This window comes from Celerinatantimonas yamalensis, assembly GCF_046054155.1.
Classification (GTDB): Bacteria; Pseudomonadota; Gammaproteobacteria; order Enterobacterales; family Celerinatantimonadaceae; genus Celerinatantimonas; species Celerinatantimonas yamalensis.
Map to the genome: position 1 here is coordinate 57,672 of NZ_JBEQCT010000002.1, position 115,343 is coordinate 173,014.

General features: G+C 43.7%; 85 protein-coding genes, 1 tRNA gene, 1 other RNA gene, 3 pseudogenes and 1 CRISPR repeat array. Of the genes and pseudogenes, 34 read left to right on the forward strand and 56 right to left on the reverse strand.

Features of this window, described 5'->3' with window-relative positions:
• Positions 1-457 precede the first annotated feature (457 nt).
• The 5 genes from can to grpE all read right to left on the reverse strand — a co-directional run bounded on the left by can (position 458) and on the right by grpE (position 4,439).
• On the reverse strand, positions 458-1,084 hold the full coding sequence (gene can, locus ABUE30_RS04890) for a carbonate dehydratase (protein WP_408622588.1): 627 nt from the start codon (positions 1,082-1,084) through the stop codon (positions 458-460).
• Positions 1,085-1,345: 261 nt separating this feature from the next.
• Positions 1,346-2,089 carry a phosphatase gene (locus ABUE30_RS04895; RefSeq protein WP_408622589.1) on the reverse strand — a complete coding sequence of 248 codons (744 nt, stop codon included), beginning with the start codon at positions 2,087-2,089 and terminating at the stop codon, positions 1,346-1,348.
• Between the two features lie 74 nt (positions 2,090-2,163).
• Positions 2,164-2,436, reverse strand: a complete 273-nt coding sequence (locus tag ABUE30_RS04900; RefSeq protein ID WP_408622590.1) for a DUF1289 domain-containing protein — start codon at positions 2,434-2,436, stop codon at positions 2,164-2,166.
• 97 nt (positions 2,437-2,533) lie between these two features.
• On the reverse strand, positions 2,534-3,631 hold the full coding sequence (locus tag ABUE30_RS04905) for an NADH:flavin oxidoreductase/NADH oxidase (RefSeq protein ID WP_408622591.1): 1,098 nt from the start codon (positions 3,629-3,631) through the stop codon (positions 2,534-2,536).
• A 175-nt stretch (positions 3,632-3,806) separates the two neighbouring features.
• The gene (gene grpE, locus ABUE30_RS04910) at positions 3,807-4,439 is read right to left on the reverse strand and encodes a nucleotide exchange factor GrpE (protein WP_408622592.1); all 633 of its coding nucleotides are present in this window, start codon (positions 4,437-4,439) and stop codon (positions 3,807-3,809) included.
• Positions 4,440-4,681: 242 nt separating this feature from the next.
• Between grpE and nadK the strand changes: the two genes are divergently transcribed.
• The 3 genes from nadK to bamE all read left to right on the forward strand — a co-directional run bounded on the left by nadK (position 4,682) and on the right by bamE (position 7,869).
• Complete coding sequence (nadK, locus tag ABUE30_RS04915; protein WP_408622593.1) at positions 4,682-5,563, forward strand: NAD(+) kinase; 882 nt, start codon at positions 4,682-4,684, stop codon at positions 5,561-5,563.
• Between the two features lie 151 nt (positions 5,564-5,714).
• A complete protein-coding gene (gene recN, locus ABUE30_RS04920) occupies positions 5,715-7,382 on the forward strand; it encodes a DNA repair protein RecN (RefSeq protein WP_408622594.1) in 1,668 nt (555 codons plus the stop codon).
• Positions 7,383-7,482: 100 nt separating this feature from the next.
• Positions 7,483-7,869 carry an outer membrane protein assembly factor BamE gene (bamE, locus tag ABUE30_RS04925; RefSeq protein ID WP_408622595.1) on the forward strand — a complete coding sequence of 129 codons (387 nt, stop codon included), beginning with the start codon at positions 7,483-7,485 and terminating at the stop codon, positions 7,867-7,869.
• Positions 7,870-7,894: 25 nt separating this feature from the next.
• Here bamE and ABUE30_RS04930 read toward each other — a convergent pair whose 3' ends face one another.
• Both ABUE30_RS04930 and ABUE30_RS04935 read right to left on the reverse strand, forming a co-directional pair.
• Positions 7,895-8,233: an RnfH family protein gene (locus ABUE30_RS04930; RefSeq protein WP_408622596.1), complete on the reverse strand. Its 339-nt coding sequence runs from the start codon at positions 8,231-8,233 to the stop codon at positions 7,895-7,897.
• A complete protein-coding gene (locus ABUE30_RS04935; protein WP_408622597.1) occupies positions 8,230-8,664 on the reverse strand; it encodes an SRPBCC family protein in 435 nt (144 codons plus the stop codon). Before ABUE30_RS04935 ends, ABUE30_RS04930 begins: the two co-directional genes overlap by 4 nt.
• A 103-nt stretch (positions 8,665-8,767) precedes the next feature.
• Here ABUE30_RS04935 and smpB point away from each other — a divergent pair, with 103 nt between their 5' ends.
• From smpB to ABUE30_RS04950, 4 genes and pseudogenes are all read left to right on the forward strand, one after another.
• Positions 8,768-9,250: an SsrA-binding protein SmpB gene (gene smpB / locus ABUE30_RS04940; protein ID WP_408623185.1), complete on the forward strand. Its 483-nt coding sequence runs from the start codon at positions 8,768-8,770 to the stop codon at positions 9,248-9,250.
• Positions 9,251-9,328: 78 nt separating this feature from the next.
• Positions 9,329-9,694: a transfer-messenger RNA gene (gene ssrA / locus ABUE30_RS04945) on the forward strand.
• 188 nt (positions 9,695-9,882) lie between these two features.
• Positions 9,883-10,044 (forward strand): annotated as a pseudogene (locus ABUE30_RS18535) (integrase arm-type DNA-binding domain-containing protein); the annotation flags it as partial.
• A 53-nt stretch (positions 10,045-10,097) separates the two neighbouring features.
• Positions 10,098-10,714, forward strand: a pseudogene (locus tag ABUE30_RS04950) (tyrosine-type recombinase/integrase); the annotation flags it as partial.
• A gap of 202 nt (positions 10,715-10,916) precedes the next feature.
• On the opposite strand, the gene ABUE30_RS04955 reads toward ABUE30_RS04950, so the two are convergent.
• The 12 genes and pseudogenes from ABUE30_RS04955 to ABUE30_RS05010 form a co-directional block, all read right to left on the reverse strand.
• Positions 10,917-13,994 (reverse strand): type III restriction-modification system endonuclease, encoded by a 3,078-nt coding sequence (locus ABUE30_RS04955; RefSeq protein WP_408622598.1) that lies wholly within the window; start codon positions 13,992-13,994, stop codon positions 10,917-10,919.
• Between the two features lie 9 nt (positions 13,995-14,003).
• Positions 14,004-16,010: a site-specific DNA-methyltransferase gene (locus tag ABUE30_RS04960; protein ID WP_408622599.1), complete on the reverse strand. Its 2,007-nt coding sequence runs from the start codon at positions 16,008-16,010 to the stop codon at positions 14,004-14,006.
• Between the two features lie 81 nt (positions 16,011-16,091).
• On the reverse strand, positions 16,092-16,778 hold the full coding sequence (locus tag ABUE30_RS04965) for a DUF4391 domain-containing protein (protein ID WP_408622600.1): 687 nt from the start codon (positions 16,776-16,778) through the stop codon (positions 16,092-16,094).
• A gap of 3 nt (positions 16,779-16,781) precedes the next feature.
• Complete coding sequence (locus ABUE30_RS04970) at positions 16,782-20,114, reverse strand: helicase-related protein (protein ID WP_408622601.1); 3,333 nt, start codon at positions 20,112-20,114, stop codon at positions 16,782-16,784.
• Positions 20,115-20,151: 37 nt separating this feature from the next.
• Positions 20,152-21,087 carry a WYL domain-containing protein gene (locus ABUE30_RS04975; RefSeq protein WP_408622602.1) on the reverse strand — a complete coding sequence of 312 codons (936 nt, stop codon included), beginning with the start codon at positions 21,085-21,087 and terminating at the stop codon, positions 20,152-20,154.
• Between the two features lie 212 nt (positions 21,088-21,299).
• Positions 21,300-21,488, reverse strand: a complete 189-nt coding sequence (locus ABUE30_RS04980) for an AlpA family transcriptional regulator (protein WP_408622603.1) — start codon at positions 21,486-21,488, stop codon at positions 21,300-21,302.
• A 246-nt stretch (positions 21,489-21,734) separates the two neighbouring features.
• Positions 21,735-23,564: direct repeats of the CRISPR family, unit length 28 nt; unit sequence TTTCTAAGCTGCCTGTGCGGCAGTGAAC.
• A gap of 268 nt (positions 23,565-23,832) precedes the next feature.
• A complete protein-coding gene (locus ABUE30_RS04985) occupies positions 23,833-24,075 on the reverse strand; it encodes a hypothetical protein (RefSeq protein ID WP_408622604.1) in 243 nt (80 codons plus the stop codon).
• A gap of 19 nt (positions 24,076-24,094) precedes the next feature.
• Positions 24,095-25,147 (reverse strand): cytochrome d ubiquinol oxidase subunit II, encoded by a 1,053-nt coding sequence (locus tag ABUE30_RS04990; RefSeq protein WP_408622605.1) that lies wholly within the window; start codon positions 25,145-25,147, stop codon positions 24,095-24,097.
• A 23-nt stretch (positions 25,148-25,170) separates the two neighbouring features.
• Positions 25,171-26,622, reverse strand: a complete 1,452-nt coding sequence (locus tag ABUE30_RS04995) for a cytochrome ubiquinol oxidase subunit I (RefSeq protein ID WP_408622606.1) — start codon at positions 26,620-26,622, stop codon at positions 25,171-25,173.
• 208 nt (positions 26,623-26,830) lie between these two features.
• On the reverse strand, positions 26,831-28,507 hold the full coding sequence (cydC, locus tag ABUE30_RS05000) for a thiol reductant ABC exporter subunit CydC (RefSeq protein WP_408622607.1): 1,677 nt from the start codon (positions 28,505-28,507) through the stop codon (positions 26,831-26,833).
• On the reverse strand, positions 28,504-30,276 hold the full coding sequence (gene cydD / locus ABUE30_RS05005) for a thiol reductant ABC exporter subunit CydD (protein ID WP_408622608.1): 1,773 nt from the start codon (positions 30,274-30,276) through the stop codon (positions 28,504-28,506). The genes cydC and cydD overlap by 4 nt, the downstream gene beginning before the upstream one ends.
• Before the next feature lie 315 nt (positions 30,277-30,591).
• Positions 30,592-30,823: pseudogene (locus ABUE30_RS05010) on the reverse strand (IS256 family transposase); the annotation flags it as partial.
• A gap of 384 nt (positions 30,824-31,207) precedes the next feature.
• Between ABUE30_RS05010 and ABUE30_RS05015 the strand changes: the two are divergent.
• The 5 genes from ABUE30_RS05015 (at position 31,208) to ABUE30_RS05035 (ending at position 40,539) form a co-directional block, all read left to right on the forward strand.
• Positions 31,208-31,744 carry a GNAT family N-acetyltransferase gene (locus ABUE30_RS05015; protein ID WP_408622609.1) on the forward strand — a complete coding sequence of 179 codons (537 nt, stop codon included), beginning with the start codon at positions 31,208-31,210 and terminating at the stop codon, positions 31,742-31,744.
• 516 nt (positions 31,745-32,260) lie between these two features.
• The gene (locus ABUE30_RS05020; RefSeq protein WP_408622610.1) at positions 32,261-35,449 is read left to right on the forward strand and encodes an HD domain-containing phosphohydrolase; all 3,189 of its coding nucleotides are present in this window, start codon (positions 32,261-32,263) and stop codon (positions 35,447-35,449) included.
• 726 nt (positions 35,450-36,175) lie between these two features.
• The gene (locus tag ABUE30_RS05025) at positions 36,176-38,158 is read left to right on the forward strand and encodes a methyl-accepting chemotaxis protein (RefSeq protein ID WP_408622611.1); all 1,983 of its coding nucleotides are present in this window, start codon (positions 36,176-36,178) and stop codon (positions 38,156-38,158) included.
• Positions 38,159-39,025: 867 nt separating this feature from the next.
• The gene (locus ABUE30_RS05030; protein WP_408622612.1) at positions 39,026-39,670 is read left to right on the forward strand and encodes a LexA family protein; all 645 of its coding nucleotides are present in this window, start codon (positions 39,026-39,028) and stop codon (positions 39,668-39,670) included.
• A gap of 503 nt (positions 39,671-40,173) precedes the next feature.
• Positions 40,174-40,539: a TetR family transcriptional regulator gene (locus ABUE30_RS05035; protein WP_408622613.1), complete on the forward strand. Its 366-nt coding sequence runs from the start codon at positions 40,174-40,176 to the stop codon at positions 40,537-40,539.
• 785 nt (positions 40,540-41,324) lie between these two features.
• On the opposite strand, the gene ABUE30_RS05040 is transcribed toward ABUE30_RS05035, so the two are convergent.
• Entirely contained in the window at positions 41,325-42,473 is a 1,149-nt protein-coding gene (locus tag ABUE30_RS05040) for a pectate lyase family protein (protein ID WP_408622614.1), read from the reverse strand.
• 735 nt (positions 42,474-43,208) lie between these two features.
• Here ABUE30_RS05040 and ABUE30_RS05045 point away from each other — a divergent pair.
• From ABUE30_RS05045 to ABUE30_RS05060, 4 genes are all read left to right on the forward strand, one after another.
• Positions 43,209-43,469 carry an OadG family protein gene (locus ABUE30_RS05045; RefSeq protein ID WP_408622615.1) on the forward strand — a complete coding sequence of 87 codons (261 nt, stop codon included), beginning with the start codon at positions 43,209-43,211 and terminating at the stop codon, positions 43,467-43,469.
• Positions 43,470-43,474: 5 nt separating this feature from the next.
• Positions 43,475-45,289, forward strand: coding sequence for a sodium-extruding oxaloacetate decarboxylase subunit alpha (gene oadA, locus ABUE30_RS05050; protein WP_408622616.1), 1,815 nt, complete (start codon positions 43,475-43,477; stop codon positions 45,287-45,289).
• Positions 45,290-45,301: 12 nt separating this feature from the next.
• Entirely contained in the window at positions 45,302-46,603 is a 1,302-nt protein-coding gene (locus tag ABUE30_RS05055; RefSeq protein ID WP_408622617.1) for a sodium ion-translocating decarboxylase subunit beta, read from the forward strand.
• A gap of 182 nt (positions 46,604-46,785) precedes the next feature.
• Positions 46,786-47,688 carry an alpha/beta hydrolase gene (locus ABUE30_RS05060; RefSeq protein ID WP_408622618.1) on the forward strand — a complete coding sequence of 301 codons (903 nt, stop codon included), beginning with the start codon at positions 46,786-46,788 and terminating at the stop codon, positions 47,686-47,688.
• A 42-nt stretch (positions 47,689-47,730) separates the two neighbouring features.
• Here ABUE30_RS05060 and ABUE30_RS05065 read toward each other — a convergent pair whose 3' ends face one another.
• The 20 genes from ABUE30_RS05065 to ABUE30_RS05160 form a co-directional block, all read right to left on the reverse strand.
• On the reverse strand, positions 47,731-48,984 hold the full coding sequence (locus tag ABUE30_RS05065; RefSeq protein ID WP_408622619.1) for a type VI secretion system ImpA family N-terminal domain-containing protein: 1,254 nt from the start codon (positions 48,982-48,984) through the stop codon (positions 47,731-47,733).
• Positions 48,985-49,037: 53 nt separating this feature from the next.
• Positions 49,038-52,595, reverse strand: a complete 3,558-nt coding sequence (gene tssM, locus ABUE30_RS05070) for a type VI secretion system membrane subunit TssM (protein ID WP_408622620.1) — start codon at positions 52,593-52,595, stop codon at positions 49,038-49,040.
• A 17-nt stretch (positions 52,596-52,612) separates the two neighbouring features.
• Entirely contained in the window at positions 52,613-54,025 is a 1,413-nt protein-coding gene (gene tssA / locus ABUE30_RS05075; protein ID WP_408622621.1) for a type VI secretion system protein TssA, read from the reverse strand.
• A 5-nt stretch (positions 54,026-54,030) separates the two neighbouring features.
• A complete protein-coding gene (gene vasI, locus ABUE30_RS05080; RefSeq protein ID WP_408622622.1) occupies positions 54,031-54,708 on the reverse strand; it encodes a type VI secretion system-associated protein VasI in 678 nt (225 codons plus the stop codon).
• Positions 54,705-56,270: a sigma-54 interaction domain-containing protein gene (locus ABUE30_RS05085; RefSeq protein WP_408622623.1), complete on the reverse strand. Its 1,566-nt coding sequence runs from the start codon at positions 56,268-56,270 to the stop codon at positions 54,705-54,707. Before ABUE30_RS05085 ends, vasI begins: the two co-directional genes overlap by 4 nt.
• Before the next feature lie 2 nt (positions 56,271-56,272).
• Positions 56,273-58,990: a type VI secretion system ATPase TssH gene (tssH, locus tag ABUE30_RS05090; RefSeq protein WP_408622624.1), complete on the reverse strand. Its 2,718-nt coding sequence runs from the start codon at positions 58,988-58,990 to the stop codon at positions 56,273-56,275.
• A 10-nt stretch (positions 58,991-59,000) separates the two neighbouring features.
• Entirely contained in the window at positions 59,001-59,789 is a 789-nt protein-coding gene (icmH, locus tag ABUE30_RS05095; protein WP_408623186.1) for a type IVB secretion system protein IcmH/DotU, read from the reverse strand.
• Between the two features lie 11 nt (positions 59,790-59,800).
• Complete coding sequence (tssK, locus tag ABUE30_RS05100; RefSeq protein WP_408622625.1) at positions 59,801-61,135, reverse strand: type VI secretion system baseplate subunit TssK; 1,335 nt, start codon at positions 61,133-61,135, stop codon at positions 59,801-59,803.
• Positions 61,136-61,139: 4 nt separating this feature from the next.
• Entirely contained in the window at positions 61,140-61,631 is a 492-nt protein-coding gene (gene tssJ / locus ABUE30_RS05105; protein WP_408622626.1) for a type VI secretion system lipoprotein TssJ, read from the reverse strand.
• A 3-nt stretch (positions 61,632-61,634) separates the two neighbouring features.
• Positions 61,635-63,110 (reverse strand): type VI secretion system-associated FHA domain protein TagH, encoded by a 1,476-nt coding sequence (gene tagH / locus ABUE30_RS05110; RefSeq protein ID WP_408622627.1) that lies wholly within the window; start codon positions 63,108-63,110, stop codon positions 61,635-61,637.
• A gap of 12 nt (positions 63,111-63,122) precedes the next feature.
• Entirely contained in the window at positions 63,123-64,127 is a 1,005-nt protein-coding gene (gene tssG / locus ABUE30_RS05115; RefSeq protein WP_408622628.1) for a type VI secretion system baseplate subunit TssG, read from the reverse strand.
• Complete coding sequence (tssF, locus tag ABUE30_RS05120) at positions 64,091-65,857, reverse strand: type VI secretion system baseplate subunit TssF (protein WP_408622629.1); 1,767 nt, start codon at positions 65,855-65,857, stop codon at positions 64,091-64,093. Before tssF ends, tssG begins: the two co-directional genes overlap by 37 nt.
• On the reverse strand, positions 65,857-66,294 hold the full coding sequence (gene tssE, locus ABUE30_RS05125) for a type VI secretion system baseplate subunit TssE (protein WP_408622630.1): 438 nt from the start codon (positions 66,292-66,294) through the stop codon (positions 65,857-65,859). Before tssE ends, tssF begins: the two co-directional genes overlap by 1 nt.
• A gap of 3 nt (positions 66,295-66,297) precedes the next feature.
• Positions 66,298-67,776: a type VI secretion system contractile sheath large subunit gene (gene tssC, locus ABUE30_RS05130; RefSeq protein ID WP_408622631.1), complete on the reverse strand. Its 1,479-nt coding sequence runs from the start codon at positions 67,774-67,776 to the stop codon at positions 66,298-66,300.
• A gap of 46 nt (positions 67,777-67,822) precedes the next feature.
• Positions 67,823-68,326 carry a type VI secretion system contractile sheath small subunit gene (gene tssB / locus ABUE30_RS05135; RefSeq protein WP_408622632.1) on the reverse strand — a complete coding sequence of 168 codons (504 nt, stop codon included), beginning with the start codon at positions 68,324-68,326 and terminating at the stop codon, positions 67,823-67,825.
• A 914-nt stretch (positions 68,327-69,240) separates the two neighbouring features.
• Positions 69,241-70,197, reverse strand: coding sequence for a LacI family DNA-binding transcriptional regulator (locus ABUE30_RS05140; protein WP_408622633.1), 957 nt, complete (start codon positions 70,195-70,197; stop codon positions 69,241-69,243).
• A 117-nt stretch (positions 70,198-70,314) separates the two neighbouring features.
• Positions 70,315-70,638 (reverse strand): PTS lactose/cellobiose transporter subunit IIA, encoded by a 324-nt coding sequence (locus ABUE30_RS05145; RefSeq protein ID WP_408622634.1) that lies wholly within the window; start codon positions 70,636-70,638, stop codon positions 70,315-70,317.
• Positions 70,631-72,031, reverse strand: a complete 1,401-nt coding sequence (locus ABUE30_RS05150; protein ID WP_408622635.1) for a glycoside hydrolase family 1 protein — start codon at positions 72,029-72,031, stop codon at positions 70,631-70,633. The genes ABUE30_RS05145 and ABUE30_RS05150 overlap by 8 nt, the downstream gene beginning before the upstream one ends.
• Positions 72,032-72,046: 15 nt before the next feature.
• On the reverse strand, positions 72,047-73,402 hold the full coding sequence (locus tag ABUE30_RS05155) for a PTS sugar transporter subunit IIC (protein WP_408622636.1): 1,356 nt from the start codon (positions 73,400-73,402) through the stop codon (positions 72,047-72,049).
• 16 nt (positions 73,403-73,418) lie between these two features.
• Positions 73,419-73,733: a PTS sugar transporter subunit IIB gene (locus ABUE30_RS05160; protein ID WP_408622637.1), complete on the reverse strand. Its 315-nt coding sequence runs from the start codon at positions 73,731-73,733 to the stop codon at positions 73,419-73,421.
• A gap of 240 nt (positions 73,734-73,973) precedes the next feature.
• Between ABUE30_RS05160 and ABUE30_RS05165 the strand changes: the two genes are divergently transcribed.
• The 3 genes from ABUE30_RS05165 (at position 73,974) to ABUE30_RS05175 (ending at position 77,249) form a co-directional block, all read left to right on the forward strand.
• Complete coding sequence (locus ABUE30_RS05165; RefSeq protein ID WP_408622638.1) at positions 73,974-75,278, forward strand: PTS sugar transporter subunit IIC; 1,305 nt, start codon at positions 73,974-73,976, stop codon at positions 75,276-75,278.
• Positions 75,279-75,489: 211 nt separating this feature from the next.
• On the forward strand, positions 75,490-76,881 hold the full coding sequence (locus ABUE30_RS05170; protein WP_408622639.1) for an NAD-dependent succinate-semialdehyde dehydrogenase: 1,392 nt from the start codon (positions 75,490-75,492) through the stop codon (positions 76,879-76,881).
• Between the two features lie 278 nt (positions 76,882-77,159).
• Positions 77,160-77,249, forward strand: a tRNA-Ser gene (locus ABUE30_RS05175).
• A gap of 121 nt (positions 77,250-77,370) precedes the next feature.
• Here ABUE30_RS05175 and xylA read toward each other — a convergent pair.
• The 3 genes from xylA to xylB form a co-directional block, all read right to left on the reverse strand.
• Positions 77,371-78,687, reverse strand: a complete 1,317-nt coding sequence (xylA, locus tag ABUE30_RS05180) for a xylose isomerase (protein ID WP_408622640.1) — start codon at positions 78,685-78,687, stop codon at positions 77,371-77,373.
• Between the two features lie 125 nt (positions 78,688-78,812).
• Entirely contained in the window at positions 78,813-80,207 is a 1,395-nt protein-coding gene (locus ABUE30_RS05185; protein WP_408622641.1) for a sugar porter family MFS transporter, read from the reverse strand.
• Positions 80,208-80,428: 221 nt separating this feature from the next.
• A complete protein-coding gene (gene xylB, locus ABUE30_RS05190; protein ID WP_408622642.1) occupies positions 80,429-81,880 on the reverse strand; it encodes a xylulokinase in 1,452 nt (483 codons plus the stop codon).
• Between the two features lie 188 nt (positions 81,881-82,068).
• On the opposite strand from xylB, the gene ABUE30_RS05195 reads away from it, so the two are divergent.
• Entirely contained in the window at positions 82,069-83,262 is a 1,194-nt protein-coding gene (locus ABUE30_RS05195) for a XylR family transcriptional regulator (RefSeq protein WP_408622643.1), read from the forward strand.
• A gap of 130 nt (positions 83,263-83,392) precedes the next feature.
• Here ABUE30_RS05195 and ABUE30_RS05200 read toward each other — a convergent pair whose 3' ends face one another.
• The 3 genes from ABUE30_RS05200 to ABUE30_RS05210 are packed head-to-tail and all read right to left on the reverse strand — an operon-like array spanning position 83,393 to position 86,938.
• Positions 83,393-83,989 (reverse strand): PqiC family protein, encoded by a 597-nt coding sequence (locus ABUE30_RS05200; RefSeq protein ID WP_408622644.1) that lies wholly within the window; start codon positions 83,987-83,989, stop codon positions 83,393-83,395.
• Complete coding sequence (gene pqiB / locus ABUE30_RS05205) at positions 83,989-85,644, reverse strand: intermembrane transport protein PqiB (protein ID WP_408622645.1); 1,656 nt, start codon at positions 85,642-85,644, stop codon at positions 83,989-83,991. Before pqiB ends, ABUE30_RS05200 begins: the two co-directional genes overlap by 1 nt.
• On the reverse strand, positions 85,637-86,938 hold the full coding sequence (locus ABUE30_RS05210; protein WP_408622646.1) for a PqiA/YebS family transporter subunit: 1,302 nt from the start codon (positions 86,936-86,938) through the stop codon (positions 85,637-85,639). Before ABUE30_RS05210 ends, pqiB begins: the two co-directional genes overlap by 8 nt.
• 215 nt (positions 86,939-87,153) lie before the next feature.
• Between ABUE30_RS05210 and ABUE30_RS05215 the strand changes: the two genes are divergently transcribed.
• Positions 87,154-87,930: a MipA/OmpV family protein gene (locus ABUE30_RS05215; RefSeq protein ID WP_408622647.1), complete on the forward strand. Its 777-nt coding sequence runs from the start codon at positions 87,154-87,156 to the stop codon at positions 87,928-87,930.
• A gap of 65 nt (positions 87,931-87,995) precedes the next feature.
• Here ABUE30_RS05215 and ABUE30_RS05220 read toward each other — a convergent pair whose 3' ends face one another.
• Positions 87,996-89,495, reverse strand: coding sequence for a mannitol dehydrogenase family protein (locus tag ABUE30_RS05220; protein ID WP_408622648.1), 1,500 nt, complete (start codon positions 89,493-89,495; stop codon positions 87,996-87,998).
• A 521-nt stretch (positions 89,496-90,016) separates the two neighbouring features.
• Between ABUE30_RS05220 and ABUE30_RS05225 the strand changes: the two genes are divergently transcribed.
• Entirely contained in the window at positions 90,017-90,790 is a 774-nt protein-coding gene (locus ABUE30_RS05225; RefSeq protein WP_408622649.1) for an FCD domain-containing protein, read from the forward strand.
• 25 nt (positions 90,791-90,815) lie between these two features.
• Positions 90,816-91,997: a mannonate dehydratase gene (gene uxuA, locus ABUE30_RS05230; RefSeq protein WP_408622650.1), complete on the forward strand. Its 1,182-nt coding sequence runs from the start codon at positions 90,816-90,818 to the stop codon at positions 91,995-91,997.
• 353 nt (positions 91,998-92,350) lie between these two features.
• Here the strand turns inward: uxuA and ABUE30_RS05235 are convergent, their stop codons facing one another.
• The 5 genes from ABUE30_RS05235 to ABUE30_RS05255 all read right to left on the reverse strand — a co-directional run bounded on the left by ABUE30_RS05235 (position 92,351) and on the right by ABUE30_RS05255 (position 101,458).
• Positions 92,351-93,886, reverse strand: a complete 1,536-nt coding sequence (locus ABUE30_RS05235; protein ID WP_408622651.1) for a carboxylesterase/lipase family protein — start codon at positions 93,884-93,886, stop codon at positions 92,351-92,353.
• Between the two features lie 126 nt (positions 93,887-94,012).
• Positions 94,013-95,692: a carboxylesterase family protein gene (locus ABUE30_RS05240; RefSeq protein WP_408622652.1), complete on the reverse strand. Its 1,680-nt coding sequence runs from the start codon at positions 95,690-95,692 to the stop codon at positions 94,013-94,015.
• Between the two features lie 420 nt (positions 95,693-96,112).
• Positions 96,113-98,230 carry a beta-galactosidase gene (locus ABUE30_RS05245; protein WP_408622653.1) on the reverse strand — a complete coding sequence of 706 codons (2,118 nt, stop codon included), beginning with the start codon at positions 98,228-98,230 and terminating at the stop codon, positions 96,113-96,115.
• Between the two features lie 348 nt (positions 98,231-98,578).
• The gene (locus ABUE30_RS05250) at positions 98,579-99,988 is read right to left on the reverse strand and encodes a glycoside hydrolase family 1 protein (RefSeq protein WP_408622654.1); all 1,410 of its coding nucleotides are present in this window, start codon (positions 99,986-99,988) and stop codon (positions 98,579-98,581) included.
• Between the two features lie 63 nt (positions 99,989-100,051).
• Positions 100,052-101,458 (reverse strand): PTS transporter subunit EIIC, encoded by a 1,407-nt coding sequence (locus ABUE30_RS05255; RefSeq protein ID WP_408622655.1) that lies wholly within the window; start codon positions 101,456-101,458, stop codon positions 100,052-100,054.
• Between the two features lie 682 nt (positions 101,459-102,140).
• On the opposite strand from ABUE30_RS05255, the gene ABUE30_RS05260 reads away from it, so the two are divergent.
• Positions 102,141-102,593 carry a 2Fe-2S iron-sulfur cluster-binding protein gene (locus ABUE30_RS05260; protein ID WP_408622656.1) on the forward strand — a complete coding sequence of 151 codons (453 nt, stop codon included), beginning with the start codon at positions 102,141-102,143 and terminating at the stop codon, positions 102,591-102,593.
• A gap of 116 nt (positions 102,594-102,709) precedes the next feature.
• Here ABUE30_RS05260 and ABUE30_RS05265 read toward each other — a convergent pair whose 3' ends face one another.
• Together ABUE30_RS05265 and ABUE30_RS05270 are read right to left on the reverse strand one after the other, a co-directional pair.
• Positions 102,710-103,240 (reverse strand): HXXEE domain-containing protein, encoded by a 531-nt coding sequence (locus ABUE30_RS05265; RefSeq protein WP_408622657.1) that lies wholly within the window; start codon positions 103,238-103,240, stop codon positions 102,710-102,712.
• Positions 103,237-103,413, reverse strand: coding sequence for a hypothetical protein (locus tag ABUE30_RS05270; RefSeq protein WP_408622658.1), 177 nt, complete (start codon positions 103,411-103,413; stop codon positions 103,237-103,239). Before ABUE30_RS05270 ends, ABUE30_RS05265 begins: the two co-directional genes overlap by 4 nt.
• A gap of 655 nt (positions 103,414-104,068) precedes the next feature.
• Between ABUE30_RS05270 and ABUE30_RS05275 the strand changes: the two genes are divergently transcribed.
• From ABUE30_RS05275 to ABUE30_RS05285, 3 genes are all read left to right on the forward strand, one after another.
• Positions 104,069-105,010: a substrate-binding domain-containing protein gene (locus ABUE30_RS05275; RefSeq protein WP_408622659.1), complete on the forward strand. Its 942-nt coding sequence runs from the start codon at positions 104,069-104,071 to the stop codon at positions 105,008-105,010.
• 24 nt (positions 105,011-105,034) lie between these two features.
• Positions 105,035-107,023 carry a methyl-accepting chemotaxis protein gene (locus ABUE30_RS05280; protein WP_408622660.1) on the forward strand — a complete coding sequence of 663 codons (1,989 nt, stop codon included), beginning with the start codon at positions 105,035-105,037 and terminating at the stop codon, positions 107,021-107,023.
• Between the two features lie 214 nt (positions 107,024-107,237).
• A complete protein-coding gene (locus tag ABUE30_RS05285) occupies positions 107,238-107,816 on the forward strand; it encodes a PhnA domain-containing protein (RefSeq protein WP_408622661.1) in 579 nt (192 codons plus the stop codon).
• Here the strand turns inward: ABUE30_RS05285 and ABUE30_RS05290 are convergent.
• Together ABUE30_RS05290 and ABUE30_RS05295 are read right to left on the reverse strand one after the other, a co-directional pair.
• Positions 107,764-108,375, reverse strand: coding sequence for an REP-associated tyrosine transposase (locus ABUE30_RS05290; protein ID WP_408622662.1), 612 nt, complete (start codon positions 108,373-108,375; stop codon positions 107,764-107,766). The two genes, ABUE30_RS05285 and ABUE30_RS05290, sit on opposite strands and share 53 nt — an antisense overlap.
• A 526-nt stretch (positions 108,376-108,901) precedes the next feature.
• Complete coding sequence (locus ABUE30_RS05295) at positions 108,902-109,486, reverse strand: TetR/AcrR family transcriptional regulator (protein WP_408622663.1); 585 nt, start codon at positions 109,484-109,486, stop codon at positions 108,902-108,904.
• Positions 109,487-109,649: 163 nt separating this feature from the next.
• Here ABUE30_RS05295 and ABUE30_RS05300 point away from each other — a divergent pair, with 163 nt between their 5' ends.
• The 7 genes from ABUE30_RS05300 to fur all read left to right on the forward strand — a co-directional run bounded on the left by ABUE30_RS05300 (position 109,650) and on the right by fur (position 114,988).
• Complete coding sequence (locus ABUE30_RS05300; protein WP_408622664.1) at positions 109,650-110,858, forward strand: MFS transporter; 1,209 nt, start codon at positions 109,650-109,652, stop codon at positions 110,856-110,858.
• A 580-nt stretch (positions 110,859-111,438) separates the two neighbouring features.
• Positions 111,439-111,801: an ArsC family reductase gene (locus ABUE30_RS05305; RefSeq protein WP_408622666.1), complete on the forward strand. Its 363-nt coding sequence runs from the start codon at positions 111,439-111,441 to the stop codon at positions 111,799-111,801.
• A 17-nt stretch (positions 111,802-111,818) separates the two neighbouring features.
• Positions 111,819-112,952 carry a succinyl-diaminopimelate desuccinylase gene (gene dapE, locus ABUE30_RS05310; protein WP_408622667.1) on the forward strand — a complete coding sequence of 378 codons (1,134 nt, stop codon included), beginning with the start codon at positions 111,819-111,821 and terminating at the stop codon, positions 112,950-112,952.
• Positions 112,949-113,626 carry a M15 family metallopeptidase gene (locus ABUE30_RS05315; protein WP_408622668.1) on the forward strand — a complete coding sequence of 226 codons (678 nt, stop codon included), beginning with the start codon at positions 112,949-112,951 and terminating at the stop codon, positions 113,624-113,626. The genes dapE and ABUE30_RS05315 overlap by 4 nt, the downstream gene beginning before the upstream one ends.
• Positions 113,623-114,336 carry a hypothetical protein gene (locus ABUE30_RS05320; protein WP_408622669.1) on the forward strand — a complete coding sequence of 238 codons (714 nt, stop codon included), beginning with the start codon at positions 113,623-113,625 and terminating at the stop codon, positions 114,334-114,336. The genes ABUE30_RS05315 and ABUE30_RS05320 overlap by 4 nt, the downstream gene beginning before the upstream one ends.
• Positions 114,337-114,386: 50 nt before the next feature.
• On the forward strand, positions 114,387-114,563 hold the full coding sequence (locus tag ABUE30_RS05325; protein WP_408622670.1) for a hypothetical protein: 177 nt from the start codon (positions 114,387-114,389) through the stop codon (positions 114,561-114,563).
• 11 nt (positions 114,564-114,574) lie between these two features.
• Entirely contained in the window at positions 114,575-114,988 is a 414-nt protein-coding gene (gene fur, locus ABUE30_RS05330) for a ferric iron uptake transcriptional regulator (RefSeq protein WP_408622671.1), read from the forward strand.
• The last annotated feature ends 355 nt before the right edge of the window (positions 114,989-115,343 follow it).

Below are 115,343 nucleotides of genomic sequence, written 5' to 3' on the forward strand. Positions count from 1 at the left end.
ACACTGCTCTATAAGGGCTTGGGGAAGCAGTAGGGCGTGACATATACAACTCTGAATTAGTGGGTTAATTATTTTTCTCTACCATTTAGGCACATTTCGTCAACGATGGTCCCAAACCCTCAAGATCCTGTTAACTCACCAGCATCGGATAATCGTTATCGCTTGCGTGCGCATCATGGGGCCAACTTAGAAAAATCGCAATACAATATTGAGCTAATAAAAAACGAGCATATATCAACTTGTTTATTCTATTTTTTGTTATATATAAGAATAAGTTAACCTATATATAGGAAAACCCATATCAGTCATAGTTATACCCTATTCAGCTATTACATCACAGCCCAAAATCAGCTCATAAAAAAAGCCAGAATAACTGGCTTTTATCTAAATAAATGCACTTTATGCGCATTTCATCCTATTTATATTTCTAGCAATTTTATAAGTAAAAATCGCTCTTTTAGCGCAATTTAATTTGGCTTTCAGAAGACTTTTCATTCACTGTGACATTTAAGTCGCGTAATAGACCATCTTTAAGTGAATAGACACAACCATGCACTGACAATTTTTGCCCTTTGTTCCAAGCATCTCGAACAATTGTGGTCTGACACACATTGGCAACCTGTTCAATCACATTAAGCTCACAGAGTTTGTCGTAACGTTCTTGCATATCAGTAATTGCATCCAGTTCACCTCGATGTAGTCGATAGACATCTCGAATATGCCGCAGCCAGTTCTCAATTAACCCTAATTCACTCCCATCAACAGCCGCTTTTACCCCGCCACACCCATAATGTCCAGTGACCAAAATATGTTTTACTTTGAGCACTTCTACAGCAAATTGGATAACAGACAAGCAGTTTAAATCAGTGTGCACGACCACATTGGCGATATTGCGATGGACAAACACCTCACCAGGCATCAACCCCATAATTTGGTTCGCCGGGACGCGGCTATCAGAACAACCTATCCACAAATATTCAGGATTATGTTGGCCAACCAACTGCTCAAAGAAATCTGGCTGCTCATTTTTAATTGCTGTCGCCCACTGCTCATTGTTATCAAAAATTCGTGCTAATTCGCTCATGTTCCATCTGCCATTTAAACGTCCCATCACTAAATCGCCACCCAGTAAACGATTCAACGCCCTTTGTACTTGTACCAAAATACGATGAAATGTAAAAAAATAACCTGCTAATATACAAAAAAGCATACGTCAAATTTAACAAGGACCAAACTTTTAATGAATGTAAAAATCACAATAAAGTGATTTTAGAACGCGTAAAAAAGCAAAAACAACATCAAAAATATTTCATACACCCACTTTTTAATCGATCATCCAGCCCGGTTAACGAAGCTCATGATATTTACTCATACTGGTTTTTCCTCTTGCTTCTAAAAAATCTAATAGCTTCGCTGCATGAGTACTCACTAAGCGTTCCATCGGGAAACCGACCTGTTTAATCACATCACAACATTCGGCAAATTGGCCCACAGAAAAAGAAACATGCGCGTCACTGCCAAGCGTTAACCAAGCGCCATGATCACGAGCCGCCTCGGCAATCGCCAAACAGTTTTTATGACTACCACGGCGTGAACCCAAAAATGAAGAGTTATTCAACTCAATGAGTACTTGATGCTGAGCCGCCGTTTTAACAAGCGCATCAATATCTATCGGATAATTCGGATTACCCGGATGACCAATCACATCCACTAACCCGCTTTTAATCGCCCCAATGAGTGCCCGCGTATGCGAGGCACTATCGCTGGGGGCTATCACCGCTTCATGCAAACTGGCAATCACCAAATCCAATTGTTCAACCAGTTGTTCAGGCACATCAATATTGCCATCCACATCACAAATGTTAGCCTCAACGCCGCGCAATACACCGACGTTGTCGATAATTCGCGGCACCACTTTTAAATTGCCAAAAAACCATATGTGGGGAGCTCCAGGCATACTGGGCGCGTGATCGGTCATGGCCATCAAGCGAATACCCGCACGACGCGCAGCGTTTACGTTCTCTTGTAAACTACTGTAAGCATGACCACTACTGATGGTATGAGTATGCGTGTCTGTTTGGATTTGCATAAATTATTTCCTAGTTAGGTGATTAAAGTACTATACGTATAAGCGAGGACAAGGAGATAGCAGCAGCGAAATAGCTATTCATCCTGATCGGGATGACCCAAAGACAGTTCGCCTTGTTGAGGGATTGAAGAATCCCATGGTTGGTGCTTTTGCTTCTCTTCGCGCAAAAAACGCAACTGACGATTATACGCAAGACGTATGACATTTCGTTGTTGGGAAGGGGTTAATTTTTGCCAATGAAAACGTTCATCACGGGTGCGAAAGCAGCCGCGACAGAGGCCTTTTTCATTGACCTGACAAATGCCAATGCATGGGCTTTGCAGGGGGAATAATTCGATCTGTTGCATGAGTTTTAAAGTAGCGCATTTTTTGGCCAATGAACATCATCTGTCGAAAAAAAAGCCGGAGTAACACCTCCAGCTTTGCTCAATGGCTTATAGCCCACTATTTACTGAATAGATCTTTATGGTTATGCGGGGCGCAGCGTTGATATTGCTCAGCGGCAATAGCTTTTTCACCTAATTCAACTGCCGCATGCCATGGCCAGCGCGGATCGTATAAAATGCCTCGCGCCAATGCGACGGCATCCGCTTGCCCTGTTTGCAGCACCTCTTCGGCTTGCTGCGGTTCAGTAATAAGCCCAACAGCAATGACTGGCATTTGCACCGCTTGTTTGATCGACTCGGCAAAATGCAATTGATAACCAGGGCCAACTTCAATCTGCTGATTTTCACTCAAGCCACCGCTTGAAACATGGATAAAACTACACCCTTGCTCATCTAACGCTTTTGCCAACGCAATACTCTGTTGCAAATCCCAGCCGCCTCTGACCCAATCTGTAGCTGAGATCCGAATACCAACAGGTTTACCTTGCGGAAAAACAGCGCGGACTTCAGTAAAAACTTCTAAGACCAAACGCATCCGATTTTCCAGCGAACCACCATATTGATCATCACGTAAATTCGACAAAGGAGACAAAAATTGATGCAATAAATAACCATGTGCGCCGTGCAATTCGATGGCATCGAGACCTATTTTTGCAGCACGCTGCGCTGCGCTCACAAAATGGCTCTTCAGCGCGACAATATCTTCTTCGGTCATTGCATGAGGCGGGTTTTCTGTTTGTTTGCAAGGTTCAGCCGATGGGGCAATGGTTTGCCAACCTAAATCTTGCTCTGGGGGGATCTGCTGCCCGCCGTTCCATGGCACATCGCAAGAGCCTTTACGTCCTGCATGGCCCAGTTGCACAGCAATTGGCATATTTGAGTAGCGCCGAATACTATCGACCACCCGCTGCATCGCCTGTTCTGTCAAATCATCCCATAACCCAACATCACCGTAACTAATTCGACCATGCGGTTCAACGGCCGTTGCTTCAATAATCAGTAACCCTGCACCTGACTGAGCAAGATTGCCTAGATGTTGTATGTGCCAGTCAGTCATCTTACCGTGCTCTGCTGAATACATACACATGGGAGCAATCACGATACGGTTCACAAGCTCTAATTCATCCAATTTTAATGGAGTAAATAATGTAGCCAAATGGATCTCCTCAATGATGTTGAATAACCATTCAACAATAGCAGATCCATTCTAGAACAGACAAGCGCTAATCACATCATTGAATCGTTAACTTGGTCGTGCCAAAAACACCATTATTTCGAGATAAAAAAAGCGGCCACTGGCCGCTTCAACAAAAATGTGAATACAACAGCAATTAACTTTTTGCTTTTGAAATCATCACCATCGCTGGGCGAATCAAGCGACTATTCAACTCATAGCCTTTTTGCATCACGGCCAATACAGTATTCGGCGCAACATCTTCGCTTTCTTGCATGCCCATCGCCTGATGCTTCGCCGGATCAAAGGCTTCACCGTCAGGGTTAACTTCGACAACCCCAAACTTAGCAACGGTATTAAGGAATGATCTAAGCGTTAAATCAACCCCTTCAAGCATCGGTTTGAGTTCTTCATTCTCGTGATCAGCAGCGCCAATAGCTCGCTCAAGGTTATCGATAACAGGCAGCAATTCACCCGCAAATTTCTCCAAAGCAAATTTATGGGCTTTGTCGATATCTTGCGCGCTGCGTCGACGAATATTTTCCACTTCAGCGTGAGCGCGGATAACGCCATCTTTTTGCTCTTGGATCTGTTCATTGGCCTTCGCTAACTGGGCCTCTAACTCTGCAATTTTTGCTTGATATTCAGCCTGCAGATCCTGTTTCTCTGCATCATCTGCAAGGATCACTTCAGGCTCAGGTGCAGCCTGCTCAGTGGCCGAGGTTTGCTCAACGCTGTCTATAGGGTCAACAGTTTGCTCAGTTTGGTGTTTTGGTTGCTCGCTACTCATGATGCGACACTCCGAAAAGTTAGCCTAAATAATTCTTGAGGGTTATTATGGGGATGATACCGAGGGTTTCAACCCATATTGGCATAATTCGCTGTTTAACTGGTGGATTACATCTCCCCTCAGGCTATAATTAACATTAATATAAGTAGATATATCATACAGCTGTATTCAGTGGGCGTCTTCTGCGTAGTCACAAAGCAACGCCCTTAAATATATCATGCACCCCTAGATATGAAGTTATTATGACAAAAATTTTTCAAACGATTGGCCTAATTGGCAAACCAAATCATGCTGGTGCCAACCAAACACTCAATCAATTGCATCAGTTTTTGCAAAATAAGGGATACCGCTTATTAGTTGAAGAGCGCGTAGCTAAGCAACTCCCCATCTGCAATAGCGAAGTTGCCAGCCGTAGTGAAATCGGCCAACAAGCTGACTTAGCGATAGTCGTCGGAGGAGACGGCAATATGCTGGGGGCCGCTCGGGAATTTAGCGGTCATGATGTGGCCGTCATTGGCGTCAATCGCGGTAACTTAGGTTTTTTAACCGACTTACATCCCGATGACTTTGAAGCTCCGCTTAACGCCGTACTTGATGGCGAATTTATTACCGAACATCGCTTTTTACTTGAAGCGGAGATCATTCGCGACGGACAAAGCCTTGGTACACACAAAGCAATGAATGAAGTGGTGTTACATCAAGGCAAAGTGGCTCATATGCTAGAGATGGACGTCTATGTTGATGACAATTTTATGCTAGGGTTACGCGCCGACGGCTTGATTATCGCCACGCCTACGGGCTCAACAGCCTACTCATTATCAGGCGGTGGGCCAATCTTAAGCCCCGATCTCGAAGCGATTGCTCTAGTCCCGATGTACCCACACACGCTCAGCACCCGCCCCACCGTCATCAATGGCAAATCACAAGTGCGAATTAAATTTGCCCCACATAATCGTTCTGATTGTTTAATTAGCTGTGACAGCTACCTGCCTATTAATGTTATTGCTGGCGATGAAGTGATTGTGCGTCAACATCCGCAGCGATTACGTCTAATTCATCCTACCGACTACCACTATTTTGACGTATTGCGTAAAAAGTTAGGCTGGGGAAGTCAGCTCTTTTAATCCATATCATAGGATCAAAGAGTAGGCATTATCGAAAGCGCGCCTACTCTTGACTCACCTTATAAATAATCATCTAATCGCGCGTATAACACTTGCTCCCACACAAAAACAACTGTATATATATACACATTACGTGTAGAAGGAGCAATGCATGTTAACTCAGCTGACTGTTCAAAATTTTGCGATTGTCCGTTTTTTAGAGCTGGATATCGCCTCTGGCATGACCACCATCACTGGCGAAACAGGTGCAGGGAAATCGATTGCAGTTGATGCACTCGGGCTGTGCCTTGGTGATCGCGCTGAAGCGGCAATGGTTCGCCCAAATGAGAAAAAGGCAGAAGTATCTGCCCGTTTTGATATACGCCATAATTTAAGCGCGCAACAGTGGCTGCAAGATAATCAACTCGACGATGAAGGCGAGTGTATTTTACGCCGGGTTGTTACCCATGAAGGGCGTTCAAAAGCCTATATTAACAGCACGCCAGTTCCGGTTAACCAGCTCAAGTTATTAGGAAGCCGATTGGTCAGTATCCATGGTCAACATGCTCATCATGAATTGCTTAAGCCCGCGCGCCAATTGGCGATTGTTGACGATTATGGTCACCACCAAAGTTTGATTGAACAAGTAGCAAGCACTTACCAGCACTGGCAAGAGTTACGTCATGAAAAAGAGCGCCGCCTGACTGAACAAGCCGCTCTGCAAGCGCGTCAGCAATTGCTAGAGTATCAAGTGGAAGAACTGGATCAGTTTAGCCTTCAGCCGGATGAATATCAGCAGTTAGATGCGCAACATAAACGGTTAGCTCATAGCGCCGAACTATTAGAAAGCTGCCAGCAACTATCATCCATGCTTTGCCAAGATGATGAAGTCAACGCCTTATCGATGTTGCAGCAAGGCTGTAAAAAAATAGCCGATCTACTCGACTATGAACCTAACTTACAAAGCGCCTATGATCTGTTGCAAGAAGCCGTGATTCAGGTCGAAGAAGTCGGCGATCAGCTCGGCCATGCCGCCGACCAGCTCGAGCTCGACCCCGAACAGTTCACTCAATTGGAAGAACGATTAAGCCAAGCATTAGATCTAGCACGCAAACATCAAGTGAATCCAGAACAGCTGCCAGAACATCATCAACAATTAGCACAAGAGCTACAACAGCTTGCAGAGGCAGATGAACAACTATTGGGCATGGATGAGCAAATTTCACAAAGCTGGCAAGACTATACCAGACAGGCCGCCAAACTAAGCCAAAGCCGGAACCGCCACGCCAAGCATCTGAGCCAATTACTGGAAAAATCAATCCGGCAACTAAGCATGCCCAAAGCGTGCTTTCAGATTCAGATCAATAGCGATGAGCATCACCCCAGCTTAAATGGATGGGATAAAGCTGAGCTGATGGTCAGCACCAACCCTGGCCAACCTTTGCAAGCCATGAGCAAAGTAGTTTCTGGCGGCGAACTCTCACGCATTGGACTTGCCATACAAGTGCTTGGCGCCGAACATATTAGCGTTCCTACCTTGATATTTGATGAAGTGGATGTGGGAATTAGTGGTCCAACTGCCGCAGTGGTCGGGCAAATGCTGCGCCAATTAGGTAAAACCAACCAAGTTTTATGTGTTACCCACCTACCGCAAGTTGCCGGTAATGGGCATCACCAATTGCGGGTCAGTAAAAAACAACAAAAACAGAGCACTGAAACCTTAATGGTCGCACTGAATGAACAAGAGCGAATTGAAGAGCTAGCGCGGTTATTAGCGGGCAATGAAATTACCGATACAGCCCTTGCGAATGCTCGAGAATTACTCTCGCATCAAGATTAACTCACGTAGTTATCGCTCAAAATCAATCACAAGCGAGAAACAAGGCTTCTTTTTTAGTCAGTCCTTGGTATGATGAGCAGCCTTAGTATGGACGTAAATAATGAAGATAATGCGCACGAGACTGATAATTTCGGCCCTATTGGCCACCTCTGTATTGTCCGGCTGCTCGCAACTTAACAAGCTGGTCTACAAAATTGACATCCCTCAAGGGAACTTCGTTGAGCAGAAAGATGTAAATCAACTGCATGTGGGGATGAGCCCTGCTCAGGTGAAATATCTGATGGGCACACCGATGCTAGTCGATGCTTTTACGCCTAATCAGTGGTACTACATCTACCGTTATCAAGTAGGGAACGGTAAATTGACCCAGAAAAAACTTATCGCTACATTTAAAAATAACAAACTACAAAGCATTCGTGGCGACTACCCAATTGGGCCTAGCTTTAATATCCCAGTCAATGCACCGGTTCAAGCGACAACCAGTTAGTACAAGCACAATGCATAAACCGACGCTATTCGCTGCGTCGCGGATTTGGCTTACCACCAGTCCCTTTATCGGCTTTACCCGCCGCTTTTGCTCGCTCAGCACGAAGCTTACGCAGCTCTTTGGGGTCGGCCAGCAATGGCCGATAAATTTCAATGCGATCGCCATCGTGTAAGGTGTCGCCGAGCTTTGCTGAACGACTAAAAATTCCCACCGTTAAGTGCTGCTCTTTCAACTCAGGATGATGTTGATAGATACCCGATAGCGCAATAGCTTGTTCAATGGTTGATTCAGCCTGAACGGCCAACGACAACAGTGTTTGCCGCTCAGGGAGTGCATACACAACCTCAATATTTAACTCACTCATGCCCCATACACCTGTTTTGCGCGAGTAGAAAAAGCCTGCACCATTGAACCAGCCAATTCTTTAAAAATGCGGCCAAAAGCCATGGAAACTAACCGGTTCGAAAATTCAAACTCTAACTCCAACATCACCTTGCAAGCGTGGCCATCCAGCTCAACAAAATGCCACACCCCTTTGAGGTTTTTAAATGGCCCCTTAACCAAGTTAATCTCAACTTTGTGATAAGGATGCATAATGTTGTGGGTGGTGAACTCCCCGCGAATACCTGCCTTAGCGACCTGCACCGTTGCCGTCATCTGATTATCTTGCAAACTTAATAACTCCCCGCCTACACACCCAGGCAAAAATTGCGGGTAAGACTCCACATCATTGACCAAATGATACATCTGTTCGGCACTAAAATTCACCAAAGCACTACGTTGGATCTGCGACATGAACACTCCTCTTTTAAAATCGCCGACAATTTTACCACCAACACGGATAAAGACGAAGAATATCAGTTTTCTTGTGCTTGAAGATGGGTATAATGGCACCCCTATGGCTAAGAAAAATTCAAATAAATCGGGTAGCGGTACCATCGCCCAAAACAAAAAAGCCCGTCACGAATATCATATTGAAGATAAATTCGAGGCAGGCCTAGAGTTACAGGGTTGGGAAGTAAAATCACTACGTTCCGGTAAAGTAAATATCAGCGAAAGCTATGTATTTATTCGCAACGGCGAAGCCTTCATATCGGGTGCGACCATTCAACCTTTGAATGCCGCCTCGACTCATGTGATTGCTGAACCAACGCGGGTACGTAAGCTATTGCTTAATAAACGTGAGCTCGACAAACTCATCGGTTCAACCGAACGTCAAGGCTACACCATTATCGCCTTAGCGATGTATTGGAAACGCTCGTGGGCTAAAATTGAAATCGGTTTAGCGAAGGGTAAAAAAGAGCACGATAAACGAACCGATATCAAAGAACGGGAGTGGCAACGCTCCAAAGCACGGGTGATGAAACATACCTTACGCTAATTGTTCAAATAAAAAGCGGTTAAACACAATGGCCTAGTATCATTGATACTGGCCGTGTTATACTGCTAAATCAACTCTGGGGCTGATTCAGGATTCGACAGGATCAATGAGCTCAGAGGAGCATGCCGAGGGGCGGTTGGCCTCGTTAAAAGCCGCAAAAAAATAGTCGCAAACGACGAAAACTACGCACTAGCAGCTTAATACCCTTCTAGTGCTCTTCTGCCCTAGCTTCCGCCTGTAAGACGGGGAGTTCAGAAGATCAAACAAAAACAGGATCGCGTGGATGCTCCCGCTTGAGAGCTGAACCGTTAAACTTAATTCAAGCTAGTGATAATGTGGCGCGTCGGCTGGCAGCATTATCGCGAATTTAAAGGTCGACTAAGCATGTAGTGCCTTTGTGTGAGAGGTTTCTGGACGGGGGTTCAAATCCCCCCAGCTCCACCACTTTGATAAAAAAGACGTCTTCGGACGTCTTTTTTATTGACTATAGCAACGTAAAATCAATAACTTAGCGTCCATACTCGTCCAATAACGTCTTTCAGCAGCCACAGTTTTATGTATTCCAGATTGTATTCCAAAACTTTTGAAGCAAAATTTGGAATACAACGAGTCGCCAGGATACTGTGACAGCCATGCCGAGAACCGTTATTCCTCTTACTCAAATTCAAATCAAAAACGCAAAACCTAAAGAGAAAGACTACAACCTTTCTGATGGACTCAGTCTTCAGTTACGAGTACGCAATAACGGTACGAAGCAATGGAATTTCCAATACAGTCATCCGTACACGAAGAAGCGCATCAATATTGGCTTAGGTACTATTGAGAAAGTCAGTTTAAAACTGGCTAGAGAAAAGAAAATATGGCCGCACTGGCTCCAGCAGAATTGCCAAAATGCAGGCCATCGCCAATGCCAGTATCAAGCGCACCACGCGCTGTTTAATTGAATGGCAGCTTCATACCATGACACGCCCTAGCGAAGCGTCTGGCGCGAAATGGGAAGAAATTGACTGGGATGCTAAGGTATGGACCATTCCACCAGAACGAATGAAAAAAAGAAGAGAACACCGAATTCCTCTAACAGAACAGATGTTAGCTTTACTCGAAGTCATGAAGCCAATCAGTGATCATCGTGAATACGTGTTCCCATCAGACCGAGATCCTAAAAAGCCTTGTAACAGTCAAACCGCTAACATGGCACTTAAACGTATGGGATTTGCCGGACGTTTAGTCAGTCACGGTTTACGCTCACTTGTCAGTACCACACTTAATGAACAAGGGTTTGAACGCGACCTGGTTGAAGCAGCATTAGCGCACGTTGATGATAACCAGGTACGCAGTGCCTATAATCGAACGGACTACTTAGAACGTCGCATGCCAATGATGTGCTGGTGGAGTGAGCACATAGAAGAAGCAGCCAAAGGCAGCCTCTCTGTTACGGGAACTAAACAGTTGAAAGTGATTTGACCTTCAAGCTAATCGAGCAAAGCTGTCGAATCTCAAGCTTACTCGTATATTTAATCAATACTACCTGAACCACCAAGATTGTTTAGGGCGAAGATGAAAGTCTGCATTAGCTGGTCAAAAGTAACCATAAAAGATTCCATCAAAAATAAAAAAATGGGCTACTCATCCTAGAAAGAGTAGCCCATATAGGTGACATTAATATCTAGCCGCTTACGACTTCCATCAATTTCGAGTAACTCGTTACAACATCATATTTGACGTTTTCACTCATGATTTCTGCATTAATTTTTTCAAAGAATCTCCTAGCACATTCAATCTTGCGATCTTCTATGCCACGCAATTCAAGCGAAGACATCGTTCCTTTAGTCTCAGCAATAAAGTAAATGTGTTTAACACTTCCTTCTTTGAAAGAAATAGCCCAATCAGGGTTGTAGTCGCCAACAGGCGTCGGTATCAGAAAACCACGGGGCAGTTTTGCATAAACCACGATTTCTTTGCTTGTATCAAGCTCCGTAACAAAGTCCCGCTCAATGCCTTGTGAATCAACGACAACATAATCATAAATATGCTTATTTACACCACTAACGGCTTTTGTCATATCTGTGATTTTTTGCTCAGCCGTGAATATATCAACATCATAAGATTCGTTCGTTGGATCATATGATAGCTTCTCGATAATCACTGATGCCTTTTGCTCTTTTATAAGGCGTGAAGCCTCAGTTAGAAAATGCTCAGGGTTCTGCTTAAATTGTGCAAATACAATAGGCTCTATACCCATCAGTATTTTAGCGACTGTTTTGCGAGTCAGCACACAATTTTCAGCCAACTTACCAACCAAGTCATAACGAACAGCAGAATGAATGCTCGATTGATGAGTTTCAGTCTCAGTGTTTTTCACCTTGAAACTTTGTCCAGCTTTTAGTTGTTCGTCGGTAATGCCATCCAATTGAACACCATCTTGAATGGTATACTGAAGAGGCGTGACCTTAAGTTCTTTGTTGAGTACCCGAATACAATTTTTAATCAACTCAGACGAATCAAAATCAACCTTATAAACCGCTTTTCGATTAATTTTGTGCCAAAGCTCCTGAAACTCTTTCTTCTCAAAATTAGCATTCAACGGATTGTTTTTAGGTTTACGATCATCACCAACACCAGGAAGTTGCGCTTCACTATAAACACCGTCAATCAGGGTCAATATTTGCTCTCGGTAAGGCTCTAACTCAGCAGGCATTGGCGCTAACTGTCCACTAGCCTTAGCCTGGTGGAATGATGGCGCGATTGAATCGTCAGCTTCATTGGTATAATCATTTTTAAGCAAATATTTATAAATTTGCTTAGCCATGACAGGTGTTACTTCTACAGGTCCATCAGCCGTTGTAATTGTCTTACCCGTAAAATAAGCTTCATCTGCTTTTCTAGGTCTCGCTGAGAGAGACTCGCTGATCTCTTTTTGCAGATTCGTAACAAAGTCTTTATAGCTTTCACTTGCAATCACCGACAAGACATTAATTTCATGCACAGTTGCCGGATGGTCTTGTCTGTCACCATGTTTATTGACGGCCAGACGTAAACCACGCCCAACTTCTTGACGACGAGAGATAGTGTTGTCGCTGTGTTTTAACATACACATGACAAATACGTTTGGATTATCCCAACCCTCGCGCAAGGCCGAGTGTGAAAAGATAAATCGAGTAGGCTCTTCAAACGAAAGTAACTTTTCCTTATCTTTTAGAATCAAGTCATAAGCATCTACATCATCTGATAGCCCGGCATCTTCACCACGAACTTTAAAGCCTGGGTTCTGAAGACGATTTGATTTCTTATCAATTGAGAAGTAACCATTATGCGTTCTAGAGCCTTCAATGGCCGATAGATAGGCTTTATAGGCATCAGTCTGCTCACTTGGTAAAAGGGACAACTCATCAAGATACTCCTGTACAAGCAAGGAGTACTCTTCTTCAAAGACGCGAGCATAATCACCTTTTTCATCGGCTTGAGAGTAGTCTCTATACTTTGCGACTTCGTCAATAAAAAATAGAGAGAGAACCTTTATACCTTGGCTAAAAAGTGTTTTTTCTTTTTCAAGGTGCGCTTTGATTGTCTCGCGTATCTGTATACGGCGAATGGTCTCTTCGGTCACGTCTCCCGTGGCATCGCCCGCGGTTAAAACATGGCCATTTTTGAATTCAACCGTATCGTTAATCGCGTTGACATCAGTAACCACAAAATCACGGTACTGATCCAGACCATTACTAAGATCAAAAAGATTATTGCCCTTAGTGACCTTCTTAGGTATACGCTTGATACCATTTTGTTGTTTAACCTCGATCTCAATGCGAGCCACTGGCATTTTTTTCGAGATCTCAATGGAGTCCAGATATAGATAGGCTGTCGTGCCAGCTAAGCCCTTTACTGAGATACCACGAACTGCAATTTTCTTAACCAACTTATTGTTATAAGCATCAAGCGCATCCAGGCGATGCACCTTATTATGTGTTGTTTTATGCGTGGCGGAGTATCGAAGTACCATCAGTGGTTTGAATTTGGCTAAGGCATCTAATGTCTTCTTGCCTTCCATCTTCTGCGGCTCATCCAAAATCAGGATTGGACGGTTTGCACTAATAACATCAATAGGACGCCTAGACTGAAAGTCATCCAACTCCTCATAAATACGTCGATTGTCTTTTCCAGACGCATTAAAGGCTTGAATATTGATGACCATCACATTGATACCACTGTCAGAAGAAAAACTCTCTAACTGATGCAATTGTTTTGAGTTATAGATAAAGAACCGTGCCTTTTTACCGTCGTAATTCTGGGCAAAATGCTCACCTGTGATTTGCAGCAACTTGTAAACACCTTCACGAATGGCGATGCTAGGCACAACTATAATATATTTGCTCCAGCCATAGCGCTTATTCATCTCAAAGATGGTTTTGATGTAGCAATATGTCTTACCAGTACCGGTTTCCATTTCAACATCGAGATTAATCTTAGAGCTAGCATTGCTGATTAACGCTTCTGAAACAGGAAGGTTCTGTCTACTTTGAACACCATGAATATTTTGCAATAACTGCGATTCAGTGACCGCGAGTTCAGCATTTTTAAAACCATCCTGGTCGCTCATATCCCAGCCAGCATTACCAAATTTATCTTTGGCAACACCAGGATCGATTCGGTAGGTTACGCCAGAGGTATTAGGCTGCCCCGCAAAGCAGTCAACAACCGACTCTACGGCAACAGTTTGATAAGGCTGGACTTTGAACTTTAACTTCATGATCCCTCCTTATATCGCTTTAACTTCAGTATGTGGCGACACTTGCTTGAAAATCTGCTCGGCATTAATTTTTACTGCATCAGACTCAAAGCCGTCATCACGGAACACTACGCGAAGTGGTTCTTTTGTGGCTAACTCTTTAATCAAAGCTTCATTTATGCGCAGATCAAAACATGCCACCAGTGCATCATCATCAACAAAGAATACTGATTTACCTTGAATCATTTCTTTTCTAATCGGCAAGGTTAAATCGACACCCCAATCCAGCAGTACTTGAAAGAGTAAATCTTCATCAGTGCGGTCTGATTTAATATTATCTACCAATAAGTCTAACGAACCCTGAGTAACTTGATCTGGAGAGTAGTAAACATCCGCCATGTTGGATGAATCTACTTTAAGCACCCTGAATCCTAGATCTAATTCTGGCTGATCTTTTAATTTTTCAATACAGATTCTAAGTCTCTGTTTTGATAGCTCTGCGACATTAGCCTGCAAACCATTTCGTTCACAAAATTCAATAGATTCCTTGTTATCTTTATTCTTAGTATTGAAGTTTTCCGGATATTGAACAAGTATAAATTTTCTTTTGCTATTATCGTCAATATTTGATTCCCAAACAGCTTGTGCTGTGCTGCCTGAGCCAGCAAAGAAGTCTAAAATGGTATCATCACCGCTAGTTACCATTTTAATGATTCTTTTCAATAGCTTTAATGGTTTTTTACCATTTTTAAATGATACACCTCCTTCACCATCTAAACCTGTAGTCTTTATATCATGCCAAAAGTCCCCAGGATGTAATGTAAGGTTGTCATCTGCAAAAAGCATTTGTAATCTAGGTTTCGACGAATCTTTTGAATATCTACCACGAACAAAATAAATCTTGCCCGTAGAAGAAGATACAAAGAAATTTTCTTGGTTACATGAATTTTTCTTTTCATTTGCAAGCTTCAAAACTGTTGAAGATGTCGCACATTGACAGATCCGCCAAGAATTTTCAAAAAGCCAGCTTTCCTTTTTTTCACTGGTCACATTTAACTCTTTGAGTTTTTCAGACACGGACTTGAGTTCGATCTTTTTTGCAATTTGATCTAAAGCTGGAATATCTGCTGCTGTTTCTCTTTCAGATTCTTCACTTATTTTTTTCCGGTCATCCTTAGTTAAACCTTCAAGATAAATGTTATATTCAGAATCCCATTTATCCTTTGGAATATTTTCCAAATTCAAACCTCGAATTTGATTTTTAGAACAAATAACAATGTACTCTTTTAGTTTAGCTATAGATCCTGTTTTGATGACGCTGCCCATTTTCAACCCACTGGACTCGCTCATTTTGACACAAATAACTTTTCGGTTTTCCCAGCCAAACAGCTCATCAACTATCGACAACAAGTTAGAAAGTTCATTATCGTCTATAGAAATAGCTATAATCCCATCATCTGACAGAAGATTTTTAGCTTTGATCAAACGAGGGTATATCATATTCAACCATTTCGTATGAAATTTACCATTTCCCTGTAGATTACTCGTTAATTTGTTACCCTCATCATCTATTTGCAAGTCATCTTTAAAAAATTCAGCTGAAGATAAAGAAAAATCATCGTTATATAATAAGTCTCCACCAGTGTTATAGGGCGGATCAATATAAATAAGTTTTATTTTCCCAAGATACATTTCTTCTATTAACTTTAGTGCTGTAAGGTTGTTCCCTTCGATAAAGAGGTTTTGTGTATTCTCGTAGCTTACACTCTCACTTGTATTTGGCCTCAAAGTCTTGGTAATAGGTGAATTGGCTTTTAACAGTGACTTCCTCTTACCGGGCCAGTTCAGCTGATAACGTTCTTGCGGGCCTTCTACGATTGAATTTGAGAGCTCTTGTTTAAGTTGGTCAAAGTCAATTGCTAGCTTTAGCTCTTTGTCAGCCCCTCTCGATTCCGTCACGCAGTTCGGAAATAACGCCTGAATTTTCTCTATGTTTTGCTGCGTCATATCGGGGCTGTGCATCTTTAATTTATCCATGTGTTCACCTTTTGCGTGATGCCTTACATAAAAAGCATGTGGCACTGTTTATCTGATTAAAATTGTTACTCTGTGTATTCTTTATGCGAGCAACTTTTCAAGCTCGCACTTTAAATTTTTTAGCTGCTGATTGAGTTCAACCTTTCGGTTAAACTGTTTATCAGCATGAACCTTCTTCCTATACTGCGAGATTTGCTTTTCCAATGCCTGAATTACCACCAAGCGTTCAATGGCCTCTTCAATACTCTCAGCGGTTCGTTTGGGTATGGGTAACAATCGAGTAAGAAGCTTTTGATACATCTCCTCCATATCGATTGCGGTAGGCAAACCCAAAACTTCTGAATTCACTGTTAATGCTTCACCGGAATTGAATATTTCTGAGCGTAAATAGTGGCTACAAACCCTTTTGGACTGATCATTTTCTGCCTTACGCTTATAGCAAGCGGCATAGTGGCCTTGTTCACCACTAGCCCCCCATACCTCAAATAAAATGGGAAAAGGGATGGCCAAATCAATCGCTTTTAGTACGCTATCGTCTATCGAGTCACCTTTAAGCTTCACACTGAAAACCTGTATTTCACTGACCTCACTGGTTTGAGGAATATTCAGCGTGTTGGGCGATAGCTTGTAAGCCCAAAGGATTTGGTCTATTTGCTCTACAAAAAGTGACTTCAACCCAGCGCTTGCCGCGCTGTGTTCATATATTTTGCTCTTCGGTACGACTCGACCGAATTTTGCATTGTCAGGAAATATCCAAGGTGAGTTCATAGACTAGACAACCTCATCCTGAGCACTGTTTTCTATCAGCTGCTTTTGCTGGATCACAATAAATGCTAGCAATTCAAAGTCATCAAGACCGGCAAATGTATTCACTAAAGCAGAGGTAGCGCCACCGCTGAACAAACTATCAATATCTTTTTCTTCTTTAACTTCAACCATACTTTTTATGGCATCAGTCAGAAGGTGAGAGTAACGCTGCATATCTCGACCATCTTGTGTTAGGCGATTAAATAATGCACAAATCTCACTGAGTGGCTCTGTTTGCCCTTTACAGCTACTCCGGATTAAATCTAATAGCCTCTTTACCTCAAAATGATTAGCGACGATGTCCCCCTCATTCGATACATAGACAAGGTAATAAGGGTGGAGTCTGTTTTGCAAATCTCTATCGATACTGTTATTAACGTTTTTCAGCGCAAACACCACGCCAGGCAATAACCCTAGTTCTGGCTTAGCTTCAACCACCGCATGCATGCCGCTTGGTGCATTTCTTGGTTCACCGTAGAATTTCATTAAATTAAGCAGGTCCATTCGAAATTCGTTTAGACCTAGATCGGTGATAGAAACCCCCGTTTTTAAATCTTCAAGCTCAATGACTTCTTCTTGTAGTTTCTTTAACTGCTCTTTACGATACGACACATCGTTAGCTTGACTACTTAAGACGTTATCATCACCGGTCGCTGTCACATCAACAATCGTCATTCGACTTTCAACACGTTCTTTTAAGTTGATGTACTCATCCAGCGATATGTCAGGCCAGTAGTTAACTAACTGAATACATTTATTCGGCGAGCCAATACGGTCAACACGCCCAAAGCGCTGAACAATCCGAACTGGATTCCAGTGAATATCAAAGTTAATTAAGTAATCGCAGTCCTGTAAGTTCTGTCCTTCAGAGATACAGTCTGTAGCAATCAACAAATCGATTTCAGCTGGTTCGTCAGGTAATACACTGGCTTTCGATTTAGAAACTGGAGAAAACAAGGTGAGCACTTCTTGTGTATCGTAACCTTTTCGTCCGGTTTTTAAGGTTGTCTTCGGTAAACTGGCACCACCAGTGATCATCGCAGTATGTATTCTATGCTCGCTTAACATTACAGGTGACAACTGCTCGTACAGATATTGAGCAGTATCAGCAAACGCCGTGAACACGATGATTTTCCTGTTTCCAGGATTTATTGGATTATTTATTTTTGCAGCAATATGTGATTTTAGATGCTGCAACTTAGCATCTTCTTCTGGCTTAATTTTGCTAACAGAATCTAGTAACCCTTTGATCAGCTCCAAATCGCCATCTAAATCTTGCTGCCAGGATGGAAGATCCATATCCATCAGCTTTATTTTGATCTTGTTGCCGATTTCCATATCGTGATAAGAAGGCATATCGTCTTCATCTGCTTCAATAGACTCAAGCGCTTCAACGAGACTGCTCACTTCGGTTTGCCCATCTCGCTTATAAAATTCGTCGATAATGCCAAGAACACGAACATGGTTATCATGAAGGGATTGCAAGGTGCTTCTAAACGAGTATACGGAGCTCTCAAGGCGCTTTAGAAGGTTCGTTGTCATCAATGCAACCAAGCTTTTTTCACGGTCGCTTTGTTTTAACTTACCTTTTCCGCCTTCAACTTGCGTGTCATACATCTCCTCGTATTTCTTCAATCTACTCGGTAGGATATAACTCACTGGCGCATAGACAGAAAGCTTGAGTAGCTTAAGCTGTTCAAAGATCTCATTTAGGCTAACTACATCCGAACGAGTAGTAAGCGGACAATGAAACGAGATTGGCTTTTTACGTTCAGGGAAATGGCCAATATCTGTCGTATCGTAGAATGTTGTGATGTGCTTTCGTGAGCGAGCGATAGTGACGCTATCAAGCAGTTCAAAAAAGTCAAAGTCTAAGGCATCAAGTATGGCTTTTGCTGTTCGCGTCTCTGGGTCTAGTTTTGACCAAGCGTTAAATGCAGCTTGTGCTTGATTGAATATCTGCTCTACGCTTTTTGTTGTTTTAAGGTGCTTTGTGAGATTGCTCGACTCACCTTCATAAGCTAGCGCAAGCTGGTTTCTCAGGTCAGTAAATCTATTATTTACCGGTGTCGCTGATAGCATCAGGACTTTGGTTTTTACGCCAGCGCGAATAACTTTATTCATCAGTTTCTGATATCGAGTTTCTCGATCTTTCACTGCATCGTTATTTCTAAAGTTATGAGACTCATCAATGACTACAAGGTCATAGTTACCCCAGTTGATTCTATTCAACGGAGTACCAAAGGATTCGCCAGAGGTTCGGCTCAAATCCGTGTGACACAAAACATCGTAGCTAAAACGATCTTTAGCAAAGATATTTGTCTTTAAGTTTCGATTAAAGTTGAGCCAGTTATCCGCCAATTTTTTCGGACACAGGAGAAGTACGGACTTGTTCCTGAGCTCGTAATATTTGATGACAGCTAACGCTGTAAATGTTTTACCAAGACCAACACTATCAGCCAGAATACAGCCGTTATAAGTCTCTAACTTATTGATGATCCCAGTCGCTGCATCTTTTTGATAATTAAATAATTTATTCCAAATCAAGGTATCCTGATAACCGGTTCGATCATTTGGTAATACATCCTCTGTAATATCATCAAGAAATTCATTAAAAATGTTATACAAAATAATGAAATAGACTTTTTCAGGCGAGTTATCCTGGTATACAGACTCTATATGCTCGCAAATTGTTTTAGTAACATCTTGAAGCTTCGCAGGGTCTTTCCAAATTTGGTCGAATAACTGTAAGTACTGCGCTGTGAAATTTGGCTCATCGATTTTTTGCACAAAATTCGAAATAGCATTACCTCGCTGATACCCTAGATCAACCGCCGTAAAACCGCTAACCGGAGCAAAAACTGCACTCATTGTCTCTGTTTGCTGTCTAGGTGCTTCCGTCACAACAAACGATTGCATTGGAGAATCAGTTTTGTTTGATTTGAATGTCGCTTTCTTTCTGATCCAGTTTGCACACTCTTTAGCGATTGCTTTTTGAGTGAGCTTGTTCTTTAGCTGTATTTCAAAGTCAGTTCCGTAAAGGCTGCGTTCACGCCCAGCTTTGGGGATAAAGAACTCTCGTTTTTCTTTTTTGAATTTATCGGTAACTTCATCTGCGACAAAAGTAGGTGATGTGAAGATGAACTCAAGTGAGTCTATCTTCGCTAACTCCTTTTTGAGAGCCTCATACGCATAAATAGAAAAGCAAGACGCTGCAATCTTTAACTTTGTATTCGGTGTCAACGTCTGTTGAAGCTCGTCACCTAATAGGTTGTTAAGGTTATCGATTATTTTCATCAAAATTTATTCCCTGCGCCAAGTTCGTTTTTGTGCATTAGTTACTAAATTCTTTTTCAATCCCTGGAGCTAGCATGATGTTTTTAACTCCATAAAGTGTTGCTCTGTTTTTTAAATGCAATTGAGCTCCACCATCTTTGAGTGTGCCGTTGGTAGAACAATCCACATTCCATTGTCTGAGTAAATAGCCTGCCGTTGCCGCTCTAATCTCAATCTTTAAAACGCCACCCGTCATGCCATAGTCCAGTTCAATCGCTTCGCTGTGCTTAATACGTGGGTGCGGCACTAACTCTAACTCAACAAATCTGTTCCATTGCCGGTCTTGGGCTTCAAGTTCAGCCTCAGACAGCGTCGAATCCTCAAGCACGACCGCTGCTTTAATTCTGGTCAGTACAAAGTCACGGAATTCACCATGCTTGCGGTCAAAACCACGAACATGCCAACGCAGACCATTGTCCACCAGCGTATGCGGCACAATTTCACGCGTAGTTTCACCACTCGATAACGACACATAGATGATGCTCAAGACTTTGCCTTTGTGTATGGCCTCGGTGACTTTCGCCACTATCGATAGACTCGGCTTGTTAAGGTGATAAGGCGCTTCACAAGCCAGAGGCGCTTTTACCTTTCCAGTGAAGCCATCGCCGTACCCTTGGCTAATTGTCGCAAGCGTTCTCACAACGTCATAGTCGAACAAGGACTCAAAAGCTTCACCACGCTTATGTAACTTGAGCTTTTGGTCATATTCAATATTGCCTGGAGCAAGCTCTCTGTACATTGTGAAGTCTTTCGTTGCCTGTGCGGCGGCTATGCTGAAGCGATCGACTAAATCCGCCCGTACCGCTTCTCCTTTAAACAATAAGGTGAAATCAATGTGGGCAATGCGATCCCTGGTTGCTTGTGGTAACTGCGCTATCTGCGAAAGCCTATCTGGCTTCGCCACTACCGTTTGTTTCAGAGCATCATTTGTCATGCGTCTTAGATACCTATGTCGCGCTTAAACCGTGTTTCAATAAATGCCCGTCCTAGGGTTAGCCAAAAGACCATCCTCATCCCCTAGTGCTGATTGCACACTTACTACGCACTAACGTAATCAAATTTATTAGGTTATATCCTACCAGATGATTCTCATTTTAAAAGCCAAATATCTAGGCAGTGCATTGTGCACTGCCTCTGACTAGTTGGTTACATGGCAACCACTCTGTTTTGCAAACGTTCTTCCATCCATTCATCCACTTCACTCTCCATCCAAGCCACCGCTCTATCACCCAAACTCACCGACTGCGGAAACTCTCCGTCATTCATTTTACGGTAAATAGCTGAACGGCTCAGTGCTGTCTTTTCCATTACTTCTTTTAGCTTTAAAAATCTCATGGGACGTTCTCCTATGTCTGTGGTCCTCATGGGATAAAGCGCTGACGTAAAAAAAGACGGTGATGTGTTAAGCCTTGGCGCGACAAGGCTTAATCAAAAAAATCTCAGGCATATGTCATTAACGTGTTGTAATGGTCTAATGAAACTGGACAGGTTTATAGCGTAAAATGAGCTAAACCGAAAAGGTATCAAAATGACCAGAAAATCAAAAGTCACACTCAGTGCACAGCAGAAACTTGAATATGCCAAATTAGCTGCCTGTGCGGCAGTGAACTCATCTTCACCAGACAAGGTGATTTTTCCGTTTTTCTAAGCGGCCTGTGCGGCAGTGAACGTTAATTTTAGTGATAATAACGTGATGTTGAATTTCTAAGCTGCCTGTGCGGCAGTGAACGTTCGATCTACTGCGATGCTCGGAAAATACATTTTCTAAGCTGCCTGTGCGGCAGTGAACGCTCGTTGCGGTCACATATTTTTGGCCCAGGCTTTCTAAGCTGCCTGTGCGGCAGTGAACTGAATCCAACTGGACGACCAAAGGTGTTGGTATTTCTAAGCTGCCTGTGCGGCAGTGAACATAATGTAAAATACTGGATGAATGGTGTTGTATTTCTAAGCTGCCTGTGCGGCAGTGAACTCTACAGTGCGAACACTTATGCACATAATCTCTTTCTAAGCTGCCTGTGCGGCAGTGAACACATGGAACCCAGAATTAGATGGAAGCACAACTTTCTAAGCTGCCTGTGCGGCAGTGAACCCTTTATATTAGATAGATCCGGATTTTTTAATTTTCTAAGCTGCCTGTGCGGCAGTGAACAATTCGCGTTCTTCGCTCTTTAGCGGCTCTGGTTTCTAAGCTGCCTGTGCGGCAGTGAACACGTCATTCCGTCTTTCTTTAGCAGCGTAGCCTTTCTAAGCTGCCTGTGCGGCAGTGAACGGTTAAAGGGGCGCTGGGAACGGTGAAATCATTTTCTAAGCTGCCTGTGCGGCAGTGAACCGTTGATGGTATTTGCACAGGGGCTTCATAATTTTCTAAGCTGCCTGTGCGGCAGTGAACGATAGGCGCCGACCAGGAAAAATCCCATCATATTTTCTAAGCTGCCTGTGCGGCAGTGAACATTCAAGTGAGTGAATTCATTGCGATTGGTGATTTCTAAGCTGCCTGTGCGGCAGTGAACTGCATCTAAGCGCTCACGTGATTCTTTTAAGTTTTCTAAGCTGCCTGTGCGGCAGTGAACAATATTGAAATGATGAAAAATTGGATACCAGACTTTCTAAGCTGCCTGTGCGGCAGTGAACCATATTTATGTCGTCTAGTGTAATAACTGAGTTTTCTAAGCTGCCTGTGCGGCAGTGAACTTGCTGTTTTGCCTGCATTTCGGATGCTACCATTTCTAAGCTGCCTGTGCGGCAGTGAACCTGTCCAAAAATCCTTATTATTTAATTCTAACTTTCTAAGCTGCCTGTGCGGCAGTGAACATTACCCATGGCTAATGATTGGCGCGCAGCTTTTTCTAAGCTGCCTGTGCGGCAGTGAACACTGATAATGGTCTTTACATTGAGCGATTGCATTTCTAAGCTGCCTGTGCGGCAGTGAACAAGGTTTTATGTCTGGCTCGTCAGGGGGAACTTTTCTAAGCTGCCTGTGCGGCAGTGAACAAACTCAAAGAAAAACGTAGTTCTTTTGGATATTTCTAAGCTGCCTGTGCGGCAGTGAACCGCCTCGGCCAGTCGCTGAAATTTCACTAGCTTTTCTAAGCTGCCTGTGCGGCAGTGAACTGTTTAACTCTTACAGCGAAATAAGCCCGAGCTTTCTAAGCTGCCTGTGCGGCAGTGAACATAAAAGCTTGTCAATGTTGATACTAGCTCGTTTTCTAAGCTGCCTGTGCGGCAGTGAACACGTTTGCTAACCAGCGATCGCAGAGCGGGACTTTCTAAGCTGCCTGTGCGGCAGTGAACCGTTTATATCGCTTAAAGTCAACTCGTTTATCTTTCTAAGCTGCCTGTGCGGCAGTGAACTAAAGAAACGGCTATCCGTTTGTCCGCTGGACTTTCTAAGCTGCCTGTGCGGCAGTGAACTAGAGCTTCTCAGCTAAAAAATAAGTTACAACAAGCTGTTAGCTAAAAAAGGCTTTTTTACCCTTTTTTTGAGTCCACTTGTAACTTATTGATTTTTATAGCCTGATTTTTAAAGAATATTTTTTGGTTAAACTAAGGCCATTCGACAAGCATGAATATCAATCATCGAAACCATCGTGCACGGTTGTCATGACGATCATATGTCTCGGAGTCAGACACTAATATCTAGTACCAATATGTGCATAGATTATCGGTTTATCATTTTGTATCAGGGACATTTGCGTTTTGTCTGCTCGATAATCAATGCACGCTCTTTTAAAACGAGTATAAACAAAATAGTAAACATGAATACACTCATGCCGCCAGCGGACCACCATAAGATTGCTGGTAGGCCGAAGATGCACTGCACAAGAATAATCCCAGCGGCAGGCCCAATTAAAAAAAGCGCCATTGCTCGTAGTCGCCATATGGCTTGCACACTAGGCGATGATAATTTTAAGGAGGCCTTCATCAAGGCCTCCTTAATTACGCTAGGCGTGGCTATCATAACCTGCCAACTTACTCAGTCGAGCACGGAAAACCCATGCCTGATAGAAGTTGTAGAAAAGCATGACAGGTACAAAACCAAGCATGGTATAAGTAAAAGCACCTGATGAGTTTGAAGGATTAGCCGCATCAAATATCGTCATGGTATCAGGGACAAACCAAGGGAAGATCGTCACCATCATGATGGCAAAATTAATAAACACTATCACTGCAAGCCACAGCATGGCACTCACATCTCGCCTTTGATGTGATGCATGACGCATTGCCCATGTGGCGTACAGAACTACAGCACCAGCAAGTACAAAAGCCCACCAATAGGGTCCAATCCACTTACTTCTGGCCCATGGAAACTGAATAAATGTCCAGATAACGGTACTGAGAATGGCCAGCAATGCCAAATAAAACATAAAATTGGTCCATTTCAATGCCTTATGGTAAATATCACTTTCCCGATCAAAACGAGCTCGAAGATAGACGCCCCCTGCCAACGATGCGGCAATTGTTGCGGTCACCCCAGTCCAAAAACTAAATGGGGTAAGAAATGCTAAATAGCTACCTGAAAAGGTCGGCACCTCTGCTTGCGACATGGGAAAACCTTGAAGAAATGCCCCTAAAGAGACACCGGCAAAAAACGCCACCATCAGGCTACCGATGCCAAATCCCCAATCCCAATAAACTCGACTGCGTTTTGAGTAGTGATGAAATTCTAAAGACACGGCCCGCATAATGATCCCCCACAATACAAACATCAGAGGAATCATTAAATAGTGGAACAGTGAACCATAGGCCATGGGAAAAGTTCCAAAAAGTGCCCCACCGACCACCACAAGCCAAGTTTCATTTGCATCCCAAGTGCCTGCCATGGAAGCCATGATGGAACCTTTTTCTTCACTATCTGAGTGAAATAAAGAATAAATGCCGGCCCCTAGATCAGAACCATCAAGAATGATGTAAATCACGACAAATAAGCCAATTAAAATCCACCAAACAAGCGTGATCCACTGGTAGCTGTGTGTAATGTTCATAATATGTTGCATATTCACATTCTCTTTTATGTCGATTAGACGGTAGGCCGTACAAACAAAGGTTTTCCTTCAGCGACTTCTTCGTTGGGCATATCGCCCAAATGCATGGCCTCTGGCGTGACACCATGGATAACATCTGTTTTCATATCAGGGCCTTTACGGATCACTTTGGAAAAAAAGTACCAAGCCCCAAACCAGACAAGCAGATCAAAGAACATAAAACCAATAAACCAAATAATCTCTGCCGTAATACTCATCTGACTCACCCCTTCCGAGGTTCGCATCAAGCCATGGATAATCCAAGGTTGGCGTGCAACTTCACGCGTCCACCACCCTGTCCAAATAGCAAGATAAGGCAACGTAGAACTCAAGATGACCGCGCGCAGAAACCAATGATGCTGCTGTAGTCTTGTCGCTGTGAACTGTCCCCGCATGCGTAAATAGAGTGCCCAAAAAGCCACTAACATCAGTGCCATTCCAGCCATCACCATGATACGAAAAGAGTAGAATGGGATCAAAACGGGAGGACGATCTGATTTCTTAAATTGATCCAGACCAGTCACGGTGCTCACCCATTGATGATCTTCAAGTAGACTGAGAACATGAGGAATCGCAATTTGAAAGTCGTTTGTTCCCTTCGCTTCATTCGGCCAAGCAATCAGGTTCCAGCTAGTATTGGGGCTACCATCAGCATTATAAGTATGCCAATGCCCTTCCATTGAGGCTAATGCTGCGGGATCATGTTTAGCGACGGATTGCCCTAGCGCATCCCCCATATAAACCTGCAAAGGCGCGACAATAACCAATGCCATAAGCGAGGTGGTCAACGTGCGAAGAAACAGTTTAGGGTAGCGATTTTTATAAATCATCCAAGCTGAAACACTTGCCACAAAGAACAGTCCAATTTCAAAACATGCGATGAGCATATGAGGAAATGCGGTCAAAAAATTGGGATTAAAAATGGCATCTGTCCAGCTATCAACTAAAAACAATCCTTTTTCAATGTGAACACCTGTTGGCGTTTGCATCCAGGAATTAGCATCCAAAATCCACATAGCAGACAACATTGAAGAAAACGTCACATTAAAAGTGGCGAAAAGATGCATTTTCTTGCTGATTTTACCCCACCCAAAAATCATCAGACCAATAAAACCCGCTTCATACATAAAAGCGGTAATCGTTTCGTAACCGAGAATATTGCCAAAAAATGGCCCTGCGGCTTGAGAAAAAGGACCAAAGAGAATGCCAAAAGACATTTCCATTGTGATCCCGGTGGCTACGCCAGCTCCAAAGTTAATGATGAATAGCTTTTCAAAAAAACGTGTCAATCGATACCATTCGTCATTATTTGTCTTGAGCCAACGCCATTCACTAAAAAATAAAAAAGCGGCCAGACCAATGGTCAATGGGGGATAGATAATATGCATCGTCGTGATCCACCCAAAATCTAGTCTAGCAAGGCCGGTCATGAGTGAGGGGTCTGTCATTCTGTTTCTCCAGACGGTTGAAATTTAAGGACTGTCATGAGGCAGTTTGTGTAAGGATGCATTGGTATTTTTAGGACCAGAGCAGTTTTTTCTCTACAATTTGTTAATATTATGACGTTCTTATGATGCTTATTCAATCCATGTTTAGCTTTTACTAATGTAAAGCCGCGGGTTCGCTTATCTCATTCATCTGCAAACTTATCGAAATTTAAGGGACAATACACCCTTCATCCATCATCAAGCTGTGATCGACGAGTGTCAGCAACTGTGGACGGTGAGTGATGATGATTGCAGTTCGTCCCTGCAATAGCCTCGCTAATGCTTGAATGACTTGTTGTTCTGTACCAGCATCCAGCCCTTCTGTGGGCTCATCCAAAATGACAATAGGCGCATCCTTAAGGAGTGCCCTAGCAATGCCAATGCGTCGAATTTGCCCGCCTGACAAACGAGTCGCCGCTTCCCCTACCTCGGTATCAAACCCCTCTGGCAACGCCAGAATATCATCGAGAATAGCCGCTGCACGGCAGGCCTCGAGTAACTCCTCAGATGTTGCATTAGGTTTGGCGAGATATAAATTAGCCGCCAGCGTGGTATTAAATAGGTGAACCTGCTGGGAAACGACTGCACAGAGTTTGCGGACCGTGTCGCCACTTAAATCCTCTAGGCCCGTTCCGCCGATGGCAATTTGTCCGCTATCGGCCGTCCAAAATTTGAGTAATAGCTGCGTCAAACTGGTTTTTCCAGAACCACTGGCTCCCCGAATAGCCAGTTTTTGTCCTTGTTTCAAGTGAAAGCTGATGTCGCGAAGAGCGGGTTGCTTATTTTTCGGATAGGCGAAACATACCGAATCAAATCGTATGTCAAACTGTTGTGGCGCAGCACAAGGATGAATCGGATCAGTAACAGCGGGATCGGCATCAACCAAATCCAGAATGCGACGCGCGGCCCCCCATGTTTCACCTAATGCACGAAAAGCGATGGGCAACGTAGCGACTGCCTCAAAGCTGGCCATGCCAAAAAAAGCCAACATGACGAGTTCTGGCCCATCGAGTTGGCCACTTTGTAGCAAATAAATGGCAATCACAATCATCACCAGCCAAGTTAATTGACTAAAAAGCCCCGTTAACGCGGCACTGCTTGCATCGATGCGGTTTTGTTGCCTTTGAGGGACAACCAGTGCTTTGTTTTCATCTTGAATGATCGCCATTCGTTGTTGTGGGTCACCATAGAGCGTTATTTCAGCCAAACCTCGTACAGTTTCACTGGTTCGTTGGCGCAAAACCGCTCTAGCTTCGACAATTTGCTGACCACTGTTCATCCCCAAATACAGAGCCGCCCAAGGCAAAACGAGGCCAACCATCAGCAACCCGACTAGGTTCGTCAAGGCGATCGCCGGGCTCCAAAACAAAAGAAACATGATCATCAAAAAACTAGCAAGCAATGCTGCTAAAGTGGGGGTAAATAGCCGCAAATAGGCATTTTCTAGACTATCAATGTCTGCACTAATTCGGCTTAACAAATCCCCCCCTTGATAATTCTGAAGCCGCGCCGGTGCTAAAGGCTCTAATCGTTCAAAAAACCATTGGCGTAACCCAGCAAGTAGTCGAAAAGTCGCTTCATGGGTAATCAATCGTTCAAGATATCTGCCAACAGTTCGCAAAATTGCTAAACCACGAATCGCTGCGGCTGGGGTGAAATAATTGATAGCCGCGGCGCTCAGGCCACTGATGGCCATAGCTGTTATAAACCAGCCAGACACTGCAAGCAATGCTACATTAGCGAGAATAACCGTAGTGGCGAGTAAAACCCCTGCCATCATCCAACCCAAATAGGGTCGACTGATCGTAAATAGCCAACGGAGTTCTCTATTTTTTTTGCACTTCATAGCCCAGCCCCGCAATACTCATGATAGCGTTGTGCGTAAGCTCCGTTTAAAGACATTAAGGCGTCAGGGGAGCCCTGCTCGATGATCTTTCCACCCTCAAGCACCACAATTTGATCACTCTGCTCAATCGTGGTCAATCGATGTGCAATGGTTAGCAGAGTTCGGCCAACCGAAAGTCTGGCAATTGCATCGGTAATCAACCGTTCACTATGAGGATCTAAACTGGCGGAGGGTTCATCAAGAAGTACGACGGGGGCATTCTTGTAAAAAGCACGTGCCAAGGCAATCCGTTGAATTTCGCCACCAGAAAGCCCTTGCCCTCGGTCACCGACAACCGTCTGAACCCCGTGTGGCAAACGATCAATAAAATCCAATGCGTGTGCATCTTTTATCGCTTGGTGTAGTGCCTCATCATGACCCTGCACGCGAGGCGATAAGGCAATATTTTCTTCAATGGTGCCATGAAACAAAGTCGGGTTCTGGGGTAGCCATGACACATGCTGATACCAACTATTAGGAGATATCTGTGTCAAAGGTTTTGTGTTAATCATAATATCCCCCTGCGTAGGGCTCAAAAAACCCAGCAGCAATTGTCCCAATGTTGACTTTCCCGCACCGCTAACACCAATAATGGCCGTGCGACTGCCGGCTGGTAGATTAAGGCTCACGCCGCAAATGACGGGATCTCGCTGGGGATACGCAAAAACAAGATCAGAAAAGGTAATGTTCGGTGCCTGTTTTAGGCACAGTTCAACCTCACCATGATGCGCAGAAGGAACTGGAGTGTTAAGTAATTCGATAATGGGCTCGACAGCACCAAGTGCATCCATTCGGGCGTGAAACTGAGTTCCCATACTGCGCAGAGGCAGGTAAAATTCTGGGGCAAGTAACAGTACAAAAATGCCATTAAGGTAATGGATATCAGCATACATTAACCGAAAACCAACATACACAGCCACCATAGCAATACTAATGGCCGCGAAAAACTCCAATACCATCGAAGAAAGAAAAGCGACACGCAATACTTTCATAGTTTGCAAGCGATAATCTTCTGCGATTTGGCCGATAAAACGGGCTTCTCTTTGGGCCGCATTAAATAATTTAAGTGTGGTCAGTCCCTCAATCATGTCAAAAAAGTGTGCTCCCATCCGCGTCAGGCTACGCCATTGGCTCCGATTAAGCTTTTCTGTTTGACTACCGATTATGATCATAAACACCGGCAACAACGGAGCAGTAATGGCCAAAATCAGCCCTGATACCCAGTCAAATGGAAAAACAAAAACCAAAATAGCCACAGGAATAATGATGGCTAATTGCCTTTGCGGCAGATATAAGCTGAAATACTTTTCAAGTGCTTCCACGCCATCCACCAGCTCGGTTGCTCGCGCACCAGAGCGTTGCTCTCGGCTCCAGGCGGGACCTAATTTATTAATATGATTAAATAGGCGGGCTCTTAACTCAGTGCGCAATCGAGCTGCAGCTTCAAAGGTAAATCGTTGGCTCGCGTAATTGAGGATAGCTCGCACAATAAATACCCCCACCATACTGGCCAAATACCCCCAGACAGTCACAATAGACTTGTGTTCGATGGCCGTCGCATTTAGTACCTGTGCCAGCATCCAGCATTGAGCAATTAAAAAGAAGCCATTAAAACTACCGAGAATAATGGCAATATTAAGCGGTTTTTTAACCGTTTTAGCTTGGTTTTTGAGCCAACGATCTAATTCAAGAGTTTGCTCTTTATCTTGTAAGGGGACGGGGTTAGCCATGCATTCATGCTCTTAATATGTTCAAATTTCTAAGACACTGTATTGTGTAGACAACTCTAAAATACTCCAATTGCATTCAAGAATCACAAACATATAGATAAAAAACATCTAATGGCGACTGGAGTAAGCTCAGTCAATTTAAGTGTCTAGTCTGATATGAGTGGTGCATTGGCGGCCGCGCGAATGAGTAGATCCGCCGTGGCCGCAAGCTCGAAGCGTCGATTAAATATGTTGTTGAACTCAGTTAAGTCATAGGATAGATGTTTCAAACAAATAGCATGGTCAGTCCCATGTATTGCTGTTGTCAGATTAATTTCACAGATGGACATGGTTTTCTATGCATCCCTTAGAAAGGATTGATCGATGTGATAGCGTCAAATTCTAATTTGGATGGGATGTGTCAGTGCTCAGAGGCCTTCAATATACCCGTTCAAAGTGGCTTGAATAAATTATTCTCCTTAGCAAAACCACCCTTAATTTTGGTTAACTTTCTGAATGAGCGTGCAACTGCTTCAACAGCATTCGTGGTGTAAATTGCGGTGCTGATCAGTGAATAGGAATCCACACCACGCAACTGCATGATAAATAACAAGCACTCACTGGTATATAACAAATCATTGCAGATTTTATCAACGATTCGTACAATGCAAAATTAGCGATGATATGCAATGCTTGGCCCAAATGACTGAGCACTGTAGAGAACAATCTGACCAGTTCGAGTCTCATCACAAAACGGTTTTTAGCCATGTTAGCAACCATTTTGAAGCCCCAGATGAAAGGGGCAACATGACACGTATAACAGGTGGAAATTAAAGTCATGATGGTGTTTTCTCACTCAAACCCCAAATTAGCCCTCAGATATAGCGAGCACACTTCTTGCTGTTATTGGCCAACTGGCTACTGAGTTGGACAACCTGTATGGAGTATCGGAATGTTAACCTCAGAGCGTTTGTTTTTACGGCCTATCGTTCAGTCAGATTGTGCCAGTCTGTTCAGTATTTATGGCGATCCCAAGACAAACGCGTTTAATCCCTCAGGGCCTTATCCTGACTTAGTTTATACGCAATCTGTTCTCGACCGGTGGACAAAGCACTGGGATGAATATGGCTTTGGTCATTGGGCAATCATTTCCCCACAAGAATCAAAGGAAGTGATCGGGTTTGGCGGGATAACCGTACGCGATTTTTTAGGGACCGAGATAAACAACTTAGGGTATCGATTGGGTGTCAATGGCTGGGGGAAAGGATTCGCAACTGAATTTTGCCGAACAGTGATTGAATTTGGTTTTAACCAACTAGGGCTCACCACTATCTCTGCAACCGTACGAGAAAACCACATAGCCTCTCAGCGCGTGCTAGAAAAAGCAGGACTACACTTCGAAAATTCAGTGAAAGATATACCCGACGCGCCGAAAAGTTTAGTGTTCAACCTCAGCAAGCAAGAATGGCAGGCAACGTCGTCCAGATAAAACTAGTGAATGATGTGACCTAGAAAGCGGCGACATCATCACCCTATCAATGGATAGGACAACATAGTGATCTAAAATCAGCGATGGAAGTATCACGCTAAGACGACAGTGGGCAGAATAAGCAAAAGAACTGTGGTTCCCAAATTTGTTTCGATATAGCTCTCACGCCTTGGGCAAACACGGCGCTATGCAATAACCCTGAACCGACTAAATGGGCTCAAGGTCTGCGTATCTCAACCACTATTTTTCATATCCGCTATGAATTGCTAAGCGTAATCGGTGATCTGAGCAGAGCGATCTGATGCCAAGAACAGCATAAGCAAGACTTATCGAAAAAGAAATGCGCTTTACTCAGCAGGAAAATAGCACGGCTATCATTTTTATAAGACTGGCTACCCACAAATTTTTTCAGATAATCAACTTGTTGGTTTCACTCGCATTAATTCGATTCCCCAAATAATACCTGCTATAGTTTAATAATAATCTCTTGCTGGCCAATGCATACGAGCTCCCATAATGCGTAGATTAAAGCATATAGCGTTTAGTATGAGGGTGACTGTCGTATCGTTGTTCACCATTTTGTCAATTGTTATTGTTGCCGTCGCATTAGGATTGCAATACTACTTTAGCCAATCACTTGCTCACGATGCTGCAAAGACGCAATTTAATCATGTTGCTCAAAGAATTAGTGATGAAATACGAACACTTGATAGACGCAGTACTGCGGTTGTGTCGCTGTTATCGCAATACTTAGAGAACGAAAAAACGGCCAATATTGATTCAAAGAAAAATTTAGTGCTTATGATGGCTCAAGCGATGAAGCAAGCACCGTTCCTATATGCCATGTATGTGGGCTATCCCAATGGAGATTTCTACGAACTTGTTAATTTAAATAATAGTGCAATTGCGAAAAGGCAACTTGCGGCAGCAGCACAAGACCGATGGGTTATTATCTATATCCATAATACGCCACAAGGGCGCAGAAAAGAAACGCTGTATTATAACTCATCCTTTATTCTGACTCATAAAAAAATCGAAAAAAGCAATTTTTATTCAAATGTCAGGCCTTGGTACCACGATGCATTAATAACAAATGACATAATTAAAACATCACCCTATTTATTCGCAAACACACAATCACCTGGAGTCACTTATGCAAAAAAAATAGCGGGAAGCAAGGAAGTAATAGCAGCAGATGTTTCACTAGAAATATTAAATCATTATCTAAAAATATCACGGCCTAGTGACCAATCTGAAACAATTATTTTTGATAAAAATGGGAATATTACTGCTGATTCGCTAGAGTTAAAGAACCGGCAAGAACACCTAAAGGCAACACAATTAAATCTTACTAAGGAGGAAAAAAGCTATATCAAAAGCCTTGGTACTTTAGTCGTTTCCAATGAATTAAATTGGCCTCCGTTTGATTTTTCAATCAGTGGTGTGCCACAAGGGTACTCTATCGATGTCATGAAACTACTGGCGCAAAAATTAGGACTAAAAATTAGTTTTTCAAATGGATATAACTGGCATTCACTGACTAGTTTATTTAAACAAAACCAGATAGATATCTTACATTCTATTTTTAAAAACCCAACTAGAGAAAGCTGGGGTTTATATACACAGCCCTATATCAAACTATCGACTGCCATCGCTAGTTTAGCGAAAGAAAGCGATTTTCATTCTATGAGTCAACTGAATGGAAAAATAGTCGCCATTCCGAAAGATTGGGCATTGATGGAATTAATGAAAAAGAATTATCCTCTGATCCATATTAAAGAGGTAAAAGATAGTCTAGAGGCGCTAGTTGCTGTTCAAGAAAAACATGCTGATGCCACGATTGATACAAATTATGTGTTACGCTATTTAACAAATATTCATAAATTTAATAAAATTAATATTTATGATTTACCTAAAAAAAGTTCTCTAAATGAAAATCAGGACTTATCTATCCTCATTCATAATCATGATCCCCAATTAAGAGACTTATTGAATAAAGCCATTCAATCAATTACACCAAGGGAGCATCACTATTTCAAGTTAAGATGGCTAGATAAAAATTCTATATCCAACATTAATAACAGATTATGGGCAGGTGTTGTCCCTGATCAGTCGTTCACTCAACTTGCTAAATTAGTAACCGACAAGTCACCAAACAAGGTAATCGATAGTGTTAAAATTGATGGTATAAATTATATAATTTACGTACATAAAATGAAATATAATCTTGGCAATGGAAACTACATTGGGGTAATGACACCGACATCAGATATTGAAGAACCCTACATGGTTAAAGTTTACATTTCATTGACTTTAACATTAGTTATATTAGTTTTAATGACCCCTATATTAATTTACCTTTCTAGAATGATTGTTCTACCCGTTAAGCGATTATCCATTCAAAACATGCATATTAAAAATCGTGAATTTTCATCTTTAAATAAAATAAAAAGTCATATCACTGAAATAAATGAGTTATCAAGCTCAATGTATTCTATGAGTATTTCTATTGTTAAACATGAACAGAAACAGAAAAAACTACTCGATTCATTTATCCAATTAATTGCTCAAACCATTGATGACAAATCACCTTTTACAGGTAAACATTGTGCCCGAGTTCCTGAACTCGCTATGATGCTAGCACAAGCGGCTAATACTAGTCCTTTACCGATTTTCAAAAATTTTGATTTTGATGATCAGAAAAAGCAATATGAATTTAACATTGCAGCATGGTTACACGATTGTGGAAAAATAACTACACCTGAACATATTATTGATAAAGGCAGTAAACTAGAGACTATTTATAATAGAATCCATGAAATCCGTACACGTTTTGAAGTTCTTTGGCGTGATATTGAAATTGATTATTGGAAAAGTCGATCATTGGGCGAGGATAAAGCGTTACTAGATATTGATTTGCGAGAAAAACAAAAGCAGATTCTGGATGACTTTGCGTTTATTGCACAATGTAATATTGGTACTGAGAGCATGGATAAAATGAAACTGCAACGAATCCAACAAATTGCAGCGCTCACATGGACTCGCCACTTTGATGATCGACTGGGTCTATCGCCACAGGAATCCAAGGTGGCAGCCCAATCCCCATCACATCCCTTGCCTGTTACAGAACATCTATTGGCCGATAAACCCGAACATCTATTTCCTTGGACCCACAATCCAAGATACCAAATGCGTGATGAAATAAATATGATAATTCCCAAGTTATCTGCCAACACGGGTGAACTATATAACTTGTCGATACCTAAAGGCACTCTCACTGCAGAGGAACGCTTTAGGATCAATGAACATATTATTTCAACTATCAGTATGCTCGAATCATTGCCTCTACCCGCGGAGCTCGCCAGAGTCCCTGAAATTGCTGGAGGGCACCATGAAACACTGATAGGCACTGGTTATCCAAAAGGATTAACAGCAAAAGATTTATCTATGGAAGCACGAATATTGGCAATCGCCGATGTATTTGAAGCGCTCACAGCGTCTGATCGCCCCTATAAAAAAGCAAAAACACTCAGTGAAGCCTTAGCTATTCTTGCAGTTATGGTGCAAGAGAAAAAACTTGATCCTGATGTATTTAACTTATTAATCACAAGCAATGTATATAAAAAATACGCTGAAAAATTCTTAGATCAATCCCAATGTGATGAATGCGACGTCAGCAAATATTTGCTAGAACATCCACACTAAGTTGTCCGCAAATGATAAGCATTAGCGTAAAGGCCGCTAGTACTTGTTCATAGATTGTCATTCAAAAATATAAGTAATAACTCACTTATAAAGAATTCTCTAGCCTACAGGAGGCCATATATTCCTAACAATGGCGACTAGTTGTCAATTACGGAATCAATATGGCTGCTCAATCAAAATAAATGAATGCGAATTATCGGAAATGACGACACTGCGCACTGAACATGACGAGTCACGTCAATTCAGTTATTATTCAATGTCATTTCAATCGGTTAGTCGTTGATGGTGAAATTGCGGACATATTTAAAAACAGTTAAACAATTCTCTTTCAATCAAGACCGTCATAATACAGCTGCACAGAAACCACGTTCCATATTTTCTGGCAACAATGACTGACCGTAAAATATATTTAACAAATCCCATATACACTCATGTTAAAATAAATCTTATTCTATAATAATTAATTAGTTGAATTGACTAATTAATTTAACTAATATTGACAAGTTACAAAAAAAATAATAAAATATATTATTTATTAGTATAACCCTTAATTTAAAAAGCGATTTCATTATTAAATCAACCAGTTGTCGTCATAGGCCATTAGTGTGGCATTGATAGGTGAAATGCTTAAACCATTGACTTAGTTACGAAAAAAAATTCATATAATATATTGGTTTTTTCTTCGTTAATATATCAATCATACTTGGGTTAATAACTTCTGTAGTATTGCGCATTGAATTACTTTATAAAGCAATCAGTTATCGCGATAATATTACAAAAATATTTTTTAAAATTACTGAGATCCGAACTATGAACAAATTTTCGCTCCGTAAAAAAATTCTTATTCTTACGATACTATGCTTTTCAGTATCTTTTGTAGCATTGGTAATTCAAAATATAACTGCCTTACAAAAAAATATTGAGTCCAGTTTAGAAGGTGAAGTGAATTTACTGTCTGAGGTAATTACTGACAGTGTCGGAAACTGGATGCTAGATCGGAAGAACGCCGTTAGAGAGTTAGCAAAAACAATTTCAGATCATCCCGAAGTAAAACCTTACATATTTTTAGAGCAAGTAAAAAAAGGCTTAGGATTTTCGATCACTTATTTTGGTACTGACAAAGGAGTCATGAATCGCAATGATCCAGATCCTAGCTTAAATCCACCTGGTTACGATCCTCGGGTGCGAAGTTGGTACAAAGGTGCTCAGCAGGCAAATGGTAGTTTTCTCACATCTCCCTTTGTTTCTGCAACAACAAAGCAAACTGTTGTTACTTTATCAGACCCCGTAATCGTCAATAATCGTTTTGTTGGTGCAGTCGGTGCGAACCTCACTTTAGAGCAACTGACCAAGTATATAAACAAACTACATGTACCAGGTAATGGCTACGCCATTGTCGTCGATAAGAGTGATCAAGTGATCGCGGATCCGAATGCGAATAGACAAGATAAAAAGGCCTCTGATATCAATGCAAATTTTACCGGCCCCTCATTAGCAAATTTAGTCGCTAAGCATTCACTTCAGAATATGTCACTAGACAATCGAGATCGTCTTGTCTTTGCACAAGATATTCCACATTCCAATTGGTCGCTCATTTTAGTCATGGATAAAGATACACTCTATGCGCCTCTACACAGCCAAATGATTCGGCAGATAACGATCAGTTTCATCATCTTGGTGGTGGTATTGCTTATTATGTCTTTCTTATTAAAAATAATGTTTAAAAACCTTAGCGAAATCACTAAAAGTCTAGATGAAATTGCCAGTGGCAATGGCGATTTAACGATTCGTTTAGATGTCAATAGTGGTGACGAAATCGGTCAACTAGCAACCAGTTTTAATCGCTTTGTTGAACAATTACACGGCATTATTAGTCGGCTACGCAGCACCTCTATAGACTTGTTATCGGAAGCGGAAGGAGTTTCTACAGTTTCGACGCAACAGAATGACAGATTACGACGTCATCAAAGTGAGATTCATATGGTCGCAACCGCTGTGACTGAAATGGCTTCAGCGACGCAAGAAATATCATCGAATGCTGAGCAAACGGCTCTTTCTGCGCAGCAATGTGTATCCATTAGTGAAAAAGGTCGACAAGAAGTTGAGAAAAGCCAAAATTCAACTGAAGGATTAGCTGGAGAAGTGGGCCGCGCGAGCAGTATTATCGGCGACCTCAATCAACACGTACAAAGTATTAGCTCTATTTTATCAACCATCAGTGGTATATCAGAGCAAACCAATCTACTCGCATTAAATGCTGCGATTGAAGCCGCACGAGCGGGCGAGCAAGGGAGAGGTTTTGCCGTTGTAGCCGATGAAGTACGTGTCTTATCGCAAAGAACACATAGCTCCACTCAAGAGATCCAAGGCATGATTGAATCACTGCAAACTGCGGCGCAAAATGCGGTACAAGCCACAGACAAAGGCAAAGATTTAGCCAACAAAAGTGTGGCTGATGCAGAAGAGGCAAATCAGAGCTTAGGTCAAATCCTCGAGTCAGTTCATAAAATCAACGAGATGGCTGCACAAATTGCAACAGCTGCAGAAGAACAATCTGCGGTCACATCTGAAATCAGTAACAATACCGAAACGATCAGAGGCGTTGGTGATGAAATGTCTAAAGCAAGTCAGCTTGCTGCCGAACAAGCTCGAAAATTACATGAACTAGGTAAACAAATAAATCAGGAAGTTGATAATTTCCGACTGTAATATTTATTTCGTTTCGCAATAAAACAGGGCGGCATTGCCCATATTGCCGCCTTTTATGCTTATAGATAACAACCTAGGTTAAATATCGAGAACAGCCAAATAGCTATTTTTCTAAACCCCCATCGATTAGCCGTAATGTGCTAGCAGTTGTTCCCCACTAGCGTTGAACCTCAAGGCATTCGTAAGGACCAAACTCGCTGTCAGCCAATAACTGCTAAAGTTCTAAGCATGTGTGAAATAAGATCGACGATACCGATATCTCACCCATACGAGTCAATCCACAAATGCCGTTTTGCAGCAGATCATTAAATGCTAATCCAAACATTTGATGACGTTTAACCCTATCACTTATCCGATCAGCAAAAAATCTCTCTAACGATTTTGGATACCGCCAAAAAATTGAGCATGCCTATAAAAACGAAGAACAAGCCCTGAAGTACCAAATACTGATGTTTGAAAACTAATGAACTGCATACGTGTTGTCAAGAACCCGCAGCAGGGTCAAACAACTCACTAACTTTTAATTCAAAAACCACTAATACACTCTGCAACGAACAAATTTTACGGTTGTAGATAATCCAAACCAATCATCTCTCTAGAAAAGGACTTTTAACACCCCGATGGGCTTAATTAACGGGGAACATGAAGGAATGACTCCCAGTACAGACAGAAACAGAGCCAATGACTCCATACAGAGTCGCTCAATCATGAGTATACAAGTCACGGTTAAAGTAACCGTTTAGCCTGCTTAAAACAGATTTAAAAACGAGCGTAATGAACCTTCACTATCTTTTCTAGCAATTTAGTTTTTCTTAAGGTATCAATCATTTAGGGAAACTTAATCAGAGTCAATTTAAGATGGCTTAAATGAATACCTTATATGAACGGCTAAAGGGTTGTAGAACCCATGCAGGATTGACTCAGCAACAGCTTGCCAAAGCCGTTGGGGTCAGTCATGTCACTATTTCGCAGTGGGAACGGGGCGATACAACACCTAAGGGCAGCAATCTCTATCAGCTTGCCAAAGTGCTAAACTGTTCAGCTGAGTGGTTACTCTATGGCCTAGGGGAGATGCCAAGTAACACAGTCAACTTACTTGCCAATGTAACTGATGGGCCGATCATAAAGGGATCATATCCATTGATTAGTTGGCAGCAAGCTGGCAATTGGACACAAGTTCATGAATCTTATAGTGATCAAGCAACGCAATATTCTTGCCCAGTGAACTGCAGTGAACAGACCTTTGTCTTGAAAGTACAGGGGGTCAGTATGGAACCTATTTTCCATGATGGTGATTTGGTTTTTGTCGACCCTAATCTGAAGTATAAACATGGCTCCTATGTCATTGTACGATTAGACGGTCACCATGAAGCAACGTTCAGGCAGTTAATCGTTGAGGGTGGGCATCACTATCTAAAGCCAATCAACCCCAATTGGCCTGAGCCAATCATCTCGCTCACTGGCCATAGTCATGTTGTTGGTGTTGTCATTTTTTCTGGGCGAATATTCTAGGCCTTTATTGTTCATCACTTACCACAATCATCCAATAACTTAGCTGCGATCCAGTATTCTATGAATACTTCAATACGTTTTCAGCGTACTTGCCACCCGAATTACTTTTCTTATGCACATTAATCTTTCTAATATTTAAGTTTTATTTATTTTTCATTGACATGTTAATTAATTTATCTTAAATTTTTAATATAACTTAATATTTTAAAGAACGTCAATTGTCGGATTGCACCAACACCTTATCTGGTGAAACGACAAGAAGAGCTTATCAAGGGCTCTAGCAAGTTTAGGGTGCAAGACAAACTATCACAGGATTATCTAGGTCAAACAGATAACAAGCCAATAGTAGCAGCCATTATCTCTTCACCGATGCCAAAACCCTTCAACACCGATGAGGTTGGTTGCCGATAAAACCACAGCTGTCCACATTAGTTTGAACAATAGGCAGATATCTAGAACCATTAAAAATTTCTATTTAACGGGGCTTTATATAGGAGAATACCATGTTAATCCCTCAAACAACGGCAACAAAGCGACAACGGCTCAGTCCTCAGCTTCGCCGCGATAGACTTCTCAATACAGCGTTAAAAATCGCTCGCAATTATGGTCTGGCGACAGTGCATCATCAGGCGATTGCCCAAGCCTCCCACACTAGCGTTGCAACCGTCTTTCATTACTTTCCAACCCGCCAAGCACTCGATGAGGCGCTTACCCAGCATATTATAACGCATGAAAAACCATCTTTACTGCGCCTTGAAGCCGAACTAGCATTTGTGCGAATGACTTATCAAAATCATACATCGATCTCGGAGTTAGAGCGTCAACTTCCCGAAGAGCGACTCACACTTAGTCGCTATATTCACTTTTAATACTGCTTCATGGCACATTGATTTGCCATTGAAAAATAATAAAACACGGATTGTGCGTATTTCAATGGCATTTAGGTACAGACATAAGCTGCCAACGGATATGCGATTTATCGCCACACAAGTGCCTTATATCCATCAACATTAGCAAATAGAAAACAGTCAGTACTCTATATGAGAGATTGTTTTTTTGAAAAACTCGAAATCACATGAGAAAGAGCAGTTGAGAATGCCGCATTATTCAATCAATTTGTGATGAGTAAGCTGAAACAGTGTGATTGTAACCCTCAGCCAAAAGGTAAAACTGAAAAATCGGCTTGGAGTGCCGGCGAAAAAACGCGAGCATTCTTTGGATGATCAGATATGCTCGCACCCTGCTCCAAAAATGGGCGGTGTCAGTTACGTAGCAAAGATTACGTTAAGAATGTGCAAGTAGGCACCACGTTGCTGAAGTAATTAGTCATTCCACCAATAGGGTAAATGGTCAGAGCTCTATTTAATAAGTTGATGGCCAAATACACTGCCCACGATGAACTAATAGCTCGGATAGATAAACTTTATGTATCAAGTAAGCCCCCTACTTCCTATGCATTGAATAGAAAGAACAATGATATCACTTCGTTGAATCAAATCGTGGGTTGTACTGCTCGACCATTAGCCCGCTGCCTTATCAGATACGAAATCACACCATAAATAGAGCGACCCTGATAGGCAAGCGTGCATCAAACCAATGAATACAAGCCTCGAAAACGTTAACGAGGCTTGTACTCATTACATTTTCGTATCCTTTATTTTGGGCCAGCTTGGGCTTGAACAATATTGGGAACATTTGCAGCAGATGTGACAGTATAGCTATAGCTTACTGGTGATGACTGAAAACTGTTGCCAGTGGCAGAAGAACCCGTAGTTTGATTATAAACATTGTTTCGTTCATAAAACTGATATTCATAATCACTGGAACTATGTGAAATTTTATTACTGTAATTAGTTTTATAGAAGTAATTTGACTCAGAGACAACGGTACTACCGCTATTCACTTGTAGCGCTTCATATTGCTGCATTGGGTAGCTGTTACCATCTTTGGCAGTTTTAGTGCCTGTCGGACCATTTGAATTGTCGAAGTAGTTGCTATAAAGATGGACCCAGCCTCGGAACAATGGACGCCCACGCATATTAGGGCCAAACCAGTTATGGTGCAATGTCACATGCAATGTGCCTGTTGCTACATAGGAATCACTTGAGTTAGCTCCAATAACCATAGCAAGGCGTTCACCCGCTAAGTCAGTATACTCACCCACCCAATTCCAAACAGGATCGGGGCTCATATTGACCCAATTAGAGGTAAAGTAAAAATGATTATATGAAATGGTGACATAATTCGATGACAAGGTCACACTCATCAAATCGTCACTGGTATCATAAATAGTACAGTGAGTAATCACAGCATTAGATATTCGGCGCAGAGAGATCCCTTCATAGTTAATACCGACTGTATTCGAGCTCCCTTTTATCTGAGTAGGCAACGCTTGCAAGTCTCCTATGTTGCCATAGAACGTGATATTAGAAATTTTAATATTTTCAATATTCGTCCCTTTGGTCAACTGCTCGCCGTCGAATTTAAGCTGAATATTCTCTAGTATAGCGCTCCCACCAGAAGCACCTGTAATAGTTGTATTATTCCATTTAGTACTAGCAAATGTTAGGGTTGTTAATGTTGAGCCTCCATAAATATGGCCTTTAATAATGATATGGTGAGACCCGGCACTCACTGCTGCTTTTAATTGTGCAAGTGTTGTCACAGTCGTTGATGTATAACTATCGCCGCCAGTGGTTGTTCCAAATCCTCCGGTACTGGCCGCTTGTGCGCTAGCACACAAGAGTAATGTCCCCAGAGTCATGAGCACCACTAATCCATGTTTAATTGAATTTAAAAACATAAATATTTCCTTGTCATATTTTACCTATTTAATTAGGCAAGTCCTTTGAATGATATAAATCCAAATTTTGTGTGGTTTTTATCGAGATGATTGAGATCAAGCACACTAAAATACATCAAATTTTCCAGCGTAACCATAAACTCCATCTCAAAAAATAAGACAGTTAGCTAGCATATAATATATATTGACTTATATTCATTTAACAATTGATGGATCACATAATGTGAATAAATTTACATTATGAGTACATTTTTAAATTTTCATTTTGTTACTAAATAGTTAAATATTGGATAATATTCCTACATATCGCTACCAATTACAAATGATGATTCAATAATTTTAAAAAAATAGTTTATACCAGCTGATATAGATCATCTTTTCAATCATTTTGACCCAGTATTTCGTTAGGAGATCACATAGTTTTCAATAAAATATTTCAACATCATTCAGATCCATTATGCTGTGAATAAATAGTTTGATTATTTAACCTAAGTCGAAGGTAAAGCAAATGCTAGCATTTATTGTTGATATCCTGGCGGTGCATTGACCTCACAGCTTTCATCTTGAGTAACGCGTAAATTTGTTGCGTATTGCTCTATACTTAGCGCTATTTAATGATCCAACTAGCAAATTTATTCATAAAAAATCATCAGCTTGAGCTAACACTGTGACTACACTAAGCAAGTCAATCAATCAGATTGGAAGACATCACAGCTTTTCGGGGGTTAACTAAACATGAATGAAACGTTATTTTCGGAAGGTCTCACATTATTATCACTAGGAATGGGGTTCGTATTTCTGTTTTTACTCTTTCTCGTGCTTATGACAACGCTGATGTCCAAAATAATCATTCGTTTTACGCCAATACCGATTGTTGTATCTGATAAGGCATCAGCACCACCAGCAACCCCTGACGATGATGAACTAATTGCGGTTTTAACCGCCGCGATTCATCAACATCAAAAAACTCGGGTTCAACACAATTTAAGAGGTTGATAGTTATGAGTTCGGATAAAAAATCCATCGGGATCACCGACGTCATTCTAAGAGATGCTCACCAATCATTATTTGCGACCAGAATGCGGCTTGATGATATGTTGCCAATTGCCGCGCAATTAGATGACATTGGCTACTGGTCGTTGGAATGTTGGGGGGGAGCAACGTTTGACAGTTGTATTCGTTTTTTAGGCGAAGATCCTTGGCAACGTCTACGTGAACTAAAAAAGGCGCTCCCTAAAACACCGCTCCAGATGTTGCTTCGTGGGCAAAATTTACTTGGGTATCGCCATTATGCCGATGATGTCGTCGACGCCTTTGTTGAACGCGCCGTAGCCAACGGGATGGATATCTTTCGCGTGTTTGATGCACTCAATGATGTCCGCAATATGCGCCAAGCCATTCAATCAGTGAAAAAACTCGGTGCACATGCGCAAGGAACTCTTTCCTACACCACGAGTCCTGCACACACATTACAAACATGGATTGATACCGCCCAACAACTCGCTGAAATTGGCGTTGATTCTATCGCCATTAAAGATATGGCAGGCATATTAACCCCGAGTAAAGCTAGTGAACTAGTGAGCACACTCAAAGCACAAATTGATGTACCTTTGCATCTGCATTGTCACTCAACCGCTGGATTAGCAGAAATGACCATGCTCAAAGCCATTGAAGCAGGGGTTGATCGCATTGATACAGCAATCTCATCAATGAGCGGCACTTATGGGCACCCAGCCACAGAAGCACTCGTCAGCGCCTTAAAAGATACCCCATACGATACTGGGCTCGACATTATTAAATTGGAGCATATTGCAGCTTATTTTCGCGATGTGCGTAAAAAATACAGTGCCTTTGAAGGTCAGCTGAAAGGAACTGATTCGCGCATTTTAGTCGCACAAGTGCCTGGTGGCATGTTAACCAATATGGAAAGCCAGCTCAAACAGCAAAATGCGTTGGATAAGCTCGATGAAGTTCTCGAAGAGATCCCCCATGTGCGCCAAGATCTTGGCTATCCGCCACTGGTGACCCCCACCTCCCAGATTGTCGGCACACAGGCCGTTTTTAATGTGATTATGGGGCAGCGTTATAAAAATATCACCAAAGAAACAGCAGCAGTATTGCGCGGTGAATATGGCAAAACACCGCTCCCCGTTAACCCCGATCTATTGCTGCGAGTCACCCAAGAAAAACCAGCGATTACTGAGCGGCCTGCTGACTTTATCACCCCAGAAATGGATCGTCTGACCAAAGAAGTGACCTCACAAGCCTGCGAAAAAGGGGTTAAGCTTGCCGATAACCTCCGCGAAGATGTTCTCATTGTGGCTCTATTTAGTCAGGTTGGATGGAAATACTTAGCCAATCGCGATAATCCTCAGGCATTTGAACCTAAACCAGAGGTAGCGCCAGCAGTCATAGCCAAAGCGGCGTCTGATACACCTGCGCCTGTACCACACAATGGCGTTTATACCGTGACCGTCAATGATCATCGTTATGTCGTTCAAGTCGATGAAGGCGGCGATCTCTCAGCTATTACGCAAACCTCACCGATAGTGGCGGCTCAAGCTATGGTGACTAACGCTCCGGCTAGCCAAGAGGTCCCTACGGGCGAAACAATGGTTGCACCACTATCCGGCAATATTTGGAAAATCGAAGCCAAAATTGGTCAGCTGGTTAAAACTGGTGATGTGTTACTCATTTTAGAAGCCATGAAAATGGAAACTGAGATTCGAGCCGCCTGTTCTGGCACCGTGCAACGCATTGATATTCACGAAGGTGATTCAGTGCAAGCCGGCGATCCACTGCTACTGATCGCTTAATGGAGAATGCTGATGGATAACGTGATGGGGTTGGTCAATAATTTTGGGATATTCCATCTAAGCTTTGGCCAAGCGATGATGATTATTGTCGGATTAGTTCTACTATACCTGGCGATTGTGAAGCGCTTTGAACCGCTGTTATTGGTGCCGATTGGTTTTGGTGGCATATTAGCTAACTTACCGGATGCGGGTCTAGCTCTGTCTGCCATCGATAATGCGTTGCATAGCGCTCAGCCAGATGTGTTACAACAATTTGCCGCAATTTTGCATCTTGACCACGCCTCGCTCGATGCCATTAAGATCGCCTTGCAAACAGCCACGCCCAAACAGTTCGCTGAGCTGCAATGGGCGGCTAGCCAATTCCATTACTCTGATGGCATGCTTTATCAATTTTATGAGCTCGTTATCGCCTCTGGTTCTGGGCCTTTGATTATATTCATGGGGGTCGGCGCATTAACTGACTTTGGGCCACTGCTGGCTAATCCGAAAACGTTGCTGTTAGGCGCCGCCGCTCAGTTTGGTATTTTTACCACTGTGTTGGGTGCACTAGGCCTCAACAGCTTAGGGATTATCCACTTTAACTTGGCGCAAGCCGCCTCCATTGGGATCATCGGAGGTGCAGACGGACCAACGGCTATTTATGTCTCTAGCCTACTCTCACCGGAGCTACTCGGTGCCATTGCTGTGGCAGCTTACTCGTACATGGCACTCGTTCCACTGATTCAACCCCCGATTATGCGTCTGCTGACGACAAAAGCTGAGCGGAAAATTAAAATGCAACAACTTCGGACCGTGAGCAAGACCGAGAAAGTCTGCTTTCCGCTGATGCTGATCATTTTAATTGCCATGCTACTTCCCTCGGCAACCCCATTACTAGGAATGTTTTGTTTTGGTAATTTAATGCGTGAGTGCGGTGTGGTCGAGCGTTTATCGCAAACTACACAAAATGCGCTGATCAATATTGTGACCATCTTTTTAGGGTTAGCGGTAGGCTCTAAATTGATTGCTGAGAAGTTTTTGCAGCCACAAACGATTGGCATTTTAATCTTGGGGGTTATCGCCTTTTGTGTTGGCACCGCAGCTGGCGTCTTAATGGCCAAAGCACTGAACTATTTTTCTAAACAAAAAATGAACCCGCTAATAGGCTCTGCGGGTGTTTCGGCTGTACCAATGGCTGCGCGCGTCTCGAATAAAGTAGGCTTAGAAGCCGACCCACAGAACTTCTTGTTGATGCACGCGATGGGGCCCAATGTTGCAGGCGTCATTGGCTCAGCAGTTGCCGCTGGGGTGATGATTAAATATGTACTCGGTTAATTAATCATCTCACTCATTATTAAAGAGGCCTTGGGTCAATGATATATAATGCCCCAAGGCCTTAATCACTTTATACTCTCAAGACTTTTCTATATATAGTAGGAATCATCTTGTTCTATCGTTGGTTTACCTTGATAGGCTGCGTTATATTAACAATGACTTGTGCATATGCAGGAGATTCAATGACTCAAACGCCGCTAGACATTCCGCTTTGGCCACCAGGCCATGTCCCCGGATCGCAAAATGTAAAGCTCACCGAACAAACCATTGAACGCAGTCACTCGCCGGCCCAACACGATCGAGCTTGGATAAATATTTCTGTGCCTTCATTAACCACTTTTATAGCTGACAAGCCAAACGGCTGCGCGATAATTATCGCCCCAGGCGGAGGGTATCAACGGGTGGTTTTTGATAAAGAGGGTTTTGACTTAGCGCCTATTTTTAATGCCAAAGGGATCAGCGTGTTTGTATTGAAATATCGCCTACCTGCCGATGGTTTTGCTCATCGCACACTTGTGCCACTGCAAGATGCCGAGCGAGCTATTCGTTTAGTGCGATCACGCGCGAGTCAGTGGCAACTTAACCCGCATTGCATCGGCATTATGGGGTTCTCTGCTGGCGGACATGTCGCGGCAAATCTAGCCACACGCTACTCTATTAAGGCATACCCGCCCATTGATCGCATTGATGAGCAACCCACTCGCCCCGATTTTGCCGCGCTGCTCTATCCTGTGATTACTATGAATAAACACTTCACCCATCAAGGCACCCGTGAACGGTTATTGGGCGATACCCCCACCGAGGCGCAAATTCACGACAATGCGCTTGAAACTCAGGTGAGCGATGACACGCCTCCGACCTTCATTGCATTAGCGAATGATGACCACGCCGTCAACCCGATGAACAGTGTCCTTTTTTACCAACAACTATTGCGCCACCATGTGCCCGCAGAGATGCATATTTTTGCTCGCAGCGGTCATGGTTTTGGCGTTCGCAACGCTAAAGGCAATGCCAAACAGTGGCCAGAGCTTTTTTTAAACTGGTTGCGTGAGCTACAACGATCAGCGACGACCACATCCGACTAACGCAGCCGCCTGAATGAGCGCTTAGTATCGAGCACGCTCGCTTTACGGGGCTGCTTTAGGTGTGTACATTGCAGCGCTGGCTAATTGCTGCATCCGTGCTTGTACGGCCCATAAGCGCTGATTCAGCGTTTGTAACTGTTCACGTGCTTTTTGCGTTTGGTGCTGCGCTAATAACTGCTCAATATAAGAGAGCTGCCCATAAATAGGCGATAAACCTTGTGAATAGCGTTTTAATTGGGTGGCTAAACGTGTTGCTTGCTGCATATCTTGCTGAACAAGTGCTTGCTGTAGATTAGAAAAATCCGTTCTCGCTTGTGAAAACTTAGACAATTGTTGCTGATATAGGGTTTGCGTTGTCAAGCGTGCTTGGCTGAGCTGCTGGGTATAATCAACTACATCTGAATCATTAGGATACAACCGCTTGATGGTATTGACTAAGGCATAAGCTTTTTCATATGACCAATAAACGGGTCGATTAATTAAGCTTTCAATTCGCTGGCGATATAACGCTGTCAACCCAGTTCGCTGCTGCTCAAGTTGCTGATGAGTAAAGTGCCGATCAAGCGCCGCACCTTGCGCTAAACTCAGCGATTGCGGCAATTTCACAGGGTAAGTTAAGCGCTGCCACAATGGCGATGGTTCATAAGTTCGGGTGCGCAATCCCAGGGGCGCTAACACCACAATCGCCAAACCTGCCCCGAGTAAAGCCCAGCGCAGTCGCCCTTGGGATACAGGTAAAGACGCGTCTACCGGCACTTTTGGGGTTCGGCGAAATTGGCTCTCTACCTCATCAATATGCTCAAATATGACCAACCCTAGCGCATCCAAGCTCGTCGCTTGCCCATCTTGCAATTGCTGCATCATCTCATCAAGTGCTTGGCATGTTCGTTCACAACGATATAAATCGCGTAATTGTTCGATCTCAGGTTTAAGCCGCTTTAACTCAGGCAGCAGCCGACTGGTTTGCCAAGCCAATAGCTCAATGCGGCGCGGCGTAGGAAATATAGAATGTGTGCCAAATTTATCTAACACCGCCCATTGCAGCTCAAGTGCGTCAGCAAGCCCAGCTATTCCTCTTTCTTTGAGACTGGCTACTGCAAAATAGCAAGCAACTAATAAATCAGAACCCTCGCTATGACACAAGGTTTGGCAGTCCACATAAACTTTATGCCAATCGGTTCCGCCGCTGAGCGGGTTCAACCGCCGATTCACCTCATGACGAATGTTTTGGTAAATATGATGGTCTCGAAGCTGCTTTTCATCATCAACAACCTTAAAACTAGGGGTATCAATCATTGCTTAATAACTCTTCATCTTGATGATGGGCATGCTTTGGCACGCCACATCGTTTAATACAAATTTTTCGACAGATGAAACGATTTAAACAATGCATCTGTAAATGGATTTCCATCAACTTCGGAACTTAACTGATAGATCACATGCCCCCCATCAATGTTGAATTGGTACTTCACTTGCGTTGAGCTCTCACCCACAATTTGACCATGATCGAGCAATCGGAAGAATGCCCATGGCCCGGTAATGATAATGCTGCGCGGGGACGCATTACTCATTGTTGGCACCAACGTCAATTTGGAGATAGCGGTCGAGCGCAAGCTATTTGGCCACATTAAATCGACTTGTTGCGGCGCCCCATGGTCATACTCCACATACTGTCCATCGATATTAATAATACTGCGCATCTTATTGGCACTCAGATCAACAGGCTGCAGCGAAAATTCAACATCGAGCGCACCTTTGCGGTTAAAAAACGCATGTTGGATCTGTTCGGCATGAGCCATCTCTTTTGCGATCGCTTTACGTAGCATCACTTGGTGAGTGTTGGAGCCGTCAGTTTGCCCTTCATCGAGAAATAGTTTCAGTTGAGTATTATAAAACTGATCGATCACGCCGTTAGGTGCAAAGAAATCGGTAAAATCCTTGAGCGACACATCATGAGATGAGCTCGCGTTAAAGGGATAACGTGATGCAATTTTTTGCTCATAGGGTTGATAGACATCCTTATACCAGCGTGTTTGCAGGTATCCGATGGCTTGTTGTTTCACTGCTTGCCAACTCTCATCAGCTAACTTTTTAACCAGTTTATTCATCGGTGATGGCAAATTAGATGCAATTCTCTCTACGGTATATATAGGATCAGAGTTTTGTAAGCCTAAACGCGCTTTAGTCGCCTCTAATGCAGCTTGTCCGACATTAGCAGCGCTTTGGATCGATTTGAGGTATTCATTCAGTTTGCCCACGGCATCCATTACTTCTGCCATGTACACCGGTTTCCCATCTGTTGTCGCTATCAAGCTATTAAGCTGATTAAACGGCTCAGCAATTTGCGCGCCAATAGCGTACTTATTCGACTTCATCAGCTCCATACGAGCCGCATCATTTTTCGGTAGGTTAGGAAATAACTGCGTATTAGCACGCACCGTTTCCAAAAGCCGATTATACGGCTGCATACTGCCATTAACGTGGTTTAAAACATTAATAGCATCGTTGAGATTGGTGAAGTACTTCACATCAACGTGGCTCAAAGCATCTCGCCAGTAACGGGTGTAATCATTAATATATAGGTCACGAATATGTTGGCGCAGTACCTCTTTATCCGCCTCACTATATTGAGCATGTTGACGCTCGCCTAAGACCCAGCTGTCAATCAAAGCTAAATTTGACACGGATGCCAATTGCGCTAAGAAATAATCTTTAAAGCCATGAGCGGTGTAAAGCTGCGGGATAGCATAAACGCTACTTTGCTGTTCATCGGTGTTAAAGACCAGATTATACATCGGTCCAATTTGTTTTCTCAGATCCAATGGCGCCCCTAATACCAATGCAGCATTTTGCTGCAAATTGCGATAAACCCTCTGAGCGACTGGCACTTGACTAAGTTGCTGCTGCACAGCGCTAATGGTCGAGTCATAAGGTTTTAACATCGCAATGACTTGGCGATTGCCTTGGTTTCGCAATTTATTGAGATTAATATGCGCCATGGTGTAGTCCAAATGCGCCATTAACATCTGCTGAATTTGCAGTTGGCCAGGGTATTCTCGTTGCCAGACTTTGCTGAAATAATCTTCAACATAGCGATTATGCCGACCGCTTTGGTCCGTCATCATTCGATACACGCGTAACAAACTCAAGCGACGTTCATCGTTTTGAGCCTGCATCATATCAGCGACAACCTGATGCAATAGCACGGGCAAATATTGACTGCGCAGCGCATCTAAATAACTTTTTTCAATTTTAGGGCCAATGGATTTACCTTGATACAATCCCATATCAGCAATAATTGGGGTGCGCTTACGATAAGGGCCAAATTCGAGGGCCGCATCACGAAGCATATTCAGTGGCGGTAATATCTCCTGTTCACTTTGGCCTTGCCAAGATATCCCTGCGTAACGTTTGTTATACAACTCAACGCGTGACAACACTTGCTGCGCTTGATGGCTATTTTTGGCGTAATAACGTTGCCAACCGCCGACCAATAGCACCGATGCGATCACACAAGTGATCGTTGATAGTGTCAGTAGGTGACGCTTTTGCTGGACAGCCCTAAAGTTATCAGATGCCAATCCTGCCTCAGGATAAACAATTCGCTTGAAGAGCTGGCTGGTAAAATACGTTGTTGAATTATCCGCATGTTGCGCGCTATTAATCACATTATTTAGACCGTAGCGCCGTGCAGAGGCATCCACATAAGCATCAACGGGCACGCCTTGCTGATAAACCGAAGTCAGATAGACGCCTCGCACCAATGCTGATGTCGAAAACTGGTCGCTGGCTAACGCTTCTTCGAAGAACTGCTTTAAGACCGACAACAGGCCCGCCATTTGCCGAGCAAAGCTGTAAATGGCAGTACGATCTTCTTCATCAGAGACCCCTTGCAGTGCTTTGGGCAAACCGTGGTTAATGCGATCAATAAATGCACTGTATTCGGTTTCAAACTCACTCAGCCATTGGTCAAGCTGACTGACTGAGTCGAGTGTAAACGTAAAACCAAACACTTCATCACGTTGCTCTTTACTGTATTCACGGAAAAAAGGCTCAAACCCGTACAGTAAATCGAGCTTGGTCAAGGTGATATAAACTGGCATGCGGGTTGATAGAACTTCCATCAGCTCGCGAAGCCTGGCACGCAGTAGCGATGCATAAGCTCGCCGCTCAGAGACTGAGGCCGTCGCCAGATGGGCAATATCCAGCGTTAAAATCACCCCGTTTAATGGCCGCCGACTACGTGTTTTTTCTAACCACTGCACAAAGTTAAGCCATAAACGCCGCTCTAACTCACCATCATTATCCACTTCATTATGGCGCTGAGTCAGTAATTCACCATCCGGATCAATCAATACCGAATCATCACCAATCCACCAGTCAAATGAGTAGGGATTCTCGCTTTTTTTTCCCGATGCGCGCATCACATTGGAAAATACAAATTTCTGCCCAGAGCGATTGATCAAGCTGGTTTTGCCCGCATTTTCTAGCCCCAGTACTAAATACCAAGGCAACGCGTACAGATAGTTACGTTTATTCAGGCTCTGCTGCATCCCTTGCATCACCCGATTGAGTTCAAACTCTTGGCGCTCTTCATAGCGGCGAATCGGATCACTTTGAAGCTGGAGTTGATGGCTCTGTTCACTTTGAAATTGGTGTAATTTTCGCCACTGCGCGATGCCCCACCACATAAAGAAAACTAGCGTACACAAAGCACTCGCCAGTCCACGCGATAACAACGGACTTAATGGGTGTTTCTGCCCAATCGTCAACCATGGTCCCGCCCACCAAATTGCAATTTGCGCCAAAATAAAAAGCACGACAATTAAAATCGGTAACGCGGATCGAAATGCTGTGAATAACGGCGAGCACAGTTTTTTCAAGATGTTAAAAAGCAATTGAAACATGAAATTTTAATCCCTGCTTATTCTGACCGATAAGGTTCAAGGTGTTTGATAAGAGATGGTTCCCATTGGCCCACACTCATTTGACTCACTTGATTGAGTAGTGACCGATAATGTTGCTCGGCCATTGCTTGCAGTTGATTGGCCTGCATCAGATCGGCACTCAATAATCGCCAATAGACCTGATCACGAGGTTCGCTAGCCTGCGCTAAGCCATCATTGAGCATTGCCAACGCCACAGATAAGCCACCTTCTTGGGCGAGCAGCATCGCTTCTTGACGTTTTTCATCCCAGTTGCCAACCCCTTGTTGTAAATCAGTGCCACTTGCGAGTGAGCCCTTTAACCATTGCTGAGTTTGTTCACTGGCAAAGGGCACTAACCCTTTGAATTTCAGATCCAAAAGCCCAGGTAAACGTTGTACAAACGCACCTAACTCCTCTTGAATCGCTAAAGCCCAGCTGGCTTCACCCAATTTTTCCGCTATTTGCGCGCTGATATAATGACCATCAAACCAAAAAGGAGACAACGCAAGGCTCTTCTCGACTTGACGCCACAAAGGCAAATTAGCCGCGCGTTGCAGTTGCTCTTCATACTCAGTGACACGATCAACTGACATCGGCATCAATTGCGTTTCCCCTTGATGGGTCGCTTGAGGCAGTGACGTAATCGAGAGCCACACCGCATAACGGCGCAGACGTATACTCAGAGCACTCCCTTCATTCATCTCTGCTAAAAAATCGGCAACCTTTAGCAATGTCTGTTTGATTGAACGTTCACTGCTGGTATCAATATCGACAGCGTGAGCAGCGGTTATTGTCCTCGTCGGTTCAAGGTCGGCATCAGCTTCGCGTGTAGAAATACCAGCAGTTGTTTGCGATGCGGTGATATTCGCTATTTTTCGCTTAAACAGCGCACTGACCTCTTCAATGCCATCAATCGGTAATTGTTCGCGAGCGACCACATCGAGCAGATGAGCGAACGTCTGTTCGAGTAGCTGCTTTTGTTCATAATCAAACTGTGAAGCTTCCAGTTTCTCCGCGCTTTGATAACTACGCTGGATTATCTGGGCGAAAAACTTACGCCGCGGTAATACGCCCCGTTTCCCGGGCGCTGGGTAGCAACTTTGCCAAAATAGAGCAATAAAATCAGCTAAGATCTGTAAACTAACGATAAAGTTCTCAGCATTATTCTGGTGCTGCAGGCATTGCAGCAAAATAGTTAAAATTTTTAAATCTTTGGTTTTTTCACTCAACAGCTTCAGCGCACTGTTTTCAACTTCTTGCCATTGCACTTGAGCATGCGATAGCGACCCCACTTTGATCATTTGTGATTCGATAAAATCCAGCAAAGGATCATCTCGCAGCCGTTCACCGACGATCTGATCGGCGCTGATGGACTGGCTAATTTTTTTTCGATAATCGTGTGTATTCATCAGCCTTACCAACGACAGGTTTTACGCAATGATTTTATGGAAGTGGCGAGCCCCGTGGTGCTAAATATAAGGCCATCAACTAATGCAGAATCAGAGCGAAGTGCAATCTGGCTGCCCTTTATCATCTTGCGCATCAGATGAATCGCAGGTAGCCCTCGCGCGGATTCAAGCACCATTCCTGAGTCATCAGTTAACCACGATTGGGTGTTTTGACCATGCCCATCCACAGTGATACGAACTCGCCCTGCATCAATCGGTTGCGGCAATATCAATTGCACGCGACTAATACTATTGTCACAGCTAAGCATCAAAATAGGTTTCATTGCTGTATCGCTATCTCGCCCCGGCCACTCAAGCGCTGAGGCGGTTAGCCAAATGCCAGCTTTAAGATTAGCCGAATCTAACATACTCAAATGAAACTCAAGATGTTGCGAGTTCTTCTCACTTTCAACGGCGCGCTTCCAAGCAAGCGAATGCGACACTTGAGAGGTGCCTTGGGTGATGTTAATCGGGGTGGCAAACAGGCGATCAAAACAATGTAGTCGCTGTAATCTGTCGCTTATTTTTCTACATTGCTGCCCTTTTTCAAGCACAGATGAGTCACTGGCATAGGCGCTACTAACCCCACCTAGCAGAAGCAATAGTGGCCAGACTAAATACATAAATCGGCTTGATAAGCTCAATCTTCAATCTCCAATTTTTGACATTTATGTGCGAGTGTTCGTTTAGGAACGCCTAAACTTTGAGCAGCTTTGGCTCTATCACCTTGGAACTGCTTTAAACGGGTGCAAATAATCTGTTTTTCATATTGACGAAGTGCCACCTTTAAGTCGCAAATTTTCGCCAATGCGCCGTCTTGTGCGTCATCGTCATCAACATGACCCTGCGGCCTATCAGGCAAAGACCAATCATCACTGATAAGTGACTCTAAATGCTCACCAAAACAACCAAGCGTCAGTTCACCCTCGCCATCCACTTGTGAACAACCAAATTCAATCAGGTGTTTTAATTCACGCACATTACCAGGAAAGGCATAGCGCTTAAGCTCATCGAAAACTTGGTAATGTATGCTGCGAATATCGCGCTGATGCACCTGATTAAACTGCGCCACAAAATGGTGAACCAATCTCTCTAGATCCCCTTCACGCTCACGCAAAGGCGGCAAGCTAAGCGGATATTGGCAAATCCGAAAATAAAGATCTTGACGAAATAAACCAGCTTTGGCCTTTTCTAACAGTTGAACATGGGTCGCGGCTAATAATCGAAAATCAGAAGAGCGCACCTCATTACCACCGACCGGGCGATATTGATGAGTCTCTAATACACGCAGCAATTTGGCTTGCAGTGGCAATGGCATATCACCAATTTCATCGAGAAATAGCGTCCCGCCATCGGCCTCGGCAATAATCCCTTGTTTGGATTTGATCGCCCCAGAAAAGGCGCCTTTTTCATACCCAAACAGTTCGCTTTCTAATAACTGCTCTGGAATTGCGGCGCAATTCACCGCCACAAAAGCTTTAGAACTGCGCTCAGATAACTGATGCAGGGCTGTGGCCACTAACTCTTTACCTGTACCAGTTTCGCCCTGAATCAACACCGTTAATGATGCCTGCGCTGCACGTACCGTTTGTTTGCGCAGCTGACGCATCGATTCACTTTGCCCAATCAAGATATGTTGCAATTGCTCAATCAATTGTTGATGCTTTTGCTCACTGCGCATACTCAAAAGCGACTGGCGTAGAAGCGAACGCTGCGTATTGTGCTGACTGAGCTCTCCTAATAGTTGCCATTGCTGAACAAAGATCTGGTTAAATTCATGCCAAGATTGGTTGTGTTGGATACTCTGCAATGTCGCCAGATCGCCCAACATGACGACAATTGCCATGACACGTTGCTGCTGCTCGGGCAAAGGCAATATCAATACGCTCGACGTTTGGGGTTGTTCACAAAGAAGCTTGGCAAATTGCGGATTTCCCGACCAATAGGGAAATTCGCGCGCCTGCAACAACACCATCTGATGCGACTGGATCACATGGGAAAATGGATGTTCAAAATCATCCACCTCCCAATTAAGTAACTCCGGATGCGTTAAAGCAACCAAGTGACGCCCATCTTGCTCAGGAACAACAATGTGTACCGTAGTGAGCGCCAAATGTTTGGTTAAAAATCGCACATAACATTCGATCAGTTGCTGACTGGTGCGCAGTGCCAGCATATCGGCAGAAACCTTTAACCAACTAGACATGGCTATCGCACCTCACCAAAAAACTGACCATCGCGCACGCCCAGTTCAATGGAAGTTACAGGTATTTGCTCGGCCAATTTGCTCAATAATGCAAGCGAAACCGGGGGAAGTAACTGTCCTTCGATAATCGCTTCAAGCATACGCGCCCCATTTTCTGAGCGCGTCGCTTGCTGACGGATGGCCATGACTAACTCATCATCAATCACGACCTTAGCTTGATAACGCGCTTTAAATAGCGTTTCCAATCGCGATAATTTATCCACGATAATACTTTCAAGTACACGATCACTAAGGGGTACATAGGGCACAATCTGCATACGCGCTAATAATGCCGGTTTAAAGAATTGCGCTAACTCATCATAGAGTTTATCTTCAATAAGATTGGGCGTGTCGGCATAATCGACGATGGTTTGATAGCCCAAATTAGAGGTTAAGAAGAAGACAATATTCTGACAATCAATAATTCGCCCTTCACCATCGGCTAATTCACCCTTATCAAAGGCTTGATAGAACAGGTTAAGCACTTCTGGATGCGCTTTTTCGACCTCATCTAATAGCACAATTGAATATGGCATTTTACGAATCGCTTCGGTCAGCACCCCGCCTTCGCCAAAGCCCACATAACCAGGAGGCGAACCGATCAACCGCGATACGGTGTGTTTTTCTTGGTACTCGGACATGTTAATAGTGGTTAAAAACTGTTTGCCACCGTACAGTTGTTCGGCAAGTTGTATCACTGTTTCAGTTTTACCGACCCCACTTGGACCCACTAATAAAAACGCACCTTTGGGCCGACCGGGACGCCTCAAATCGGCGCGCGCAGTAAGTAGATGACGATGGATGCATTTGATAGCGCTATCTTGCCCTTTAATATGCTCAGCTAAGATGTCATCTAAATGTGTTATTTTACTCAATTCATCCGTGTTCATTTGATCAACAGGAACACCTGTCCAATCCGCAATCACTTGGGCAACTTGCGCTTCATCCACTTGCGCTGAGATCAATCGTTGTTGGTGTGGAATCGCTTCAAGGCGGGCATAGCTATCAGTCAACTTCGCTCTGATCGCTGCTTCATCAAAGTGATTGGCTGCCGTTTCAATCCCCTGGACTAAGTCATCATTATTTTCGGCTAACAACTCATCGGCTTGGTTCAAAGAGCTATTCGCGTCAATGACTTCATCATGCAGTTCTGGGTTTGCTTCAATTTCGTTAGATTGCGGATGCAGTAACTGCCGGCGCAAAGTAATAATCTCTTCAACGATCGATTGTTGAGCGTGCCATGCCTGTTCAAGTTCTTGATAATGTACCTGATCATTTGCCTCTTCGACTTCAAGTTCAGCAAGATATTCATCATCAACGGCTTCGCCGAGTAATCGCTGGCGCTGCAGCATGGCAAGTTCTAAGTCACGTTGATGACAACGGCTTTGAATATCGGTTAATGCCCGAGGCGGCGCGCTTAAATGAATGGCAATTCGTGCACACGCGGTATCTAGCACATCAATCGCTTTATCGGGTAATTGTCGACCAGAGACATAACGGTCTGACAAAAAAGCCGCCGCCTGTATGGCTGAATCACTGATCAGTACCTGATGGGCTGATTCATAGACACCATGTAATCCGCGCAGAATATCAACCGTTTGCGCAGCAGATGGTGCCTCTAATTTGACTAACTGAAAACGCCGCGTTAGCGCTGGATCTTTTTCAAAATACTTTTTGTATTCTTTCCAAGTGGTCGCTGCGATCATCGATAACTCGCCGCGCGCCAAAGCAGGTTTAAGCAAGTTAGCTGCATCTCCGCCGCCTTCTTGATTGCCAGCACCAATCAAGGTATGCGCCTCGTCGATAAATACAATGATTGGTTGCGGTGCACTTTTGACCTCATCAATGATGCTTTTTAAGCGTCTTTCAAACTCCCCTTTAACCGATGCGCCCGCTTGCAGCATACCCAGATCAAGCGAGAGTAATTCAGTATCAGCAAGTCGAGTGGGCACCTGCCCATTCACAATGCGCTGCGCCAGCCCTTCAACCACAGCACTTTTACCAACGCCGGCATCCCCCACTACAATGGGGTTATTTTTGCGGCGCCGGCAAAGGATATCGATCATTAAACTGATCGAATCATCGCGGCATAACACGGGATCAAGCTCTTTGTCACGCGCAAGTTGGGTAAAATTGGTGCAGTAGCGCGCTAGCGATGATTGCTCGGCATCACTGACCGATACATGCTTATCAGCTCTGTCAGTGGGAGATTCAGCTGAATCACGGGTTAATGTATCAAAGTGTCGGCGCAATGTTTCGCGATTAATCTCTACCAACGCATTGGCCAACGCATGACTTAAATAACGCTCGGGGCGCATCAGTGCAGCAATAAAAATCGCACCAGAGCGAAGCTCTAAGCCATTCAGCTCGGTAGAGGTCAACAGCCACGCGTCTTGCAATAGCTCTACCAACAACGGTGAAAAAGCAGGGTAATTTTGCTGACCCATTTCTCGCGGATGCGACTGCGCCGTTAAAGTTTTGAGCTGATAATGGTCCAGTCCATTCGCTTTTAACATTTCACGCACATCAGACAACGGATTATCTAATAAGGTAAAAAAAAGGTGCTCAAAGGTCACTTCCGAGTTTTGCCGCGCCATGCAATGAGCCGCCGCTTGCTCCAAAGCCAATTTACTTTGACTGTTGAGTTTCTTTATCAATGTGGCAAGTTCTATTTGAATCAACGTGTTCTCCTCAGTGCAAAATTTGATTCAAGTGGGCCAATACGTCGACTGACTGATGATGTAAGGCAAATGAATATCCGATAAAAATAGCGATCCAAAGCAACCCAAACCCAGCAAAAATCGACCAAATAGGAACTTGTTTCGATAACTTATCGCGCGTGGTAACGACATGCTCTGATGCTTGCGTTAAGTGGCTAGGAGGTTGATCTTGCAGGTGAGCCAACATCTGATACAGATGTTGGCTCACTTTTTGATACTCTTGATGACCATTTTCCATCACTCGATAGCGCCCTTGAAAACCAAGTGATAGGCATAAATAGATAAATTCTAAAATGGCTTTATAACGAGTCGGCTCACTTTGCAGGCGCGATAAAATCGTAAAAACTTTTTCGCCACCCCACGTTTCATTATGAAACCGAGTCAACAGTGAATGCTCAGCCCAAATACTATCGGCCCCCCAAGAGGTAATCATCACTGATTCATCCACAAAGGTGCACAATATATAGCGATAAGCCAAGATCAGCGCATGTTCATACCCAGCTTCGGTTAACTCGACCTCAATCGCTTTGACCTCATCAACCGCTTGGCTATAAATAGCTTCCACATGGTCACAGTGCGATAAACGGCGAATCCGCATCGCCATCCCCAATAACGGAGTTGCCGCATCAATCATCGAATTGATATTATGACCACGCAGCTGAAACCAATAATCCTGATCATTATCGATATTGCTAACTTCATCAAATAACAGCCCATCAAAGCTTTGAAGTTGGCGAGATCCGGCGCCGACATTCATCATGTCTGTCATGATTAACTCCTTATTGCCCAAAATTGCAGCTCAAGTTCAGAAAAATCACCGGCAACGTGAAAAGCAAAGCCGCTGGCGTTGTTTAACATCTGCCAAGCTTGGCTAGTTTTATCTAATTGGTAATAGGTATAGCCGGCATGATAGGGTAACTGGCGCGGCGCCACCGGGAGTGGTGTAAGGGGAACCCCCGGTAATTGCAGAGCGATGAGATCGCGAATTTTCTCAACTGATGCCACTTTCGTTTGCTGGATAAATAACCGGCGCAGTTCATCGAGCGGCATCCGCGCTTTAACGGCAACAATAAATTCAGCATCATCAACCAACTGTCGATCCTGCAACGGTGCCACCATTAGGCCATATTTACGTTTTTGTAATTGCAATGACACGGCTTTAGGCTCAAGTACAATACTCAACGATTGTCGTAATTGACGCATCACCATCGTAAAGCAATCCGTTGGCAGATCATGGTTGTAATTGGGAAATTCAGGTGCCATGCGGCTTTCATCGGTGAATGTAGCGAGCTCACCACTCATCATACTCAAGGCTTCATAGGCGCGTTCTGGGTGCAACCGCCCCAGATTGCCCATATGATGCAATTGCGGTTGCATTCGGTTCAGTGATTGCAGCAACATAAAGTCAGACACATCAGCCACACCGCCTTGATTGGGCGCGCCGAGTCGCTGAGCAATATTTTTCGCGCGCTCCCGCATTAAACTGGCGACTTCGCCGATAAAGCGTTGGGTACGGTTTACGGCACTGATCGCTAAGTGGCAAGGGATAAAATTATCATCTAACAACAAGCTACCATCGGGCCGTTTTTCTAAAATTTTGGCAATAGCAATCGAGCTATAAGCACTGCGATCCTCTTTCTCCAACATAAGTTTGAGCTGAACAGGGCTGACATCCAACATCGCTGAAGCACCATTTTTAGAATGTACATCGTGAACTTGTGCTTGGTTGACGCGATAGCGCCCTGAGGCACGATGCTCTGGCCAACTGACTTCGGTGATAGCATCACTTCTAAGAGGTAAAGCCAAATAAACAATCTGATTGGCAAATGAATCATCGGTAATTTCCAGCGGATCAGGTAGCGTGTCCTCTAAAGGCACATTAAACACAGTGCCATCAGGCATAATGCCAGTCGCACTCTCCAGTGCGATACTGCCAAAGCTCAAGTACTCAGGGTTAAGCACCAGCCCACTGACACCATATAAATAGCGGCTAACTGCTCGCACGCGTTCATCGACGTAGTACTCAAAATAACGCTGCTGCTGTTGGAAATGTTGAGGCTTAATAAATAAACCTTCACTCCAAACGACTCGGTTTCGCGAGGCCATATCTTTATTCAACCTTTTTTAGGACAACTTCATTGGAGCGAAATAGCATCAACACATGATACTGATGTCCAACGGGGTCAATTTTGATGACTTTTTTCCACTGACTTTTATTAGGCTCAGCATAATTGGCAACTACGCCGATATAACGAGCATCCTTGTCGACTTTAATCGGCTCAACGAACTTGAATTGGCTTGGGGTGAGAATGTAGTCAAAATCATCCACATAGTTGCTGCCCAGCACACTTTTATAGTTTTTGTTTAACTCGTCATAGTCAGCCGCTTTGAGCAAGGAATCATCTTCTAATTCAAATACTTTGAATTTAATCGGAACCCCCTTGCCATTATTGGTCAATGAATTGGCATCGTGAAGTGACACCAGACTGAAGGTCACAGTTGATGGTTGATTGGCATAATCCACTGGGTTATCGCTGGAGCCAAACACACTACAGGCACTCAAAAGTAGGGATGTGCCAATAAGTAGTAGATATCGATGCATCAGTTAAAACTCCTGTTGTTTTTGACGTAATGAACGGTCATAAGCTTGATCAAATACTTCCCAAAACAGTTTTTCAAAACCATGCTGGCGGCTCGACATCAACTCGCGATAGTAGTTTTGATACATTTTCCAAGCCCACGCCTCAGTTGAGTTTTCCTCACTTTGAGTTGATCGTCGATAATGTTTAAAACGTCGTAGTAAGACCTCAGGGGAAAAGGCTTGGACGATCTGATTTAACGCTGCCGTAGTCGCTTCTTGCACAGCTTGATTATGATCTTTGACCGTTTTTAAGCTCTCTTCGATAGCTGCAGGGGCGGATAAATGCACCATACTGCGGTCATTTTCAAAGAGTGTTTCAACCGTTTTCTCATAGGACAAACCAAGTCGTAGGGGGTTATCTTCAATCGGCTGTAAATTCTTGTTCATTTGCCCATAGCGGCTGTCGCGGACCTGTTGGTGGAGGGACAACAACCCTTTGATGGCGGCTTTCAGTGATGCGCCAATTTCTTCAGAAAGTTGATGCATTTCAGTAAAATCATCACCTTTTTGAGTGCTTACCCCTAACCCTTTAAGCATAGGGCCGGTGACCATATGATTGGGTTGGCCATTGAGCGCAGGATCAGTGTCGTGCATCGATGATGATTCACTATGGGCCGCAAACCCTTTTTCTATCTCTTTTTCTAATTCGTCTAGCTCATTGCTATTCATCGCGATATTCTCCTCGCTAGTCGTATCTTTTAATAAATCTATGGGATTGTGTATCTGACGAGCTGTTGCTTTTGGTCTGGGCTGAGCACCACATTCCTGATTGATCCGCACCGACTTCAATTCGATAGCGGCATCTTGGTTACGTACATTGTCGGCTTGATAAGTAATGCTCTGACCAATCCATTGCTGGTCTTGGGCACTTAAGTACTCACTACGAGATGGTTCCTTATCGTGGGTTGCATCTTCTATATTGATATAATCTTGCGTTGAGTTATCACTCGCTTGCAGTTCGGCTAAAGCACTTAAGGGATCATCGATCATCGGCGTGTCAATATCGATAATATCAGCATCACTGCCATCAACCGACCAGCTAAGCATCTGTTCACTTTCAAACAACGTTTCCAAACTGCGATGCCCACTGGTGGTATCAATCTGTTGCGAGTCAAACGATACTCGAATGACAAACGGCCCCACTTGGATTCGATCATTATCATTCAGTCGGGCCTGATGATTCACTCCAATAGCCATCGATGAACTATTCATAAACGTCGCACCACTTAGATCGGTCAGACAAAACAGATTGTCGATAAAACTAATTTGGCAGTGCTTGGTCTGTACCAGCCCTTGTCTATCACGCAACACCCAATCGTTTATTTTTCCTGATCCAACCGCACCTCCGCGCCGAGAAAAGGTAAACATGGCTGCTCCCCCGGAAAGGAGTTTTTCAGCATTAATTATGGTCAACGTCACCGTCGAGATATCACTCGTCATAGCTGCTACTTATCATCGAATATGAATACAAACCTGTCGATTGGCATTGGAATCCCCCATAAAGGAATACCATCCCAATGACGACTGATTGTTCCGGCTTAACTGAAACGATGGTGCTTGAGCAAACGCCAGCTCTAACTCCAAATCAAACGCCATCTGTTCACGAAGAATAAATTCCATTAATTTACAAAATATCGGGTAATCGGACCCGCTAGGAAGAAAATCTTGAAACCGCTCAAAACTTAGATCTTTAAAACAAATTACAAATTTCCCCATACAATCACTGATCGAATCACCAATCACGGTGTCATCACCTAAACGACTATTGGCCCGCCCTAAGCTACATTTTTGTTCCGGTGCAATAGGCACTTGACGAACTTGCCACTGACGAATTTCAACCTGTTTAAGATCGAAATAATGGGCAATGATCCCAGAAATAACCTGCGGTGAACGACTACGACCGGCCAACATGCCAGCGTATGAGAGCATCTTGCACCAATTAATTTGGGTTTCGCTGCGCAGTTCATCGTCAGCAAGACCAACGAGTGCAAACAGTTGCTCTGAAAACGCATCCGAGGCATTTTCTCGAAAGCGCACGTAATAGCGATACTTGCGCCAAATCTGATAGAGCAAAGTGATCAACCGATGATTAAAAAAGTCTAAAAATTGCTTTCTTAATCCTTGCTCGCCTTCGGTCGCTATTTGCTCTAAAAAGAATCCCGGCAACGGCGACTGCGCTCCCGATAATCCCAAAAACGATGTCTGCAACTGATACTGATCAGACTTTAACGACGTTAAGCTTCGTATATCGCTGGCAGCAAACCCTAAACTTGGATTAGCACTAAACAACAATGATTCACTCACCCCATTAGCCAACCCTTCTGGGTCATCACCAAAAATGCGATGAAGTAATTCGACCAGTTGATAAAAGTTGAACGATTCAACATGCTCAGGGAGCTTCACCGCACTGGACTTAACCTCTAAATCAGCGGCTGTTGACCCACTTGAGTTCCCCATGAGTACCTTTCTCGATTATCAGCATTAATGACAATCAACTCATGAAATGAGTTGATACTGGCATATAATGAAAAAAACTGGCTTAAAATGGTGCCAAAGAGATAGAGCTCGCCCTCAGAACCAAATGAAGATTGCGATAATGTAATTTCGGAAAATAACCCACGAATGGGCAGCCCCTTGATCACTTTTTCAATCGGTTGAGAGTGAATATCGATAATCCCATCGAGGCGCTGACGCGCAACCCGTTCGGCTTGCCGATCCACTAATGCCCGGAAATCATAGGCTCGAAGCACTGAACACAGCGCATCTTTAGATAAGAGTGACAGATAATTAAGCGATAGATTCGAGATCAAGGTCCATAACAAGCTGCCATCAAGAACCGGATGAAGCGGTTGGGTCGGCTCGGTAATATTGCTAAACTGAGCAAACGAAGGCGATGAATTGGTTTCAATGCATACGTCACCTTTACCAAGTTCTATCGGAAGTTGCCGATTAGTGCAGGTTAACTGCAGCGAAATCGCTTCGGTTAATTCAACACACGCTGTCTCATCGGCACGTACAAACGAGATGTAATGCTCAAAGCCATCCGCACGAATACTGTTTTTGACACGTTGACGATAGTAGAGTGCCTGTCGATGATTCATCCGCTCAATTTCATGCTGAAAACTCTCAAACGGGCTATACACGCGTTCTTGCCCGCGCACTCGGCCAACACCCGTTGATTGCCACCCTTCCACGCGGTCAATACTAAATATCTCATAATGAGCTGGATATCGACTCGAAGGGACAACTCGGTATTCCGACTTTTTACCATTTAAATCAATGGGATCAGCATCATGTTCAAATAGATTAATCGCCGGCGTACAATACAACTCAAAGCTATCTTGATTCACGCGCACATCCACGGGGATCGCTTTATTGAAGCAAAAACGTAATTGAAATGTTCCGCGTAGCTGCGCTGGGCAATGCGACCCAATTGAGGTCACATCCACAAACTGAAAGGCTTCAGGAAACGCTAGATATTCTTGTAATATCCGATAGCCTTCATAGACATTTTTAGGGTATGGGAGAACGCCATCTTCGCGGTTAAAACCAACCACAGACAAGCAATCATCCGGCAGACGAAACACGTGATCATTTTGTACCACCTCGATGTGGTCCAAATAATGGTTCAACCATAAGTAGAGCATTTTCGCAGAGTAGCTCTGCCCACCCAGATAAAATCGTAATCCATCCAGTTTTATATCACCGACACTCTGCTCGCCTAAAATCGCCAATGTAATGTCAATTTGGGAGGCGTCACGCGTGTGGTGAACACTCACATCTTGACGCTCTAGTGGGTAAATTTCGACCTCTCGACAAGTCGAGAAATGGCACACTGTCGTTAATACTGGGACGCTATTAAGCTGCACATTGGCTGCCACAGTCTGCTTTGTCCGGATCGCTTTTTCATGGGGTGAAAATTTACAGATCGTCAAGCTAGGGATCGGCCGCAAATAGTTTGGCCAAAGCATATTGATGATGGAGTGGGTCAATTCAGGGAATTCATCATCGACTTTCTCCCTTAACTTACCTGTTAAAAAAGCAAACCCTTCCAGTAGCCGTTCAACATCTGGATCGGTATTACGACCATTTAAAAATTTGGCTAATTGAGGATAAAGTTCGGTAAAAATACCCCCTTGCTCTTTCAGAAATGCAAGTTCTTCCCGGAAATATTTGTCTTGTGACACTACAACACCTTATATTTTCGGCTATTTTCAAGGACTAATTCAATCTGCACGCTTTCGTGCAACGCCCCTCGATGGATATTAGCGAAAACCTGAAAGCGTAGATCTAATGGCTGATCGGGGTCTTGTAAAACATGAACATCCAAGTTGCACAGTCGAGGTTCATATCGCTCAATACACCGACGAATAGCCAGTCGTACGAACATCGCCAAATCAGTACTACCTAACATGGCATCGTTAAAATCGACCAATCCCAATTCCGGTGAACTCAATGATTCCCCCATGCGAGTGTTCAAAATATTCGCCACATTGCATTTAATCGATTTGAGTACATCACAAACATTGGGGCCTTGAGTAACAGAGCGCTTTTGGCTATCAGCATCTAAACGTTCAAAGAAGCTGACTCCATAAGCACTCTCTTCTAGTGCGACATAAGCCATTAATTACGCCTGATCTAAACGACCGACTAATGAAAGCTCAAAATTAGCTCCCATATATTTAAAATGAGGACGAACCGCCAACGAAACTTGGTACCAACCTGGGTTGCCTTCAACATCCATCACTTCAATTTTAGCGGCACGTAATGGACGACGACTACGTACATCTGCGGGTGGATTCTCTTGGTCAGCGACGTATTGTTTCAACCAAGTATTGAGTTCACGTTCAAGATCTTGACGTTCTTTCCAAGCACCAATCTGTTCACGCTGCAATACTTTAATGTAATGAGCTAACCGATTAATAATCATCATATAAGGTAGCTGGGTCCCCAACTTATAGTTAGTTTCAGCTTCCTTGCCCTCTTTAGTGTTCGGGAAAATCTTCGGTTTTTGCAATGAGTTAGCCGAAAAGAATGCCGCATTATCACTGCCTTTACGCATCGTCAGCGCAATGAAACCTTCTTCAGCTAATTCAAATTCTTTGCGATCAGTGACTAAGACTTCGGTTGGGATCTTCGCTTGCAGTTCGCCCATCGACTCAAACAGATGCACTGGTAAGTCCTCTACCGCGCCACCACTTTGCGGACCGATGATATTCGGACACCAGCGATACTTGGCAAAACTATCTGTCAAGCGCGTTGCAAAAGCGAAGGCTGTATTACCCCACAAATAGTGCTCATGAGAGGAATTCACATTTTCTTGATAACTAAATGTTCGCGTTGGATTTTCAATCGGGTCATAAGGCGTACGTAGTAAAAACCTCGGGGCGGTTAATCCTAAATAGCGCGCATCTTCAGATTCACGTAATGAGCGCCATTTAGTATATTTTGGACTTTCAAAAATCGATTTTAAGTCTTTGATATTAGGTAACTCTTCAAATGAATCGATCCCAAAAAATGCAGGGCCGACACTCGAAATAAATGGCGCATGGGCCATGGCACCAACGGCTCCCACATACTGTAATAATTTCATATCTGGGGAGGATGGCGAAAAAGCGTAGTTACCAATAATTGCACCAACAGGTTCTCCCCCAAATTGGCCGTAACCTGCTGAATAAACATGTTTATAAAAACCTGACTGAGCCGTTTCTGGTGCAAATTCGAAATCATCAAGCAACTCTTCTTTGGTTGCATGCAATAGCTCAATCTTGTTGTTTTCTCGAAAATCAGTGCGATCAATAAATAACTTCAATCCTCGCCATGCTGATTCTAATTGCTGAATTTTCTGATCATGAAGAATGGCATCCATTTGAGTGCTGATTTTTTTATCTAATTCCACCAGCATATTATCAACTAACGCTTTATTAACCGGCTGCGACGTTTGGCCGTTATCTAATAGTTGACTAATAAATGCAGCAACGCCTTTTTTGGCCACATCATAGCCATCATCACTGGGAGTCATCCGGGTTTGCGCCATAACTGCATCGAGTAAACCAATGCTATCGTCTGACTGCTGCTGAGTTGTTAATTGTTCCTGAGCTGACATAACCTATCCTTTACGTCTTTTAACTTATCAAATGATTCAACCAAGCCTACTCTTGCGAAGGCGCATCACCGAGAAGTTCTAATTCAGCTAGAAGCTTCTCACGCGATTCAGATGACTCAAGCAGAGTCTGGAGCTGTTTACGAAATTCGGGAATGTTTCCAAGAGGTCCCTTTAACGCAACCAATGCTTCACGCAGTTCAATCAGTTTTTGCAATTCTGGCACTTGTTCGGCAATAGCATCTGGTGAAAAATCACTAAGCGATTTAAAAGAAACAGAAATAGGCAACTCCTGACCGACTTCGTCAGTCAGCTGATTAGGCACGGATGTACTTACTTCCAGTTGACTGTCTCGCATCACAGCTTCGAAGTTATTTTTATCAACCAAAATCGCTTTACGTTCTTCAATTGGGGTATCTTCAGCACGGCCTTTAAAATCACCAACAACAAGCGTTTTAAATGGAAGTTCAAGCTCCGCTTGTGCATCACCAACGGCTGGAACATACTTAATATTGATACGCTCCTTGGGAGCAACACTTCCTTCTTTAGACATAATTTCTCCGATATATCAATAAGATAAATTTTTTTAATTTTTTATAGTTGACCACACTCAGTTAATTTTTATTAACTCCTATTGCTACAGGCACAATAAGCCTTACCCCAAAAGTGGATAATTGAATGCAACTGATTGATTTTCCTATTTACAGCAATCAAACAACTAAAAGCGACGTAAATTATTAAAAAATAACTACTAATATTAATATTTTTAGTTTATGAATATTAATATTAGTAAAATTATCGGGTAAATTAAGTCATTTATTAAAGACGATGTCAATATTTTTAATAACAACAAGCTTACATTCTAAACACTAGCCATCGCTGTGTTAAATCATATTTTTTGGGTTTTACGTTATGGGTTTGTATATAAAATAGTCACTTGTGAGATATATCTCACAATATTAATGGGTGATTTATTATAAGTTTCATTGCAATTTATTATAAAAAACAACAATAAGCATATTCTTTGAACAGATATATTTATCAATTCGTTAAAAATAAGTTTGATGATTACAAAAATCACTAACGAACCACTCTTTGAGTCGAATTAATCAACTCATTATTGCGCAGGATGTCAGGATAAAAAATAAACAACAACTAAATGCTAGAAAGACACTTGCGCATCAGCTGATCCACAGAATATAATGATTCGTTTATAATGAAGGGCATAATCACAACAGCTTGCCTGCTGAGTTTAGACTATCTGATCAAACTATTTTTTGGTCAATATAACACCGGCTATGATCACCGACAGACCAACCATCCGTGCAACGATTCAACAATGGCGTAGGGGACGAACTGGTAGGTCAATATAAGATAATTGTCTCTATGCTGGATAAAACAGCTCTCGATTTTGACTCAGTAGCATTAAATCTGGCTAGCCATTCTATCCAATCTGCTGGAATTACTTCAGCGGTGGTTTGCTGTACGAACAGAATCCCGAATCACTAAATTGCCGCGTAATAGAGTTTGAGGGCTACGGGTTTGCTTATGCAACAGCTGCGCTAATCGATCGAGTACCGCATCCAGCAGCGAGTCGATTGGATAATGGATACACGTTAACGGCGGACAAAGCTGCACAGCAAGAGGCGAGTCTTCTAAGCTCATTAAGGAAACTTCTTGAGGGACAGTAATGTTAAATTCACGCAAAAGACGGATAGCCGTTGCCGCATCACTATCGCGGCGCACTAACAGCGCTGAAAATGGTAGGTAACGATTTAAAAGCTCAAGCAATGATTGCTCTGAGTCGTGCGGTCCATTCACAACTAACTGACGATTAAACGGCAACGACTGGTTTTGTAATGCTTGTCGATATCCATCTAACAAGGCATCTCTAATTTTCGGCTCATCATCATCTAGCCAAATCGCAATTTGGCGATGCCCTTGACTAAGCAGATAGCGAACGGCACTTTCACAAGCGAACGGATAATCATAATGAATCGCCTGCTCGCCCATCCCTATTTGAATAACCCGATCATGCGTCGAGAGATCGTCATCCACGCCGAGTACTATTGTGGCAACTGGATTAAACTGGCTGAGTCGTTGCAACTGCTCATCTATTTGTGCTGAACTCGCCACAAATCCCAACGTCATCTCTAACCCTTGTGCTTGAATTCCTCGGGCGAGCTGCGGCAGGTGAGCAGATAAACGGTTTACATCCGCTTCTCGCAATACAACCGCCACTTGGTTGGAATATTCATTGGCCAAACTTTGAGCAAATATATTTGGCCGATAATTAAGCGTCTCCACCGCTTTTAACACAGCTTCGCGACTCTCTTGTCGAACCCCTCGGTTCCCCGTCAACACACGTGACACTGTCGCTTTGGAGACATTCGCTAAACGCGAAACATCAGTGATAGTAGCCATGACAACATTAACCTCTTCAATCAGTGATTCATCATAGCATAAGTTTTTTAGTCGATGCGCGACGCCCACCAAGTTATTGACACATAATTGGCCACCAACTTAGGGGCGTCCAGCAATTTAGTTCAACCGTCGATACAATTGAATCAGCTCACTGATGAGCTCACCGGCCAACATTGCCGTCATGATATGATCTTGCGCATGCACCATAATCAGTGTCATGGTTACTTTGCCTTCACCTTGATCATCACCAATAAGTCTTGTTTGTGCTTGGTGAGCTTGCTTAATGAAACTTTGCGCCTCTTTGACTTTAGCTTCAGCTGACTCAAATTGCCCCTGTTTGGCAAGGTTTAATCCCTCAAAATAAAGGCTACGAGCCTGCCCTGCATTGACAATCAGATCCATCACCAACTGTTCTTCGTCGACCAATATTGGGTCACTCATCGCTATCTCCTTCAAATCCGTGTTCACTGGCTACCTTAGCAATCCACTGACCACTCTTTTTAATTGTGCGTTGCTGAGTTTTCAGATCAAGCGCGATGAAGCCATAGCGATTTTTATAAGCATTCGCCCAAGACCAACAATCGATAAAGGTCCAAAGATGGTAGCCTAGGCAGTTTGCTCCCTCTTGAATGGCGCGATGCACCCAGATAAGGTGTTCACGAACAAAATCAATTCGATAATCATCTTGCACCACCCCATCTTGAATAAAACGATCTTCGCCCTCGACACCCATCCCATTTTCAGAGACATAACAAGGAATGTTGCCGTAATTATCTTTCAAGTTGATTAAGATATCGTAGATCCCTTTTTCATAGATCTCCCAACCACGATGCCGATTCATTTTTCGTCCGGGCATCTCGTAGGCGTCAAAAAACCATTCAGGCATCATCGGCCCATCTGGATTTATGGCATTAAGGCGTGCTTTAACGCGCCGAGGCTGATAGTAGTTCACCCCGAGCACATCGACCTTACCAGCCTGCAAGATTGCGCCATCACCATCTTGCCTGTGTGGTGCGACACTGTAATCAGCCATTAATTGCGCTAATTCCTTTGGATAGACGCCCAAAACAGCTGGATCTAAAAAGCTACGGTTAAACAAAAGATCAGCCATGCGAGCCGCTTTTTGGTCAGCCGGATGCTCAGAGCGAGGATAGGATGGTGTTAAATTTAAGATGATCCCAATTTGCCCATCTAAGCCACTATCGCGATAACAAGCCACCGCTTGAGCATGCGCAAGCATGGTATGATAGGCCACCTGAACGGCCCGCCTAAAATCGACAACATTCGGGTAATGCGCATCATAAAGATAACCCTGCTCAACTGGCACAATCGGCTCGTTGAAGGTAAACCAAAGGTGCACATCTTGACCAAACAATTCAAAACAGGTTTTGGCATATTGCACGTAAGCATCAACGACTTCGCGATTTTCCCAGCCCCCTTTTTGTTGCATCGCCAGTGGCATATCAAAGTGGAACAGGCAGATGAATGGTTCAATTTCTGCTTTTTTAAGCTCGGCAATCATATTGCGATAAAAGCTTACAGCTTTAGGGTTCACTGCACCGGTGCCATCTGGAATCAATCGAGACCAAGAGATTGAGGTTCGAAAGCTGTTATGGCCGAGTTGTTTCATCAGCTTAATATCACTTTGAAAGTGATCATAAAAGGTCGAAGTGTCCTCAGGCCCGACTTCATCGAAAAACCGCGAAGGGGATTGTTCAAACCAGTGGTCCCAAATACTTTTTGCCTTCCCATCCCGCTGGCTTGCCCCTTCACTTTGAGCCGCTGATGAGGCACTTCCCCACCAAAAATCAGTGGGGAATTGATAAAAATTCATAGTACTTTCCTTAAGTTAAATTGTAGCGGGTTTACCTGAATGACGAGGGCTTTCTGAGCTTTTTTTAGCCGCTTGTTGTTCCGCTAATCTTACTGCTTCTTGGTCCAATAACTGTTTTTCATACGCTTTGAGAAATGGCCAATACATGAGTCCCGCAGTGAACATGCAGAAAAAGCACATAAATACGGGCGTGATGGCCCAGTTCGTCGCCCATGAAGCGCCAATGGGAGCTGGTGTAGTCCACGCCGTTAATGAAACGACTCGAGGAACTAAATTAATGGACGTAGCCACATACGCAATCACTGCATTGATCATTGGAATAAAGACAAATGGTAAGAAGAATATAGGGTTCATAACGATCGGCGCACCAAATAAAATAGGTTCATTGATGTTAAACATCCCAGGGATAACCCCCAATTTACCGATTGTACGTAGGTGTGCTTCTCTGCTGCGAATCAACAAGAATGCGAGTGGTAACGTCGACCCCACCCCACCAATGAGTAGATAGTGATCCCAAAATCCTTGCGTATAGATATGTGGAATCGCTGCTCCAGCAGCTAATGCCACCTGGTTAGCCGATAGGTTGGCCATCCAAAATGGGTTCATGATCCCAGTCACAATCAATGAGCCGTGAACCCCAGCAAACCACAAAATTTGACAGATAAATACCGATAACAATATCGCTGGCAAAGTATCTGATGCAGAGACTAATGGTTTTAGCGCTGACATAATCGCTTCCGGCAAAATCATCCCGGTAGTGCTCTGTAAAATGAGGTTAAGCGGATAGAGGGTAAAGATAACAGCAAGTACAGGAATCAATATTTCAAAAGAGCGTGAGACTCCTGGGGGCACTTGCTCAGGTAACCGGATGGTCACATGGTGTCGTTTTAAAAAGGCATACACTTCGGTGGCATAAATAGCCACAATCAGTGCGGTAAAGATCCCTTGTCCGGCCATATATTGGGTTGATATTTGCCCATCTTTATAAGGCGCGGCAACCAATAAAAATGACATCAACGACAATAAACCTGTCGTGACAGGATCTAACTTATAGTGACGGGCCAAACTCGATGCGACCCCCACCGAAATGAATAAGGTCATTACCCCCATGCTTAAATTAAAAGGTAACATCAACATATCGCGATGGCGCGCTGAAAAGCTTAACCATGCTTGCGCAAATCCCCAGGTCGTTTCCTTAGAAAATGGCGGGAAAATAAACACCAACATAAAAGAACCGACGATCATAAACGGCAATGCGGCAATAAACCCATCACGAATCGAAATCACATACCTTTGCTGGCCAATTTTGCCAGCGATCGGGGTCAAGTGCTCTTCAATGACCACCGCCATTTTATCCATAAAATTACTCATGTCTGCCTCCCTATGCTTACGCCGCAGTTTCAATCATTGCTAAAGCCTGCTCAAGCACATTATTGCCATTTTGCATGCCATAATCGGATAACCCGATCACTGCCACTGGCACATCGTATTCTTGTGCTTTTTGGCTAAGATCGGGCAACATATACTTCACTTGTGGCCCAAGTAACACCACTTGATAATTACCGACTTGCTCATCAAATTCACTCACGCTGTAAGCTTCAATTTGCACATCTAAATCGCGCTCAGCCGCAGCTGCTTTCATTTTGTTCACTAACAAGCTGGTTGACATTCCTGCAGAACAACACAACATAATTTGGTACATAACGTACTCCTGATAAATCTACTCGACTTAGTTAAGATAGGACCTTTGGCAACAAACGGAAACCGGTTTCCAAAGGTTTCCATTCAATTTGTGCCAATGATCACGTGATTAATTGGTCTCATTGATATAAATGTGATCGGTGATCGATAACGCATATCCACTACAACCAATTGGAGGCGAATCAGTCATGATGGGCGGGTATATCGTTGAACTACTGCTAAAAGAGGCTCCAGAATCTCTATGAATGAGACGTGGCTCAAGCTATTTGCTAACATAATCGAAGAATATATCTCTCCGATTGCTCGTTTGTTATCACAGAGCAAACACATTACTGCCATGCGAGATAGCTTTCAGTTGTCAATGCCATTTATTATCGTGGGTAGTCTTTTCGTTCCTTTGCTTTATCCCCCAGCCACCGCTCACTCAGCAAGTACTTGGATGCAAGGTTGGTTTCATTTTTCTGAACACTATCGGCCCTATTTACTACCGCCTTATCAAATTACTTCAGGAGTGATTAGCCTTACCATTACCTTTGGCGCTTCCGTTAGCTTGGCAAAACAATATCAAATGCCACAGCGACTCTGCGGACTAACCAGCTGCATGGCATTTTTATTGTTAATTGGCTTATTTAGTCACCCTGCTGAGGCATACCACTATTTGGGATCAACGGGCATATTTACTGCCTTGTTTGCCAGTTTTTACGCGGTTGAGGTGATTCGCTTATTTAATCACATGCATTGGGTGATCCAACTGCCACAAGAGGTCCCTCTCATTACTCAAAAGGGGTTTGCACTAATTACACCATTGCTAGCCATTTTGTTGTCATTGACATGCTTTAATGTCTTTTTGGATGAGCACTGGGGCGTGTTATTACCTCATTTGATAGAGATGATCTTCCAGCCACTAGTGATCGCCTCAGATTCACTACCAGCGGTGATCATTTCGTTGTTAGTGTGTAGTCTGTTGTGGTTTATTGGTATTCACGGCTCATTGCTGGTTACTGGGATCATGAATCCTTTCTGGATGACTAATTTATTCACCAATCAAGCCGCTTTAGCAGCAGGACAGGCACCGCCCCATATATTTTTACAAGGATTTTGGGACTACTACTTACTCATCGGTGGTGTGGGCTCCACCTTACCGTTGATTTTCATGGCAATGTGCAGCTCGTCAAGGCAACTGCGCTCAATCGGTAAATTGGGGGTGATCCCTTCGCTATTTAACATTAACGAACCCATTTTATTTGGTTTTCCAATTATCATGAACCCGCTATTTTTTATCCCATTTATGGCCGTTCCAGTGATCAATGCTTGCATTGCATGGTATTTAACCAAAATTGCCTGGCTCGATCGTTTTATCGCTATGTTACCGTGGTCAATGCCATCACCGATTGGGGCTGCTTGGGCCGCCAACGGCAGCATTAATAATGCGTGTATGAGTTTATTAGCGATCACGCTATCTTGGGTGATCTATCGCCCCTTTTTCAAAGTACATGAAAAAATGTTACTCGAACAAGAACGTCAACGCACTACACCGATAATATAACTGCCATTTTACATATCGCTGAGCCCATCTAGAGTAATAAAAATATTATTTATCTGAATTCGAGAGGCGGCTCAAAGTCCTTAACATAAATAGGGTTTATCGTCTAACAAGTCATCAACACGATTAACAGTTTAATCACCTATGAAAATCTATGGGCAAGGTGTATGTTGTCTGTAGATCGCTATCTTATACGCCGCTAGAGGAGAACCGTATGGCCTATGCAACTACCAACCCTTATACAGGGAAACTTATCGAATCTTTCCCCGACGCAACTGATGAACAAGTCAGTCAAGCTCTAACCGATAGCCATGCCGCTTTTTCATCTTGGAAGCAGATCTCTTATTCTGATCGAGCCAGCATTCTACAAAAGGCCGCGGATATTTTGCGCAAAAACAGCGACAATTATGCCAAACTATTAACATTGGAGATGGGTAAACTGTTTGCTGAAGCGCAAGCAGAAGTTGAACTTTCAGCGCAAATTCTTGAGTACTATGTCGAACATGCAGAGCGCCTTCTCGCCCCTGAAAAATTACCTGTTTCTGATGCCAGCGAAGGCGAAGCCGTATTAGTTCATGATCCACTTGGTATTTTGCTCGCGATTGAACCTTGGAACTTTCCGTTCTATCAAATTGCTCGTATCCTAGCGCCACAACTCTCAGCAGGGAATGTACTGCTGCTCAAACACGCTTCAAACGTTCCGCAATGCGCGCACGCATTTGAGCAGTTGATGCTCGATGCAGGTCTACCGCAAGGATGTTTCACTAACCTCTATGCAACTCGTCATCAGATAGAAATGATTTTAAATGATCCTCGGGTACATGGTGTCGCGTTGACCGGTTCTGAAGATGCGGGGGCAATCATTGCAGCAACTGCCGCCAAGGCATTGAAAAAATCCACAATGGAACTCGGCGGCGCGGATGCCTTTGTCGTTCTTAAAGATGCAGAGCTTGAAAAAACAGTTAAATGGGCTGTTTTTGGTCGTCACTGGAACGGCGGTCAGGTATGCGTTTCATCGAAACGAATGATTATCGTCGACGATATTTATGACGAATTTTTAGAGCAATACCACCAGGGTGTGGCCCAATTACGTGTCGGCGATCCAATGGATGCAAACACTACATTAGCGCCATTGTCTTCACAAGGTGCGGCTGATGATATCAAAACCCAGATCAAAAAAGCCGTTGAATATGGCGCAACAGCAACCGAAGTCGGCCCAAAAGTACCCGCACAAGGGGCCTTTGTACAACCGACTATTTTGACCAATGTTACCCCTGATAACCCTGCTTATTACTGGGAATTTTTTGGCCCAGTATCACTGATCTTCAAAGCAAAAGATGAAGCTGACGCAATTGCGATTGCGAACGACTCCCCCTTTGGACTAGGTGGTTCGGTATTTACCCAAGATACTAAGCACGGTTATGAAGTTGCCAAACAAATCTCAACTGGGATGGTTTTTGTCAACCATCCAACCATGGTGAAAGCCGACTTACCGTTTGGTGGGGTGCGACGCTCTGGATATGGCCGAGAACTACTTGGTTTAGGTTTAAAAGAGTTTGTGAACCACAAATTGATTGATGTCGTCGATATCGATGCGCCATTCTAAATTTTATAAGACATGATATATAAGCCAGCTATGTATTAGCTGGCTTTTTTATACCTATAATAAACAATTCTTGCGTCGGTCATTAGTTAGTCATCGCTCACCACTTAGGTGCATTATAGTGTTGAGTAAAGCGTGACTCATAAAAGCTAAGTGTTAATGCCACCCGTTATGTCGCTTCAATCTTAAGTCACTACAGAGTAAAAACTATTCAAACAAATGCAAAAAATAGCCGACTGATTGTATTATCAATCAATCGGCGTACACTACTGAGCAAACGCGGAGAGGTGCCAGAGTGGCCGAATGGGACGGTCTCGAAAACCGTTGTGGGAGTGATCTCACCGAGGGTTCGAATCCCTCTCTCTCCGCCATAATCAGGCCTTATAACTAGTTTTGCTACCCGCTGACCCATTGTTTATGGGGCGCCTGAATGTCACAATATCGCGCCCATCTCCCTTGTGATTACCCCTTCGACTGACTCTGAATTTAACGTTAGTAAATCACCCGATTGACCATGTTTTCTAAATATTCCTGCTGACCAGAAACGGGCTGCGGATCAATATCATGTTCTAAGGCATAATTGGCCAACGATGCCAAACTATAATCGCCACGCAATATTTGTTGCCCTAATAGTTGATCCCAGCCACTATATCGCTGCTCAACATGGTCAAGTAGCTGGCCTGATTCGATCAATTCAGCGGCTTTTAACAGTGCCAACGCCATGGTATCCATCCCACCGATATGGCCATAAAAAAGATCAGTTGGCGCAATCGATGGACGGCGCACTTTGGCATCAAAATTAAGCCCACCACTGCCAAACCCACCACTCTTTAATAGCTCATAGAGCATCAGGGTATTATCTTCGACACTATTGGGGAACTGGTCGGTATCCCATCCCGACTGAGGGTCACCACGGTTGGCATCAATTGAACCCATAATTCCGAGTGCATTCGCCATAGCCACCTCATGCTGAAAGGTATGTCCAGCCAACGTTGCATGGTTAGCCTCGATGTTCACCTTAATCTCTTTTTCTAAACCAAACTGTTTGAGAAAACCATACACAGTCGCGACATCATAATCATATTGATGTTTGGTTGGCTCTTGTGGTTTGGGTTCAATCAAGATGGTGCCTTTAAAGCCAATTTTATGTTTATAGTCCACCACCATTTGCATCAATCGCCCGAGCTGCTCACGTTCACGGCGCAAGTCGGTATTGAGCAATGTTTCATAACCTTCTCGTCCCCCCCATAACACATAGTTTTGCCCACCTAATTGAGCCGTTGCATTCATGGCATTAAAAATTTGCGTCGCAGCATAAGCAAACACTTCAGGATCTGGGTTACTCGCCGCGCCACTAATATAACGCCGATGGGTAAATGCATTGGCTGTGCCCCAAAGCAATTGAATACCAGTTTGCTCTTGTTTAGCGGCTAAAATATCAACCATTGCCTCGAAGTTATGCGTGAACTCTTTGATACTCCTACCTTGTGGCGCAATATCAGCATCATGAAAACAATAAAATGGCGCACCCAATTTACTAAAAAATTCAAAGGCAACATCCGCTTTTAATTTTGCCATTGCCATCTCATCGCCAGGCTGTTGCCAAGGCCGCTTAAATGACCCTTCGCCAAACATGTCACTTCCCACCCAAGCAAAGGTATGCCAGTAACACACCGCAAAACGCAGTTGCTCTTGCATCGATTTACCTAAAACTTGGCGATCAGCTTGATAATAACGAAATGCTAAAGGATTACGGCTGTCTGGCCCTTCAAAAGGAATTGAATCGATCTCTTTAAAAAAATCACTCATTTTATTTACCTCAAACATGTTGATAATAATAACTATTGTGAATATTCTCTGCTGCCAGACAATGATGATTTTTGGTAATACGGTTACGATATCTCATCACTGTGGCAACGCTCACAAGACGATGGCTAATGCGAATGCGATTTTTCCCCAAAAACGGCTGACTCCGGTTGTTTATGCCATAACATTTCTAATTGCTCTAATGAGCGCCCCTTGGTTTCGGGTACCCAACGATAGATAAAGACAATAGTAAAAATGCCCATGACGCCATAGAGCCAGAACGGAAACCCACCATTAAAGGTTTGATATACCCAACCACTTTTAGCATTCATTATCGGGAAGGTCTGTGAGACCACATAGTTGGCAACCCATTGCGCTAAAATAGCGATAGAGAGCGCTTTGGAACGGACACTATTGGGGAATATTTCTGAGAGCAACACCCAGGTCACTGGCCCTAAAGAGAACGCAAAAGCAGCGATATAGGCCAATACGAAAAAGAGTAAATAACCACCAATAGCATGGAAATAAGCAGCGGTGCCAATGGCAAAAATACTCACCGACATAATGCCGGCGCCAATCATCATTAATGGTCGACGGCCAAATTTATCCACAGTAAAAATAGCAACAACGGTAAATAAGAGGTTAACCGCACCCACTAAGATAGTCTGCAGTAAAGCGATATCAATTGAAGAGTTGCTAAAACCTTTTAAAATTGTCGGGGCATAATAAAGAAAGACATTGATCCCAGTAACTTGTTGAAACACGCTCAGTAGTACCCCAATGACCACCAGTCCAGTTAAACCTTGTTCACGAATGCTCACCGACTTATGCTCTAGCGATGCGACAATATCACGCCACAGAGGCTCTATATCGCTACTGGGGTTACACGCTTGTAGTAACTGTCGAGCTTGTTGATTTCGACCTTTCATAGCTAACCAACGCGGTGTTTCTGGCACAGTAAAGAGAAGCAGTAAAAATAATCCTGCAGGAATGGCTTCTGAACCAAACATGTAGCGCCAACCCACTTGATTTAACCAGCTTTCTGGCCCAAGCAGCGCAATGCCATAGTTCACAAAATAAACCACCAACATCCCAAAAATGATAGCAAACTGGTTACAAGCTACCAGCGCACCTCGCTTCTCCGACGGGGCAATTTCGGCGATATACATGGGCGATACCATCGAGGCGATCCCCACTCCAATACCACCAATAATCCGATAGATAATAAAACTAAAGTCACTGGCCGCTACCGCCGAGCCAATCGCTGAGACTAAAAATAATAAAGCGGCAACAATCAACGCCCCGCGCCGACCATAACGACTACTTAACACACCCGCTATCGCCGCTCCTGCCACGCAACCTATCAACGCCGATGCCGCAGCGAATCCAAGCTGTGCCGGGGATAATGAAAAATATGTTTGTAGCGCTTGCGTAGCACCTGAAATAACCGCTGTGTCATAACCAAATAACAAGCCACCTAATGCAACAACTAACGTCAACCTAAGTACATGGATCTGTTTCATTGCCATTCTCCGTTTACATTTCATCCACAGCTATATTAGAGAGCCTGACAACAAGCGAAATTATGTTTATCCATATCCTGATTATGTGATTTGGTAAATGTGATACCACACGGGTTTTCTCACATTCCATTTACCTGAAGCATCTGTATTGATCTAGGCGTGTTATAAAAACGCAGCCTACAGGCTGCGTTTTTATACACAATGAAGAAGAATAGACACTTCTAAAACAATGACTTAAGAGCCGGATAGAGAGCTTGATAGATCGTTCTTTTTTGTTGTAATTGCTGATGACGCTTACGATCAGGTTGATGAGTCGCTAACAATTCAGGCTGTGGACAGCAATCATCAATATTGGCATGCGGAACTGTTCCTAGCATCGCTAAGCGGGCAGCGCCTAAAGCGGGGCCAACCTCCCCTCCCGCACGATAGATTAAATCACGCGCTAAGGTGTCAGCCAATAATTGGCGCCAATAAGCACTTTTTGCCCCGCCGCCAATCAAGGTGATTTCATCACTTTGATAACCGCTTTGATGGAGTGCATCCACCCCATCTGCCATAGCAAAAGACACGCCTTCTAACACCGCTTGAACCAGATGTTCACGGGTTGTATTGTGCGTCAAGCCAAAGAATACACCTTTGGCGTTAGGATCATTATGCGGTGTTCTCTCACCGGACAGATAGGGTAAAAAAGTAACCTGGCTCTGTTCCAGCAAGGCGGTATCTAAAGTGCTTAGCATCTGGCTAACAGACTCATAATGAGTCAGTTTAGCAATCCAATCGAGGCACGACGCGGCACTTAAAATCACCGACATTAAATGCCATGAATGTGGCAATGCATGACAAAAACTATGTAGAGCAGAATCTGGATTACGGTGGATGCCATCACTGACCGCAAAATACACGCCGGAAGTACCCAGCGAGAGCATCGCTTGCCCAGGACGCGTCACCCCAACCCCAATCGCGCCCGCAGCATTATCACCACCACCTGCGACCACTGGCACACACGACATACCCCAGCGCGCGGCGATATCCTTTTTCAAAAAACCCGTCACTTCAGGCCCTTCATAAAGCGTTGGCATTTGCTCACGGGTGAGCCCAGTGGCATGAAGCAACGTGTCATCCCACTGCCGCAGAGCCAAATTCAACCACATCGTCCCGGCAGCATCAGACATATCACTGGCATATTCGCCAGTCATACAATAACGCAAATAGTCTTTGGGCAATAACACCTTGTCAATCGCCGCAAATATGTCAGCTTGATGCTCTTTCACCCAAAGTAATTTGGGCGCAGTAAAGCCCGGCATAATTTGATTACCCGTGCGTTGTTGACTATCTGGCACTAATTTTTCTAGCAACACACATTGCTGATAGCTGCGCCCATCATTCCATAATATTGCAGGACGCAAAACATCCCCTGCAGCATCTAATAACACGGCCCCATGCATCTGCCCTGATAAACCAATGGCTTTGACCGTCGATAGATCGACCTGCTTTTTTAATCCCTCAATAGCGTGTTCACTCGCTTGCCACCATTGCTGCGGATCTTGTTCGCTATAAAGAGGGTGTGGATGCTGCACCGATAACGCGCAGCTGCATTGTGCTAGTAGCTCGCCGCTTTGAGCCAATGCAATCACTTTAACGCTGGAGGTTCCTAAATCAATTCCCAAATACATCTGCTACTCCTAGCTCATTTTGCTGTGAATGATCCTAATGTTCGACACCCACCATAAAAAAGCAATTATGTTTTTTATTATTGCCCAGTTACTAATTTTACTTTTGTGAGCTGGATGCGTGATTGTTCACAACATCCATTATAGCCCTCATCTAAAATGATCCTTTTTAGTAATAAGTAGAATATCAATTGAAAACAAAGCGCTTTATTCGACTGTTGTTTAATGCCAATAAAACCTACGATAGGCAGGTTATTGCAGGTGTTGGACGATACTTAAATACAGCCCAATGTAACTGGGAAATTTTTTTAGAAGATGATTTTAGAACGCAACAAACCAGTCTCAAGCAGTGGCAAGGCGATGGCTTAATTGCCGATTTAGATGATCCTTATATTGAACACCATATTGCGCGACTTAATGTTCCAGTAGTTGGTATTGGCGGATCCTACGCTTGCGCTGAGCACTATCCCAACGTCCCGTATGTCGCCACAGACAATCGGCAAGTGATCATGCTTGCATTTGAGCATCTTAAATCCCGCGGGTTAGAACATTTTGCCTTTTATGGTATTCCAAGAGACCCCCATTATCGCTGGGCTAACGAGCGAGAAAAAGCCTTTGCAACCGTGACTCAGCAAGAAGGATTTGCAAGTCACATCTTTCATGGTCATATTATTGATTCACAAAACTGGCCAATTGCGCAGCAGCAACTTTGCCGGTGGCTCGAAGAACTTCCCAAACCGATTGGCATTATTGCCGTCACCGACTCCAGAGCTAGACACCTACTCCAAGCATGTGATGAGCTTTCATTAATGGTTCCAGAGCGAATTGCTATCGTAGGAATTGATGATGAAGAGGTCGCGCGTTATCTTACTCGGACATCCCTAAGCTCGGTGCAACAAGGATGCCAAGAGATGGGGTATCGGGCGGCTGAGTTATTAGACAAACTACTCGCGAGCAAGTCACTGACAGCGAGTCCATCGCGAATACTCATCCCACCGCTCACTATCCATGCCCGCCAAAGTAGTGATTTTCAAGCTCTCAACGATCCCTATGTGATTCAAGCAATGCACTATATTCGCCAGCATGCTTGCCATGGCATCAAAACTGAACAAGTTCTCGATTATATTGGCCTGTCTCGCTCTAATTTAGAAGCCCGCTTCAAACTAGAACAAGGGCAATCTATCCATCAAACCATTCATCACTTCAAGTTGCAGCAAGCCTGCCAATTACTACGCACAACTGATATATCCATCGCTCAAATTGCCTATTACTGTGGGTATCCTTCCATACAATACATGTATGCAGTGTTTAAGAAAAACTTCAATCTGACCCCAAAAAAATACCGCAATCGTGAGAGCATATTGACTTCCAGCGATGTTCTTTGATGCATAAGTGCAAATTTAACCGCGAGCAATAAGTGAGTCCATCACAGTTTTGAAAATCGACGAATACTGCATCGATTGTTTAGCCAATATATAGCGCTTGGTGAAACAACCAAATCCATTCATCTGCGACTTAGTTCATCACGCTCGAGTGAGCCAATATCTGCGCCATCTTGTCAACGATTTTAAGCCAGCTTTGCGATAGTGTTTGACTCATTGCCAAATAACCAGAATGTGCCAATGGCGCACTAATTTGAAAAGCATGTCGACTTTGCCGTTCATGGTGTGAACTGAGCAATTGCCAATAGCCGCTAATATGAACATTACCTTGGGTATCCGTCATAAATTGGGTGCATTCAATCTGCAGTTGCGCGCGCGGTTGATCTTTGCCTGCGACAAACCAGTTGATCTGAGGGAGTCGTTCGGCTAATCGCGTTTGGGTTAAACGGCGCAGTTGTGAGGCCAGAGGCTCGGCCCAAAGATGCTGTCGGCTGCGATACACCTGCCCTTGCGGACTGACTATGATCATCTGATTGCCATCCAAGTAATCGGGCAGTTGAATGGCCAACAATTGAATTGCACCCGTTTGCGGCGATGCATTCTGAATAGCCGGCACTGAACGTGAAACGCTGAGCAAATACTCTTGAGTACCTTGGGTGGACTCAGAGTGGCTGCATCCTGCCAGCAAAACCAGCGCCGCTAGGCTGTAAACCATCCGCCATCTATTCATTAGTGACTCTCCATTGGGTGACCTGCAGGAGGGATCTTATCAGCGGGCCTTGAATGATCAAAAATCAATGCATTAGAATGTTCGCCCAATTGCTGCAACAAAGGTTGCAGTTCATTGAGCGAGCGTTGTAGCGATTTAAAACTCTGCTGTAATGATTGTCCCATCGCCCCCTGCTGTTGATACTGACTCAAAGTACGATTAATTTGCACCAACGTATCGCGAACATGCGTCGGCAGTTGCTCTTTAGTAGAGCGCTTAAGTAATTGATTGAGCTGATCGCTACTTTGCCGCAAGCTGATTAAACTCTGATCCGCTTGTTTGAGCGTTTGTTGTACTCCCTGCATTGTTTGCTGAATGGGCGCTTTAGCTAGATGATCAAGGATTTGAACCAACTTATTCTGAATTTGGTTGAATTTACCCGCTACAGTGGGAAATGCGGCATATCCACCAAAAGTCTCAGATGTCGGTGCTTTTGCGTGAGGAACAAAATCAATATCAATAATTTTGGCACCGGTGAGAATATTACTCGTTTCTAATGAAGCACGCAGTCCCAGCTTAATTTGACTTTTAAGTAGCTCTTGCCAATCTTTTAACGAAATATTTTTCTGAAAATCACTATCTAAGCGTTGTGGCTCAATCCGAGCAAGTACTGGAATTGAAGGATTGCTCATCGTTGACAAGCGGTGGAACGAAATACCATTATAAGGGACTTGAGTCACGGTACCGATACGAATTCCACGAAATTCCACCGGAGCGCCCTCTTCAAGCCCACTGATATTCGAATTAAATAGGAATACATAATTAATAAATTGATCATAGCGGTGGTTTTCAGCCTGCTCTTTTGAACCATAAAGATTAAACTGGGTAAAATCAGGTACCGGTTTACCAGCATGACCTTTGGTTACGCCAAAACTAATGCCGCCTGAAAGTAGTGTCTCTAGCGAGTCCATTTTCACCTGCACTCCGCGCGCGGAACTTACTATAGCAAGCCCAGGGGTTAACCAAAATTGCACCGAGCTGTTGACCAATTCATCATAGGGCGCTTTGATAAAGAGTCGATAGGTAATATCTGCACTCTTCAGATCAAACCCCACTTTTTCAATATAACCGACCTCATAGCCGTGAAAATGCACGGGCGCACCCACATCAAGCTTGGATAATCCATTACTGCGCAGTCGCAGACGGATACCTTGGTCTTCAGATGTTGATAATGGAGCTTGGGTCAGCATATTAAAGCGAGTTTTTTCCCCCTGATGACCAGGCTCCATCTCAATATAAGCTCCCGATAACAAAGTCCCTAAGCCACTAATACCTTCTCGACCAATTCGCGGTTTAATCACCCAAAATTTAGTATCATCACCGAGCATCTGACGGGTGCCATTATCCAATCGCACTTGAATAATGGCATGATTATAATCTTTACTTAGATGGATACTGGTCACTTCGCCGACATCGACATTACGCGCTTTTACTTTGGTTTTACCAACGGATAGCCCTTCTGCATTAGAGGCGACGATCTCAATCAGCGGCCCTTGAGTCGCCCAGTTTTGATAGAGCATCCAGCCAGCAACCACTAACGCCACAATCGGAACCAGCCAGATCGAGTTAAATCGTACACGGCGCAGCGATTGGACCGATGGTTTTAAGTCACTCAAAGATACTCTCCTCTTCTGGCGTAACACTCGCCCATAATAATCGGGGATCAAAGCTCATCGCAGCGACCATGGTTAATACGACCACAGAGGCAAATGACAAAGCAGCTGGTCCTGGAACAATAAACATTAATCCTCCCAACTGCACCAACGATGTTAATAAGGCCACAACAAATACATCAATCATTGACCAACGACCCACAAATTCTGTCAACTGATACAACTTCTGTTTAATTCTTATCGATTGCGATGATGGAAAATAGCTCTGCCAACACAACCAACACAGTGCCAATATTTTACTAGTCGGCACCAGTATGCTTGCCACAAAAATGACAATAGCCACCGGATAAGACCCCATCTGCCACAACAACAAAACACCGCCAATAATGGTGGAATAATGCGTTATAGCTAACGAATGAGTATCCATGATGGGGAAAAAATTGGCCGGTATATACATCAATATCGAGGCAATCAAGAGCGCCACCGTTTTGCTTAAATCAGTGCTGCGTTCAGGTTTTATAAAGTGTTGGCAGCGTGGACAGTGCTGCGCATCCAGGTGTACAGATAAACCACAAAAGCTGCACATGCCAAGCCCTTGCTGAGAGGCCACGCCAGTCACATTAGCCCCCACGCTCTGAGTGTCATCAATCCAACGCCAAAGCTGGCGATTGTCCACCAGTCCCATCACGATGACAAAGAGGATCACAAACCCACAGTAAGCCCAAAATGAGAGACCTAACTGAATACTCGCCATTGAATGCAGCTTGATCAAGGCGACCAAAACGCCGATTAAGAATACATCGACCATCAGCCAAGGCTGCACCACCACCAACCAACGTGCAGCCAAACGTTTAGCCAACAGCGGCCAACCCGTCACCCCTGCTATAGCTATGTAGATAATACTTAACAAGAAACTTACCGGTAAAATAACCAGCAACAATAATATGATGATTGATAATCCCAAAAAATGATGCGACATCAAAACGCTGATCATATCGAACAAATGAATCGATTGCTCAATGCCGTGTGATGAAAAACCGATCAGTGGAAAATAAATCGCCATCAGAAACATCACCAATGCCGCCACCGACAACGACAAGATACGCTCGGGCCAGTGGGAATAGATGACCGTGAGAGTATGCCCACAACGCGCGCAAAGTGCTTTCTCTCCCGGATGCATCACAGGTAACGAATTGATCCAATCGCAACATTCGCAGACCATCAAATGAGGCTGCTGCTGTTCATCTGGGCGGATAGGATGCTCTTGTTTGAATCTTGATATCGAGAATACCTTCAAACCAACGCACTCCCTTACTAGGCGTCAATAACAGCAGTCGATGCTTAATCGTCATCGATCAATAAAATATATCTATAATGACATCGATAATCGACACCATTATATTTGCATCTGTTGATTTTGCATAGATTTATGCCAGTCATAGACTGCTATGTTTTTCCCCATTATTCGTTATATAGTACAAAATTAGACAAGCCACTCAATAAGAGAATCAGATGAAACACAAAAATCGCATCTTAGCCTGTGCACTCCCATTACTTAGCCTATCGCCACTTGTCTATGCAGCACCAAACGATGGCGTGCAAATTGGTGCGTTCATCGCCCACGCTCCCCGCTATTCGGGTTCAAATGATTCGCATCTACAAATTTTACCTTTAGTCAGTGCGAAGATGGGCATGTTTTTTTTAGATTTTCATCGTGGACTAGGTGTCCATCTCGATTTAACCAATCACTGGTATGTCGAACAGTCATTAGGTTATCGCGGCACGCGCAAAGACAGTGATAGTAATTGGGGTAATGGCAGCGATTACCTTAAAGGGATGGGGAAAACTGATTCAGCGTGGACTAGCACAACCACGTTCGGTTATGCATTCAATCCTTATATTAGCGCTGACGTCAGCGCAACAACAGCATTAAACCATGATCAAGGGATCAACTATGTACCCACAATCTCTGGGCAGTTCCCCCTCCCCAATCAATTTAGGCTGATAGCCAAAGCCAGCTGGTTATTGGCAACTCATAATTACACCCAAACCTTTTATGGCGTCAATACAACGCAAAGCCAGCAAACGGGTTTTGCGCGCTACCATAGTGCAGGCGGTGGATATGGGCATCAACTCAGCTTAGGCCTTATCAAACTCATAGGGGAGAATATGACCGCATCGCTGCTAGTCGGTTACACCCATTTAAGCGATAAGGTCGCTCGCAGCGATGTGGTGCAAGATAACAATAACTTGACCACGGTATTAGCGTTGTCCTATCGAATCTGGTAGCGCCTTTCAGATTGATGTAACCACCTTTTTGAAGTGGCTACATTATGATAACTTGCGCGCGCAGCTTACTTGCCGATCTGCGTCGGTGATGTCAGCAACGCCGCTAATTGAGTCACAGCACCTTTAGCACCTAGCTTTAAAAGCTGTTGGTAAGCACACTCAATCGCGCTGACAAAGGTCTGATTGGCAGCTAATTCAGCGGGGAAAATAGCATCAACAGCGAGTAATTTGGCTACAACCGACACATTCAGCCCTTGCCCATCGCAAATCGCTTTCAGTTCACTTGCCATCGGGTCAACGACTTCAATGGGCCGATTGTCTTCATCAACTGCCGCCACATAACGCATCCATCCAGCAATAGCTAACGCCAAACAAGGGAAGTCATTACCTTTGGCTAAGTGAAATTGTACCGAGGTCAGCATTCGCTGCGGCAATTTTTTACTCCCATCCATGGCGATTTGCCAAGTTCGGTGCTGCAAATTAGGATTAGTAAAGCGTTCTAACAGCGAATCAGCATAACCACTTAAATTAACGCCTTGTACCCGCAATGTCGGAACTTGTTCATCCATCATTAATGCCCGAGCAACGCGGCAATAATCATCATTAGCCACCGTCTGGGCAATCGTTTCATAGCCACCTAAATAACCAAGATAGGCCAACAATGAATGACTGCCATTGAGCATTCGCAGTTTCATCTCTTCAAATGGAACAACATCATCAACCAGCTGAGCTCCAACTTTTTCCCATGCGGGTCGGCCTGCGACAAAATGATCTTCTACCACCCATTGACGAAATGGTTCACAGACAATACTGCAGGGATCGCTCACACCGCCCAATTGCTGACTCACCTGTTGATAGGATTCTGATGTCATCGCTGGCACAATTCGATCCACCATCGTACATGGAAAAGTGACATGCGCATCAATCCACTGGGCAAGCTCGGCATCGAGCTGCTGAGCATAATCAAGCACAACTTGGCGAACTACGTCTCCATTGCCTTGAATATTGTCACAGGAGAGAACTGTAAACGGTTTGGCTTTCATTTGGCAGCGCATCGCAAGCGCTTTTACGATATAACCGATGGCCGATTGGGGTTCATCAGGCGTACTTAAATCATGCACGATCAGTGGATGGGTTAAATCCAACCGTCCTAGAGCATCTGCACAATAGCCTTTTTCAGTAATGGTCATCGAGACGATAGCCACCTCGGGATCGGCCAATTTATCCAACACAGCGTCAATACCATCTAACTGTGGATGGAGTGACTGGCAGATCGAACCACTGACTTTCACAGCCGTTTGCGTGGCTCCTTTTTCGATGACTGTATACAGATGTTCCTGTTGACGAAGCATCTCTATTTGCGTTTCGCCACCCATCAAATTGATCTCGCAAATTCCCCAATCAGTTGCCTCATCTTGCGCTAAGTCGTTCATAAACAGCGCCTGATGCGCGCGGTGAAAAGCACCAAACCCTAAATGCACCCATTTCGGTTTGAGCTGATGACGATCATAGCTAGGACGTTTCACCTGCTCTGGTAAATTCGCCGTTGCAATCGTTGCTTGCATTAATTTTGCTCCTATTGAAAGAGATCCTCGAAGATAAAGGAATGGATAAATCGACTTACTGACTTCACAATGGGGCAACCACTCCTTACAGTATCTTAGCGAGACTTAAAGTTTGGTCGCAGACGTCCCATCAATAATATTCAATCTGTTGATATTAAGATGAAACACAACCCAATAAAGCGTGGTTAGTCTATGATGATGCTGGCAACGGTAAGCGATTGGTTGACTTATTTTTGTGATAAACATCCCAATTTATAAAAAATTGGTATAACCATTTATAATTTTGGTGCTAAAAATCAATAAAAATAAGATTATCCATTGACTGGTCAACCAATTTAGCCTTAGCATTTAGTCTTCAAGTGATAATCACCATTGAAATCAATTCGAAGACTGACTTAAGCTATAAATTGGTTGACCAAAAAAAACAAAAATTTAGCTGTATTGTCATTACCATGAGATGTTGGATCTGCACGATACGGGCACTCGCATCATCACACAACATGAAGCAATTTGAGTGAACTATGTTATCCAGAGAACCTAAACGGCAGTACCAAACCATTGGTCTTAAGCTGCGCAGCCTACTCGAGCAAGGCGATTATCAAGTAGGGGAACGCTTGCCGCCAGAGCGCGAAATTGCTCAGCTCTACGACGTCAATCGCGCGGTCGTGCGAGAAGCGTTGATCATGCTAGAGCTCGAAGAGTTGATTGAAATTCGCAAAGGTTCTGGCATCTATGTGATTGCACAACCCGCCCCACGCCCATCAAATACAGATGAACAAGACGGAATACGTGATGATATTGGTCCTTTTGAATATCTACAAGCCCGCCAACTGTTTGAAAGTCAGTTAGCTGAGCTTGCAGCAATACAGGTTACTAAACACGATATTAAAGCGATGAATCAAGCATTAGTGAGCGAAAAACAAGCGCTAGCTGAGGGCGATACAAGTTATGATGGCGACAAAAGTTTTCATTTGGCCATTGCTAAAGCCACTCAAAATAGTCTTTTAGAAGAAATGTTAGAATCTCTGTGGCTGCGCCGTCAGCAAAGTCCAATGTGGAAAAAGCTCCACACCCATATTACCAATCACAGTTATCGAAAAGATTGGTTGGACGATCACCAAAAAATATTGTCCGCCATCAAAATGAAAAATGCTGTCGAAGCCAAACAGGCGATGTGGCAACACCTTGAGAATGTGAAACAACGTTTATTTGAGCTTTCTGATGTGAACGACCCTGAATTTGATGGCTATTTATTTAGCTCTGCTCCACTTCACAATATACCGACGCTCGAATAATAATTTAATCTAAGTGAGATAATTTATGGAACATACATGGCGATGGTACGGGCCCAATGACCCCGTCACCTTAAGTGATATTCGACAAACTGGAGCAACCGGAATTGTCAACGCATTACACCATATTCCCAATGGACAAGTTTGGTCTGTTGATGAAATTCAACAACGTAAAGCCCTGATCGAGCAGGCTGGATTAATATGGTCAGTTGTGGAAAGCGTGCCAGTCCATGAAGAGATCAAAACGCGCAGTGGCAACTACCTGACGTGGATTGATAACTACAAACAAACGCTGATCAATCTGGCTCAGTGTGGCATTGATACGGTCTGCTACAACTTTATGCCTGTTCTGGATTGGACTCGCACCGATCTCGCTTATCAACTTACTGATGGCTCACGGGCACTGCGCTTTGACCAAATTGCGTTTGCCGCATTTGAACTGCATATTCTCAAACGCCCTGGCGCAGCGGCTGAATATAGCAGCGATGAAAAGGCCCAAGCGAAAGCCTATTTTGAGAAAATGAGTCAAGCAGATATTAACCAACTCACAGCCAATATTATTGCGGGGCTACCTGGCGCCGAAGAAGGCTATACCTTAACCGAATTCCAAAAACAGTTGGATCGTTATAAAGCTATCAACAAAGCGACGCTGCGCAACAACTTACAGTACTTTTTGTTGCAGCTAATGCCGATTTGTGAGCAATACGGGATGAAACTTGCTGTTCACCCCGATGATCCACCGCGTCCAATTTTAGGTCTGCCACGCATTGTCTCAACGATTGAAGACATGCAATGGCTAACCCAAGCCGTGCCAAGCCAGATGAATGGCTTTACCATGTGTACCGGTTCTTATGGGGTGCGAGCCGATAATGACTTGGTCAATATGATTGAGCAATTTAGCGATCGCATCTACTTTGTCCATCTACGATCAACCGAGCGCGAAGACAACCCCAAAAGTTTCCATGAAGCATCCCATCTCACGGGTGATGTCAACATGGTGGGCGTTATCACGGCTCTACTCAAAGAAGAGCGGCGTCGCCAAACACAAGGGGAACAGCGCCTTATCCCGATGCGCCCCGATCACGGTCATCAAATGCTCGATGATCTTAATAAACAAACGAATCCTGGGTATTCCTGTATCGGGCGGATGAAAGGGCTTGCCGAATTAAGCGGTATCGAATTGGCTTTAAAACAAATACTCGACAAATAATGAATAATCTAAAAAAGCCCCAACCAGGGCTTTTTTAGGCGGTTAGACCCAGTGAATATGAGCCTTACAAGTAAACAACTAACTGTCTGCTTGTCCACATCGGTTGCCATGCGCCAGACAATATCATTAATTACTCGATCTGTTGGGTAGCATCATTATAGGCAAATATTTGCTCTGCGATCGTCTCCGTCGACATGGCAGTTTTATGCTCAGCTACAACGGCTCATGGTCGCGCTGGAGTAATACCAATTAACTGGTGTAATTGGTATTATTTTTCCACTCAAAAATCACAAAAAAGACAAATGAAAAAGCCCAAAAGGTTGGCCGATCAAACCAACCCATCAGAAGAGAAATTAAGGCTGCAACAGTTGAACTAAGTCGAGTTGCGATTGCTGCGGATCACGGACGGCATGGCTATTTTCAGCCCCTTTGGGTGAAAACCACATGAGTTGATCTTTTTTCAGCGAATATTGGGGCCAATTTGCTAAGCCTTTACCATTGGGATTGCCGGTTTTAGCAAAGTTCACCCAGTATTGATGAATCAATGTTGCCATCTGTTGATCAGAGGCGGTCACCTTATCGGCGTAAGTCGCATTCAGAGTATTAAATACATATGGGATCTCAGAGGCGTGCACGGCGCCTGGCCACTGATCTTGACGACTCTTAGCCACATAGCCAAACCGATATTCCCAAACCGGAACATGTTGTTTAGCAAACTCTTGCGCCACAAATCGCGCTGGCTCTATCATCATCTTTTGCATCGCTATGCGATACGCTAAAGCTTTTAATGGGTGAACATTCGCATAGGCATGCGCGGCTTGAGCCGCTTGTTTTCCGAACTGCTTAAAGATATCAGCTCGATTTTTATAGTGACGCATGACAAAGCCCAAATCGAAGCTATTCGCCCCAACCAGAATAGGGATATGCGCAAAATCTCCGGCTTGGTACGCTTTCTCAGGGTTTTCGGTCATGACATGCCCATCCATCATTGGGCCTGAATAGGTGGCCCGCTGCGCGCCCATATTCCACATATTGATATCACCGGCGACCATTTTAGCGGGTAACGCCCGCAGTTTTGCTAACGCATCAGCACCACTGCCACTAATGCCATGGGCTTTAGCAAAAGCAAGGCCGGTTTGCACCGCTTTATTCCATGGATAATCACCATTAATATTCACGCGCCCACCTCCCGATTCAATAATCGCCTTATTGAACAGATCGCGACTGTAATGACTAGTTAAAAGCGCATGCACCGAAAAGCCACCCGCTGACTCACCAAACAGCGTCACGTTACTCGGGTCGCCACCAAATGAGATAATATTATCCTGAACCCAGCGCAGCGCTTTAATTTGGTCCATCAATCCATAATTACCATGGAATAAATTGTTAGTCAGAGCTGGATGAGCAAAGAAACCTAGTCGCCCTAAGCGATAGTTAATACTTACAAACACAATTCCTTGGCGTGCAAATGAGCGCCCCGCATACACAATAGCTGCGCTACCGCCATTGACAAATCCTCCGCCATGGATCCAAACCATCACCGGCATTCGCTGTTGAATTTGGCTTGGTCGCCACACATTAAGCGTTAAACAATCTTCACTATAACGAGGCGGCAATGGCGCAGCATCGCCTTTCAACGGTGTTTGTAGACAACTTGGGCCAAAGGTAGTGGTCTGTTTAATCCCCTGCCAAGGCTTAGCTGACAACGGCCGTTGCCAACGGAGTGTACCAACGGGTGGACGCGCATAAGGGATCCCTAAAAAACGATCGACACCGTTTTGCACACTCCCTTCGATACGCCCTGATTGTAGCTGAACTATCGGTCCTCTCGCTAGCACTGCTGTGCTATAAAAAAGCGCCGCAGCAACTCCCCAATTTAATAATCGCATGTTCTCCGCCTTACGTCTTCGCGAACGACCCATCCTAATGATGGCTGTCTATCTAGCGATTCATATCTCTCACCCCAAGTTGATGAACAGAGTCGCTAAAGCCTTTGTTTATAATCTGTTATCACACTACTTTTGCACAGCTGGCCACAATGAAGGGGAATCAAATGACTGATCTAACGCATGACTAAACCAGCGACCATCTAACACCTTGTGAATCAGCTGCAGTTTGATGGCATTTGGCAATTGATGATCCTGTTTCATTGCAACAATCAAATTCTGCTGATCATAAGATTTCGACGACATGTTAATCACCGCCTTATGCAGATTGGCATTAAGCATCAACAGCGCTTGGCCTTGTTGATCATGCTTAGGCGTCCAACGCAGCCAAGGCACTAAACCAGCGCCGTTTGGATTGCCGCTTCGGATAAAGTTGGCTAAATAGCGTCGAAAATACTTGGACAAAGCTAAAGCACCCGGCTGCTGAAAAGCATCCCCCAAAAAATGCCGATTCCAATTGTGATCAAGTAGCGGCATAAAAATACCATGAAATGCACCTAATAGCCCCATCTGTACGCCGGGCGTGACATAAGGATCGTTTCCCAGTTGTACTTCAGTCCCATAGATAGGTGCACGATAGTGAGCATACATCTGCTGTGCCGACTGCTGAACATTAAACAAGCTATATAGCTGCCCCCCATAGTGTTTGACAAACTGGTACTGTTGCAACAACGATGGGGTATTTAGCAGCGAACCGTCATGCCAAGCTTTAGCAAAATAAGGATCATTTAAAGCAAAGATTGAAAACTCAGTTTGTCCGGATAACATGATAACGGGCACGCTTTGGTAAGTCGTCGTTTGGAATCCCTGTTTAGGCAATACATGACCATCACGATACAAATGCGGAAAGACATTCATGCGGATCCCGGCATTATTCATCAACATGACTAATCGCTGCAGCGATAATTGCTGAAGATACTGAACAACTGCCTTGCCGCCTTGATGCAGCCAGTCTTTGGCCTGTTGCAACGTGGGTTTAATTTTATCGGCAACAACCAATGGGGCAAAAGCATTCAGAAAAACCTGTTGGCTTTGCGCCACGCCAGCGGTTGTCATTCCGCCACTAAAGACAATAGCCCGTTGAAATTGACCTTTAAATAACGGTGAAATCAGCATCGCCATGACATCGCGTCCTCCCGCTGAAAAACCAGCGACAGTGACTTGCTTCGGATTTCCCCCAAACGCGCCAATATGTTGATGTACCCACATCAATGCAGCCCGCTGATCGAGTAGGCCAAAATTGCCAGAAGCCTGCTGCAAATTTTTAGTTTTAAGCGCTTGCAGCGGATTAAATCCAAGCACACCGAGTCGGTAATTAATCTGCACGATGACCGCATTAAGTGCTTGTGCCAACGCGGCAGGATTAAATTCATTGGCCTTTCCAGTTTGATTATTACCGCCATGGATATACACCAATACCGGCAATGATTGTCCCTGATGAGGGCGATAGATATCTAGATTTAAACAATCCTCCTGACCGGTCAATTTTCCATCTTGCCACTGCGGACAAACAGCGCCCTCTTGGATTGCCTTATAGGTGCCCGTCAAAGAGGCCAATTGAGGAAGCTGCCAGCGCCGTTTTCCCTCTGGGGCTTTGGCATAACGGATCCCTAAAAAACGATCAACGCCGTTTTGGCGCAGCCCCTCGATCTGCCCTGATGGCAACTGCACTAATGGCGCGCGAGCAAAGGCATTAACCACACTACAAAAAAAAACGGCTGCGACTATACTCCACTTAATGATACCCATACTTATCTCTCCTAATGAACTCATCTCATACTGGTTAATAGCAAGACCCTTTTACCTGCAATACACGTCGTTTGTGCAGCAACGTTCAACCTATGCAATAGAAACTAAACACAAACGCATCATCTAAAAATGTTGGACGAAAAGGGCGACATAAAATCGCTTTATCTTGCGACTAACCAGGTGATGTTGCTAAAACTGAACTGGGCATATAATCCAAAAAAATGCTTATCAAAGCTGGTTATTTGAAAGAGTTAGCAACTCAATGACGACAAAAATATCAATGAGCTTATCAATCAGATCGTTTGAATCACTTAAAATGGGCATAACAACCACGCGGATCATAAAGGTCGTGCTCAACTGCCGATTAGCTCGGCCATCCAAATGTTTAAAACACTCTGTTTCAGATAATCGAAACATAGTTTATTTAGTTATTTCATAAATTGATAAACCCCATGCGGGCAATGCCACTTGCTGTCCATGAACCACGGCGCGGTTATGATAAATATCTTGACCCGATGCCCAGTTATATTTAAATGACTGAGATTGACTGGAGTAGTTAAAAACATATTTGATGATATGACCTTGCCGATTTATCCCTGTTTTAACAATAAGTGGGAACTTAAATTTTTGATCGCGACCATCGATACCCGCGTTATTCACAGCTTGAGCTAAAATAGCTTGGAGTAACTTCTGTTTGGGCATAAAACCAATATAAGTTGCATCCCCTTTGCCATACGAGTTACGCGTTATCGCAGCATATTTGCCCCAAACTGGATGCTGATAATAAGCCAATACTTTGCCGTGATCAGGCACCAATAACTCCATCCACCATTTGGCTTGGTTTTGCTGCTTGCTCACATGGTAAGGGTTGCCTTTCAGCGAAACATTTTCAGGAATGACAAACTGCTGATAATGTACGCCAGCAGAACGATTAATTATCCCAGGCTGTTGGCTATCCCATACTTTGACATGCTGATCAGAGAAGCCATCTTTAAAGGTATAAACAATGTGTCCGCCTTGTTTCACATACTGATTCAAACGCTCTAAATCCGTTTTGGAGGCAGAATAAAGTGCCGGAACCACTAACAGTTTATAGTGGTCCAATTGTAGCTGGGTACTTTGCGGCGACACAAAATCCACTGAAACATTCATATCATAGAGAGACTGATAAAAATCGTGGAGAATATCGTTGTAGCCAATCTGACTCGTCCAACCAAACTTAAAGGCATTAAACGCACTAAGCGATTGATTACTTACATAGATTGCCGCTTGATTATCAATTTTCAGATCCACCAGCTGAGAACTGAGTGCTTTAAATTGAGCCCCAATTTTCTGCGCTTCGCGATACGTTGGGTTAGGTTTGTAATCTTGCGACAACAAACCGCGCCAGTATGTTTCAATTGAGTTAGCAGTCGTGCCCCAATGCCAGTATGAAACCATATTCGCTCCAGAGGCTAAATGGCTAAAGGCTTGCAATGTCAGCTGCCCTGGATAAGGCGTCCAATTTGGAAAGCCTTGCGCTTGCGTTTCAATTACGTAGTAATTTTGGCCCAGTTTCAATGAGCGAGCCATATCACCGCTCATCGCAATTTCAAGTCCTGTCAGGTGATCTTGAGTCGGATGATAAACATCCATGCCAACTACATTTAAGTTTTTGGCGGCCTCAAACTGATTGACCTGTGACTGTAGCCCATATGAATAACCGCGCCAGTCCATATCAAAGTTTTGCGTTACAAACTGATCGGGACGAGCATATTTACGAACCAACTTCATTTGCCAATTTAAATAATCGGTCACTAATTTACGTTGAAATTGAGCAAACTCAGTTTGGATACTCGCATTGACCGAACCATTCACTGAATCTGGAAAATCCTGCCAGCTGGCGATGCGATGACTCCAGTAGTCCGTTCCAAACTCATGGTTGAATGCATCTACATTCGGATATTTTTTCTCTAGATATTGACGAAATGCTGCCTGTACATTGAGCCCACTGGTATGATAAGACTTGGTCTCATTATCCACTTGATAGCCGATTACGTTGGGATAATGCGCTACATGCGCAATGAGTTTTTCAATCATGGCTTGAGCAGCTTGGCGAAAATGTGGATTGGTAATATCCATGTTTTGCCGCGGTCCGTAGGGCATCTGCCCAGCTGGGGTCTGAACCAGAATATCTGGATACGCTTTCACCAACCAACTCGGTAGGGCATAAGTGGGCGTGCCGACAATCACATCAATCCCAGCGGCACCCATCGCTTTAATCACTGGATCAATCTGTGAAAAGTCATATTCCCCAGGTTTCGGTTCCAACGTGGCCCACGTTGACTCGGCAATTCGCACCACATTAATGCCAGTTTCTTTCATCATTTTAATATCTTGATGCAGACGGTCTGTGGGTAAGTACTCATGATAATAGGCCACACCAAAATACAGATGATCGGCTGGTTTTTTAGCAAGGGAAGCCGCCTGTACCACACTGCTTGCCAGTGCGCTGACAGTCATAAAAGCAGGAATTAATAACTTTTTATTCAATGACATGGATTGATCCCTTTTATTGATAAGGACAAAACACCTTATCATCCAAAACGTGTCTCATTATTTTTTAAATAGCTTCATATAGAAAATATAGACAACGGGATGTAATAAATCCTGCAATTAACATAGCCAATAATCATTGCTTATATTTTCTAAAAAGATGCCTTTTACACGAATGCCCTTATTATTTTTAAGCGCAAATAGACCTGTCAATAAAATGTAAAGCTTGATCCAACAAGAGCAAATTAACCATTAAAGATAATATAAACGCTTATTAGCGAGCCATTAAAATGAAATATAGCTCAAGCTAATAATGGCTATAACCGTCTGTTCACAGCTATAGCCATCAGATTAATCTGGCTTAGGTGCACTTAATTGCTCGCCATTAGATGCAATTATTTTCTTATACCAGTAAAAACTTTTCTTAGGAGTTCGAGCTAGTGACCCGTTCCCTTCATCATCTCGATCAACATAGATGAAACCGTAACGTTTAGACATCTGCGCGGTTGATGCACTGACTAAATCAATCGGTCCCCAACTGGTGTATCCCATGACCGCTACGCCATCTTGAATAGCTTCCCCCACTTGGTAAAGGTGCGCATTGAGATAATTAATCCGATAGTCATCTTCAACAACACCTTGCTCGTTGAGTTGATCTTTAGCCCCGAGGCCATTTTCAACCACAAATAAGGGTTTCTGATAACGGTCCCAGAGCATATTCAGTAGAATACGCAAACCTTGGGGGTCAATTTGCCAGCCCCACTCAGACTCCTCTAAATAAGGGTTAGCAATCATCTCTAACATGTTGCCTTTGGCTTTTTCCTGCTCTTTAGGATCGGCGCTTGCACAGCCACTCATATAGTAACTAAAGGAAATGAAATCAACGGTTTCTTTGAGTGCTTGACGATCGTCATCCGTGATATCAAGTGATACACCCAGTTGCGCAAATTTACGATGCATATAACTCGGATAATAGCCACGCGCTTGCACATCGCCAAAAAATAACCAGTCATGATTTTGCACTTGCGCCTTAAGCACATCACCAGGGTTGCTGGTCAATGGATAGATCAACGCTCCGAGCATCATGTTGCCAATTTTACCGTCAGGGATTAATTCATGGCAGGCTTTGACGGCTTTAGCACTGGCAACTAACTGATGATGGATCGCTTGATAGCGCATTTGTTCCGTACAATCTCGGGGCAAACCAGCACCAGTAAATGGTTCGTGTAGAGTCACATTAATTTCATTGAAGGTGAGCCAGTGCTTCACCCGATCGCCAAAACGGGCAAACGCCACACGGGCATATTTTTCAAAAAAGCCAATCACCTCACGACTTGCCCAGCCCTGATATTTATCCGCTAAATTAAATGGCATTTCATAGTGTGACAGCGTCACCAGCGGCGTGATGTCATATTGAGCCAGTTCATCAAACAATTTATCGTAATAAGCGAGACCGGCTTCATTGGGCTGCTCATCATCGCCATTGGGGAATATGCGTGTCCACGCAATGGACAGTCGAAAACAGCTAAACCCCATTTCATTCATCAAAGCAATATCTTCTGGATAACGATGATAAAAATCGATGGCTATATCTTTGATATTAAAATCACCATTGGTGCGTTTAACAATCTGACCAAAAACGCCAAAAGGACAGACATCTGAGGTTGAAAGTCCTTTACCATCAGCAATGTGACTACCTTCAACTTGATTGGCGGCAATCGCACCACCCCATAAAAATGAATCTGGGAAACGAAAACTCATAGAGATAACTCCTTTCATTTACAACGGACCGGCACAAATGAGCGCACAGCCTATTTTGACAATTTAACTGACCGATTTAGCTTGATTCACAGATTGAGCCACGGCTTTTGGCTCACCCTGATGGGCAAACAAGTACGTCAGTGACGCAGCAATTAAAATCGAGATAATCGAGGCTAGTATCGCTGCCCAAAAACTGCTGTTAATACCACTATCAGGAATCAACTGCGAGAAGCTTAAGAGACTTGGTAACGAAAACGAGTAAGCGTTGGTATGATAAAACCCGATGATAGCGGCACCAATCGAACCACCGACACAGCCAAAAATAAAGGGCCGCCGACGTGGTAGGTTCAAGCCATAGATAGCCGGTTCAGTGATCCCAAACAACCCCGAGGTAAAACACGATGCTGCCAGAGTGCGCAACTTACTATCTCGTGCCCGTAAAAAGATCCCAAGCGCTGCGCCAGCTTGACCCAATACAGCAGGAATTAATAGTGGCAACATGCTGTCATGGCCCAACACACTAAAGTTATTCAAAATAATTGGAACGAATCCCCAATGTAAACCAAAGATGACAAACACCTGCCAACCGGCTCCAATAATAAGACCTGCCACAACAGGGCTGAGGGCATACAACCATTCATAGCTATGTGCCAGCAACTGACTCACCCACATGGATAAAGGACCAATCACCAAATAGGTAATAGGAACCACCAGCACTAATCCAAAAAATGGGGTAAAAAGATTTTTAATCGCTGCAGGTAATACACGGTTAAAACCTTTTTCCACATGGCTACACAACCAACTGGCGAAAATAATGGGGATCACTGATGAGGTATAATTCATTAATATCACAGGGATCCCCAGAAAATGCATAGGAGTTGCCCCGACAGCTAGGGAAGCATGATAGGCAGCGATCATATCGGGATAAACTAACGCCCCGCCAATCAGCATCGACAAATAAGGACTGCCACCAAATTTCACCCCCGCGGTATACCCTAAGATAATGGGGAAAAAGTAGAACACTGCGTCACTGGCTGCAAAAAGGATCTTATACAAGCCCGTATCCATCGAGAGCAGATGCAGTGCAATAAATAGCGCCAATAGGCCTTTTAAAATACCCGATGCCGCCATCACGCCAAGCAGTGGTGTAAAAATTCCCGAAATAATATCGATACCAACGGCTAATATACTGCGTTTTTCTTTAGAACTCGAATGAGGTTGATCAGCCGATCCAATGGATTGGATTGCCTTAAAAACATCCCCAACGTGATTGCCGATCACCACTTGAAACTGTCCACCACTTTCAACAATCGCAATAATTCCCGGATTGGCTTTGAGAGCGTCACGATCGGCTTTATCACTGTTATGAAGTTTAAAACGCAGTCGAGTTGCGCAGTGAATTAAACTATCGACATTTTCATGGCCACCGACGCCATCAATAATCTGTTGCGCTAACTGTTCATAAGCCATAGAGATTCCCTTAATACGCTGCCATTCATCACTTAGATTGCAAAAAAAAACCTGAAAATCCACTACCTTTGATGGCGGTGGACTCCCAGGTTTTGCCTGCTGCTGCAGTAACAATCCTAACTAGATCCATGGATTATCAAACTGTAGATACAAAAAAACCTAGCATAACAACTTCACCCCTAAAAGGAATAAAACTTAATAGCTAGGTTTTGCCTGCATATCTGCAGTAACAATCCTTAATTTATGGGCCCACTTTAGATGAGCCAATAAAGTAATCAAGTCCGCAGATAGCAAAATGTGAAGCACATCAAATGTTTGCTCAAACTTCGCGGCATAATCATATTGAAGTAAGTCAATAACAAGCTTGATTGAGATTTTTGCCTAATTCGGTGATGTCAAAATAACATCAATCGATCGTTGCTCAGTGAGATAGGACCCAATCTATCGATCAACTGCTGTTTGAAATCGCCTTGACGCTCAGTCAAGTGCTCACCCGAGACTCCCCCACCATCAAAAACTGATTGAGTCGATCCAGCAAGTCTTTCCCTGCGATACTGGCGCGTTGTCCTGAGCACACCTTATATTTTCGCCAGCTGAAGCATTGCAGTGTCAATATCCATCGAACTTTAAATTACGTTTCTTGTTCATAGATCCGCAAGACAGCGGTTATTCACAGGGGCGAATGGACGCGCAGTGGCTTTATCGACTTTGCCCCGATCTTCATCAGAAAGATATTTTTCTCTGTGATCCACAAAGTTTTATGGATACGATCTGTCAAGCTGCCGAACAGGCAAAATGTGATCTTTCGCGTCTGCATCGAGAGCCATTTACACCATCACATTCAAGCCCCTCGTCCCCCCAAGTAAACGCAACATACTACCGCATTAACCTGCCTCAATTTGAAAGATATATTCAAGCGGCTTCAGGACAATCCATTTTACAAGCACTCGAAGCAGAAGGATTACCAATCATCGGAGCCTGTCGCAATGGGATCTGTGGCTCATGTAAGTGTAAAGTTCATCAAGGTCAGATACGCACAACCACATCGGGCCCGCTAAGCGAGAAAGAGCGCAATGAGGGCTATATATTAGCTTGCTCATCAGAACCCTCTAGCGATCTAGACATAAGCTGGTAACCTTATTCGTCGTGAAACGTCTCACGGCGAATCGCTTCTTACCTATTCGCTCAAGACTATATATTTCTTTAATCCACACGTCATTCACGCTTTTAATGAAGCTTTGCGCACGACACTTATCGGCCTTGTGCACGAGCCGACAAAATGTGGTAGACAATAGCAATCAAAAAGAATGTACCAATATAAGTCATACTCACCAGACGCTGATGGTATAAGGCTTTCATTCCCACAATAGCTAATGGAATATACAACAATAGCCCCGTAACCACGCCCGGAGAATATCGATATAATTTAATAACCCCATAAAGATGGAATAGCCCATTGATCACGAGAAAAATAGCAATTCCCACCCATAGAGATGCCCCACCATTGGTATTTCCTAAATGCATGGCGAATAACAGTAGAAACATCATCAATGTATTGATAAAAACTAAAAAGCTTGGATCTCTTCCCTTCGTTTTAGCCGGCATAAATAGGTTATACCATTGGATAAAACGCCCTGGAAATACAAATTCTTCAATAACATGTAACATGGCGGCTATTGCTAAAAGCAACGATAATTGCGCAACATTTACGCTCAAGTCTTGCAATGACATCACCATCGATTGCCCCCAAGCAAGCGTTTCTGGCCATAGCGTGGCTGTCATTTAGCCTCCAAGTTTACATCTAACGATTCAATCAGTTGTCGAACATGTTCATTTTGTAACACCAATGTATATTTCATCGCTTCGGCGCAGCCCAGCACGATAACAATCGCACGAGTACGAGTTTTAGGCTCGTTCCACCAGTTAAAAAGAGTACTGCGACCAAACCCACTCATCGCAACCACATCCTTAAGTTTGATATGCCTTCTCTTTGCAAAATCATTGAGACTCATCATGATCATAAAACCCATGAATATAGACTTAAAAAGCTAAAATAGTCTACAATATGGACTTTTTAAACTCAATAACTAATCATTTATCGTGATAAAATAGGTCACTTAGTTTCCAATTTTGGGAACATTTAACGCGCCGAATACTCATCAAATCAATAAGGTAGCAAAGAAGTATCACTCATATTGAGTCGATATAAAATCGATGACCAAAATGCGTTTTCCCTTTTTCATGGCATCAGAATCATTCTGATTGACAAGTAGATAATCTACGGTTGTTTTCAGGAATCGGTCATCTGACTCAGACTCCCTCATTCGTGTAAATATCACACAGGGCAGCTCATACATCACGGTGCGGATAGCTAAGCTATCCAAGACTCAAACAGCACGTTTACTATTTAATTTATTAGCTATTTTTAGGTTTCATCCACATTCTTACAAATAAATTCTACTTTATGGCGCAGTCGTTCTAATTGTAACTATGATTAAAGGTGCAAAGAATGGTGATTGCTATTGATAGATTAACTGAAAAATGCTGCCATTTTAGGTAATAAAATTATAAAAATCATATCATTAAAAATGGGTTTGAATGGAGAAAACGATGAGCAGAAGGATTTCGACACAGAAAGCTGGGTTATTAGCTTGCCTATTGCTCTCGACGCTATTCAGTCCTCTCGCCTTGGCAAAGTTTATCACTGTTGCTGGCAACAAAGCTGATAACTTCCAAAACCAACTACTAAGTGGAATCGAACAAGCCGTTGATGGGCGCGGCGATGAAAGCTATATGGATGTTGCCAACGGTGATTTTGCGCGCCAACTCGAGCAGATTCGTCAGTATGTCAAAACAGGAACAGATGCCATTATCATCGTAAGTACCACCAGAGACCCAAAGCAAGTCCAGCAAATTATAGACGTATCCGCTAATAAGCCGCTGGTATTTGTCAATCAAGAACCACTTGCCGATCTCAATAAGCTACCTAAACATACAGCTTATGTGGGTTCAAATGAAAAAGATTCGGGCACCATGGAAATGGAAGAATTAGCCAGATTGGCCAATTACCAAGGCAAGGTTGCACTACTAATTGGCGAACCCAAGCATAGTGCCGCCATTATGCGCACCCAAGATGTGAAAGATGTCATTGCTAAATACCCGAAGATGAAACTTGTGACTAGCGAAGTCGCCAACTGGAACCGTAATGAAGCTTATCAGATCACCAAAAAATGGCTCAGTAGCAAACTCGACTTTAATATTTTAGTCGCCAACAATGATGAAATGATTATCGGTGCGATCCTCGCGATGCAAGATGCGGGAGTTGATCCGAAAAAATATCTCACTGGAGGAGTCGATGCAACACAAGATGCGCTGCGCCTAATGGCCCAAGGAGATCTATCAGTAACTGTGCTTCAAGATGCCGCTAAACAGGGAACAACGGCTGTCGACGTTACTTATCAATTAATCCAAGGTGAGCCAACGTCACCCACTTACTGGGTTCCTTTTCGATTGGTTACCCCACAAAACTATCAGCAATATTTAGTTAAATAACGGGCCCGCACAAGGAGTATCACAATGTCTTTGACTCTCGTACAACGAATTGTTACCGGATTCATGATCCTGTTAATGGCTTTACTCGTGCTGGTTGGTGTGAACTACCATTCATTGAATAAGATCCAAGGAAATATTGAACAAATTACCGAGCAAACCATCCCGTTAGAACAGGCCGCTAACGACAGCAAAATTTCTATTTTGCAACAAAATCAAATTCTGCTCTCAGTATTTAATTCAGTGAATGCCGAACAAATAGCAACTATTGAGCAACAATTTAAAACAGCCCGAGAACACACCGACCAAGTACTAAACTCTATTTCAAAAGATCAACTCAAAGCACATGACAACTTGGCCAAAAGTCTTGACGCCATCAAGACACTACGCCAGCAATATAGCCAAACAGCGATGTTAATGCTCAATCAACACCGAGAAGCGATCACCATAAACCGGCAGATCAATGATCAACTGGGCAAATTTAGTCATCTGGAAGAGCGATTGAACTACTACCTGAGTAAATATGGCGCCCCCCGCTATGACAACCCAGAACTTAAATTAACGATTACCGGACTATCGCTAGAAGTGAAACAGGTTATCAGTTATTTCAACAATTATTTGATCCACCCTAACATTGATCAACTCAAAGATAATTTGAGTGGCATGGACATCATACTAGAAAAACGTTTTGAAAAAATTCGCCAGTTAGATACTGATAAAGGAAAATTATTTAGTCTGATGCTCACGCCACTGATCGAACAGCTCAAAGGTAACGAGGGTTTGCTTAACCTTTATATTCGAGACACCCAAAATCAACAGGCCGAAGATCAAGGTGTTCGCCAAGTTCAAGGCCGCATAGGTGAGCTGCTCGCTAAAAGTGACAGCTTTACTAACGAAGCTAAAGCGATGGTGATTGCGGCTCGAGATAATAGTAATAAAAGTATTCAAGTCATTGAAAGATCGACCTTATTAGTCAGTGTTATTGCACTGGCTATTGCGATTATCACGCCGTTATTGATTGCGACACGCATCCGTCGTTCGATCAAAACATTTCGACAAGCACTAGTTACCATGACCAACGGTGACATGCAGGTTAAATTCGACCAATCGAGCCATGATGAATTTAGTGAGCTGGGAAGCCACTTGAATGAATTAGCAGAAAATTTACGCCAAACATTTAGTGCGCTGAGTAAAAGCTCTGAGCAACTTAGCCATGTCGCTGAACGAAATGCGCAGGTCAGTGAGCAAACGACACAAGCGGTCACTCACCAACGCAATCTCTTAGAATCGACCGCATCGGCGATGACACAGATGGAAAGCTCTGTCGCAGAGGTCGCTCAGCGCGCACATGATACCATGAACTCAGCCGAACAAGCGGGTCACCAGATGGATGAAGTCAGCCATCGCATTAAACAAGCCATTACGAATATTAAAGCCCAAGCGGCTGATATTGAAAACGCGTCTAAAACGACGCTTGAGTTGAATGAATACGGCCAAAAAATCGACTCGATTATTGAGACCATTCAAAATATTGCCGAGCAAACGAACTTGTTAGCACTTAATGCAGCCATTGAAGCCGCTCGAGCGGGTGAACAAGGTCGTGGTTTTGCGGTCGTCGCTGACGAAGTTCGATCGCTTGCAAGTCGGACTAAAAAATCGACTAAAGAGATCCAAACCATGATCGAGTTGATGCAAAAACTGATTCAGGCCGTAGTGGATGTCATAGGTGTGAATGTGAGTAAAAACACCTCCAATATCGAAGTTGCTGAGTCAGCGGATGAAAGCTTATCGATGATGAATGAGTCGATCCATAAAATCGTTGAAATGAATATTCAAATTGCCACCGCAACCGAAGAGCAAAGCACGACCGTTCTCGATATCAGTACCAGTGTCGTCAATATCAGTGATGCCGCCGAACAAACCGCGCAAGGCGCCAAAGACAATGACCAGACCAGCAAATTGCTACGCGAACAAGCTCAACAGCAACAACAGTTAATTAGTAAATTTAAAGTCTAAATCTTCATTTTGGCCTTTCAGCAAGTATAGCCCTTTTGAGGTTATACTTAGCTGAACTGTTGTTATAAACATAGCAACTTATATGTCACTACGAAGGATAAAATGGTTAAGACTTCAAAACATCGAATAACTCGGTGAAATAAACCGCATTCTTAGGCATAATGGCACTGATTTTTTCAGGGACTTTCCCACTAATTATTGAATGAGAAAACCAATGTCAATTGAACAAATACTGAATCAACGTGCAGAACATCAGTGTGAACTGTGCAAATCGAGCCACAACCTTGAGGTGTTTGAAATTGCAAACAGCCCCGCAAATGATGCTGATCATAGCGCGCTGTTGTGTGAAACATGTCGTACTCAGTTAAATGATCCGACGCAGATCGAAACCAATCATTGGCGCTGTTTAAGCGACAGTATGTGGAGTCCCATTGGCGCTATCCAAGTCTTAGCTTATCGCCAATTACACCAACTTAAACATGAAACATGGGCGCAAGATCTATTAGATATGCTCTATCTTGATGACGAACTGCGAGCATGGGCAGATACAGATCTTCAACTCGATGCAGACGAACAGTTGTCTCCGACATTAGATAGCAACGGCACACCGCTTGAGGCGGGTGATACGGTTCATTTAATCAAAGATTTAGTCGTCAAAGGTGCAGGATTTACGGCAAAACGTGGCACCGCTGTACGCAATATCAGTTTAACAGAAAACCCGACTCAGATTGAAGGACGAGTCAATGGGACACGAATTGTCCTTTTAACCCAATACCTGAAGAAGTCAAGTTAACCACATCAGCATCATGAAAAGTCTCTGTTTTCTCAGAAAAAAGAGACTTTTCATCAATATATGGCGATACCCAATCTGCATCTAATCGCCCCTCTTCAACATATTGATGCAGACTTGAATAGGGCCAATTAATCGCTTTATCTACGATCCCTTGACGCACAACTTCGGCGTGAATGTCATCTCTATAACGCAACCACTGTTGCACATCGTGAATCAGATGGTAATGATACTCAGTTTGCCACACGCTTGAGCGCCGATAAGGGGTGAAACTACGCACGACTCTCAAAGGGGCGATATGATTGGTAAATTGCTGTTGAAGCATACGAACAAAATTATGGAAGTTGCTCTCTCCCAAAGGGCAATAAACCATCATATGCAGTTGGCTCGGAAGTACCGTCATCGATTGAATAATACATGGATAACGGCAAAGTGATTCACTAACCGAAGTCGCAAGTAATTTAATATTTTCTAGTAAGTAACTATATGATGGGGAATCGACCTGATGCAACGTAAATACATAACAACCATTTGGCTGAAAAGTGCGTCGGTACGATGTCATAATAATCCTTGTTCACTAACAACATGAAGAACAATACAAGTGAAAAAGCTAATTAATCCGCATAATTAACTAGTTGAACCGACCTAATAATAACAAAACAATCAAAAAAATAAAAGTTATTGCCAATCCACTCATTAAAAAATGAGGCATTTATCAATTTAGATGACTCGAAAAAACTGCAAAGGCTCGCCGACGAAATGACCTTAGCCATTGAGCCACTGCGAAATCAACGAGAGACGCTGCCGGATTGAGTGAAAAACTACCTGAATAAACTTGCCGCTTTCAAACGCGATGACGGCCCGAACCTTTTCCAAAACTTTCAACCTCATTGAACCGTGCTAGCAAATGAAAAAAGTCTAAAACTGGCTAGCTTTAACATGAAAATGAAGACCAATCAGCCAGAGGCCCAAGGTGAAATCATTGGTGTGGAATCGGCATTGCAGATGAATGGGGTCAACAAAAAGAAATCATCGCTCGCTATTATTTCAAAAATAAAAGCCATATAGGCCAAGAACAGAAACACTATTTAACTCTGTTCTTGGTCTGCTCTAGCCATTAAAAGCACTCGATCAATCATACGATGAAGATGATCAACAGATGGGGGCTCTTGCAAAAAAATAATACGGTAAATCAGTCCACCAATTACCCCATCTAAGATATCGTCAACAGTTGGGATCGAACGATCATCACGCTCTTTAGCGCGCTGTAAAATATGCTGAACCTGCTGCAAAGTGAAACCACAGCAGCGTGCTGTTTGATCCTTTTGCTGTGATGCCAACACATCCTTAAGAACCTGTCGGCCAGGGCCCGACGACATTTCATCTACAAACTCTTCAAACCAATGATATAAATCTGCCTTGAGGCTTCCCTTGTCAGGCGGTGGGGTTTCTGGCTGCCACGATTGCAACGAAACATCCGCTAATAAGGTTGGAAGGTCTCCCCAGCGCCGATAGATAGTCGTTGGTGTTACACCAGCATGATTAGCAATCATTGGCACAGTTATAGCGTCACTTCCTATCTGTGTAATCAACTCATTGACAGCTTTATGAATAGCTATCTGTACTCTGGCACTTCGGCCTCCAGGTCTTAATCCCTCACGTATATGCGACATATCCTCTTCTCATCTACAAGCTAGACACAGTATCTATCTCCACTAAAGCAAATTATTTGCTTTAGTGGAAAACAAATGATATTTTTTTAAAAGCTAAATATTTGCTTTAGTAGCAAACCCGAGCACTAAAGCTAAAAATCAATGTTAACGTGAAGGCCGCACTATGTCGAACCATCTATCATCCAGTATACCAAAGGAGACCCGAGCAACACCTATATTGCACGGTGCCATCCTAACGACTTTTATGGGTGCTTCCAGCGTCCCCACCCCGCTCTACCACCTTTACCAAGAAACTTGGAAGTTTTCTTCTACAACCTTGACCATGATTTTCGCGGTATACGCTTTTGGCTTATTAGCAGCATTGCTTATTGGCGGAAAAATATCTGACCATATAGGTCGACGACCAACCATTTGCACGGCATTAATTGGTGAATTAGCTGCAATTGTTATTTTTCACCAATCAAATAATGCTGACTGGCTAATTGCAGCACGATTAGTACAAGGTTTGGCAACTGGAATTGCCACGTCCTCTATAGGCGCAGCCTTATTAGATGTTAACAAGCAGCGCGGGGCTTTAATCAATAGTGTCACACCGTTAGGCGGCATGGCTATTGGTACGATTCTTTGTAGCTTGTTAGTTGTGTTTGCGCCTTATCCGATGCGCCTAATCTATGATTTATTATTCGTCATAGTGATTATTGAAGCCGTACTCATTTGGATAACACCAGAAACAGCGGATATTCATCCTGGTGCATTAAAAAGCCTAAAGCCCAGTATTTTGGTGCCTCATCAAGCCCGCACTATGCTTATGTCCATTAGCCCTTTAAATATTTCTACGTGGGGGCTAGGCGGTTTCTACCTTTCTTTAATGCCCTCTATTGTGATTAAAGCAACAGGTTCGAGTTCAGTTCTACTAGGAGGATTAACCGTCTCTTTGCTGACTATATCGGGCGCGATATCTATTGCTTATTTTCGTCACCATGCCACCCACCATATTCTTTATCGTGGTGCACTCTTGGTTTGTTCGGGTGTAATGCTTATTGTCGTAGGGACCAACTTACATATCACTTGGCTTATGCTGGCTGGCTCCACCCTTGCGGGATTGGGTTTTGGAAGCTGTTTTCTGGGTATATTGAGGAGTTTAATGCCCCTCGCAGAACCTCGCCAGCGTGCGGGCCTTATGGCCGCTTATTATTTAGAAAGTTACCTTGCTTTTAGCTTACCCGCCATTGGCGCAGGTATATTGGCACAACATATTGGTTTAATACCAACCGTTACTATTTATGGATCTGCGATTATTACACTGGTCATTCTTGCCGTAATCACTCTGCAAATCACAATCCGTCGGCATATCACACCAGATCCAGCCTAATGAATAAATACTCAGATTATATAGGTTATTAAAAGCCAGTCTGCGTTCTTAAAGTAGTTTTCGCTTTCGATACAGCATCGATAACCATAATGGAAATTGTCGATAACGGTTTGAGAAATATGATTCGAGAGTAAAACGGTTGTCTGATAGTGGGAAGCAATATTAGACAGAATATTGGCATCTGACGCATAGCCTGACTTTGAAATCAATGCACTTGTAATATAGAGATCAGCCGACTTCTCAGTCGCTCTCGCAGCCGCGGCGAGCATCCGAAAAGTCCGCACAAATCGCTAAGGTAAAACGATATCCACCAATATAAAACATATAATCATCAGAACTTGTAGAACAATACTTACCTTCGTCATCATGCAAATACTGTTTAAAATAGAACTCAATACGACCATCTGAAAAGCAGATCACAGCGCCTATGGTCGGCTTATCGTTTTTCACTGCTAAAGGACAACCCGCCCAAGCAGCTGCTCAGATCGCAGCTTAAATAACAAATGACATCATTCAGACGCTCAGACTACACAGGCTCATATATCACTGGTATGCTAAAGCCGAATTAAAGGAGCATTTTATGAATAAAACCGATGTAATCATCTATGGCATCCCCAACTGTGACACCATCAAAAAAGCGCGACATTGGCTCAATGAGCATGATATAGACTATCGGTTTCATAACTACCGTAAAGATGGACTGACAGCATCCATGTTAGAGAATTTTGAAGCCCACTTAGGCTGGCAAGCATTATTAAATAAACGCGGCAGTACCTATCGCCAGTTGAGTGATGAACAAAAAAATTCACTCGATCGCCAAAACGCTCTGGCGCTGTTACTCGAATACCCAGCGATGATTAAACGACCATTATTGGTTTGGCAAGACCAGTATTTATTAGGCTTTAGCGCTGAATGCTACCATTCATTTTTTGCTCTGCAGTAAGTTAAGGATTTTTAGTGATGTCTCATGACTCCGTGTTTGATCTTGCCTGTGATCTGATCGCCCGCCCTTCGGTAACACCCGAAGATTGTGGCTGCCAAACCATGATGGCAGAACGTCTGCATCATCTTGATTTTCATATTGAACCCATGATTTTCGCCGACACCACCAATTTATGGGCGAGGCGTGGAACAACAAGCCCACTGTTCTGTTTTGCAGGACACACTGATGTAGTGCCAAGTGGTCCAACAGAGCAGTGGCAAACGCCACCATTTGAACCAACCGTCATCGATGGATTTCTCTATGGACGCGGCGCAGCAGATATGAAGGGCTCATTAGCAGCCATGCTGACAGCCACCCAGCGCTTTGTCAGCGACTATCCTGATCATCGCGGTTCGATCGCTTATCTCATTACCTCTGACGAAGAAGGGCCATTCATTAATGGCACAACGAAAGTCATTGATACGCTAGAAGCGCGTGAAGAGAAAATCGATTACTGTATTGTGGGTGAGCCATCGTCAACCGAACGTCTAGGTGATGTCGTTAAAAACGGCCGCAGAGGTTCACTCACTGGGGATCTGGTCATTCATGGCATTCAAGGCCATGTCGCCTACCCTCACCTAAGTGATAACCCCGTGCACCGCGCCGCGCCGATCTTAGCCGAGCTGACCCAAGTACATTGGGATAACGGGAATGAATTTTTCCCGCCAACCAGCTTTCAAATTGCTAATATTAATGCAGGAACAGGGGCATCCAACGTCATTCCTGGGCAACTCAATGTTCAATTTAATTTCCGCTATTCAACGCAGGTCACCGATCACCAACTGGTCGAACAAGTCCGCCATATGCTCGATACGCATGCTCTCAACTACTCGTTGGATTGGACCTACAATGGTCAGCCTTTTTTGACCGATAGTGGCGAGTTGGTTGAAGCGGTCAAATACGCGGTGCACACGACAACCGGATACCATACGCAACTGCTCACAACAGGCGGTACATCGGATGGGCGTTTTATCGCTAAAACAGGTGCCCAAGTCATTGAGTTAGGGCCTGTCAATGCAACGATTCATAAAATTAATGAATGTGTACGGGTGAGTGACTTAGAAACGCTTGAACAAACCTATTATGAGATCTTAAAAAGGTTGTTAGCGTGAATGAGTATCCGTTGCTCTATGGCCAAGGTTTTTATCAACTGACCGAAGTCACCCCAGGGCAGCGGCTCCACCCCCAAGCGTCTAACGCCTATCTACAAATGGCGGATAGTGCCAGTGAAGACGGGATTGAATTAGCACTTTATAGTAGCTATCGCAGTTTTAACACCCAACTGAACATTTGGAACCAAAAATGGAACGGCAATAGACCCTTGCTTGATGAGCAAAGCCATGTTTTAGACCCATCACAACTCGATGATGAAGCTAAACTGTGGGCTATCTTACGCTGGAGTGCACTACCAGGTGCCAGCCGCCATCACTGGGGCAGTGACATGGATGTTTATGCACCGAATCTATTGAGCCAACAAGAGACATTTTCACTGATCCCGACTAGCTATCAAGTCGGTGGGAGTCAACACACTCTTGCAAATTGGCTCAACCAACATGCCCGTCAATTTGGTTTTTTTCTTCCTTATGCGCGCGATCTAGGAGGAACAGCGATTGAACCTTGGCACATCAGTTTTGCGCCAGTGGCACAGACGTGTCAAAACGTACATCGTTTCATCACCCTACAAAAAATCATCGAAACATCAGAGATTAGCGGTAAAGCCGTTATACTGAGCCTCTTACCTGAAATTTATCAACGTTATTTTTGCCGGATCTGTGACCCTCTATGAGTACACTCTATCAATCACTGGCTATCATTTTACCGATAACCTGCGCCTTTAGTTTTTTATTGATGATGATTATTTTAGCCAAAGGTGAGCTATGCGCTGGCCAACGTAGCCGCCTAAGTCAGCAATTTAGCACGCTTTGGAGCTTGTCATCATTGGGGCTAGTGAGTGCCATCACCGCGCATAAAACAGCTGTCATCGCAGTTGTTATCCTTGCGCTAAGTGTCTTATTAGGCTGGTGTTTGAGTATCAAACAACTCCGCTTAGCAGGTAAACGGGCTATTTCACTCAAACTCTGGTGGTTAAGTGGTGCGCCACTACTGATAAGCGCGCTGATTATTGTTGCGACGCATCTATTCTCAGCATTTGCAGCTTTGTTATCGGCATTGGCGCTCACCCATTGGCTTATGGTTAAAGCGAATCATCGCCTCAAAGTATTTGATAAACTGTTACCCTTGGCGGGTGTTGGCATATTAGCACTCATGGTCTGTATCTATGCGCTGCAAATTTGGCAATATGGTCATCAACCGCTATTAGCACAGCTCACTCGGACCTTTATCCATATGGTAGGGTTTGCACTGGCGGGTCTACTCATTTGGCTATTGCCAGCACTGCGCAATATGGAACCGACGGCGGGTCAACTAGGCGCAACAAGCTTGAGCTTGATCATTGCTGGGATCAGCGTGACTGAATTGCAGTTTCTACTACATTAACTGATAGCGGCTAGATGCACTGAACGGGTATATCAATTGAGGGAGATCGTATGAAATTCTGGTGGATCATTGCCATTTTGGTTTTTTTGGTTGGGATCTTTCTTAATACCATTAAAGATATGCGTCGAAGTACGGATGCTTATGCTAAAAATCGTGCTAAAGAAATGGCCGAGTTAGAAGAAAAACTAAAGCAAAAACAACAGCAAGATGATGACGCATCAAAATAGAGGGATAAAAAGTGAGCCGACTAAAAACGTTACTCAAACAAGCAGGTTTGAAAATAACAGCCCCTCGCCTCACGATTCTCAATACATTAGAAATGGTCAGTTCTCGGCATATTAGTGCAGAAGACCTCTACAAACAGCTGTTAGATAATGGCGAAACAATGGGGTTGGCAACCGTCTATCGAGTGCTTAATCAATTTGCAGAATCGGGGCTTGTCACCCGCCATAATTTTACGGGTAATAATGCCATCTACGAGCGCACGCAGCATTATCATGACCACCTGATTTGTCAGCGCTGTGGCAAAATTATCGAGTTTAGTGATGCCTGTATAAATGAACGCTTAGAAGCGATAGCAAAGCAACACAATATTTGCCTCACCACCAAAGAGCTCACCTTGTTCGGAATTTGTCAATGTAGTCAAAAATAATGCGTCATTTTAAACCCAGCCCCCAAATAAAATCCGATGCAATCTGGGAAACTCAACCCGTTTAACCCAATACCGTAGCCCGAATGGAATGTAATGCAATCCGGGAAACCAACCCGTTTGATCATCAAATCTTGGGGATCAATCACCCATCATTCCCGGCATCCGCTGCACTTCTACCGGGCTACATCAAACAAGGTTTTAACCCCAATACGTAACCCGAATGCAATCCGGGAGAATCAACCGTTTACTCCAACACCGTAGCCCGAATGGAATGTAATGGAATCCGGGAAGCCAACTCGTTTAATCATCAAATCTTGGGGATCAATCACCCATCATTCCCGGCATCCGCTGTACT

Excerpts from the sequence above, each read along its gene's own strand:
- can (WP_408622588.1), bottom strand. The coding sequence starts at position 1,084 with ATGAGCGAATTAGCACGAATTTTTGATAACAATGAGCAGTGGGCGACA.
- ABUE30_RS04895 (WP_408622589.1), bottom strand. The coding sequence starts at position 2,089 with ATGCAAATCCAAACAGACACGCATACTCATACCATCAGTAGTGGTCAT.
- ABUE30_RS04900 (WP_408622590.1), bottom strand. The coding sequence starts at position 2,436 with ATGCAACAGATCGAATTATTCCCCCTGCAAAGCCCATGCATTGGCATT.
- grpE (WP_408622592.1), bottom strand. The coding sequence starts at position 4,439 with ATGAGTAGCGAGCAACCAAAACACCAAACTGAGCAAACTGTTGACCCT.
- nadK (WP_408622593.1), top strand. The coding sequence starts at position 4,682 with ATGACAAAAATTTTTCAAACGATTGGCCTAATTGGCAAACCAAATCAT.
- recN (WP_408622594.1), top strand. The coding sequence starts at position 5,715 with ATGTTAACTCAGCTGACTGTTCAAAATTTTGCGATTGTCCGTTTTTTA.
- bamE (WP_408622595.1), top strand. The coding sequence starts at position 7,483 with ATGAAGATAATGCGCACGAGACTGATAATTTCGGCCCTATTGGCCACC.
- ABUE30_RS04930 (WP_408622596.1), bottom strand. The coding sequence starts at position 8,233 with ATGAGTGAGTTAAATATTGAGGTTGTGTATGCACTCCCTGAGCGGCAA.
- ABUE30_RS04935 (WP_408622597.1), bottom strand. The coding sequence starts at position 8,664 with ATGTCGCAGATCCAACGTAGTGCTTTGGTGAATTTTAGTGCCGAACAG.
- smpB (WP_408623185.1), top strand. The coding sequence starts at position 8,768 with ATGGCTAAGAAAAATTCAAATAAATCGGGTAGCGGTACCATCGCCCAA.
- ABUE30_RS04955 (WP_408622598.1), bottom strand. The coding sequence starts at position 13,994 with ATGAAGTTAAAGTTCAAAGTCCAGCCTTATCAAACTGTTGCCGTAGAG.
- ABUE30_RS04960 (WP_408622599.1), bottom strand. The coding sequence starts at position 16,010 with ATGGATAAATTAAAGATGCACAGCCCCGATATGACGCAGCAAAACATA.
- ABUE30_RS04965 (WP_408622600.1), bottom strand. The coding sequence starts at position 16,778 with ATGAACTCACCTTGGATATTTCCTGACAATGCAAAATTCGGTCGAGTC.
- ABUE30_RS04970 (WP_408622601.1), bottom strand. The coding sequence starts at position 20,114 with ATGAAAATAATCGATAACCTTAACAACCTATTAGGTGACGAGCTTCAA.
- ABUE30_RS04975 (WP_408622602.1), bottom strand. The coding sequence starts at position 21,087 with ATGACAAATGATGCTCTGAAACAAACGGTAGTGGCGAAGCCAGATAGG.
- ABUE30_RS04980 (WP_408622603.1), bottom strand. The coding sequence starts at position 21,488 with ATGAGATTTTTAAAGCTAAAAGAAGTAATGGAAAAGACAGCACTGAGC.
- ABUE30_RS04985 (WP_408622604.1), bottom strand. The coding sequence starts at position 24,075 with ATGAAGGCCTCCTTAAAATTATCATCGCCTAGTGTGCAAGCCATATGG.
- ABUE30_RS04990 (WP_408622605.1), bottom strand. The coding sequence starts at position 25,147 with ATGCAACATATTATGAACATTACACACAGCTACCAGTGGATCACGCTT.
- ABUE30_RS04995 (WP_408622606.1), bottom strand. The coding sequence starts at position 26,622 with ATGACAGACCCCTCACTCATGACCGGCCTTGCTAGACTAGATTTTGGG.
- cydC (WP_408622607.1), bottom strand. The coding sequence starts at position 28,507 with ATGAAGTGCAAAAAAAATAGAGAACTCCGTTGGCTATTTACGATCAGT.
- cydD (WP_408622608.1), bottom strand. The coding sequence starts at position 30,276 with ATGGCTAACCCCGTCCCCTTACAAGATAAAGAGCAAACTCTTGAATTA.
- ABUE30_RS05015 (WP_408622609.1), top strand. The coding sequence starts at position 31,208 with ATGTTAACCTCAGAGCGTTTGTTTTTACGGCCTATCGTTCAGTCAGAT.
- ABUE30_RS05020 (WP_408622610.1), top strand. The coding sequence starts at position 32,261 with ATGCGTAGATTAAAGCATATAGCGTTTAGTATGAGGGTGACTGTCGTA.
- ABUE30_RS05030 (WP_408622612.1), top strand. The coding sequence starts at position 39,026 with ATGAATACCTTATATGAACGGCTAAAGGGTTGTAGAACCCATGCAGGA.
- ABUE30_RS05035 (WP_408622613.1), top strand. The coding sequence starts at position 40,174 with ATGTTAATCCCTCAAACAACGGCAACAAAGCGACAACGGCTCAGTCCT.
- ABUE30_RS05040 (WP_408622614.1), bottom strand. The coding sequence starts at position 42,473 with ATGTTTTTAAATTCAATTAAACATGGATTAGTGGTGCTCATGACTCTG.
- ABUE30_RS05045 (WP_408622615.1), top strand. The coding sequence starts at position 43,209 with ATGAATGAAACGTTATTTTCGGAAGGTCTCACATTATTATCACTAGGA.
- oadA (WP_408622616.1), top strand. The coding sequence starts at position 43,475 with ATGAGTTCGGATAAAAAATCCATCGGGATCACCGACGTCATTCTAAGA.
- ABUE30_RS05055 (WP_408622617.1), top strand. The coding sequence starts at position 45,302 with ATGGATAACGTGATGGGGTTGGTCAATAATTTTGGGATATTCCATCTA.
- ABUE30_RS05060 (WP_408622618.1), top strand. The coding sequence starts at position 46,786 with ATGACTCAAACGCCGCTAGACATTCCGCTTTGGCCACCAGGCCATGTC.
- ABUE30_RS05065 (WP_408622619.1), bottom strand. The coding sequence starts at position 48,984 with ATGATTGATACCCCTAGTTTTAAGGTTGTTGATGATGAAAAGCAGCTT.
- tssM (WP_408622620.1), bottom strand. The coding sequence starts at position 52,595 with ATGTTTCAATTGCTTTTTAACATCTTGAAAAAACTGTGCTCGCCGTTA.
- tssA (WP_408622621.1), bottom strand. The coding sequence starts at position 54,025 with ATGAATACACACGATTATCGAAAAAAAATTAGCCAGTCCATCAGCGCC.
- ABUE30_RS05085 (WP_408622623.1), bottom strand. The coding sequence starts at position 56,270 with ATGTCTAGTTGGTTAAAGGTTTCTGCCGATATGCTGGCACTGCGCACC.
- icmH (WP_408623186.1), bottom strand. The coding sequence starts at position 59,789 with ATGATGAATGTCGGCGCCGGATCTCGCCAACTTCAAAGCTTTGATGGG.
- tssK (WP_408622625.1), bottom strand. The coding sequence starts at position 61,135 with ATGGCCTCGCGAAACCGAGTCGTTTGGAGTGAAGGTTTATTTATTAAG.
- tssJ (WP_408622626.1), bottom strand. The coding sequence starts at position 61,631 with ATGCATCGATATCTACTACTTATTGGCACATCCCTACTTTTGAGTGCC.
- tagH (WP_408622627.1), bottom strand. The coding sequence starts at position 63,110 with ATGACGAGTGATATCTCGACGGTGACGTTGACCATAATTAATGCTGAA.
- tssG (WP_408622628.1), bottom strand. The coding sequence starts at position 64,127 with ATGGGGAACTCAAGTGGGTCAACAGCCGCTGATTTAGAGGTTAAGTCC.
- tssE (WP_408622630.1), bottom strand. The coding sequence starts at position 66,294 with ATGGCTTATGTCGCACTAGAAGAGAGTGCTTATGGAGTCAGCTTCTTT.
- tssC (WP_408622631.1), bottom strand. The coding sequence starts at position 67,776 with ATGTCAGCTCAGGAACAATTAACAACTCAGCAGCAGTCAGACGATAGC.
- tssB (WP_408622632.1), bottom strand. The coding sequence starts at position 68,326 with ATGTCTAAAGAAGGAAGTGTTGCTCCCAAGGAGCGTATCAATATTAAG.
- ABUE30_RS05140 (WP_408622633.1), bottom strand. The coding sequence starts at position 70,197 with ATGGCTACTATCACTGATGTTTCGCGTTTAGCGAATGTCTCCAAAGCG.
- ABUE30_RS05145 (WP_408622634.1), bottom strand. The coding sequence starts at position 70,638 with ATGAGTGACCCAATATTGGTCGACGAAGAACAGTTGGTGATGGATCTG.
- ABUE30_RS05150 (WP_408622635.1), bottom strand. The coding sequence starts at position 72,031 with ATGAATTTTTATCAATTCCCCACTGATTTTTGGTGGGGAAGTGCCTCA.
- ABUE30_RS05155 (WP_408622636.1), bottom strand. The coding sequence starts at position 73,402 with ATGAGTAATTTTATGGATAAAATGGCGGTGGTCATTGAAGAGCACTTG.
- ABUE30_RS05160 (WP_408622637.1), bottom strand. The coding sequence starts at position 73,733 with ATGTACCAAATTATGTTGTGTTGTTCTGCAGGAATGTCAACCAGCTTG.
- ABUE30_RS05165 (WP_408622638.1), top strand. The coding sequence starts at position 73,974 with ATGAATGAGACGTGGCTCAAGCTATTTGCTAACATAATCGAAGAATAT.
- ABUE30_RS05170 (WP_408622639.1), top strand. The coding sequence starts at position 75,490 with ATGGCCTATGCAACTACCAACCCTTATACAGGGAAACTTATCGAATCT.
- xylA (WP_408622640.1), bottom strand. The coding sequence starts at position 78,687 with ATGAGTGATTTTTTTAAAGAGATCGATTCAATTCCTTTTGAAGGGCCA.
- ABUE30_RS05185 (WP_408622641.1), bottom strand. The coding sequence starts at position 80,207 with ATGAAACAGATCCATGTACTTAGGTTGACGTTAGTTGTTGCATTAGGT.
- xylB (WP_408622642.1), bottom strand. The coding sequence starts at position 81,880 with ATGTATTTGGGAATTGATTTAGGAACCTCCAGCGTTAAAGTGATTGCA.
- ABUE30_RS05200 (WP_408622644.1), bottom strand. The coding sequence starts at position 83,989 with ATGAATAGATGGCGGATGGTTTACAGCCTAGCGGCGCTGGTTTTGCTG.
- ABUE30_RS05215 (WP_408622647.1), top strand. The coding sequence starts at position 87,154 with ATGAAACACAAAAATCGCATCTTAGCCTGTGCACTCCCATTACTTAGC.
- ABUE30_RS05220 (WP_408622648.1), bottom strand. The coding sequence starts at position 89,495 with ATGCAAGCAACGATTGCAACGGCGAATTTACCAGAGCAGGTGAAACGT.
- ABUE30_RS05225 (WP_408622649.1), top strand. The coding sequence starts at position 90,017 with ATGTTATCCAGAGAACCTAAACGGCAGTACCAAACCATTGGTCTTAAG.
- uxuA (WP_408622650.1), top strand. The coding sequence starts at position 90,816 with ATGGAACATACATGGCGATGGTACGGGCCCAATGACCCCGTCACCTTA.
- ABUE30_RS05235 (WP_408622651.1), bottom strand. The coding sequence starts at position 93,886 with ATGCGATTATTAAATTGGGGAGTTGCTGCGGCGCTTTTTTATAGCACA.
- ABUE30_RS05240 (WP_408622652.1), bottom strand. The coding sequence starts at position 95,692 with ATGGGTATCATTAAGTGGAGTATAGTCGCAGCCGTTTTTTTTTGTAGT.
- ABUE30_RS05245 (WP_408622653.1), bottom strand. The coding sequence starts at position 98,230 with ATGTCATTGAATAAAAAGTTATTAATTCCTGCTTTTATGACTGTCAGC.
- ABUE30_RS05250 (WP_408622654.1), bottom strand. The coding sequence starts at position 99,988 with ATGAGTTTTCGTTTCCCAGATTCATTTTTATGGGGTGGTGCGATTGCC.
- ABUE30_RS05255 (WP_408622655.1), bottom strand. The coding sequence starts at position 101,458 with ATGGCTTATGAACAGTTAGCGCAACAGATTATTGATGGCGTCGGTGGC.
- ABUE30_RS05260 (WP_408622656.1), top strand. The coding sequence starts at position 102,141 with ATGGACGCGCAGTGGCTTTATCGACTTTGCCCCGATCTTCATCAGAAA.
- ABUE30_RS05265 (WP_408622657.1), bottom strand. The coding sequence starts at position 103,240 with ATGACAGCCACGCTATGGCCAGAAACGCTTGCTTGGGGGCAATCGATG.
- ABUE30_RS05270 (WP_408622658.1), bottom strand. The coding sequence starts at position 103,413 with ATGAGTGGGTTTGGTCGCAGTACTCTTTTTAACTGGTGGAACGAGCCT.
- ABUE30_RS05275 (WP_408622659.1), top strand. The coding sequence starts at position 104,069 with ATGAGCAGAAGGATTTCGACACAGAAAGCTGGGTTATTAGCTTGCCTA.
- ABUE30_RS05280 (WP_408622660.1), top strand. The coding sequence starts at position 105,035 with ATGTCTTTGACTCTCGTACAACGAATTGTTACCGGATTCATGATCCTG.
- ABUE30_RS05285 (WP_408622661.1), top strand. The coding sequence starts at position 107,238 with ATGTCAATTGAACAAATACTGAATCAACGTGCAGAACATCAGTGTGAA.
- ABUE30_RS05290 (WP_408622662.1), bottom strand. The coding sequence starts at position 108,375 with ATGACATCGTACCGACGCACTTTTCAGCCAAATGGTTGTTATGTATTT.
- ABUE30_RS05295 (WP_408622663.1), bottom strand. The coding sequence starts at position 109,486 with ATGTCGCATATACGTGAGGGATTAAGACCTGGAGGCCGAAGTGCCAGA.
- ABUE30_RS05300 (WP_408622664.1), top strand. The coding sequence starts at position 109,650 with ATGTCGAACCATCTATCATCCAGTATACCAAAGGAGACCCGAGCAACA.
- ABUE30_RS05305 (WP_408622666.1), top strand. The coding sequence starts at position 111,439 with ATGAATAAAACCGATGTAATCATCTATGGCATCCCCAACTGTGACACC.
- dapE (WP_408622667.1), top strand. The coding sequence starts at position 111,819 with ATGTCTCATGACTCCGTGTTTGATCTTGCCTGTGATCTGATCGCCCGC.
- ABUE30_RS05320 (WP_408622669.1), top strand. The coding sequence starts at position 113,623 with ATGAGTACACTCTATCAATCACTGGCTATCATTTTACCGATAACCTGC.
- ABUE30_RS05325 (WP_408622670.1), top strand. The coding sequence starts at position 114,387 with ATGAAATTCTGGTGGATCATTGCCATTTTGGTTTTTTTGGTTGGGATC.